Genomic DNA, 115343 nt, shown 5'->3' on the forward strand with positions numbered 1-115343 from the left:
GCCCACCCCACCCCCGAGCGCTAACATCAGGGCGCCGGTCGAACGCAGCATCAGGTGCAAGGTCGTCATCGTGACGCCGAGGTCAGCAAGGCTCGTGCCGGCGCTGAACCTGCAATTGAACCCGAATGGCACAGGCTGCGCCAGCGATCCCGGGCGATCGGATCACACAGGCTGTCACCCGGGGTGCTCTGGACTGCTGCGGCCCGCCTCGTCAGTCGTTCGATCGAGCCGTCACCGCCGCAATCGGTCGAGCGCCCGCCGTCCGCGCCGACAGGTTGCGCAGCGCGGGTTCGTGCGTGCGCCAGTCCGACAGCTTCGTTGCCGGGTGCGTCGGCACCGCGTAGCTCCGCTCGCGCAGCCGCCGCAGGTTCGTCGCGCCCTCGCTCTGCACCGGCAAGTGCGCGAACGACGTGGTCAGATGGAAGATGCGGTAGTGGAAGAAGTTCTTCGTGACCATCAGGTCGGCTTTGCGCGGGTTCACGCCGAGCTCGCGCCAGAACTTCGGGTGGATGGGCAGCGGCGGACGGTCACCAACGGCGAGGTGATGCGCGCCCACGTCGAGCCGAACCCGACGCCCGAACTCTCCCACGTGCCGCGCCGCAACGGTGGCAACCAGCTCGACCTCCGGCTGAGCGTAGCCCGGCGTGCCGCGCAAGGTGACCCGCTGCTCCGTGCCGAGCGGCGCCTCCCACAGCGTGTCCACCAGCGCCGGGTCGTGCACGGGGATCAAAGCTGAGAGCCCAGTCTCGCGGGCCACCAACGCTCGAACGAAGCGGGTGTTGCCTCCCGGTGCTCCCGCGCCGACGATGTCGTCCACGTCCACCAGCGTGACGGGCCCGAGCCGGCGGGAGCGCGAGCGGGCCACCTCGTCGAGCGCCTCGTCGATGCTGAACATGCGCGGTAGCTCCACGTCCTTCTCGGCCCAGACGCGCTCCGCGAGCTCGTCCGCCAAACGCTCCGCCAGTCCGACGTCGCCGTTCGTGCAGACGTGCACCGCCCAGCCGAGGTTCTCCGCCGACGTGAAGGGATGCACCATGAACAGGCTCGCGGAGACCACGCCTGGGCGTCGCTCCAGCTTCTTCATGAAGCGGAACACGGCGCGCATCGGCGCCAGAAAATCGATGGTGTTTCCGCCCCCGAGCACCAGGGGCAGCTTTCGCCAGGCGTGGGTCGGCGTGAGCTCGCCGCGCAGCGTGCGGATGAGCCGAGTGCCCGCTCGGAAGCCGGTGGGCGCCAGATCCCAGTGGGGGTTCGAGCGATACGCGATCATGATGTCTGCGGGCTCCAGCAAACCGCGGCTCAAGTTCGCGTGCAGATCGTAGCTGACCGCGATGGCCACGTCCGGGCCGACGTGCTCGCGCACGCGCCGCAGGATCACCTCTTCCGGTGCTTCGCTCAGCCCCTGCACCTCCATGCTGCCGTGCAGCGCGAGGTACACGCCATCGACCTCACCCGCCGCCGCGAGTCGCGTCAGCAAGCGGTCGAGCAGCCATGCAAAACACTCTCCCGTCAGTGGGCCGCCCGGTACGGCCAAGTACGAGGCCAAAGGAACGGTCTCGACGTTGCCGGCCACACGCGCCGCTTGCACGAAGCCGGTCAGCTCCGCGTGAGGCATGTACCCCACGAGCTCCGAGCCGCTGAGCGTGGTGACCGCGGCGAGCTCTTCGGCCTCGAGCGCGTGCAAGCGCAGAAAATCGTCCCGCGTGGTGAGGAGCGGAGAATCCGCGCAGGCTTCGTGAAAGATGCGCCCGTAGGCGATTCTCAGCGGGCGAGAGCTTCGACTCCCGCTTCGCAGCTTGCCCATCTGCCGCGCGAAGTGCGCCACCCGGCCGATCACGAGAACAGCTCCGCGAAGAACAACACCAGGAGCTTCTCTCGGGCGTCGGGGGCCATTCGGTTCATGATGCGGTGCAGTGGGGCGGACTCGCTGGGAAGGGTGCCGCCGCCCAGCCCCATCTCCTCGACGATGGCGCGGGTATCGACACCGTCTGCGCCGTTCGCCAGGCCGCTCAGAAACTGCACCACGCCCTCGGGTGGCTCCGCGGTGGGGGGCAGATCCTTGCAACATTCGCCGATGTCTCGGCCGAGATCCGCAGCGCGACGGGCATTCTCGGGATCCAGCGTCAGGTGGATGTGCGCGGGTGAGGGGCCGAACTCATAGGTCGGCTGTACGTGCCAGCCCTTCGCGGTCAGACGATCCGCCAGCGTGAAGAGATCCCCCTCGGTGGTCCTGAAAGCGAACAGGTTCATATCCGGGCGCCCGACCATCTCGATGCCCGGCGTCGCGTCTACCAGCGCCACGAGTTTCTTGGTCGCGTCCCACATGCGCGTGACGCGCTCGCGGTACCCCTGCCGGCCCAGGTGCTCAATCAGCGCGTGGGCCGCGCCCAGGGCGGCCACACTCTTGCTACCGAGGGTGGTCGAGTTGATGATCGAGTAGCCGGTCCAGGTCGCGCACGTGTAGTACTGCGCGTCGCGCAGCTCGCGGCGTCGTTGCAACAAGATGCTGATGCCCTTCGGCGCGAAGCCGTACTTGTGGAGATCCATCGAGATGCTGGTCACACCCTCGACGGAGAAGTCGAAGTCCGGACCGGCGACGCCCGTCTCGCGCAGGAACGGCAGCACACACCCGCCCACGCAGGCGTCCACGTGCATCAGGACGCCGTGTTTCGAAGCGAGGGCTGCCAGAGCGCGGATGTCGTCGATGACACCGTGGGCGTAGCTCGGCGCCGAGCCGACGACCAAGATCACGTCGGCGGTCATCTTCCGCGCGGCGTCCTCCACGTCGGCCCGGAAGGTCACCGGATCCACGTCGACGCTGACGACCTCGACTCCCAGGTAGTGCGCCGCCTTGTGGAAACAGGCGTGAGCCGTGACCGGCAGCAGCATCTTCGGCCGCGTCACCTCGGGTCGGTTCTTTCGGGCAAAATCCCGGGCAGTCTTCACGGCGAGCATCACACTCTCGGTGCCGCCGGCGGTGGCGGTGCCCGCGGCGCCCTCGGGAGCGTGCATCAGCTCCAGGCAGGCCTTGACCACTGCGTTCTCCAGCGTGCGGGCCGACGGGTACACCGTGGGATCGAGCCCGTTGATGGGCATACACGCGGCGTAGGCGTCGCGAGCGAGCTCCCGAGCCTCTTCGCCCGGGTCATACACAAACGCGAACGCGCGGCCGTCGCTCTTTAGATCCTGTGCGCGAGCCTGGGTGATGGCGGCCAGCACTTCATCGCGACCCTTGCCTGCTTCTGGAAATGAGGTGGTCATGATTTCTTCTTTCGCGTTCGCTTGAGGGGGCTCAGCAAGTGAGTCCAAATGAATTCGTGTACTGGAGTGAGATCCAGGTCGGTCATCACGCGTTGCGCCACCAGGCCGTCCGTCAGCGCGCGAATCACGCTGATGAGTGCCTGCGCATCGCAGGCCTCGACGGTGCCGTCCGCCATGCCTTGCTCGAGCAGCTCGACGGCGGCTTGGCGTTGCGCCTCGAACACCCGATTGCCGACGTCGATGATCTCGGTCACACGCTCGCCGCTGGCGGCGATGGCTTGACTCAGGAACGCGATCCGCCCCTCGCGACCGTGATGAAACGCGTGCACTGCAGAGAGCTGAGCAAACAGTCGGTCGATGGGGTGTTCGTGCTGGTTGACTCGCTCCATCACGAACAGCGCCTGCTCGGTGAGCAGCTCTTCGAGGGCGGCCTCGACGATGTGGGCACGGCTCGGGAAGTGGTAGTGCAGCGTTGGGCGCTTCACCCCGAGCTCGTCCGCCAGGCGGGACATGGGCGTGCCGAGGCCGAGCCGGGCGAGCACCGCCACGGCGTCTCGAGCCATTTCTTGGCGCTTTTCGGGTTCTGCGGGGCGCGCCATTAGCTGACGGAGTGTCAATTAACGGTTAGCTGACGGAGTGTCAACTAAAAACTCGCGGCCCGGGTCCCGCACCTCGGCGTCGAGGGAGAAGTCGAGATGACGGGTGGGGGTGCGCGCCTCCCGTCAACGCGGGCAGCTCAGGTGTTTCTCGGGGTGCTCGCGGTAGTCTTGGGAATCGACCTCGGGGCAGGCGTCGCGAATGGCCGCCTTCAGCGCCGTGACCTGGCCGTGGTCGAGCGCCATCGACTCGTAGACCAGCGGAACCGGACCGGTGCCGTTCTTCACCTCGTCGAGCAAGTTCTCGTAGCTGCCGCTGGCCACCCCGGTATCCCAGATATTCTCGAAGTTGGCGGCGAAGGCTGAGACGAGTCCGGTGAAGGCGCCGCCGCGATAGACGACCATGTTCTCCATCGTCGCGTGCTCGGCATTGTCGGAGAGGTTGTAACTCCCGGAGGCCAGCACGGTGCCATCGACGATCATGTACTTGTGGTGCATCTGCGGCGCGTAGCTGTGATGCCAGCGATAGGCGTACTGCTTGAAGCGCAGCGGTACTCCCGCCTGCGACACCGGGTACGACCAGTGGAAGTCCTTGTCGTAACAGGATTGCCGCTTGGTCTCGTTCTCGCCAGCGGCGGTGAGGCAGGTCCCCAAGCCGAGCTTTTCAATCCCGCTGGTCGAGGCCGAAACGTACTCTTGTCCGTCGACGTAGACCCGGACATCGAGGTTTGGGTCCTCGGCGACCTTGGCCAGGAGCGCCTCCGTCACCGGGCGCGAGCGCAGGTGTCCAGAGGCGATCCAGATGGACTGCTTGGCCTCGCCGATCAGACCTACCAGCACGTCAGCCACGGTGTTTTTCTCGGGCAGCACGCTGAATCCGGGGCCGAGCGCCGAGCTGAAAAGCTTGAAATTGTCGCTGGTGAACGCCGCCGCGGTGGCCGCCGCGTCGACCTGCATCCAACCCGAGATGGGCAGGCTCTGTTCAGGCTCGCGCGCGGTTCCGCTCACGAAGTCTCGCGAGTTCTCCCAGAGCAGGTTGAACTCGCGCTGGAAACCCAAGTTGAGCTCCGGCGCGCCGCGGAGCACGACCGTGTTCTCGTCGTAGCGAGTCGCCGCCGAGCTCGACCAGTTTCCGCTGCCCGTCATCAGCGTCGCGTCGAGCGCGGAAAACGCGCTCGTGCGTGGGCCGTCCACGATCATGAACTTGTGGTGCATGATCTTGTTGATGAAGCGGACATCGATGTCCTTGCCTTCGATCTGAGCAGACTTGCTCCCAGCTGGCGATTTGGCCTCGCCGCGCGCAGGCTCGAAGAGGAAGCGCACCAGGACGCCGCGGCCGCGGGCGCGCCCGAGCGCGTCCAGGATGGCCGCGTCGCTGAAGCTGTACATCGCGATGTCGATCGACGTCTTCGCGGCGTCGATGAGCTGCACTGCCCGGGCCAGGTGGCTCGTCTCGCGCGTGGGCTGCGGTGAGAAGATGACTTCAGCGACGGGATAGTCGCCACTCGGGCAATGGGCCTGGCCCTTGGACGCGAGCTTCGTGAGGGCGACTGGGCCGACGTACGGCACGGCGTCCAGCTCCGCGAGCGAAGCGAACACGACATCGTCTTCGGTCGAAGGCGCGCCATCCGCGCCGTTGCGCACCTGCACGATGTGCTTGGCCGCGAGCGAGTGCACTCCGGACGCGCGCAACGTTGTCAGATCGGCGCCTGGGTCATTGGCGAAGAGCAGCGCCGCGTCGACCTGACACTGGCTGAGCGTCGAGTCGGCCTTGCCCGGAGCGGCGATGCCCGCGTTCTCGGCGTCCGGCGGGGGCCCCTCCGCATCCGGCACGCTCTCGACGGAACAGGCAGCAGTGAGGACCGATGCCGCTAAGGCCGCGTAAAGCTTTCGCATTGAGGCTCCTTGGCTGGTGACAGGCGCACATTATCCCACACTGTGGGTGGTTTCAAGACATTAAGTTGGCCCGCGGCGCAGAGCTGTGCGCTCGAAGCGATACGGTCAGCGCATGCCCCGAACAGCGCGCGTCGGTTTGGCCGCGACGGAGCTCTTGGTATTGCCCTAGTCAGCTCGGCCGCGGCTCTGGTTGCGGTGAGTCGCGGAGTAGACCCACGCCATGCCGCCGATCCCGAGCAGGGCGTCCACACGCCACTTGCCCGACAGCACGACCCCGATGCGCTTCTTCGCCTCCGTCTCCTCCACGGCGCAGATTATATGCGCGGGTTGATCGATGCGTCGTCGTGCCTGGAACCGGTGCCGCCAAGTCGCCCGGTTCGGGGCCACATTGCCCGGCGTTTTCAGCCTAAATCCCGGGTGAATTCTCGAACGAAGGCGGCCAGATCCGCGGGGCCCGTCGCGACCTCGGCGAGCGCATCGCCGAGGGCCGCCGCGGTCTGCGTGCGCTCACCCCGGTCGCGCGCGAGCGCTCCGGCGAGCACCCGATCGAACGCCGGTGGCAGGTCGGGATGGAGCTGACTCGGCGGCGGGATTTCCGCATCCATCACCGCCAGCAGGGTCTCGGGTTCGGTCGCGCGCTTGAACAGTCGCCGCCCCGTCGCGAGCTCGAACAACAGCACGCCCACCGCGAACACGTCGGCGCGACGATCGACCGCCCTTCCGGAGACCTTCTCGGGCGACGCATAGGCCGCCCGCCCGCGCAGGGCTCCTTCGCCGCCCGGGCCGCCCGCCGTGGTCAGCCCGAAGTCGAAGACCTTCACCCCACCGGCGTCGGTGACGAGAATGTTCTCGGGGCTCACGTCGTGGTGCACGAGGCCGAGCGGCGTGCCGTCCCGCACAAGCTCGTGCAAAGCGTGGAGCCCGCGGCAGATCTGCTCTCCGAGGGCCAGCACGACATCGAGCGCGGGCGGCGAACGCGACGGCGCGAGCCCTTCACGGATTTCGTGCAAGGTCGCTCCGCTCAGGTACTCCATCACCAAGAACGGTCGGCTCGAGGCCTCCCCCGAGTCGTGTGCCGAGAGCAGATTCTCGTGGCTGAGCGCTCGGGCGACGCGGGCCTCTTCGGCGAACATCGCCCGGAGGGCGGCGTCCTCACACAGGTGCGGGAGCAGGATCTTCACAGCCACCGGCGCGTCCGCCGCGTCGGCGTCCCTGCGCTCGGCGAGGTGAACCTCGGCCATGCTGCCGTACGCCAGGCGTTGTTTCAGCCGGTAGCAGTCGAAGTTCGTGCCCGGTCGGAGCGGCGGCAACATCTTCGCTCCCAGTCTGGAGCATGCGGGCTCAAAGGCCCAGGGCACCTTCGAGCTGTTCGATCATCGCTACGCGCCAGCGGGTGACCTCGCTCGTGCCATCCAACATCGCGCGTGTCTCCTCCAGCATCCGCGGCAGCGTGAAGCGTTGCACCGCGGGATCCGAGGTCTGCACACCGCCCACCACCTGCTGCGGGAGCCAGGCCACCATTTGATCCGTCTCTCCAGCGAGCAAGGCTTCGAGCGCGGCGAGGCCGAGTCTGCCAGCGACCATGCGATCCTGGTAGCTCGGGTTGCCGCCACGAACCAGGTGACCGAGCACTGTCGCGCGCACTTCGACCTCGGGAAGATCGGTCTGGAGCTCGGCTTCGACCAGTCGCACCAGCCGCGTGCAGGGGATTTCGACGCCCTCGGCCTTCATGATCAGCACCCGACGTTTGTCACCCTTTCGGCTGAAGCTTCGCCGGAGCACGTCCGCCACCGACTTGACCAGCTCGGCCTCACTGCGCCCTTGTTCGCGGAACAAGATGCCGTCGGCGCCAACGGCGACTGCCGACGCCATGGCCAGATAACCAGAGTGGCGCCCCATCACCTCGACGATGAACGCCCGGCGGTGGGAGCGCGCTGTATCGCTGATGCGATCACACGCCTCGACGATGACGTTCAGTGCGCTGTCGACGCCGATGGCAGTCGAAGTGCACCCGACGTCGTTGTCGATGGAGGCCGGCACCCCCATCACTCGCACGCCGGTCTCTTCGGCGAGTTTGTGCGCGCCGGTCAGCGAGCCGTTGCCACCGATGACAACGAGACCTGAGAATCCGTCGAGACGCTTGGCGGCTTCCGCGCGTCCCTCGGGGGTCATGAAGCGCATGGAGCGCGAGCTGCCGAGCCAGGTTCCCCCGAGATTTCCTGCGAGCCCGAGCTCGAGCGAGGTGGCCAGGCCGTCGGCCCCGGCGCGGGTCAGTGCACGGGCCCGACCGTCGATCAGCCCGTCGTAGCCGTCCTCGAATCCGACCACCTCGATGCCGCGGACGGCGGCAACCTTGGCGATGGTGCGAAGGGCCGCGTTCATCCCCGGCGCGTCGCCCCCCGATGTCAAGACTGCGATACGGCGCATGTCCGGAACCTCCTGGCTAGGTATTGGAGCACATCTTCGTACGCAGCTCAGTAAGTGACGACGAGCTCGGGGCCGAGTGAGCCATTGTCGGCTGCAACCAAGCCGTACCAGCGAGACTTCCCCCCGGGGTCTTCGCCTTCGTTCTGGTACCTGAGCTCGAACGCCACGCCGCCTCCGCTGGAGATTGCGCTGTTCACCTGGTCGACGACGCTGGTCTCGAGCCATCCCAGCGGGCTCGTTGGTGTGAGCAGCGTGCCGTAGTCCGTTCCCTTGGCCGCACTCCAGACCTGCGACGAGAGTTGACCGAAGTCAGCGATGCCGAGCAGCGAGACGGCCGCCGTCGGGTTCGTGGTCGACGAGTAGTGGAGCCGCAACTTCGCGCTGAGCACCGCGCTGCTCAACTTGGAGAGATCGAAGCGAATGAAAGCGCGATACGTCGCGACGCTGCCACAGGGCACGTCGCGCCCGACATGGATCGCCTTGTAGTTGGGTTGGCTGTACGAATCGAAGACCGTCTTGTTGCAGAGACCCGGCTGCGCGAGGAACCCATCGCCGGTGAGGCCGGACCCCGGCAAGAGCGTCAGCTTGCTGGTGCCAGTGCCCCCGGACCCTCCGCCACCGCCGCTGCCTCCGGATGCGCCCGCGCCGCCGGAGGCGGTGCCCCCGCCCGACGGAACCCCTCCGCCGCCCAGCGTTCCGCCCGCGCCGGCCGAGCCGTCGATGCCGCTGCCCCCGCTGCCGCCGGAGCTGGGAAACGAGCCGCCGCTGGCGATTACGGTCCCCGCCGTGCCTCCAGCCCCTCCGCTCCCGGGGGTATCGACCTCGGAAATCCCCAAACATGCTGGCAGCGCTGCTGCCGCGAGCAGTCCAGCCCACGCGGTTCTTGGGTGGTCCAATGCCGTCCGTGACTCCAGCGGACAGTCTAACTGGCCGAGTTTCGAGGTCAACGCGACGCTCCCGGAGGCGGTGATATAGTTTTCGCGGTGTCCAGGATCTCGGCGCCCTTCCCGGAGCGCGTGGGGTGGTACGAGCTGCTCGCGCCGATTGGTGCGGGCGGCATGGCCACCGTTTACCTGGGCGTGGCCGCGCGGTCCGGCGGCTTCCAGCGCTACGTCGCCGTGAAGATGATCCACGGCACGGCGGAGGCGGATGCCCAGCTCGCTGCCGACTTGCTCAAGGAGGCCAAGCTGGTCGCCAAGATCCGCCACCCCAACGTGGTGCCGGTGATCGACGTCGGTGAGGATCCGAACGGCCTCTTCCTGGTCATGGAGTACATCGAGGGGGACAACCTCTCGGCGCTGCGGCGCGCAGCCAAACGAGCGGGCGTGCCCATCCCCGAGCCGATTGCGTTGCGCATCGTCGTCGAAGCGCTCGCTGGCTTGCACGCAGCCCACGAGCTCAAGGACTCGAGCGGACAGAGCCTCGGCGTCGTGCACCGAGACTTCTCACCCCAGAACATCCTGGTGGGCACCGATGGTGTCAGTCGGCTCACCGACTTTGGCATCGCAAAGGTCGCGTACACCGCGGGCCATACTCGTACCGGCAAGATCAAGGGCAAGATCGCCTACATGGCTCCCGAGCAGGCGCGCGGCACGAAGGTCGACCAGCGCTGCGACGTGTGGGCCGCGGGCGTGGTTGCATGGGAAGCGCTGGTCGGTGAGCGGCTCTACGACACCGAGGATGAAATCGGCGCGCTGCTCAAGATCGTCAACGAAGAGCCGCCGCGCTTGCGCAGCGTTCGACCTGATTTGCCCCAGGAGCTGGACGACGCGCTCTCGTGGGCGATCACTCGCGACCTCGGCCAGCGTTGCCCGAGTGCAGACGCCCTGCGCCGCCGCCTGCTGGGCGCCTTTCCCGTCGCCGACACCGCCGAAGTCGCCGAGTTCGTGCGCCAGATCATCGGTCCGAAGCTGCTCGAGCGCGAGAAGAAGATCGAGGAGATCAGGCGCCTGCGCGGCCAGCTGGGAGAGCTTGGCGAGGCGATGCGCGAGAACGTGGTGTCCCCCTCGACCGGCCTGGACGCACCGTCGGGCGCATTCCGTGCCGCGACGGCGGTGACCGAAACGGAGCAGGTTCCCCAGCACCCGCGCGAGGACACGACCGGCGCAACCTACGCTTGGAAAGAGCAAGACAGCGAGGCGGTGGCGCCGCTGGGTACCACCTCGATCACGGCATCCGTCGAGAAGCGCGTCGCTGCGTTGCTTGCCGATCGACGCAACCGCGCCGCCGTCATCGGCGTGGTAAGCGGTCTGCTCATCAGCGCCATGCTGATGCTGATCATCCTGGTGTCAGTCCGGCGTTCGCCGAGTGAGCCCGTCCGGGTCCAGCCCGTGCTGGCCGTTTCGCAGCCCCAGACAGCGCCGCCGCCCACGGAAGCGCCGACCGAGGCACCCACCGCGCCGCCGGTCGTCTCCGTCGCGCCGCCGGCGCCGAAGCTCATGCTGCGCGCCAACGCCGCGATCGCGACGCTCAAGATCGCGGGAGAGACGCTTCAAGTCCGACCCGGTCAGACCACGGTCGAGCTCGACGAGCGGCCGGCGGTTGGCTCCAGCGTCGAGGCCGTGGCCGCGGACGGCCGCCGCATCAGCACCAAGGTCCCGGCGAGCGGCGACGTGCTGTCGCTCGAGTTCCCCAGGCGCTCGGTACAGGGAGGCAGCCAACCGGTTGCGCCGCCGCCCTCGACGGGCGCCTCGCCCTTCGCCGCCAATCCGTACAAGAAGAAGTGAGCTCGCCCTCAGCCGTAGTCGCGCAGCATCTTCTTGAGCTCGATCTGGTGGCGCTCCTCGTTGCCGATCATCGTGCGCGCGAATTCTTCGAGGTAGATGCTGGCGTTCTCCACCGTCCCGAGCAGGTCTTTGTACAGCTTCACCGCGTCCAGCTCGTGGTTCAGGCTCTCCTGCAAGAGCGCCCGGGTCGAGTGCTGATGGGTCTCTTCCATGGGCGCGATGCGCAGTGAGGGATGCCCCTCGAGCCCGGTCAAGAGCTCACCGACCTGCTGGGCGTGCAAGAGTGATTCTTGAGCTTGCGCGGTCATGAACGCGACGATGGGGATGCGGTTCGGCCCGGTGACCATCAGGGCGTAGTGGGTGTACCGCACGACCCCTGCCAGCTCGTGTTCGAGCAAAGAGTTCAGGATCGTGGTCGTTGTTGCGGTGTCTAGCTCTCGGAGCGCCATGCGCGGGAGTAAGGTGGGGTGGGGAGGGGGCGTCAAGTCGAACTGGCATCACGTCGGCTCGTCGATCGCGGCGAGGTTGCCGGAGAGACCCTGGCCCTCTACGATGAAATCCTCTTGAGGGCGGTGAAGCGAGTGCTGGGTGGTGTGGGCGTGGTGCTGGGTGTGTACGGCGCGATCACGCTGCTCGCCTACCTCGGACAGCGGCGCATGTTGTTTCCCGCCCCCAAGCAGGCCGAGGAACCGCGCATGGACGGCGCGACCATGACCCGCGTGACGGCACCCAGCGGGCGGACCGTCTACGCGTTCTACGTCCCGCCCACGAAAAAGCCCGGCGTGACGGTCGTGCACTTCCATGGCAACGGCGAGGAGCTCGCCGGGCTCGTCCCGCTGGCGTGGTCGTTTCGTCGGGCCGGTCTCGGGTTCTTTGCGGTCGAGTACCCCGGGTATGGGTTGGCCAAGGAGTACGAACCCTCCGAAGACGCCATCTACGCGGACGCGGAGGCCGCCCTCTGGCATCTGCACAACGGTCTCGGGGTCCCGAGCCCGGAGGTGGTGCTCGAGGGGCAGTCCCTCGGCAGCGGGGTAGCTGTCGAAATGGCAAAGCGGGGGCACGGCGCACGGCTGGTGTTGATCTCGCCTTTTACCAGCGTCGCTGACGTTGCTTCGGCGACGTTGCCCCTGTTGCCGACGCGCTGGCTCGTGCGGGACAAGTTCGACAACCTCGCCAAGGCGCCCGGCCTATCGCTCCCCGTGTTGGTCATCCACGGCAGCGAGGACGAGGTCATTCCATTCTCGATGGGCGAGCGCCTGACCGGCGCGTTCCCCACGGCGACCTTGAACCGCGTCCAAGGGGCTCACCACAATGATCTGTTCGTCCGCGAGGGACGCAGGATCATCGATCAGATCGTCGAGTTCGCCACCGCCGGCTTCCACGGCTGAGTTGGCTTGCCGCGCGGGGCGTGCGGTTCGGCCGCGAGCGTCAGTTGATCGTCAGCTTGACCTTCAGCGACGGCGCGCTGGGACAATCGTTGTTCAGCATGGCCACCCGCGCAGTGAGCGTGACCACGGTCCCGGGCGCGACGCTCGGGTCGACCTTGCCGGTTGCGCTCGCGTCGTAGCTCGCGCAGGCGGCGATGGCGTAATACCAGTCGTTCTCCTTGATGGTGACGCCGACGTTGTCGCTCTCGAACTTCACGCCGGGGTAGACCGAGAAACCCTCGCCCGCGACCTCGCTCAAGACCACCGCCAGGTTGAAGCTATCGCCGGCGGAGACGCTGCCGTTCGCCCCGCCGCCGGTGACCACCGGTTCGCTCACGCCGAGCACCGACAGATCCGAACAGGTCGGGTTGACGTTGTCGCCCCAGCCATCCCCCTTGACGACGCACTCGGCTCCGGCGGAGCCGCCCGTGTTCGCGGTCCCGCCCATGCCACCGGCTCCACCGCCGGCCGCTCCCGCGCTGGCGCCGGCGCCGGCCTGGCCACCGAAAGCCGACCCCCCAACGCCAGCCTGCCCGCCCGCCGCCGCGCCGGCTTGGCCGCCGGTCGAACCGCCATCATCCGCGCTGGCCTTGCCACCGCAGGCCGCCAGTAGTCCCACCAGACCGACAACACTCCACTTGCCGAACATCGCGCCTCCTTTGGCTCGTCCGCGAGCCCAGGTCCAGAGAATGAGGCCGCCGCGACGTTTGCGCCATTAGAATGACTGGAATCAATCGTTGCGTGCGGCGCATCGATGACGGGGAGCGTGGCGCCGGGTCACCGAGCTGGTAGAGCGCAGGCCAGCGAGGTTCCTGGCGTGCGCTCCCCACTCTTCGTTCCGGTGTTGCTGACGCTGTTCGTGGCCTGTGGTTCGGACTCCGACGACGGCGGGAGCGGCGGCTCCCCGGCAACCGGGGGGAGCGGGGGAGCAGGCGGCGGGACGGGAGGCGGCGCCGGAACGGGTGGCGCCGCTGGAGAAACGTGCACGACCCCGGTCGTGCCTCCGAACGGCATGGGGAGCTGTGCGGGGGGCGGAAACCACGTCTCGTTTCCGCCAACCAGCATCGACTGTCAGAAGACCTGCGCCGGCTACAAGCAGCTCTGCGCCGCGGGTTGTGTGATCAGCCCCTTCGATTTCTGCGACGACGCGGCTTGTCAGTCCGAGTGCGATGCGGGCAAGACCGGCTTCGGCTTCGGCAACGCGCTGGCGGGCTGTGCGGCGGACAGCGGGAGCTGTGTTTGTTTGAAGGCATGCCTCAACGCGGCGTGCGGCGATCTGCCACCGATCTGACCGCGAGCGCGGGGGCGGTGCTCACGTCCAGATGCAGAGCGCCGTCACGAGCGTCAGCAGCACCCCGGCGCTGACGGCGCCCGCGAGCAGGAGCAGCGGTCGGTTTGCGTCGGGCTCGCGCGAGCGGAACGGCAGCAGAATGGGATCTTCTGCCGGAGCTGAGGCGACGGGCTCGGGCGCATACCCCTGCTGAGGCGACGCGGCCGCTGGCGGTTGCCAGCGCAGGGTCGGCGGTTCGGGCAATTCGGCCGCTCGGTCGGTGGGGCCGGTCGCTTGCAGCTCCAGCTCCACAGGGGGCCGCTCCGGAGCGGAAGCGCCCGGGGTCGTGCTCCGTGCGCGAACCTGGACCTGGTCGTCTTCCTCGGGCTCGTCGCAAGGAATGATGGGGGACAAACCCGCAGCGGGCGGCGTGCTCCAGCGCTCTGGGTGGAATGCATCGGAGCACGGACCCTCTTCACGGGAGTACACGCTGCGCAGCGTGGCGGACGACAGCTGGCCGAGGCGCACCGGTGCGCGCACCACGGCGGGCATGCCGACGATCGTTCCTCGAACCGTGCGGCGCACGGGTTCGGGGGTGGAATCGGGCATTTCCATGGCACCCGACCTACGTGCCCGGATGCGGGGATCTTCCCGTGCCGGGCCGTCAAAGTGTGGATTCGAACGAAAAGACGTAACCCACGCTCAAACCAAAGCTGTAGATCGCGGGGCTCGACCCGCCCACCCCGCGGAAGTACACGTCGTCTTGGCTCGCGCCGACCCAGACCGCCGTCGGAATGTCGCGCCGAGCGAGGGCCATCACCTCGAGGTGACCGTGGGTCTTTTGTCCGAGGGTCGAGGTCTGCCAGCGGAGGCCAACATCGAGCCCGACGCCGACCAGATCGAGACGCGCAGCGCCTGCCGGTGAGGACGCGGCCATGCGTTTGACGTCCACCGCTGGTCCGACCAGGAACCGCAGGTTGGGGAGGAGCAGCGGTGCGTAGCGGCCGCTACCCCCCACGCCCACGCTGAGTGAAGAGCCGATCTGCTCTGGCTCCGCACCGAAGTAACGACGTTCGACCTGCGCGAGCGCGAGCCCGCCGACACCGATCCAGGCGTTCGCTCGCAGCTCGATGGGCGGCGCGAACAAGATCCCTCCGCTGACCTCGAAGCTGAGGGCGCCCGGGCTCTGATCGTTCGCCGTGCCGTAGCCGCTTGCACCTGCGACCTTGGCGAGATCCACCGAAGTGGTCCCGCGATAACTCACGTCCGCGCCAACCAACAGCTCGATGCCCGAGTCGTCCGCATTTGCGCGGCTGGTCAGGATGGCGACGTTCGCGAAGGCAACGACGCCAAAGAGGATCGATTTCATCGCTCGCCCACGCCTCGGCATGGCAGGCTCACAGAGCACGCCACGTGCCAGTGATCGAATCCTCCGCGGACCGCAGGCTGAGGTCCCGCGCACGCCGCAGGGCTCGTGGGATCCACGGCATCGCCGAGGGCGCGAACGATCACGAACACAACCCGGGTTCACGGGGCCGGGACACCGGGATCAGGCCCGTCGCCCTTGTACGCCACGGCGACCAGTCGCTTGGCCTCGTTGTCGTAGGGGCCGCCGCCGAGGGAGCCGAACAGCTCGACGCGGGAGAATCCCGACCCGAGCAGCAGGCGAGTCAGCTCGACCCCGGAGTACAGGCGCAGGCTCAGCTCGTACTCGTGGCGTCGCCCTTCGCGGTGCAAGATCCACTTGGTGTCTACCCAGCCGAAACCCGGGCGGATGCGGCGGTCCTCGAGCAGCTCCACGCCGCCGCCCGCCATCCAGGTCCGCGGCTGGAAGATGCGAGCGATGATCTCCTTGCCGGCCATTTCGAGCACGGCGCGTCCCCCGGGCTTGAGGCACGCCGCCATGTTCGCCGCCACCGCGCGCTCCTCGGCTTCGTCCGCAAAAAAACCGAAGGTGGTGAACAGGTTGGTCACCAGATCGAAGGCCAGGGGACGCACGAAGCGTCGCATGTCGTCCTCGACCCACTCCACGCCGAGGTTCTCGTGCTTGGACGCCGCGCGGCCGCGGTCCAGATAGACGCGCGTGCGATCCACGCCGGTGACCCGGTAACCGCGGCGCGCGAGCTCGAGGCTGGCCCGCCCCGGCCCACAACCCAGGTCGAGAACCTCCGCGCCCACGGCTGCGCCGCTGAGCCTCAAGACACCGTCGACGTCGCTTTCGGTCCCGAGATTCCTCGCTTCGAACAGCGCCGGCTCGACCAGCGCCCAGAACTCGTCGTCGTCGTGCCACACCTTCGTCATCGGAGAGGAGCGTACACGACACCCGAGCTGGCTTGGGAGCTAGAACACCTCGACCAGTGGCGGTACGACGCGGGGCGTGCCGGCATCTGGTATCGCTTTCGCGAGCCAGTCGATGTTCGGGGTGATGCGATACTCGATGTTGCGCTGCGGCGCGCGGCTCATCACGGTCTCCCAGGTCTGGACCCGAGGTTTGCCGGCGTTGCCCGCTAGGAGCATCGGCACCCCAGTCAGCGGGTCCGACTCGTAGACGAAGAACGTGTGGTAGTGCGGCACGTTGTAGTGGTCCCACGGCGCAAAGCCGCGGATGACCACGATGGTGCCCGGCGCGTAGTGATCCGCCTCCCGGGCCAGGTGTCGGTAGAACTGCCGCTTGAAGACATACGGGAGACGCTTCGAAGTCGGCAGGAGCTCGTGCTGAAACTGCTCCGGATGCTCCTTCGTGTACGTGATGAAGCGCGTGACCTTGCGCCGGCTGTCGCCGAGCAGCGGTTCGAAATCGAGGCCGCCGAGATCCCTTCCCGGTGGCTCACCGCGCGGGCGCCACCACGTACCGCTCGCGCGCTCGAGGGTCTCGGTCACGAAATCGATGCACACCTGCGGTGGCGCCACCCGCCCATCCGGCCGAAAAACCGGGTAAAGATCGCTCTGAAACGCGTAGTGGCTCTCGCCCTTCTCGTAGGCCTTCTGCCAGTGACTTCGCAGGTGGCCGTCCTGCTGTCCCCACTCGGTCTTGGGTTCGTCGAACGGCAGCTCTTCGTCGACCGCCCGCAAGATCTCCCGCTGCAGCGCGGCGACCACCCGCGCGCGCACCTCCGACTTGGCACGAGCCGCGTCGAGCTTCGCGCGGCTGCCAGCCTCCACGATCTCACAGCGACGACTGAGGTGGGCGCCGTCGCTCGCGAGCACACTCCGCACCCACACGTCGCCGAAGCGCAGGTTCGCCAAGATGGCGCTCTCTGTGGTGCGCACGACCGTCATGCGGTCGAAGCCGAGCTCGTGGGCCAGACTGCGCGCGTCGCGGTGCAACGCTGGGCCGGGGTCCACTCCCTCGACGCCCACCCGGTCGAAGAGGAGAACGCGCGCGGGTTTGCCCGCGTCGGGTCCGTCCGCGTACACGTAACCGCGCTTCGGATCCCGGGTGATCCTCAGGCGCGCGCTGCCTCGCTCGAGCCACAGCGCCGGTTCGTCGAACAGGTGCTCGAGCCGTATGGCGTCCCAGAGCGCCCAGCCGAGATCCGCCGATTCCGCGTACAAGTAGCCGTCGCGCAGGAGGACCTGCCGGCCGATGCGCGGCGCGTTCGGGAAGCGGTCCTTGATCTGACGCAGGGTTTCCCAGGGAAAACGCGCCTGAGTGAGCGCCCTGCGGTAACCGCGGACCACCGCGCTGTCGGACTTCTCGTAGCTCGGTGCGCTCACGAAAAAAACCGGCTCACCCTTGGCGCGCGCGAGCATCTCTGCGCGTTGTGATCCGAGCTTCGGTGTGCCGGGGAGTGCGTCGAGACGTTCGACCCGTGCCCACTCCGCGCTGCAGTCCATGGCGCGGGCGTCGGGTCGGAATTGGGCTGGCGTTTGGCTCGTTGCGCGGCCGAGCCGCAGGCTGCGCGCGAGGGTGCGACCCGGCTCCGTGAGCCCGCTGCCGAGGGCGAGGCGGGGTGAGTCCTCCACCGCGCGGCATCCAGCGAGGGCCGCGCACGACGCAAATGCGCCGGCGGCGATGAGGCGTAAGAGCACGGTAGCTAACTGAAATCTCCCATGTCCGGCGCGACGTGCCAGTCGAGGCTCGAAATTGGGCTCAAATCGCGAGACTCTCCCGGGCTGAAAATGCGTCGGCTCGCGCTGCTCTCCGTGTTCGTGTTCGCGCTCGTGGTGGCGCCAACCCGAGCGCGCGCCGGAAATCCGCTGGTGGTTTTCCCCGAACGCCCGGAGCGTTTTCGTGCGTTGCGCTACCACGCCGAGGACTCCGAGCAGTGTCTGGCCGAGCTCGCGGTGCGCGGTGTGCCGTTCACTCATGGCCCGCGCGTCCCGACCATCGACACGCCGGTGCGCTTGACCGGGCCGCTGCGCGGCGTCGTGTTCGAGATGCATCACCCAACCGTGCAGCAACCGAAGGAGGGGCCGGTGATGGACTGCCGACTGCTGCTCGGTCTGGACGATCTTGCGCTCGTCGTCGCTGACCGCGGGGTGGCGCGAGTTCGGTACAACAGCATTCATCGCGGGCGCTGGGCTCAGCGCCGTGGCTGGCGGCACGCCGCCGGCGTCGCCGTCGACATCGTCGAGTTCGTGCAGCGAGATGCTCAGGTGTTGAACGTGCTCAGGGACTTCGAGGGCCACGGCGTGGGGTCGCGCACCTGCGGAGAGGGCGCACCCGCGCCTCGTCAGCCAAAGGCGCGCGCGCTACGCGCGCTGGTCTGTGCGTTCGCCGAGCTCGGCACGTTCAACCTGATTCTCAGCCCGCACTACGACCGAAGGCACAAGGACCACCTGCACCTGGAGGTCCGCCGCGGGATCGACTGGTTCTTGACTCAATGACGCCGCTTCGAGGGTGATCGCGGCGGCCTGGGACTGTGGTAGGAAGTCCGTCCCGGACCGGTGCACGGTCCGCGGTCGAACGCGACGGAGACTCGATTCATGAGTGGGCATTCCAAGTGGGCCACGATCAAACGCAAGAAGGGCGCGCTCGACGCCGCTCGAGGGCGACTCTTCACCAAGCTCATCCGTGAGCTCGTGACCGCGGCGCGCATTGGCGGCGGGGACGTCAACGCCAACCCGCGCCTGCGCAAGGCGTACAACGACGCCAAGGGTCAGGCCATGCCGGCCGACACGATCAAGCGCGCCATCGGGCGCGGCACAGGGGAGATCGAAGGCGCCTCGTACGACGAGGTCCTGTACGAAGGCACGGGCCCTGGCGGCACGCTGTTTCTGGTCGAAGGCATGACCGACAATCGCAATCGCACGGTGGCGGAGCTGCGGAAGATCTTCGAGCGAAACAACGGACTATTGGGCAGCTCCGGCACCGCGGGCTGGGCCTTCGACCGGCTCGGCACCATCAGCCTCGACAAGGCTGAGGTCGGCGAGGACAAGCTGATGGAGGCGGCGGTCGAGGCCGGAGCCGACGACTACCGCGATGAAGGCGACGTCTGGACGGTCTACACGCCGATGGAGCAGCTGTACGAGGTGGTGGCCGCGCTCGAGAAGGCCGGGCTGCCGCTGGGCGAGAGCAAGATCGCCTACGTGCCGAAGAACAAGAAGGACATTGCCGGGCGTGACGCCGAGGTGTGTCTGAACCTGGTCGATGCGCTCGACGAGCACGACGACGTGCAGGGTGTGTTCTCCGACTTCGACGTGTCCGACGAGGAGCTCGCGCGCATCGCCGGTGGCTGAAAAAGGCCGCGCAGTCTGCTGCATTGTCGCAGCAATCCTCGGCGCCTGTGCGCCGCATTCCGCCACGCCGAGCCAAGCGACGCCGCCATCCCGCGCGGCACCGCCCGCACCGCCGGCCATCGCTCCGGTTGACGTCGCGCCGCGCCTGTCCTTCGAGCTGTCACAGACCTTCGACCCGACGCCAGCGTTGCGGGTCGTGATCGAAGCAGCGGGTCCGCCCGAAGAGCTGCGCGCCTGGTTGTTGTCCGATGCAACGCCGAGCTCGCTGCAGGGCGTCACGGCGCGCGACGGCAAGGGCATCCTTCCCGTCGACATCGACGCGCGCGGCGGCGCGGCCACGCTCAGCTTCCGTCGCGCCGTGCACCCGCCGCTTCAGCTGGTCTACTTGCGCCAGGCGGAAGCGTTCTCGACCCGCGAGCTCCGCGTGGCGTCCGATCCGAACCGGTTTGCGGCGGCCGGGCAGTCGCTCTTGGCGCTGCCCGTGGCCTGGAGTCAGCGCCGTGTGCCGACGACCGTCGTCATCGATACCAAGCCGCTGGGTCCGGACGCTCGCGCGGCGTCCAGCCTCGGGGTCGGGCAGCGGCGAACGCTCGAGCTCTCGGCCGCCGCGCTCCGTCGTTGCTTCTTCATCGCCGGCCCCATGGGTCACGCCGTCCTCGACGGCCCCGAGGGTCACGACGAGGTCGCGTGGCTTGGGTACACGAGCTTCGATCCGCGCTCGGTTGCCGCCGAGGTCGCGACATTTCGCACGGCGGCGCGGGAGTACCTGGGCGAGAAGTCCAGCACACCCTTCACGCTGCTGCTGCTCACCGACAGCAGAAAAGCAGGGGATTTCTCGGTCGCACGCCGGACGGCCAGCGCACTCTTGCAGGTCTCGGTGAACGAGCCCTACGGCGCGCCCGTGCGGGTGTCCCTGGCCCACCAGCTGCTCCGAGAGTGGCTCGGGCCCATGCTCTGGATCGGCCCGGACGGCGATCGCGAGCCAGGACAGGCGCTCTGGTTCGTCGAGGGTGTCTCGCGCTACCTGGCGCGTGAGCTGAGTTTTCGCTTCGGCCTGTTGACCCCGAGTGAGTACCTGGCCGAGGCCAACGAGATGGAGCGCATCGTGGCGACGAGTGAGCTCCGGAACCAGCGCAACGCCGAGCTCGGCGCACGAGCTTCGGAGCCAGCCGTGGCGGCGCTGCTCGTCGCGCGTGGCGCGCGCCACGCCGCCCGAGTCGACGCGTTGATCCGCGCCAAGTCGAAGGGCAAGCGCTCCTTCGACCCCTTGCTGCGTGGGCTCTACGCCGACGCGCAAAGACAAAAAGGCCCGTTGCCCGAGTCGGCGTGGACGAGCGCGCTCGAGCGCGAGCTGGGTCCCGGGGCGGCGCGCGTCTTCAGCGACGAGATCCTCGCGGGAAAAAACCAGCCACTGCCCGGCGACGCCCTGGGTCCGTGCTTCGGCGTGAAGCCCGCGCGCTTCGAGAGCTTTGCGCTCGGTTTCGAGCTGGATGGCCCCGCGGAGCTCTTGCCGCGGACGGTCAATCGCGTCACGCAGGGCTCAGCCGCCGAACGCGCAGGACTGCGCGCGGGAGATCACGTCGTCGAGCTCGCGTTCCGGGCGGGCTCGCCCCGAGTCGCGGTCGAGCTGCGCGTCGAGCGCAGCGGCGCAAATCAGAAGCTCAGCTTCTTGCCCCTGGGCGCGCCGGTCAGCGGTCACAGCTTCGTGCGCGCGCCGGGTGTCGCGGACGAGCGCTGCGTGCGGCGCTGAGAGTGTGGTCGGCCGCCGTCCGAGAGGGCGGCTTGTGGGAGAGTTGAGAATTACTTACAGGAAGGCGGAAGGGGGGAAGATCGGGGATTGAGCAGAGGGGAGCAGAGAAAAGAGCAACAGAACGGAGCGGAGAAGAGTCACCACTCGCCCTGGTTCGGGCGTGAGGACCAGGGTTCGCGGGGTGGCAGGGGGTCACCGCGTTGCAGCAGTTCGATCGAGATCTGGTCGGGTGAGCGCACGAAGGCCATGTGGCCGTCGCGCGGAGGACGCAGGATGTCGACGCCCCGCTGCTCGAGCTTCGAGCAGGTCTCGTAGATGTCGTCGACTCGGAAGGCCAGGTGCCCGAAGTTGCGCCCGCCGCCGTAGGGTTCCTGCTGATCCCAGTTGTACGTGAGCTCGATTTCGGCCGTGTCGTCGGCTGAGGGGGTCCTCAAAAAAACCAGGGTGAAGCGCCCCTTTTCGTGGTCTCGGCGCCGGATCTCCGTGAGCCCGAGGGCTCCCACGAAGAAGTCGAGCGCCCGGTCGAGATCACGCACCCGCAGCATGGCGTGGAGAAACTTCATGTCCGACCTCTTAGTCCAGGGTCACGCGGCCGCAAGATCGAATGCGGCTCTGGTGCGTACCCAACGCGGGACGAGTCGAACGTGTCCCATGCCGGTGCCGCCCCCAAGCGGGGAGTGAGGCGCCCGAGGAGGTTTTCCATGCTCAGAGGTCGAATTGGGCTGTTGATGTTGCTGGCGCTCCCGGTCGGTGGGTGCGGAGCGAGCCTGTCGTCGCGTCCGGTGAAGACGGACGCGGAGCTCGGGCGCGTCATCGTGTATCGGAGCGGTGTCGCCTACTTCGAGCGCCACGCTCGGGTCGACGGGGATCGACTCGTGCTGAACGTTCCGGCCGAGCGCGTCGACGACTTTCTGAAATCGCTGACGATTCGCGATCGCAAGACCGGGCGTTCGCTACCCGTGTCGTTCCCGACGCTGGTGCGCACCGGGGACCGGGTCGAGCTCGCCATCGTGCTGCCCAAGGACGCGTCGCGCGACGTCGCCATCACCTACGTGACCGAGAGCCCCGCCTGGAAGCCGAGCTACCGCGTGGAGCTCGACGGCAAGGGGAGCGCCAAGCTCGAGGCGTGGGCCGTCGTCGACAACGTCTCCGGTGAGGACTGGGAGCGTGTCACGGTCGGCGTGGGCAGCACCTCCGCGCTGTCGTTCAAATTCGATCTGCACAGCGTGCGCTACGTCGAGCGCGAGACCCTCAACGAAGGACCGGCGCTCGCCCTCGCACCGCCGACCGGAGGCTCACCGTACGCGGTTGCCGGCGACGCGGTCGCGGTCGTCGGGAACTTCAGGCTGGACGAGCTCGAACACCTCAATGCGCAGCAAGAGACCGAGCCCGCCACGCTGCAGGCAGGGCTGGTGCAGCCCGATGGGGCTCGCGTCGCCAGCAAACACAAGGCTGGAGGAGCGCGCCGGCTCGCGCTCGAGCCGCCGAAGGACGCCGGCGGGAAGCTGGCGGATCTGGCCCAAAAACTGCGGGCGAGCGGCGAGCGGATCCGCATCGAGGGTTACGCCAAGCCGACGGAGACCGACCGCAAGGGGGCGGCCCTCGCGCGGGCCAACACGGTGCGCAACGAGCTGCTCAAGAACGGGGTGAAGGCTGCGCAGATCGAGGTCGTGGCCGCGGACAAAACCTCGGCTCGTGATGGCGTGCGCCTGGTCAGCGCCAAGGCCGAGGCTCAGGCGGCTCGACCTGCGCCCGGCAGCAGCGGAGCTGCCAGCGCGGGTGAGCCCATCGGCAGCGCGTTGTTCGTGGCGCCGGCGCCCCTCAGCATCAAGAAGGACAGCTCGGCGCTGGTCAACATGCTGAGTGAGAAGACCCGCGGCGAGCAGGTCTACTACTACGATCCCGTCTCGACCCGCGGGTCCAAGCGGTTTGCGTTCAGGGCAGTGCGGCTGGACAATCCCAGTCAGCACACTCTCGAGTCCGGTCCCTTCACCGTGTACGCCGCGGGGCAGTTTCTCGGTGAGGGACTGAGTGAGCCGATCCCCCCCAAGAGCTCTGCGTTCATCCCGTTCGCGCTCGACCGCCAGCTCTTGGTCGAGCCCGTCGTCGACACCCGGGAAGAGATCGACCGGCTGGTCACCATTCAGCGCGGCATCGTCACGACCGAGGCGCAGACGATTCGACGCACCAAGCTCTCGCTGTCGAACCGTGGTGACGCGGTGGCGAAGGTCTGGATCCGCCACGCGGTGCCGACCGGCTGGAAGCTGCGCGACTCGAAGGTGAAGGTCGAGAAGCTGCGGGGCACGTATCTGTTCCCGATCAGCGTGCCGCCACGGGCGGCCATCGAGCTGGAAATCGAGGAGAGTCAGCCGCTGGAAAAATCAGTGGACATCAACACCGACGCCGGCGTCGACGCGCTGGCGCTGTTCTTGCGCCGCTCGAAGCCGCTCTCGGCCGAGCTCCAGAAGCAGCTGGACGAGATCGTTCGGCTCCACAAAGAGATGAGTGACACCCGCGAGCGGGTCTCGACCCTCGAGTCGCAAATGAGCACCTATCGCGAGCGCATCGACGAGATCCACGCTCAGCTCGTGACGCTGCGGCGGGTGGCGTCAGCCGACAAACTGAGCCGACACCTGGCCAAAAAGATGGAGGAAATCAGCGAGCGCCTCCAGAAGTCGACGATCGAGGTCACCGACCTCAAGGGCAAGCTGATGACCGGCAAGGTCGCGCTCTCGGACCGCCTGGCCGAGCTCACGCTGGTCGGGGAAAAACCGAAGCTGGCCGATCAGCGCTGAGTGCCATCAGTCCTGCCCGTCACTCTCCCGATAGCCACAGTCAGGGCAAACGACCCGCCGGAGCAAGGTGACCAAGGTCTCGACCACGGACTTTTCGCCGAGTGAGTGGGTGGCGGATCGGATGACGCTTGCGCCGCAACGGGGGCAGCGCAAGAGCCAGACCGAGAGGCCAAAGGCCAGTGTGCTCAGGACGAGGATGCCTGCAAACAGGTAGCCGAGCTGGAGCAGACCGTCGAGATCGTCGTCGGTCTGGCGCAGGGCCGCGAAGAAACCCAACATGCACGCCACCAGGGTGGATGCCGAGAGCCAACGCCGGGTCCGCAGGCTCGCCACGACCTGCTCACATCCCCGGCCAGCGGAACTGCACGACCGAGAAATACGTGAACACGATGTGCGAGATGATCACCGGCGGGAGCCGGGCGGTCATCTTGGCGGTGAACGACCAGACCAGGCCGCAGCCCAGCGCGGCCAGCACCAGCAGTGGATTTTCGTGGGCGATGGGATCCGCGAGCGCGAACACCGTCGGCACGTACGCGACGCCATACGCCAGCGTGGCAACCAACCAACCGCTCCGGGGTCCGAAGCGGGTCTGCGCGGCGTCGAGCACCATTCCACGCCAGACGAGCTCCTCGGCAACGATGATCAACAGCAAGACCGAGGTGTAGACGAGCGAGCGTTGCACCGTCTCGGCGTCGCCCACCTGGGCGTAGAGCCGCAAGAACCACAGGTGCCGCGCCGTGTTGGTTGGCGCCAGCGTGCTGCGCGCGGCCAGTGAACCGAGGAGCAAGATCGCTCCCGTCACCACCCCGAGGCTGAGGTCGCCCCAGCGCGGACGCAGCACGTCGCGCAAGCGCCCGTCCTGTCGAAGTCGGCCGAGGGCGAGCAATGCGAGCGCACCGTACGGCACGCCGAGCGCGACCCAGAACTTCCAGGTTCCGGCCAGGTCGAGCCGAAATGCCCAGGCGCTGGCGCCTGCGATGACGAGCACCGACAGCGCGATGAGCTGCATCAGCGCTCTTCCAGCCGCCGGACCAAGAGCGCGAGGATCTGATCCGCCAGCTCGAGTTTGCTGGTGCGCGGTAGCGGTTCGACGCGGTCGTGAGTCACGAGGCTTGCGCGGTTGTCATCCTTGCCGAACGAGTCGTCGGCGTGGTTGGCCACCACGAAATCGACCTTCTTCGCCTCGAGCTTCGCGCGCGCGTAGGCCACGACCTTTTCGTTCGTATCCGCCTCCACCGCGAACCCTACGAGCACCGGCCGCCGCCCGCTGCGGGCCGCGCCAATCTCCGCCAGAATGTCCGGGTTCTGCACGAGATCGAGCTTCATGCCGTCGCCCCCGCGTTTCAGCTTCGTGGCTCGGGTCTCCGTTGGGCGGTAGTCGCCCACGGCCGCGGCCATGATCAACGCATCGGCAGCGCCGAGGTCGGGTCCGAGGGCTTGCCATACCGCGCCACGCATGGCGACGGCGCTTCGCACGTCGACGCGCGTCACGCCGTACGGTGTGGCGAGAGCGCAGGGCCCCGCGATCAGGGTCACGCGAGCTCCACGCGCTGCAGCGCGCTCGGCGAGCGCAAAGCCCATCTTGCCGCTGGAGCGGTTGCCCAGGAAACGCACCGGATCGATGTCTTCCACGGTGGGCCCCGCGCTGACGACGACGTGTCGGCCCCGAAGATCGTGAGGCGCCAGCGTGACCAACACGGCGGCCAAGATCTCCGCCGGTTCCGCCATGCGACCGATGCCGTGTTCGCCGGATGCAACCTCCCCGTAGACCGGCCCGACCCGCTCGACGCGACCGTCCGACGCGAGGGTGGCCAGGTTGCGCTGGGTCGCTGGGTGCGACCACATTGCCGGGTGCATCGCTGGTGCAACCAGCAGTGGACAGGTCGAACACAGCGCCGTCGCGGTCACGAGGTCGTCCGCGCGTCCCTGGGCAAGTCGCGCGAGCAAATCCGCCGTGGCCGGCGCGACCAAGAAGAGATCGGTCTTGCTCGCGATGTCCACGTGCAGCTCGCCCGCCACCGCGGCGTCGAACATGTCCGAGCGCACCGGCTTGCCGGTGATGCCCGCGAAGGTCGACGCGCCGACGAACTGGCTGGCGGAGCGCGTGAACAACGTCTGCACCGCCGCGCCCTCCGTGACCAGCAAGCGCGCCACGATGGCCGCCTTGAAGGCCGCGATGCTTCCGGACACCGCGAGCGTGATGCGCTTCGTGCTCAACCGCCCGCGCCGAACTTCCAGCGGAGCTGGCGGTTGAGACCGCGGAGCCGGCCTCTGAGAAGGGGTGCGCACGGTCACTTTGGCGCCAGCCTAGCCTCGGGTGGGCGAGACACGTAAGGGTTTCCGGGCTCGAGGAAGCGCCATTTGCGATTCACCCATGCTCCCGCATAGTCGATGCCGATGCGCCGGGCGCGCACGACCTTGGTGGGCGGCGCGTCCGCCAGGTAGAGGCCGTCGCTCCCCGTCAGATCGCGGCCGTAGTGGCGTCGGTCGATGCCCATGGCGGCGCACAACTTCCCCGGTCCGTTGCTGAGCTCGCGGCGGGTGGCCGCGACGCCGCGTCGTCGTGCCATCTGCTCCAGACCCTCGATGGGTTCCACGGCGCGAATCAGCACGGCATGGGGTTCGGCGACGCGCCCGGTGACGAGGTTGAACTGCCAGTGCATGCCGTAGACGAGGAACACGTAGGCGTGGCCGGCTTCGCCCCACATGGCTTCGTTGCGTGCGGTTCGGCGGCCGCCGGCACTGTGCGCCGCAAGGTCCTCCGGGCCGCGGTAGGCCTCCACTTCGACGATGCGACCCACGAGCCTGCCCTCCGGGAGCTCGTGGACGAGCAGCTTTCCGACCGTGTCTCGGGCCACTTCCAGCACCGAGCGAGCATAGAATTCGCGAGGAAGCTTGCGTCCTTCGCCGCCGGGCGCACCCCCGCGCCGCGACGCGTCGGAGCGGATGTGGGTTGAGGACGCAGGCATTTTCGCCCTGTGATTACCAGAGGCTAGTTGCATCTGATAGGCTTTGGAGGCTGATGCAAGCGCAACCCGTGCCGATGGCCCAGCCGCGCATCGTCGGCCGCTACGCCCTCTATGGAGAGATCGCGGCGGGCGGTATGGCCACGGTGCATTTTGGCAGGCTGGTTGGAGCGGTGGGCTTTTCGCGCCTCGTTGCCATCAAGCGCCTGCACGCGCAGTTCGCCAAGGACCCCGACTTTGTCTCGATGTTTCTGGACGAGGCACGCCTCGTCTCGCGCATCCAGCATCCGAACGTCGCGACGACCCTCGACGTCGTCCCGCTCGACGACGAGGTCTTCCTCGTCATGGAGTACGTGCTCGGTGAAGCGCTCTCCAAGCTGATCCGCGCGGCGCGCCGAAACGGCGAGTTGGTGCCCCCGCGGATCGCGGTGGCAGTGATGGCTGGCGCGCTGCACGGTTTGCACGCCGCGCACGAGGCGAAGAGCGAACGCGGCGAACCTTTGAACATCGTGCATCGCGACGTCAGCCCCCAGAATATCTTGGTCGGGACCGATGGCGTGGCGCGGGTGCTCGATTTCGGCGTGGCAAAAGCCGCGGCCCGCGCGACCTCCACCCGTGACGGTCAGATGAAGGGCAAGGTCAGCTACATGGCCCCGGAGCAGCTCCGGGGTAAGGGCGTCGATCGCCGCACCGACGTGTTCGCGGCTGGCGTGGTGCTGTGGGAGGCCCTGACCGGGCGGCGCCTGTTCGACGGCGAGGATCCCGGCGAGGTACTGACCAAGCTGCTCGAAGCCGAGATCCCGATCCCATCCAGCCTCGAGCCGACCGTGCCGGCCCATCTCGACGAAATCGTGATGAAGGGCCTGCAGCGCAACATCGATGCCCGCTGGTCGAGCGCGCGCGAATTTGCCATCGCGCTCGAACAAGCCGGCCCCATCGCGCTGCCGCGCGAGGTCGGTGAGTGGGCCGAGCGGGTAGGCGAAGAGACCATCGGCAAACGCGCTCGACAAGTCGCGGAAATCGAGAGCGGCTCACTCGCACACATTCGCGCGGTCGACTCGGTTCCCACCTCGACGCCATCGTACGGTTCGCATCCGTCCCACTCGCAGCCCTTCACGCCGGTTCCGGCGCAGTGGCCGGTGGTGGGGCCGCAGGGCGAGCCCACGACCTCCCCGTCGCAGGTCTCCCACGTCACCGGCGTCTCGCGCCCCAGCAACAGCGTCCCGTCGTACGTCACGGGACCCTCTCAGGTCAGCGCGATGAGCGCGGTCCAGGCTCCTGCACCGCAGCGCACGGGAATGTTCGCCGCGCTAGTCGGCATCGCCGGTGCACTGGCCATCGCTCTCCTGGCCGTCGTTGCCATCTACATCGGCAAACGACAGCAGCCCGACGTGCTGCCCATGGAGCCAGCGCCTCCCACGGCGACCGCGGCGCCCACGGCCACGGAGGCACAGCCGGACCCGTCCCTCGCGCCGTCGCCTTCCATCGTGGCCGTCGATCAGCTGCCCGAGGTGGAAGCATCGGCGAGCGCAGCGCCGGCGAAACCCCCGCCCCGGACCGGTGGCGGCACGTGGAAGCCGCCCGTGAAGACTCCGCCCAAGCCGGCGGCAGGCGACAACTGTGATCCCCCATTTTACATCGACAAGGGCGGCGTTCGCCGGGTGAAGTCCGGCTGTATGTAGCGCCGCGGTCCGGCCGGCCCGTTTAGTGCGATTGGGCCGAGAAGATGCGCTAGACTCGCGGCTGATGCACACCTTGCTGCTTCGTGGGTCAGCCGTCGTCATGGCGATGGCAGTGGTGTCGGTCGTACGCCCGGCTCTCGGGGACACGAAGGCGGAGTGCGCCAAGGCCTACGAGTCCTCCCAGGAGCAGAAGAGCGGCGGCAAGCTGCTCGCCGCACGCGAGAGCTTGGTCACGTGTTCACAATCTGGCTGCCCGTCCTTCATCAAGAAGGACTGCGCGAAGTGGCTATCGGAGGTCGAAGGTGCAATCCCGACCGTGGTGTTCAGCGCCAAAGCAAAAGGCGCGGATCTCACCGACGTCAAGGTGACGCTGGGTGACCAGACCTTGGCGGAAGCGCTGGATGGCAAGGCGATCCCCATCGATCCTGGCACCCACACCTTCGTGTTCGAGAGCGCGAAGCACGGCTCGAAGGAGCTGAAGTTCGTGGTGAAGGAAGGCCAGAAGGCCCAGAACATCGAGGTCGTCTTCGGCGGTGCGGATGATGACGGCGAGGGCGGCGGCGCGGCAGCGGGCGGGGGTGACGGCGGCTCACACGACGGCGGCTCGACGAGCCTGAGCACCGACGACGTCAAGGGCAGCAAGACCTTGGGTTACGTGCTCGCCGGCGTCGGGGTCGTGGGCATCGGCGGGTTTGCGTACTTTGCTCTGTCCGGCAAGAGCGACGAGAAGAACCTGGCGTGTGCGGACAAGAAGACGTGCAGCGACAGCGACATCGATCCGATCAAGAAGAAGTACCTGTTCGCTGACATTTCCCTGGGTGTCGGCGTGGTCTCGCTCGGTGTTGCCACCTACTTGCTGGTGACCTCCGGCGGAAAAAAAGAAGCGCCTGCCGAGGCCAAGGCGTTCCGGTTCGACGTCGCGCCAACGCGCGGCGGCGGCTACGCCAGCGTGCTCGGCCAGTTCTGAGCTCCCTCAGCCCCAGCCGAACAGTCGTCCGCCCTGGTAGACCATGAGGCTCGCCAGGTACGCCAGGACGGTCATGTAGCCGAAGAGAAACGCGGGCCAGCGCCAGCTCCGGGTCTCACGGCGAACCACGGCCAGGGTGCTCATGCACTGACAGGCGAGGGCAAAAAACACCATCAACGAGAGCCCGGTGAGCGCGGAGTAGACCGGGCGACCGTCGGCCCGCTTTTCGTGTTTGATGCGGTCGCGCAGCGGTGCTGTGTCCTCGTCGCCGCCGGCGACACCGTAGACGACACCCAGCGTCGAGACGAACACCTCCCGAGCGGCGAACGCGCCGATCAAGCCGACGCCGATCTTCCAGTCGAAGCCCAGCGGGCGGAGGGCCGGCTCGATGGCCTTGCCCAGTCGTCCGCCGTAGCTGTGCTCGAGCCTCGCCGAGCGGTCGGCGATCTCCTCGGCTTTCGTGGGCGCGGGTCGTGTCTGCGTCTCTGCGGGGGCGTCGGCGGCCAAGGGCGCCGTGACGGGTGCCTCGCCGCGCGGGAATGAGAGCAGCGCCCAGAGCACGATGGTGCAGGCCAGGATCACCGTGCCGGCTTCTTTCAAGAACACGGCCGCCCGCTCCCACATCATCCTGAGCACACTCTTCAGGCTGGGCACGCGGTAAGGGGGCAGCTCCAAGATCAGCGGCACCCGGCGTCCGCGCACCACGGTGCGGCCGAGCACCGCCGCGGCGAGCAGGGTCATCAAGATGCTGAAGCAGTACATGGCGACCATCAGCGCGGCGCCGAGCGGCAGAAATCCGAGCAACGTGCGCTCGGGGAACAACGCCGCGATTACCAGGGTGTAGACCGGCAGGCGTGCGGAACAGGTCATCAATGGCACGACCAGCATGGTGAGCAAACGATCGCGACGGCGCTCCATGGTTCGTGTTGCGAGGATGGCCGGCACCGCGCAGGCGAACCCGGAGAGCATCGGCACGAACGCGCGACCGTGCAGCCCGAGGGCCCGCATGATGCGGTCCATCAGAAAAGCCACACGCGCCATGTAACCGCTGTCTTCGAGCAGGCCGATGAACAAGAACAGCAGCAAGATCTGAGGCAGGAAGACCAGCACGTTGCCAACCCCGCCGATCACCCCTTCCGTGAGAAAATCTCTGAAGATGCCTGCGGCCAGCTGCGCCTCGAGCAGCTTGGAGAGTCCACCGAAGGCAGCTTCGATGAGCTTGATGGCCGGGTCCGCCCAGGAAAATAGCGCCAGGAACGTCACCAGCATGATCGACAGGAAGGCCACGAAGCCGAACACCGGGTGCAAGAGGAAGCGGTCGAGGCGCGCGGAGCCGGCGCGCTTGGGCGGGTGTTTCGCGACGCGGCCGAAGATGCGATCGGCGTGTGAATCCAAGAAGGCGTAGCGCGCGCCGATGATATCGCGGTCGAGGTCGTGGTCCTTGCCGAGAGTTTCTTCGACGTCACGACAGCGCTCGCGCAGTTCGTCCGGGATGCCCTCGAGCTCGTCTTCCGCTTCGATGCTGGAGAGCGCCCAGAGTCCAAGCGCCCGGTCGCGCTCGACGCTTCCGCGCCACGATTTCGGCAGCGCCTCCGCCACCCGGTCGATCTCGGGCCTCAGCGCCGCGGGGTATTCGATGCTCACGCTCGCGGGGCGGGGAACCGCCAAGATCTTGGCGATCTCTTGCTTCAGCGCCTCCATGCCCAGCCCACTCTTGGCGTTGGTCGCGACGCATGGCGCGCCAAACAGCTCGCCGACGACCGCTGGATCCGGCGGCCGGTCGCTCACCTCGTCGATCATGTTCAACGCGATCACCAGGGGGACCCGCAGCTCGGCCAGCTGCAGCACCAGGTAGAGGTTGCGGATCAACTGGCCGGCGTCCACGACGACCACCGCCAGCGCCGGTTTGGGCAGACCACCGAGGCCCAGCAGCGAGTTGATCGCGATCTGCTCCTCTGGGGAGCGAGCCGCGAGTGAGTAGGCACCGGGAACGTCGACGACCTCGGCGTCGGCGTCTCCGGAGCCGAGCTTCAACGTTCCCGCTCGGCGCTCGACGGTGATGCCAGGATAGTTCCCGACGCGGGCGTTCTGGCCGGTCAAGCGGTTGAAGAGGGTGGTCTTGCCGACGTTCGGGTTACCGACCACGACGACCTGGCGTAGGCGCTCCCCGGAGTCGGGCGTACGGTCGCCGGATTCTGGCTCGTGGCACGCCTGCGCGGTCACGTTGCGCTCCGCGCGCCGAGCTCAGGCTCGACGCGCGTGAGCTCGGGGGCCGCGTCGAGCGCGGCCTCGACGCGGACGACGCCCACTTCGGCGGCCTCCGCCCGGCGAATCGAGAGACTGGCGCCGCGCACCAGGAACTCGATGGGATCTCCGAGCGGCGCGACACCGACCAGCTCGATCTGAGTGCCGGGAACGAGACCGAGCTCCATCAGCCTGCGCCGGAACGCTCGCTGCCCGCCGACGCGTTCGACGGTGAACAGCTGGCCGCGCGAGACCTGGGCGAGGTTCATGTTACGCGGGCTTCCTAGCGTAGCTGAAAACGGTTTTCAAATTCATTTAGGGCTATTGGAGGATTTCGCGGCTTTTCTGCGGTTCAACTCAGGTGCCCCGGGCCCGCAGGCGGTTCCTCGCCGCGGTGATGGTGGCTGCCAGCACGGGGCCGGAGGTTGTCTCCGGGATCACCCTGAGCACCTCTCGGAGCGCGTCGAGCATCATCAACGCCGAGTCGAAGCGTCGCGACGCGTCGCGCTCGAGGGCCCGATGCACAGCAGTGGTCAGCCCCATGGGCAGGTCCGGTCGCTTGTACGACAGGAGCGGCACGCGCGGGTCCTTCAGCATCTCGAGCACCTCGATGTCGGTCGGCGCGTCGAACAGGCGCTGGCCGGCGAGTGCCTCCCAGAGGCAGACGCCCAGACTGAAGAGATCACTCTGCACCGTCGCGTCATCGCCGCGGAGCATCTCCGGGGCGAGGTAACTCAGCTTGCCCTTGATGACATTGGGGCGGGTGATGCGGCCGCGGTCCATCGCTCGAGCCAAGCCGAAGTCCGCGAGCTTCACGATCCCGGTCACGTCGAGCAGGATGTTCGGCGGAGAGACGTCGCGGTGAAGCACGGGCGCCGGCGTGCCGTCCTCCCTGCATACCGAGTGGGCCGCGTCCAGTGCCCGCAGCACCTCGATGGCGATGGCGGTGATGAGGGGCCAGGGAGCGCCCCCGGGCACGTTGAGAAAGCTACGCTGATACTCCCCGAAGTGCAGTCCCTCGACCCACTCGGTGACCAGGTAGTACTGGCCCGCGGCGTCGATGCCGAAATCGTGAATCTGCACCACGTTCGGGTGCCTGAGCATGGCACCGACGCGGGCCTCTTCCACGAACATCTCCACGACCTCGGGGTATTCGTTGAAGGTCTCGTTCAGGCGTTTGACGGCCACGGTGCGCCGAAAGCCCTGCGCGCCATAAACGAGCGCGCGCCAGACCGTGCCCATGCCGCCGACGCCAATCTGTTCGATCAACGCGTACTTGGCGTCGACGATCGAGCCGGGTACATCGCCCTGAGCGGTCATGAAACGGAAATTCGATTCCTCGGGCTCGAAATCTGCCGGTTCTGGCTGAGGAAATCCAGGACCACGCGGTATTGGGGCGGAGCCCGCGTCCAAAGCGTAGCGCGGTTCGGGGCCTGCCGGGTGACATTCGCGGCGCGTCGCCGGAACGAGTCAGTCCGAGTCCGGGTTCGAGTCGGAAGCCCCGCCGGCGTCAGCCGCCGCGTCGGCGGTTGCGTCCGCGTTGACGCTCGCGTCCGCGTCGCCCGCATCGAGGGCTGGGCCGGTCTCCGTCGTGCCGTCGCTGGCCTCGGCGTACGAGGCGTCGAGCACGGTGCAGAAGCAGTGGCTCCAGCGTCCGGGATCGACACACTGCTGGACTCCGCGGCAAGCGTCGGTCTCACAAGCACGGAACTGGTTTGGCGTGCACTCGGGTTCGGCCGTGGCGGCGGGTTCTGCCGTGCAGGCAACGCAGGCGACCGCGGCACACAACCAGAGGAGAGCGGCGACACGCATCGGCCAGCGTCTGGTAACACGGGGTGGGACGCGGCGCAGCCCGGAGTCGTCGCGCCGGTGGCAGTCGGGTGTGCGAGTTGCTGCCCATGAAGCGGCTCTGGACGGCGGGTTCCTGCTCAAAGCACTGGCGTGGAGCAGAGCCACCTGACGAAACGCCGCTGTTCGGTGCAGACTCGGTTGGTGTCCGAGCGTGGAGTGCGTGTCCTGGTGTTCGATCGGCGGGCGGGTGCGCTGTCGATGGTCTGGTCGGCCGGCGCCAAACTCTACCGCGCGCGGGGACTGATCGACCGCGCGCTCGGTGCCTCGAGCTGGCAAGAAGCGCTGGACTTCGTGGCCACCTGGGCGCCGGAGCAGGCGCTGGCCGAGGTGCAGTTCTGGGGCCATGGAAAATGGGGCGACGCGCGCATTGGTGACGAGCGGTTCGACGTCCAGACCCTCCGCCGAGCAGACCCCCACGCCGCTGCGCTCTCGGCCATCGCACGGCGGGTCGAGCCTGGCTCGCTGTTCTGGTTCCGCACCTGCGAGACCCTCGGCGCGGTGCCCGGACAGCACTTCGCCGCCAGTCTGGCGGACCGACTGGGTTGCCGCGTGGCGGGACACACCTACATCATCGATGCGTTGCAGAGTGGGCTGCACGCTCTCGACCCTGGCAGGGTGCCCGCTTGGGAACCGAGCGAGGGAGTTCTCACCGGCACGCCGGAGCGACCGCTCACTGCCCTTCGGTCGACGGCGAAGGCGCCGCGAACCATCACGTGTTTCGAGGGTGTGCTGCCGGACTGGGCGTGACGCCGCCCGAGCAGACCGAGGCTCTCCGCTTCACTTCACGTAGATCGCGTTGGAGTAGATCCAGACGAAGCTCTTGTCTGCGAGATTGGCGTAGCTCGACAGGTGCGGGGTGAGGTGCCGGGGTTTGATCCGGACCTCGACGCGGTAGGCGCCGGGCTCGGTCGGTGTGACCGAGAGCGACTCGGCGCTCTCCGAGACCGTGTCCCAGCCGGCGGTCTTTGCGCGCAGGAGCCGAACTTGAAGCTCGGGTTTCGGGGCGCTCGGGTCCAGGTTCTCGATGACCGGGAGGGTGGCGGTGAGCTTGGGAGCGTCGCTGGCGAGCACCTCCCCGCCCATCTCCGTGATCACTCCGCCGGCCTCGGCGTGGAAGTCGAAGCCCACGGGGAAACCCATGACCTCGAAGGCCCCGTACAGGCGGCCGCTCCGCAGTGCATCTTTCAGCTCCAGATCGCCCCAGGCGCCCGAGGCATCGGGCTTGACCAGGAGGTGGTTCGAGAACCAGCCCATCATGCGCCGATAACTGTCGATGCGTTCGCCGTCGGGCAGCAGATCTTTGAAGGTATTGCGATGGCAGTCGGTGCCCATGGTGGTCACCCGTTTCGTGCCGCCGGAAAGTACCGAGCCCCAGCGCTCGAGGTAGCGTTTGTCCTCGCTCAAGATCGGTAGCATCACCAGATCGGGGTAAGGCAGGAGCTCTGGCTCCTTGAGATCTGCGATGAGCCCGATCGCAGCGCCAGCACCGATGATGGTGTTGGCGTGCAGGTTGTACATCTCGAATCCATCGACCGGGAGTGTCGTCAGCTGATCCACGCTCCAGTCTTCGGTGTGCTGGAGCAGCACCACGGCGCCGACGGCCTTCAACTTCTCCACGGACTCGGCGGTGGCTGCGCCGTACACGTCGTGGCGCTCTTGTTCGGAATCGGAGACGTGGCGCTCGATCCCAACCGGCATCGTGCCAGATTCGCTGCCTGCCATCACGAGAGGAGCGTCTCCGCCCGGGCAGGCCAGCCAGTTGCCGACCGGCGAGCCGCCGCGCTCGAGCAGTTTGTCCCCGAGATCCGCGTCATACAGCAGGGTCGCCGGGAAAGCGGTGGTCGAGAACGACTCGTTGTGATCGGTGAGCATCACGAAGTCGTGACGGCTCTTGCACAGCCCGCTACGGAAGTCCGCCAAACATGGCGCGTTGATCGCGCCGGCGTCGTCCTTGGGCATGTTGTCGCAGGCATCATGGCTGTAGACGCTGTGGGCGTGGATCAAGCCGCGCCGGTCCAGAAACCCCCGCTCGCTCGCAGCCCGGGTCGTGCTGTAGACCGTCCCCGGCTGCCAGCGCGGTCCGGGTTCTTGCTTGGTCTCGGTCTCTTTCGACGAACAAGCCGACGCCGCAAGGACGAGTGTGAGGACAACCCAGATGGCCGCGCGCATGGGCCGTCATTGTGGCAGGAGCAGGTAGGCTGTCGAGTGTGAACGACGAGGCCCGTTCGGTGAACCCCGACCCGAGCCCGGTCAGAGCGCGTTGGCGCAGCAGCGGACGCCGGTCTGGGCGCCGAAGTAGTACTCGTCGTGACCGGTCGTGGCGGCGATGCAGTTGTTACGTCCGGCGAGCCACCAACCGCCGCGCAGCGACGAACGCCAGGGTTTGTGCAGGCCATCCCGCATCGTCCACTCGTCCACGTTGCCCACCATGTTGCGCACGCCGAACGGGCTGACGCAGGCCGGACGAGCAGCGGGTGGCACGCGCAGATCTCGGAGCTTGCCGCGGAGCTCCAGGTTCTGCTGGTCGTGATTGCAGCGTTTTGCGTCCCGGTTGAACCCGTACGGGTAGGGCAAGAGAGCCTCGCCTTCACAGGCAAACTGCCACTCGGACTCGAAACACAGACGTTTGCCCAGGCTCTCGCACAGATCCTTCGACATGGTCCACGACTGGTCGACCAGCGGCAGCTCCGCACCGGGGGCGACGTACTCGTCACGGTCGATGCAGAAGCGCCGATGCTCGCGCGCACCCAGACACTGGGGGGTCTTGTCGAACTCGGCGCAGCGGTGGTGGCTCAGGAATGCCCCCGGGACGCCGTCGTCGAGGTACCGCAGGCAGCGGTGACGCACGTCCGGACAGAACTCACCCTCGACCAGCAGCATGTCGTTCGGACACGCTGGCGGGGGCGGCGCGGCGTCCGCGATCGGCTCGGCAGCGACCGCTGGCGGCTCGGCGTCGGCTTGGTACCGCATCCACCACGGCTCGGCCTCGCCGGCGGTGAAACACATGTCGCTTCCGGACTTGCTCGGCTCCTCCACCCGGGTCACCGGATCGAAGCGACACTCGCGGAGTGGGGGAGCCTTGCGCGGGAGACCGACGTCGAACACCTGAGGGGGATGCAGCGCGGGTCGCGGATCGTCACAGGCAATCAGCGAGACACCGAGGAGCATCGACGCCGCCCAACCGCGTCTCACCGGCAAGCCGCTTCAGCCTCGATGAAGCGCTTCTGCGCCGAGTCGAGCAGCCCCTTGAACCCGACGTATTTGTCCTTGTCGAAGTAGCCGTTGAACTCCTTGACCGCGCGGTCGCGGGCCTTGACCCCGGTCGTCCAGGAGATCTTGCTGAACGCGAAGGACTCGAAGACGAGCTGGGCTTGCTGCTCGACGACGGTGAAGACCTCGAGATGAGTGGTCTTCTGGGCGGCGTTCATCTCTTCGTAGCCGACGACACCCTGGTACTTGAAGCGCCCCGCCTCGTTCTTGACCTTCTCCCAGTCGGTCACAGTGGCGAGGCGTGCCTTGGTGCACTTCTCTTCGTCCTGGCAGCCGGAGAGCAAGGCCACGAGCAGGCCGGCGACGAGGCAGAATTGGGTTCCTGGGCTCATGGGCACGCAGCGGCGAAGGTTACACCGGCAGGTGGTTCGCGGCCCAATACGCGGGGGGCCATCAGCAGCGTGAGCGGGAGCGGCTCAGCCACCCCACGGTGGCGCCCCGCGAGATGGCCGCGAGGGGATGTTCGTGATGAGCTTAGGAAACTGGTCGAGGACGAAACGAACCAGATCTCGCAGCGAAATGACGTGAATGGGTTCGCTCAGGTCGTTGACGATGGGCACGTGCCGGTAGCCGCCCATGTGCATGCGGTTCATCACGAACTTGACGGCGTCGTGCAGAAAGAGCGCGTCGGGATCGGGCGTCATGAGCTCGGTGACCGGGCGCAAGCGCCAGTCGGCGCCGTTCAAGCCGACCTTCATCATCAAATCTCGCTCGGTGACGATGCCGACCAGCTTGCCGTTCTCGGTGACGAGCACCGCGCCGATCCGGTTCTCACACATCAGAGCGGCCGCGCGCTCCACCGTTGCGTCGGTGTTCAGTGTCACCGCGGGGCGGCGGCACAGGACACTCAGCGGCTGCTCGAAAACGTCGGCATCCAGGTCGACGCGCTGCCGGGCCCGTTCGTTCATGATCTCCAATTCGTCGTCGAAATGTTCGTCCATGGCGGTTCCCCTCGTAGTGCGCACCCCAGCTGAAGGGTAGCAGGCGATTTCGCCCGCGCGGCCCGGGGGCTGTCCCGGTCTGGCACAGGTTGGGCCAGATGCGGGCGCTCCCGAAGGACAATTGCGGTGAGTTTTGGCTACTACCTCTCGGCACGGCCGTTGCTGGGAGGGCCGGCATGTCAGGCCGCTCCAAACCACGTTCGCCCTTTGTCATCACGGTGGCCGTTGCCGCCCTCGCCAGCGCCTGCGGCGGTTCGACCGCCAGCGACGGGGGCGGCTCCGGGGGCGTGGGTGGCGCCACCACGAATCCTCCGCCGCCGAATTGTCCGGTGGGCGTCCCGACCACCGGGAGTGCGTGTCCAGAGGTCGGGGCGGTGTGTGAGTATTTCTCCACGGACGGCTGCGGGCAGACCGCGACGACGGAGGCGACGTGCAAGCCGGAGGGTTGGAGTGTGTTCGGCAGTGCGTCCAGCTGCAATCCGCCGCCGCCGCCGCTCGCCGATTGCCCCAGCGTGGAGCCGACGCTCGGTCAGTACTGCAACGTCGTCGCCGGCAAGACCTGTGCTTTTCCGGGGTTGTGCTGCTCTGCGGAGTACACCTGCCAAGCCCAGAGCTGGGTCGACGTTTCGCCCAGCTGCAATCCCCCGGCGGCCCTCTGCCCCGGCTCGCCCCCTGCGAGCGGTGCGGCCTGTGACGCCTGCGCCGGCAGCTTTGCGCCTTGCATCTACGATGCGTGCGGCGAAGGCGGCGTGACGACGTCCGCGAGTTGCGAGAACGGCGCGTGGAACGTGAATGTGACGCCGTGCACTGGCGCGGCGGACGGCGGAGTCTGACCACCGACCCGTGAGTCCCCCTGTGGCAAGTCCCGTGCGCCGGAAAAAGTCCGGGCCGACACGACGCGCGCCAGAGAGCCTGGCGATGCGCCGCCGTATCGTCTAGCGTTCCGGGCCATGGCGAATCCGACCGCAGTTCTCGAGACCAGTTTGGGCGACGTCACGGTGGAGCTGTTCACCGATCAGATGCCCATCACCGCGGGTAATTTCGTCGAGCTCGCGAAGAGCGGGTTTTACGACGGCCTGCACTTTCATCGTGTGATCAACGGCTTCATGTTGCAGTTCGGCTGTCCGCACAGCAAAGACCCGGAGAGCCCGCGCTCCGGCACCGGCGACAGCCCGAAGGGCACGATCAAGGACGAGCACACGGCCAAACTCTCGAACGAGCCCGGCACGCTCTCGATGGCCAACACCGGCCGCCCGAACTCCGGCAGCTGCCAGTTCTTCATCAACACGGTGCACAACTCGTATCTGGATTGGTTCACGCCCGGAAACAGCAAACACCCGGTGTTCGGCAAGGTGATCTCCGGCATGGACGTGGTGAAGAAGATCGAGTCCACCAAGACCAACGCGGGGGATCGCCCGCTCACGCCCGTGCAGATGAAGCGGATCCGCGTCGTCGAAGGCTGAGCGCATGTCGCGCAGCTGGGGTGGCGGCGAAAGCACGGCGTTGTTGCTGCGAGCTCGGCTCGTCGCCGCGCTCGGCTCGGGTGCGGCCGCCGCGCTCGTCTCCGGTTGCCACTCCGGCGAGAGCGCGGCGCGGCCCGAACCCCCGCCGCCGGCGCCGGGCCCGGTGTACATCGCGCCCACGGAAGGCGAGCCCAGCCCGCCCGTCATTGCGACCTCGGAGCCTTCACCTGCTGAGCCCGCGCCGCCGCCGGTGGCCACACAGCCGCCGCTGCCGGAGCAGGCACCCGTGGCCAAGCATCCGCCGCCGACCCCGTCGCAGACCTGTGCGCATCCTACCAGAAAGTGTTTCCAGCCGCACGCGGTGGTCGGTCAGGTCCCGCCGCAGGCCGGGGAGTACGACGTCAACGGCTGTCTTTCGGGCAATCGCGTGAGCGGCGCGTGTGAAGGGTTCTACGCCAGCCGCGGCCCCAGCTTCGACGGCAGACAGTGCTGCTACGTGGGTTGCACCGGTCCCATTGCGCCCTGCGGGCGACCGCTGCTGATCGCGGGCGTTCCGCGTGTGGCGAGGTTGGTGCGCGGGGAAGCTTGGTGTGCTTCGCGCGAGTTGCTCAGCGTCAGCGCACGAGAGCTTCCGCCGGCCCTCGCTGCCGAACTGGCGAGCGCATGGCAAGGCGACGCGCTGCTCGAACACGCCTCCGTCGCCGCGTTTGCGAATTTCGCGCTCGAGCTGCTGGGCGTGGGTGCTCCGGCCGAGTTCGTGGAGCGCGCGCTCTCGGCCGGCCTGGACGAAGTGCGGCACGCGGAGCTGTGTTTCGGGCTCGCCCGAGCGTTCGGCGGCGAGGCGTGGGGTCCCAGCGCCTTCGAGCTCGCGGACGTGCAACCGCGCCGGTTGCTCGCTGATGTCGTGGCTGCAGTCGTGGAAGAGGCGTGCTGCGCCGAGACCGTGGGCGCACTGGCCGCCGCGCGACAGCTGGAGCACGCCACGGAGCCGGCAGTGCGCGGCGCGCTCGAGCTGATTGCCGAAGACGAGGCGCGACACGCCGAGCTCGGATGGGCGTTCGTCGCCTGGGCACTCGCCAGGGAGGGGGAGGCACTCTCTGCGACGATCGACTCCGCCTTCGAGCGCGGGCTCGCACGCCTCGTGGCGACCGCGCCCGGGCAGACCAGCTCGGAGGCGCGCGCGTTCGGGCGGCTCGATGCCGAGGAGAGTCGCGCGCTGCTCGACGAGGCGATCAGCAGCGTGATCAATCCCGCGCGAGCAACGCTCGTGTCCGGCAGCCGGGTTCGACCACACGAGTCGAGCGTCAGCGAGCGGGTCTGAGCTCGGTGTCGTACGCGAGCTGAGCTCTCACGGCGCGTAGGATTCGAGCGTGATGCCGCCGCCGCCGCTGACAAGCTCGCCGCCGATCACGTAGACCCGGCCCGCCGCTGCGACCACCGCGACGCCGCTGCGAGGCGAGGGCAAGGTCGGCCCGCTCGACCAATTCGTGCCATCGAACACGTCGACCGTGCCGACGCTGTCGCTGCCGGCCACGTAGGCTTTCCCGTCGAGGGTCGCGGCGCCGAAGTCGTCGCGCGGTATGGGAAACTCGGGGCCGGCGCTCCAGGTGTTGGCCTTGGGATCGTAGACGTCGACCTTGTTCGTGACTCCGCCGCTGTCCGTGGTGCCGCCGACGGCATACACGAGCCCCGACAGCACGAAGCCGGCAAACGCCTGACGCGGGCTCGGGATGGCGGCCTTCACCGACCAGCTATTTGCTCCGGGGTCGAAGACCACGGTGTCGCCGAGCAGCTTCGAATCGCCGGCACCGCCAAAGACGTAGACGCCATCGTCGAACGTCGCCGCGTACCCTGCCGCGCGGTTCAGCAGCAGCGACGAGCGTTTCTCCCAGGTCGTCGCTCCCGCCGGGAGCACGTAGATGGTGTCGGCTGGACTCGCGTCGACGTCACTGAAGCCGCCGATCACATACAGATCACCACCGACGCTGGTCATCGCTGCCTGCGCGCGCGCGGCGGGTAGCTCCGGTCCCGCGCTCCAGGTGTCCGTCGCGGGATCGTAGACGTTCACCCCGTTCGACACCGCACCGCCGACGACACCGCCTGCGACCCAGATCTTTCCACCGAGCTCCGCCGCCGCGGCCCCGGTCACCGCCGTCGGCAAGTCGGCGTCACGACGCCAGGGTCCGGAGTTGCCCCCGCCGCTGCCGCCGCTACCGCCACCACCCGAGTCGTCCGAGCCACAGCCGGTGAGCCCGATGGCGAGAATCGCAAAGCACATGAAACGCATGGGCCCGGACGATAACGCGAGCTTGGGGGGCGGGGCCATGGCCCGCGGTTTTTGCTATCATCCGCGCCCTTTCTGGAGGAAGAGCGCGCATGGCTGTCCATTCGGTGAAACAGGCACTGTCCGGGGCGGTGGAGGAAGGCGCGGAGCTCACGGTTCGCGGCTGGATCCGCACACGCCGCGACAGCAAGGCGGGACTCTCGTTCCTCCACGTCAGCGACGGCTCGTGTTTTGCGCCGATCCAGGTGGTCGCCGACAAGGCGCTGGAGAACTACGAACGGGACGTGCTGCGCCTCGGACCGGGCTGTTCGCTGGTCTGCACCGGGACCCTCGCTCGCTCTCAGGGCAAGGGTCAGGCCTTCGAGATCCAGGCGAAGACTGTCGAGGTGCTCGGCTTCGTCGACGATCCGGAGAGTTACCCCATCCAGCCCAAGGCCCACAGCATGGAGTTCTTGCGCGAGGTCGCACACCTCCGGCCGCGCACGAACACGTTTGGCGCCGTGACGCGGGTGCGCAACTGCATTGCGCAAGCCGTCCACCGTTTCTTCCACGAGCAAGGCTTCAACTGGATCGCGACGCCAATCATCACCGCCAACGACTGCGAGGGCGCCGGGCAGATGTTCCGGGTCTCGGCGCTCGATCTCGCCAACCTGCCTCGGACACCCGACGGCAAGGTCGACTATCAGCAGGACTTCTTCGGCAAGGAAGCGTTCCTCACCGTCTCCGGGCAGCTAGCCGTCGAGGCCTACTGCCTGGCCCTGAGCAAGGTCTACACCTTCGGTCCCACGTTTCGCGCCGAGAACTCCAACACCGCGCGCCACCTGGCCGAGTTCTGGATGGTCGAACCGGAGATCGCGTTCGCCGATCTGAACGACGACGCGGATCTGGCCGAGGCGTTTCTGAAGTACGTCTTCCGCGCCGTGCTCGCCGAGTGTGCCGACGACATGAAGTTCTTCGTCGAGCGGGTCGACAAGGCGGCCATCGAACGGCTGGAGGGCTTCGTGGACCAAGCGTTCGCCCGCGTGGACTACGGCGACGCCATCAAGATCCTGGAAAAGAGCGGCAAGAAGTTCGAGTTCCCGGTCAGCTGGGGCATGGACCTGCAGACCGAGCACGAACGCTTCTTGACCGAGGCGGAGTTCAAGTCGCCGGTGGTGGTGATGAACTACCCGGAGAAGATCAAGGCGTTCTACATGCGGCTCAACGCCGACGAAAAGACCGTGGCCGCCATGGACGTGCTCGCGCCCGGCATCGGGGAGATCATCGGCGGGTCGCAGCGCGAGGAGCGCCTCGAGTTGCTCGACCGGCGCATGCAGGCCTTTGGTCTGAATCCAGCGTCGTATCAGTGGTACCGGGATCTGCGACGTTACGGCAGCGTGCCGCATGCCGGCTTCGGGCTCGGCCTCGAGCGACTCGTCGTCTACGTTTGTGGGCTCGCCAACATTCGCGACGCGATCCCGTATCCGCGCACCCCGGGCAACGCAGAGTTCTGAGCGCGGCGGCAGCCCGCGCCTGCTTCGGCTTCGACCCGAGCGATCACCGGGGAAATCGCCGCCAACATTTACGCGGCCCCGAGCGGGTCCTAGATCGTGGTCCGTGCATCGCTTCCCACTGGTCCTGACGCTGGCTGGAGTTTGTCTTGCGTGGCCCGCCGCCGCGCAGGACGACCCGCCCCCGCCCCCGCCCCCCGAGCCGGGTGCCGAACCCGAACCCGAACCCGCGCCGCCGCCACCGCCCCCCGCGCCCGCGCCCGCGCCCGCGCCGAGCGCAACAGCGCCCGCTGGACTGCCGCCGACCGGCACCCAAGCGCCACCGTCGGCGAGTGCGTACGACACCGAGCCCCCGCCTCCTCAGCAGCAACCCGGTTACGCGCCGCTCGACTACGGCGCGCCGCCGCCTCCGCCGCCCGAGAAGCCGTCGGGCAATGGCTTCGAGATGCCGCCGTGGTCGCTGCGCGTCGACCCGTTCAACTGGCTGCTCGAAGGACGCCTTGGGTTCGAGACCGAGGTGGCGCTGTTCAACTTCCTCTCCGTGGAGGTGGTGCCCGTCTTCGTTGCGAACGAGAAACCCCCGACCTTGAACCTGGGTGGCGCGCCCGACGTGTTGCGGCAGAAGTCGAACGGCCTCGGTCCGATGAGCGGCGCGGCGGTCGACGTTGGGTTCTGGCTCGATGGCAAGCCGCTTCGGGGCTACGTGATCCGCGTCGGCATGACGAACTACGCGTACGAATACCGAACCGAAGACGATGCGGGCTTGATCGACAAGGTCGAGACCGTCGAGCGCGAGGCGTTTTTCATGTTCGGCTCGCACTCTCGCTGGGGTGCTTTCACCATCTCCGGTGGCATCGGCCTCGGGCTCCACTTGAACAAACAGCAGCGCTGTTTTCCCAGCGGAGCCACTTCGCCGAGCCAGGCCACGAGCGACAAGTGCGACAACCAGCTCCTGATCTCGATCGATCGGCAGGCCCAAGATCAGGTGGACCTGAACGGCCCGCTCTTCCCTGCGGATCTGTTCGGGCGTTTCTCCCTCGGTGTCAGCTTCGACTGAGGCTACCGCTGCGGGGCTTTGTAGCGCTGAAACAGCGCGGTCTGCCGGTTCTCCAGCGACGCGCGGCGGCCCCGCAAGAACACGGCCTCGACCTTGGTCGACAGCTCGAAGGGATCACCCGACCAGAGGGTGAGGTTGGCGACCAGGCCTGCAGCGACGCGGCCGTAGCGTTTGTCGAGCGCGAATGCGCTCGCAGGCGCCCGGGTCACTGCGTCCAGCGCCGTCGCGTGCGGGAGCCCGGCGCGCACGGCGTTGCCGGCGATCTGCCGGAGCTTGCGGGCGTTGTGGACCTCTCCACTCGCGATGATCAGCGGCACGCCGGCGGCCGCGAGCCGCGCCGCGTTGTCGTCGCGCACGAAGCGGGCAGAGAAGGTGCGGGGCAGGTTGTCGAGGGGGAAGTTGATGACCGGCGTCTTGGCCTTGGCCAGGGCGTCGGCCACCTTCCAGCCCTCGGCCGCTGAAGCGATCACGGCTTTGAGTTTGTTCGCACGCGCGAGCTCGAGCACCGACAGGATGTCCGCCGCGCGGTCGACCTCGAAGATCACCGGGAGTTTTCCGGCCAGCGACTCAGCGACCGCCCGCAGATCAAGCCGGCTGGCGACCAGCTTGCGCATCTGGTTCTTGTCGAACCCGCCGGGGTTCCTGCTGAGCTCGCGGGCGTCGTCGAACAGCTCGCGCAGAGCCAGCAGCGAGGCGCCGACGCTGACCTGTTCCCCTTCATACCAGGCGTTGTTGAGGCCTACGTGTAGCGCGAGGCGTCGCACGACGACGTTCGTGGTGGAGGTCTCGTCATCGAGATCGATCCAGGCGCTCTGGCCGCTGATCAGCCCACCGCTCGGCACGACTCCCACACTGGTGACACCGCCGGCGCGGGTGACCCCCACGGCGCTGGCCGCCGGGTCGTACCCATCCGCGGCCAGGTACGCGGCGCGGATCGGGTTTTTGCTGGCCATCTCCGCGTTGCGGCTCGAACGCTCCAGCTCGACCTCCATCAGGCCGGTGCCCGTCACCAGATCGACGAAGCCGGCCGTCAGGGTCATGCCTTTGGCCTCGATGACCTGGCTGCCCTTGGCCGGCTCGCCGCCGCTGACGACGCGCGTGATCTTGCCGCCGTCGAGCTCGACCAGGGAGTCTTCCAGCGGCGGCGCGTCGGCGCTGAGCACCCGGGCGCCGCGCAAGCTCAGCCGCGGAGGCACGCTCGTGCGAGCCGTTGGCGTTTTTCCTGGCAGCGGCGGCGCGCCGAGCACCGTGCGGGGAGCGAGGCCGAGCGCCGAGAGGATGAGCAGTGAACGCCGGCCGAGCCTCATGGGGCTGCCTCGTAGTCGCTCGAGTGGGGGCCCGGGCTCTTGGAGTCGAAGCGCAAGACCCCGTCGATGAAAACGAGCTCCGCGCGCGCGTACACACTGAGTGGATCGCCGCTCCAGATCACGACGTCGGCGTCCTTCCCCGCGGCCAGCGTCCCGACCCGGTCTTCGATGCCGAGGGCCCACGCGGGGTTCTGGGTGACCCAGGTGATGGCGCGCGACGGGTCGATGGCAATGCCGGAGTGAATGCCGCTGTACAGTGCCTTGGCGGCCTCTTGATTCAAACGCTGAATGCCCTCGGCGGAATCCGAATGAACCACCGGGCGCCCGCCCGCGCTCGCGACGAGCGCGATGTTCTCCGGGATGCCGTCGTAGGCTTCGAGCTTGAAGCCCCACCAGTCGGCCCAGGTGGAGACTGCGATGTTGCGTCGCGCCAGCTCGCCGCGGATCTTGTACGCCTCCAGTGCGTGATGGAAGCTCCGGACCTTCACGCCCATCTCGTCGGTCAGCGCTAGCATGCGTGTCATGTCGTCGGCGCGGTAACAGTGGATGTGGAGCAAGATCTTGCCGTCGAGGACTGCCGCGATCGTCTCCGCGCCGAGGTCCCGATCCGGAGGGAGCACCTCGGGGGGGATCTGCGGCTCCTCGAGCTCGTCCTTTGCCCAGTCGCGCTCCCAGGCCTCGCATTGCCGCCTCTTCTTGGCCTCGGTCTGCGTGCGACACCAGCTCCGGCGCGCGCTGCGCTCCTGGCGTTTGGCCGCGTATTCCGCGCGTTTTTTCCCGAACTCGTCGCTGCGCCGTGTGTCGTTGTCGCGCCACGTGCGCCAGGCTTCTCGGAGCTTGGCCGCTGCGAGAAACGCCTCGCGCTGCGCCGCCAGGTTCCCCATGCGCGTCGACGGAGTCTGTTTGCGCTCGCCGTACACCCGCTTCGGGTTTTCTCCGCAGGCCATCTTCAGCCCGGCAGGTGCGCCGGCAAAACGCATGTCGTTGCCCGTTGTCGCCCGCCGAAGTTTGATGGTCACCGCTCGCCCGCCGACCAAATTCGCGGAGCCTGGCAGTACCTGGAGCGTGGTCACCCCGCCGGCGACGGCGCGTTCGATCGCCGGGTCCTGCGCCCAGAACGCGTCGAGCGCCCGCACGCCGGCGGTCACGGGTGAAGTTGCCTCGTTGCCGTCCTGGTGGGCCAGGGCCTGGGGCACGGGATACACGCCGATGTGCGAGTGGGTGTCGATGAGCCCTGGGGTGACCACTTTGCCTCGAGCGTCGAGCACCCGCGCCGAGGCCGGCGCACTGCCATCGCCGGAGCCGAGGCTCTTGATCTTGCCGTCCGCGAACAGCAAGAACCCGCGCTCGATGACCCGACCGTCACCAAGCAAGAGCCTCGCACCCCGCACCAGGACTGCCTGAGGCTGTCTCGCCGTGGGTTCGGCTGCGTCCGTCTCGTCCGCGAGCCAAGGGGGCTGCCGAGCTGCGGCGTGGGGCAGAGTCCGTGGCGTCACCTTGGGTGGAGGGCCGAGCTGCGCAGTCGGCGCCCCGCAGGCGGCTGCGCTGAGCAGGAGCGGGAGAGAGAACCTCGCGAGGAGCACTGGGCTTTGACTTTACACGGCAGCGGGTCGAGATCTCACGCTCCATTCGAGCTCTGCGCTCGACAGGGCGCCCGAGCGACCGAGTATCATGCACAAACCCGTGATGACCGCAGCCCCGAAGCAGCGCTGGACGTCGGCGTTCGTGGACCCCGAGCTCGAGCGGGCGTTCCGGGCCGACTCGGTGGCGGCGCTCCGGCGGTATTTGCGCTTCAGTATCGGTCTCACCTCGCTCGTGTTCCTGTCTTACGGTCTGCACGACCTGCTGGTGGTGCCCGAGGTTCACGAGCGCGCGTGGCTCGTTCGCTACGGGTTGTTCGGACCGATTGCCGTCGCCGTGTACGCGCTCATCGGCTCCCGCTTCCTCGCTCGCTTCGGACAGCTCGCGATGCTGGTGTACGGGCTCGCCGCGAGCGGAGTGGTGCTCTACATCGGTGCCATCGCCGGGCGCGACGGTTTCTTCCTCTACACCTCGTACTCGGTGTTGTTCGTGACCGTGGGCCCCTTCGTCGCGCGCATGACGCCGGTGACGCAGATCGGCTACACCCTCGCGTCGCTGAGCCTCTACAATCTCCTCGAGGCGGTCCAGGTTGGAAGCCCGCTCTCGGTCCGCGCTTCCATCAGCACGACTCTGCTCTCCCTGGGCGCGATTGGCGCGCTGATTTCCCGGGAGCTCGAGGGGCAGGCGCGCGACGCGTTCTTGCAACGCCGCCTCATCAGCCAGCAGGTGGAGGCCATCGAGCGCGAGAAGGAGCGCAGCGAAGAGCTGCTCTTGAACGTGTTGCCGCCGAGCATCGCCCAGCGGTTGATGAGCGAAGACGGCGCGATCGCCGACGGTTTCGCCCAGGTCTCGGTGCTGTTCGCCGACATCGTCGGGTTTACCGAGATGTCGCAGCGCCTCACGCCGCAACAGGTCGTGATGCGCCTGAACCAGATCTTCTCCAGCTTCGATGATCTGGTCGACAAGTTGAAGCTCGAGAAGATCAAGACGATTGGCGACGCCTACATGGTCGCGGGCGGGCTCCACAGCCACGAGTACGATCACGCCCAGACCATCGCCGAGATGGCCCTGGCGATGCAGCGGCGAATGCTCGAGTTCAGCCGGGAGTTCGGCGACGACCTCAGCTTGCGAATTGGCATCAATACCGGCCCCGTCGTGGCGGGGGTGATCGGCAAGAAGAAGTTCATCTACGACGTGTGGGGTGACACCGTGAACATTGCGAGCCGCATGGAGAGTCACTCGGAGCCGCGCAGCATTCAGGTCTCCGAGTCGACCTACGAGCTGCTGAAAGATCGATACGAGCTGCGCGCGCGCGGTGAGCTCGAGGTCAAGGGCAAAGGCAAGATGAAGACCTGGTTCCTGGTCGGGCTCGTGCCGGACTCAGTCGGCCGGCGCCCTGCCTCGACGCAGCTGCCGCAGAAGGTCAAGCCGAGCTGAGCGCCCGAACGGCGTCGCGGGTCTCGTCACGGCCGGCGACCGAGAGTTGGTAGTCGCGCGGCTCGAAGCGCGCCGTGGCCAGGCGAAACTCCGCGCACATGCCGGGCCAGATGGTGGTGTTCTTGCCGCTCTCGTTCAGGTACCAGCTGCGGCAGCCGGTGTGCCAGACGGTCGTCTGCAAGCGTTCCTGGAGTCGTTCGTTGAAGCGGTCCTGCGCCTCCCTTCGCACCGCGAGATAGGTGTCGGGTTTGCGCCGCAGGAGCTGCACACAGCGCATGACGAGCGCAAGCTGGGACTCGATCATGAAGATGATCGAGTTGTGGCCCAGTCCCGTATTCGGCCCGACCAGCATGAACAGGTTGGGGAACCCGGCCACCGTGGTGCCGAGGTGCGCCTCGGCGCCATGCTCCGCCCACAGCGCGCCGAGCTCCTGGCCGCGGTCGCCCGTCACGCGGAGTGAGCCCAGGTAGTCGTGCACGTCGAAGCCCGTGCCGAACACGACGGCGTCGACCTCGCGTTCGACGCCGTCGTTGCCGACCACGGAGTGCTCGGTGAGCTCGCGGATACCGGCGGTCGAGAGCTCGACGTTCGGCTGGGCGAGGGCAGGGTAGAAGGTGTTCGACATCAGGATGCGCTTGCAGCCCATCCGGTACTGCGGCGTGAGCTTTTCGCGCAGCTCGGGATCGGAGATCGACTGACGCAAATGGCGCAGGGCCAGCCGTTCGATCAGTCGGAGCACCCGCGGTTCGTTGACGAAGGCGAAGCCCCTGACCTCGTGGGACCAGAAGATCGCCTGGCGGTGCAACAGACGCGCGCCGGGCACCCGGGCAAACGCCCACCTCTCGAGCCCGCGGTAGCGGCGCTCTCTACGCGGGAGGATCCAGGCCGGCGTCCGCTGAAAGACGTGCAGGCGTCTGGCAGTCTTGGCCAGCTCCGGTACGAACTGAATGGCGCTCGCGCCGGTACCGATGCTCGCAATGCATTTACCGCGGGGGTCGAAGCTGGTGTCCCAGGCGGCGGAGTGAAACTTGTGCCCGCGGAAGCGCTCGAGGCCCGGCAGCTTCGGAAGGGAGAAGCGGCTCAAGGGGCCGAGCCCCGAGACGACGATGCGAGCGCGCAGCGTCTCACCCGACGCGGTCGTGACGGTCCAGCGACCCGACTCGGCGTCGAACGTCGCGCTGACTGCCTCTTGTCCGAAGCGGAGGTGACGTCGTACGGCGAACTGGTCGGCGCAGCGCTCCATGTAGCGGCGGATTTCCGCCTGGGTCGCGTAGGTCTCGGTCCAATCGGGGTTGGGCGCAAACGAGAACGAGTAGACGTGGGACGGAACGTCGCACGCGCAGCCGGGATAGAGGTTGTCGCGCCAGGTTCCACCCAGGGTCTGCGCCTTTTCGAGCACGACGAAGTCGCGGATCCCCGCTCGCGCCAGGGAGATGGCCATGCCCAGACCCGCGAAGCCGGAGCCGATGATGATGGCGAACAACTCTTCGTCGTCGTGCACGCGCTGACTCCGACGCCAGTTTGCCACGGGCTCGGCGTTGCACCAACCAGCGTGCGGGGCGCAGCTCAGAAGTCGTAGCGGAGCGCCACACTCGGCGAGAGCACGTAGAAGGCGCCGAGGCCGTTGTCCGGGTCGAGCAAGAGATTGCCGGGTTGGGCGTCTGCGTTCCCTGGGAACACTCCGGGGTAGTCCCGGAGGGCGACGGAGCGGCGACCTCGACCGGGATCGGCGCTGTCCGCCGTGCTCGTGCCGTAGCGCTTCTCCGACGACGCGAACATGAACAGCGCTGCCACGCCTGCGTCGATCATGAAATGTCGGCTCAGGCGATAGCCGAAGCGGACCTCGGGCCCCACGAACGGCACCCAGAGCTCCTGGTTGGTCTCCGGGATGCTCACCTGCTCCGAGAAGTCGAAGGTGGCGCCGCTCGAATGCGACAAGGTTCCGGTGAACGTGCCTTCGTTCTCGAAGCGCGCGGTTGCCCGGAGCACACCGGCCCAGAGCCGGGCCGTGAGTGGTGTGTCCTCGAAGAACTGATAACTCGCCGCCAGGGCCGCGACGGGGCCGGACAGGCGCGTCTTGTCGCGGTAGTCCGTCGCCCTTGCCGGTACGTCGGCCTGACCGCGTTTCGTGCGCGTGACCTGCTCCGACACACTCAGGTACCCGAAGAACAGCTCGAGTCCGAGCCCGCTCGTCAGCTGATATCCACCCAGCGCACCCACGAGGAACCCGGAGGGGCGACCGCGGTCGCTACAATCGCCGGCGCTGCAGGCGTCATCGGCGCCGCCACCGAGGCTTGGGCCGAGCGCGAGCCCTCCTTGCAGTTGCACGTAAACGTGGGGTCGGAACGTACTCCACATCGGGCTCGACAGGTCCCGCTCGAGCGCCACGCGCAGCACCTCGGGCTGCCCCGCGCTCAGGCGCACGTCGCGCCGGTACGGCAAGAAGCCCTCGGCCAGCAGCTCCACTTTGTGGGCGCCGCTCTTCAGTCGCCCCTCCCAGACCCCGTTCCCGAGCTCGACTCCGTCGATGTCGATGCGGGCATTGGCCGGGGTGGGCTCGACCCTCAGCCGTCCGTCGAGCACGACCGCCTCCAGGCGCAGGGTCGTCGTCCCGTTCGCGCGGACCTCTGCGGCCGTGGGAGGAGAGCCGACGTCGCCTTCGCCGCGCAGGAACACGGTGTGCGTGCCGATGGAGAGCACGCCGGTCCACGGGGTCTTCCCCACGGTGGCTCCATCAACGACGACCTCGAGCGTCTTGCCGCCCGCCTCCTGCACCGCGAGCTTGCCGGACTGAGCCAGCGCCGACAGCGTCGCGCGCACGACTTTCTTCTGAGCGCCGGCGATCGACACCTGCGTCTCGAACGGAATGAAACCTTCCTTGAACACCCGGACGCTGCGGGTTCCGGCGTCGACCCGCACTGGTTTTGGTAGCGGCGAATTGCCCCGCTCCTGCCCGTCGACGACGATGCGAGCGCCGGCCTGGTTGCTCTCGACCGTGATCTCTCCGACCAGCCTCTGCAGCTGGGTCATCGCATCGTTTACCGATTGTTTGTCGGCGGGCGACAGTTTGTCGCTGAAGCGCTGCACCAGCTCCTCGTACATCGAGAGCGCCTCGGCGTTGCGCTTGAGCTGACGCAGCGAGATGGCGGCGTTCTTCAGCGCCACCTGCGTGGGGAAGAGCTCTCTCGATGCGAGGAACTCGGCCAGCGCGGCGTCCCACGACTCGTTCTGGACCAGCTCGAGTCCTTTGACGAAGCGCTTGCGCGCCTCCTCGCGCTTGGCATCGACTTCACTCACGGGCGCCGCAGACGCATCGCCGGCTGCTGGCTGGGCCCGGGCGGGCTTCGGCCAGGCCAGCGCGCCGACGAGCAGGGTCACCCAGGCCAGACAGACCACGACTGAGATCGATCGCGCACGGCGAAACAGCGAGCGGCGCAAGGCTCCTCCTACTTGTTGAATTCGTCTTGCGACGTGTCGACTTTGGGTTTCGGTTTTTCGGTGGCGGGAGAGCCCTTCGGCTTGGTCGTGGGCTCGGTCTCGACCTTTTGCGGAGTGGGCTCGGACTTCGCGCCCTTCCGCCCGCGAGGCTCGGTGCGGGCACTGACGACGAGCTCGATGCGGTCGGGCACCAGGCCATTTTGGGAAACGGCCACGGTTTGCTCCTTGGTCTTGCCGCCCACGGTCAGCTTCACGTTTCGTGTCTCACCCAGCGTGCCGGAGATCTCGACCTTCCCGTTCTTCACGTCCACGCGGTTGCCGTCGATCGTGACCTCGGCGTTGTCGGGGATGATGCCGAGCTCGTAGGGCTGCGCGGCGCCGAGCGGGGTGATCTCGGTGAATTTGGGTTTGTCCGGCGTGAGCTGCGGTTGTTCGCTTCGCGCGGCCGCCTCCCGGCGATCCCGCTTTCTGGCGCGCAGGAGCTTGGCGCCGCCGACGCCGCCGACGACCAGCGCGACCACCACGGCGGCGACGACACCGAAGGTGGAACGCTGGCGTTTGACGGGCGCGGGCGTCGGCGCCTCTTGCGTGACACTCATCCCGGTCCGAGTCCCGGCGATCAGCAGCCCCTCCGCGGAGACGGCCAGGCGCGGCGCGACCGAGGCTTTGGAGGCGCCACTCACCGAGACCAGGTCCGAAGCGTACAGCCGCGAGCCGCCGGGGCTGATGGCGGCGAGGGCATCGCGCAGCTGTGCGGCATCGGCGTAGCGCCGGCCGGGCTCGCGGTGCATCGCCCGGTGCACGACCTCCGCGATCTCCGGCGGCACCCACGGCGCCCGGTCCTGGAGCAGCGGCGGGTCCGTGGTGATGATGGCCACCAGGAGGTCGCCGAGGGTGTCGGAGTTGTACGGCAGCTCCCCCGCCAAGAGCACGTACAGCACGACGCCCAGAGACCAGACGTCCGTGTGAGAGTCGATGTCCTTCTTGCCGCGGGCCTGCTCCGGCGACATGTAGAGCGGCGTGCCCATCATGGACCCGCTCTTGGTGAGACCCTGAGAGGTCTCGGCGAAGTTCTCCATCTTCACTTTGGCGATGCCGAAGTCGAGCAGCTTGACGGTGATCTCGCCGTTGTCGCGCTGGGTGAGGTAGAGGTTCGCGGGTTTGATGTCGCGGTGCACGATGCCGCGCTCGTGTGCCTTCGCGAGGCCCGTCGCGGCCTGGAGCACCAGCTTCACGGCCGCGGCAGGCTCGACGGCGCCGGCAGTCTTCAGCAGTGCATCGAGGTCTTGCCCCGAGAGCAGCTCCATCACCATGTACGGCAGGCTGTCCGCGGGGTCCGTCCCCGAGTCGAAGACCTGCACGATGTGATCACTCTCGGCGATGCTGCTCGCCTTCGCTTCGCGGAAGAAGCGCTTGACGATGCCCGGGTGCGCAGCGAGCTCCGGAGTGATCAGGAGCTTCACGGCACAGCGTTTGTGGGTGGTCGTGTGCAGCGCTTCGTAGACGGCGCCCATGCCGCCCTCACCGAGTAAGCGCATGAGCTGGTACTTGCCGGCGATCACTCGGCCGTCGAGGCTTGGCCGTGAGCTCTTGATCGGTGAGCCCTGCAGCGGGGTGGTGTGACCGAGGCCGCTCATGTTGCTCTTCGACCTCGCCGTCTCCGTCCGAGCACGACGACCAGGGAAAACAGCGCCAGCACGCCGTGTGTCGGGGAGCGGCGCTCCGATCCGGTGATGCGACAGCCGCAGCCGCCGTCGTCGCCCGCCGGGCTCGCCTTGCCGCCGCTGCCACCGCCGCCATCCGTGCCCGCGTCGGCGCCGCCCGTACCTCCCGCGCCCTTCTTGCATTGCCCTTGGTCGCACACACTGCCCAGCGTGCACTCGCTCGCCTTGGTGCAGGACGTACGGCAGGAACCGGTATCGGGGTCACAGCGATAGGGGCTGCACGCCGTCTTTGCGCCGCTCTGGGACTGGCTGGCGGTGTCGCCATCCACGCACACCGCGGTGGTCTGAATGCACTCCCCGTTCGAGCACGCCATGCCGTCGCCGCAGCTCACCGATGGGAACGTGCATGCGTCCGGATCCGTGCCGGAGCAGGTGCCGGCGCAGGGCGCGGTGCCTCCGCACGCGGGTCGACTTCCGATGGGTGCGCCCGCGACGGGGACACACAGGCCCGGGGTGCCGGTCTGGTTGCAGGCCTCACACTGACCTGTGCAGTCCTGATCACAACACACCGTGTCCACGCAGAAGCCGGACGTACATTCCGCGCCGTCTGCGCAACCGTCGCCGTTCGCCTTCTTCTTGCACTCGCCGTTCTTGCAGCTGAAACCGCTCGCACAATCCGTCGTGCTCGAGCAGCTGGTCTTGCAGGTCGTGCCGACGCAGGCGTAGCCCGCCGTGCAGCTGACTGGCGGGGGCGTCACGCAAGTGCCGCTCCCGTTGCAGGTCGAAGGTGGAACGCCGACCGTTGGCTGGGAGCAGTTGCCGGCCGAGCACTCGGTGCCCGCGGCGTACAGGCGGCACGCGCCCGCGCCATTGCAGCTGCCGATGGTGCCGCAGGTCGAGGCCGGCTGCGTGGCGCAGTCGTTACCGGGATCGGAGCCGTCGGCGACGGGGCCGCACTCGCCGTTCGCGCCCGAGCCTTTCACGGCGGCGCTGCAGGCCTGGCACGGGCCGGTACACGCGGTCTTGCAGCAGACCCCGTCCACGCAGCTGCCGACCAAACACGGCGTCGTCGAGCTGCAGGCGCAGCCGAAGTTCACACACTGGAGCTCACTCGGCGGAAAGGTCTCGGCGCCGGTGAAACCGCCGACGATCAGGATCTGTCCGCTCGGGAGCAGCTCCGCGGTGTGCAGAAAGCGAGCGCGGTTCATGTTTCCGCCGTTGACCCAACCGCCGCCGGCGGCGTCGTAAATCCAGGTCGAGGTCGTCGCCCCGCCCACGCGCCCGCCGATGACGTAGACCTTGGTGGCCAGACCGAAGGGTACGGCCACCGCCATGCGTGTCGGCTGCGGCAGGCTCGTCGCGAGCGTGAACGAGTTTCCAGTTGGGTTGTAGAGCTCGGCCTCGGCGATGGCGCCTGGCCCGGTCTTGTCTTCTCCGCCGGCAATCAGCACGCGCCCATCCGAGAGCCGAGCTGCGATGTGGTTCTGGCGCAGCTCGAGGCTGTTCGGCCCCGCACTCCAGCCGGCGGTGAGGCTGTAGAGCCGTGTGCTCTTGTCATCCGTGGCCCCACCAATGCCCCCGACCACGAGCACTCGCCCGTCGCCGAGCAGAGTCGCGGTGTGACCGGTTCGGACTTTGCCCATGCTGCCCGCCGAGGTGAACGTCCCGTTCAGCCAGCGTTCGGCCGTGCCTGTGGCGTCGCCGCCGGTCACGAGCACGCTGCCGTCGTTGAGCAACACCGCACGGTGACCCTGCCGGCTCGTGCTCATGCTGCCGGTCGCGGTCCAGGTGCCGGTGGCCGGGTTGTAGAGCTCGGCGCTGGCGTTGCCGCCTCCGACGACGAGCACGCGCCCGTCGTTCAGCGTCGTGGCTGTGGCGTTGGTGCGCGCGACCTGCATCGCTCCGCTCGCTGCCCAGCTGCCGTTCCACACCCAGCTCGTGTTGAAGTGCGAGAGCAATACACTCCCGTTCTTGAGTGTGCTCGTGGCGTGGTCCGTGACTCCGCCTTGTCCGGGCGTGGTCGTCCAGGTCGGGTCTACGAGGAGCGGATACTCGAGTGCTTCGCTCCAGCTCACCACCAGCCGGCAGGTGTCCGCGCCGGGCTGAGTCACCGGGCGATCGAACGGCGCTACCGGGCTCCGGTCGACTGCACACCCCTCGATGCTGAGCTCGGCGGCGTGACGCGCCCCGCGCGCGTCCACGACGTAGGGTGGCGTGACCCGCAGGCGAGGCGCAGCGCGCGCGTCGAGAAGCTCCAGCTGACCTGCGACGAGTCGCAGGCCCGCGACGGCGTGCAGTTTCACGCGGTAGCTGATGCGCGGCGCGCTCGGGCGGCGAGCGAGGCTCACGAAGTCCTCCACGCCGCGCGACGTCACGCGCAACACCACGTCGCCGTCGACGGTCGCGGCGGGGTAGATTGCGAGACCATCGGCGAGGACGACCGCTGAAGGCCGCGCGCCTTCGAGACCAACCTCGGCGGACATCCCGCTGGCGGCGTCCTCGATGGAGAGCGGCTGGTCCGCCGCGCCTGGAAGTCGCACACGGGCCGCGCCCTCCGCGCTGGCGTCGTCGTCCGAAAGCTGCGCTGCGAGCTGGCCGTCGACTCGTGTGAAGCTCGTGGCGAGGCCGCGCTCGATCGCGCGGGCGCCGAAGCGCGCTCGAAGCGCGTCGAGGACGCCAGACGAGGACTGAGCCTCGAGGGCAGGCTGCGGAAGGTACTGCTGGTCTTCGCCCTGTCCTTGGCTCGAGCAGGCCAGGCTGCCCAAGCCGGCGAGTGCTGCGAGAGCCACCGCCGTCGAAGCAAAGCGCCGCCGCCGCAGGAGCAGCGCTCCACCCAAGAAGGCGAGCCCGAGCACGCTGCCACCGCATGGTGCACTTGACCCGCTCGTGCTGCATCCGCCGTCGTCGCTCGCGGCGTCGTTGCTCTTTCTCACGCACTTCTTTCCTTGGCAAATGTTCCCAAGCTGACAGTCCGACGCAACGGAGCACACACTGCGACACTCCCCACTCGAGGGGTCACAACGGTAATCTCCACACGACGTCTTCGTTCCATTCGTCGCGACGCTCTCGGAGCCGTCGGCAGAGCACTGCGCACCCGAGAGCACACACTTGCCGGCGCCGTCGCAGACCGTGCCGACCTCGCTGCACTTCGTCTCTTCGCCCGGGTACACACACTTCTTCGGATCGGCGCCGTTGCACGTCGAGCCGCAGGGGCCTTCTCCCGCGCCGCACGCCGCCTTGCCCTTTGCGGCGGGATCGCCGGAGATGGGGCTGCAGGTGCCGACCTTGCCCAGCTCCTTGCACGCCTCACACTGCCCATCGCAGGCCGCGTCGCAGCACACGCCCTCCACGCAGTTACCGCTCTGGCACTGGCCAGCGTCCGCGCACGGCGTCCCGTTGGGGCGGAGCGAGCAGCTGCCGCCCAGGCACTCGTAACCCGCGGCACAGTCGCTCTTGTCGTCACAGGCAGTCTTGCAAGCGTCGTTCTTGCACAGGTAGCCGACCTTGCACGGCCCGCTACCGTTCTTCACGCAGCTGCCGCTGCCGTCACAGCTGTCGGCGTGGACCTCCGAGCTTCCATCGATGCAGCTCGACGCACCGCACAGCGTCCCGCTGACGTGTTTCCGGCACGCACCCTTGCCGTCACACATGCCGTCCAGGCCGCAGCTGGATGCCGGCGCGGCAGCGCACTCACTCTGTGGATCGTTGTCGGCGGCAATGTCCCCGCAGGCGCCATCCAGACCCTGATTCTTGAGCGCCTTGGTGCAGGCCTGGCAGGTGCCACTGCAGGCCGAGTCGCAGCACACAGCGTCGACGCAGAAACCCGAATAGCATTCCGTCGAGACGTTGCAGGCGCAGCCTTGAGTCAGGCAGAGCTCTTCCGAGCTGGTATCGAAGCCGTCGTCGCCGAGGACCAGCGCGTTGCCGCTCGTCAAAAGGACCACGCTGGGAGCGGTGCGCGGGATGCTCATCGATGTGCTGCTCGGGGTCCAGGTGTTGCCGCTGGTGTTGAAGAACACCGCGTCGCTGTGGTCGTAGAAATTCTTGAGGATCGCGCAGCTGTCGTCGCAGACGCCGCCAACTACGACCACGCGCCCGTCCGTCACGCGCACGGCGCCGTGGCTGCGGCGTTTGCTGATCGGTCCGGGCAGTGTGGTGCTCGTGCTCCAGCTCGAGCCGACTGGATTGAAGATGGACACGGAGTCCGTGGTGCTCAGCCCGCCGCCGGAGCGCCCGCCGACGACGAGCACGCGTCCATCGGTGAGCAGCGTGGCGGTGTGGTCCTCGAGCGAGCCCAGCCCGGGCGCGCTGGTCCAGGCGTTGGTGGTCGGGGAGTAGAGCTCCGAGGCCGGAGCGCCCCAGGTGCCGACCAGGAGCACGCGCCCATCGTTCAAGAGAGTCGCGGTGTGGTCCGCGCGGGCCGTCGCCAACGCGCCGGTGGACGAGAACGTCCCAGCGGTCGGATCGTACAGGTCACAGGCAGTGCTCTCGAACGGATTCGCGCCGCCGGCGATCAGGACCTTGCCATTGGCCAGCGTGGTCGCCGTGTGCCGCGCGCGTGCCACCTTCATGTTGCCGGTGGCGGTGAACTTGCCGGTGGCCGGATCGTAAACCTCGGCGCTGGTGAGGGCGGCGCCGCCGGTGACCAGGACTTTGCCGTTCTGCAACAGCGCCGCCGCGGCTCCGGGCCGAGAGATGGACATCGACCCCGTCGTGGCCCAGGAGCGCGTGGCCGGATCGTAGAGCTCCGCGGTCGCGCTGTTTGCACCCGCGACCACCAGAACCTTGCCGTCTGCGAGCCGCATGGCCTCTGCCGAAGCGCGGCCTACGGCCATGTTGTTGGAGGTGACGGTCCAGGGTGGATCGACCTTGATCGGGTAACGAAGCCCCACATCGTCGAAGCGGAGTTCGAGCTCGCAGGTATCACTGCCGGGCGGTGTGACGGGGCGGCCCCATGGGGGCAGGGGGTTGTCGTCCGTGGCGCAACCCTGCAGCTCGAGCTGGACGTCGCGGCGCAATCCCATGGCGTCGACGAGGTAGGCCGGACCCACGCGCAACCTGGGGGTGCCTTGGGCATCGAGCAGCTCGAGCACGCTAGCGATCTGTCGCAGGCCGGCTACGCCCTCCAGCGTGAGCCGATAACGGACCGGCGACGACGGCCGTTGTGTGAGCGTTAGCCAGTCTTCGAGACCACCGGGGACGCGCCGATAGGCGACGCCCGCGGCCGCGGCGACGAAGCCCGAGTCCTCGCGGAGCAGCGGAGTGGCCGGCGCGCCCACCAATGAAAACGCGACTGAGGCGGACCCCGCTCTGATCTCCGCGGGCTGGTTGGCGAGCGCGGGGAGGGTCACTCGCGCCCCGCTCGAGTCGAACCAGCTCGTGGGGGTGCTCGACTCCGTTGTACCGATTGGGCCCCCAGCGACCGGTGCGTCCGCCGGTCCGGAGCACGCGAGTGCTCCCAACAAGAGCAAACCGAGCCACCCGGCCGAGCTGTTCCGCATGAACCCCAAGTAGAACGTGAATCCCCGAAGGCGCCAAGGGTTCAGTCGCTGGGGCTGTGCTCACGCGTGATTGGACGTGAGCCGGCTCCGGAGACCGGAGCGAAGTCTCGACTTGACGCGTCGGCCGATTCTGACAGGTCGGTCTTCTCGCGCAGCGTCGCAGCAGGACAAGCCCGTCGCCGCAAGCGGTCAGCCGCGGCGAAGTGTGCGGTCAGTACGAGATTCTCACGCCTGCGCGGGCTAATATCGACCCGTGATCCGTGCCGAGCCCCGCCGCTTGCAGGTCGTGAGCGACATTCGCCCGCTGCTCGTGGTCTGGGAGACGACGCTGCGCTGCGATCAGCACTGCCGATTCTGCGGCACGCGCGCTGGCAAGAGTCACCCGAACGAGCTCTCGACGGCGGAGATGCTCGACGTCGTTGCGCAGCTCCGCGACGCAGGCACGGCGGAGATCGCCGTTCACGGCGGAGAGGCTTACCTGCGCAAGGACTTCCTCGAGCTGGTGCGGGCTATCCGCTCGCGCGGCATCGAATGCACCATGGTCACCGGCGGCCGGGGCATTACACCCGAGCTCGCCGACGGCCTACGAGACGCTGACATCACCGCGGTGAGCGTCTCGGTGGACGGACTGGAAGCGACCCACGACCACCTGCGTGGGCTCGCGGGCAGTCACCGTGGGGCGCTCCGCGCGCTCGAGCTGCTGCATGAGCGCGGCGTCGCGGTCGGCTGTAACACCCAGGTGAATCGACGGAACTTCCGCGAGCTGGAGAGCATCGTGGAGCTTGCGGCGGCCCGTGGCGTGTACGGCTGGCAAGTGCAGCTGATGGTGCCGATGGGGCGCGCGGCGGAGGCCGAGGATCTGTGGCTCGAACCCCACGACATCCTCGAGGTGATGCCGCGCATCGCCCTGGCGCGACGCCGTGCCGACGAGCTGGGGGTGAAGCTCTGGCCCGGGAACAACGTGGGGTACTTCGGGCCGTACGAGCACTTGCTGCGAGCTGATCGCACGCGCCAGGGATTCTCCAGCGGTTGTGGCGGCGGCATTCGCACCATGGGCATCGAGGCCAATGGCGACGTGAAGGGCTGCTCCGCCATGGCCTCGAAGGGATTCGTCGGCGGCAACGTGCGAGAGCAGCCCATCCGCGAGATCTGGGACCACGCACCCGAGCTGCAATTCACCCGCGGCTTCGTGCTCGACGATCTCTGGGGCTTCTGCCGCTCGTGTTACTACGCCGAGACCTGCAAGGGCGGTTGTATCTGGACCAGCTCCACACTTCTCGGAAGGGTCGGCAACAACCCGTACTGCCATCACCGCGCGCTGGAGCTGCTGGCTGCCGGCAAGCGCGAGCGCCTGTGCCGGGTCGGTGAAGCGCCCGGTGAAAATCGGGACACGGCGAGCTTCGAGCTCGTGCTCGAAAGCGCCCCGGCCGATTGGGTCGCGAGCCTGCCTGCGCTCGTCTGACTCAGCCTGCGTCCGACGGCGGGGGTCCGTAGGCGGGCATCGCGCCGCCGCCGCCCGTGGCACTGCCAGCCGTGCCGCCGCTGCCACCCGTGGCGCTGCCACCCGCGCCGGCCGTGCCGGCTGCGCCACCAAAGGGTGGGGGTCCGTATGCGGGGAGGATGCCGCCCTCGCCGCCGGAGCTCGTGCCAGCGGTGCCGCCGGTGGCAGAACCGCCCGTGCCTGCTGCGCCGCCGGTGGCAGAACCGCCGCTGCCCGAAGCTCCGCCGCTGCCATTGCCGTCGGAGTCGCCGCCACATGCGGCGAGCGACAGGCCCACTCCAACCACCAGCGCCGCGGTCATTCCCACGCGACTGCGTGCGGAACGACAGAATGGACACGCAGTCTCGGTTGCCTTGACGTGCCGCTGGCACGACTCGCACACGACGAATGAATCCATGAGGCCCTCGCTGCGGAATGCTCCCACGCGGCCGCGAGCCTCATGTTGACGCCCGTCAAGTCAGCGTGGCTCGGATGGCGTCCCGGGCAAGGGATTCTGACCCGGGCTTCCCGCGCAGCTCGACCTCGCGGGCGATGACGCCGGCGTGAGCGGCTGATTCGTCACCGGTAGTCCTACTTCCGCCGACGGCCGACACGCGCGCGCTCCTTGGCGAGTTCTACGACCATCTGCGGATAACGTCGCTTGCGAAAGTTCTCGGGCATCGCGCGGTGTGACTGGACAGCCCGAAAGACATCGATGTTCTTGTCCATGGCCAGCCTGACGGCGGTGTTCTTCAGCGAGAACTTGAAGATCCGCTCCGACATTTTCAGCGCTTGACGCACTTCGCCCGCGGCCAACGCTTCCGCGATGAACTCCCGGGCGCAGTAGATCGCGGCCCGCAGTTGCTTCCGTGCCGCGGGGGTGTCGTAGCCCGGCAGGCGCGCCACGTTGTGCGCCCGGCTTTCGAGGCAGAGCGACGGGTGCATAACGAGCACTTCGCCGCCGCTCCTCGGCAAGGGAACGGGAACAGCTGTAGCCAAGAGCTGCTTCTCGTTCACGCCGGCGACGTTCGCCAGGAAATCGATCGTTCGCTCGTGCCCGTGCCTGTCCTTGAAGTGCACGACGCCGGAATTGGGCGTGTTGTCATCGAAGCTCGCCAAAAGCGCTTTCCCACCCAAGCGCCGAGCGCATTCCTCGACGTCAGGGCGCAGCCCTTGGAAGTCAATGTCCTTGCTGGTGAAGGGCATCGCTGCCCGCAGGGCCTTCACGTTGTGCGCGTAGCGCTCGGCCCAGTAGTTGACGGCCTGCCCGCCGACGAGAACGATCTTCTGTCCGCCGATGCGTCGGAGGATGTCGAGCGCGTCGCTGAAGGACAGCGGCGGCGGGCCGCTCATCGCGGCGAGCGAATTCGCCGGAAGTCGAGCGGAGCCCGAGACATAGTCGCGGGAAGGAAGGCGTTGTCGCGTGCGAGCTGGACTCGGGTTACGGTGCCCACGGCGAGAGCACGTGCGTCTGCGCGGCGGGATTGTGCTTTCTCCCGCGCACGGTCTGGAAAGCGGGGTCCTCGGTTGTCCACGGCGTCCTGTCCTGTGAAAACTGTACGGTCTGCCTCGGGAAATCGCAACGAACCCGCCGGGGCGCCCCGTCAAACCCCTGGAATCCCGGAGGATCACGTTGCCGCCTCGAAGCGCGCACTCTCGATCACCTCCACCTCGCCGCGCACCGGCTCGCCATCTGGCCCACGGACTTCACGCACCCGACCGCCCACGAAAGCCTCGCGCGCCATCCCGCACGCGGCGTGCTGCTCGGACACGAGCTCGGCGCGGAGCTGGGCCTCGTTCGTCCGCGCCCACTGCTCCGCTTTCGCAGCGTCAGCACCGGGCGCGAGCAAGAGCACGACGCGCAGCCCGTCGAGGCGCACGACGTGCCCGCGGGCGCGAAGCGAGGCGATCAACGGTGCCACGTCACCCCGCTCCCGCGTCGACCGCGCTGGGCGCCTGGGGGAATCCCACGCCGACCCCGATCCCGATCTGCATGGCCCACGTCATGGTCGCAAAAGCGACCAGGGCGCAGACGGTCAAGCGCACGAGCGCAGCCGATGGGGGGAGCGATGCTCGACCGGCGTCGTCCAGTTGCAGGACGCCAACTCGGATCACGCTGCCCTCCAATCTACGAGCACGCGCCAGTCCGGCCCGCGCTCGATGTGCCTCGCAGCAGCGGCGCGGCCGCGAGCGTCGAGCCGCAACACCGGCGTTTCGATCGGGCGCCGCAGTTGCGTCAACGTGCAAGTGCCCGGCTCGCGCGGTGTCGTGGGACGCAGCGCGCCCGACCGGATCAATGCGGCGCGAAACTGCCCGCCGTCGAAGGGGCGCTCGGCGTGCGGGTGGCGCTCGAACTCGCAGCGACCTTCACCGCGATCTAGAACTGGAAATGTCATCTGTCACTCCTGAAACGGGTGGGGACAAGGGTGCAGCGCGCGCGCTCGACACCGGGGGAAGTTGCTCCGGTGAAACGCGCCGCCGCTTGGAGCATCTGGAAACCGCGAGTCGAACGCAAAGGACACTCGCGGTTGGCGCCGCCACGATGGCGCCACGGGAGGGAAGGCCCGAACCCCAAAGATGCGCTCTCGGAGCCGACGCTGGGCGGATACCGTGGCGAGCCATCGAGGCGCGCACTCGTTCGCCGGCCCGTCCTCGCACCGGCGGGAGATCTTCTCCCTGCGCGCGGCGGATCTCTTTTTCGGCCGAGCGCGCGTCAACGTCGGCGTCTACTGCGACACGGCGGATAGTGAGTCGATCGAACATGGTGACCTCTGTGGTTCACCATGTCCCATGGCGCGCACGACTCCGCACACGATGTCGCCGCTTCGCAGAACGGGGTCAGTCCCGCATGTCGGCGCGACGTTCGCGCTTGCTACGGGCCTTCTTGAGCTGCCGGATCTCGGCGCTGCTCATCCCACCGGCGACAAGCAGTTCACGAACGACGGCGGCGCGATCAAGTAGTTCTTTCTGGCCGCACCGCTTCGCGCTTCGCATCATCTTCTCGAGCTTCTGCGCAAGCCGCTCTCGGTCGAAGTTCTCTGAGCTCGCGCGCGGCTTCGTCACGCCTTGGGCGGAGAGGGCTTCAAGTGCGGCCCCGGCCACGATCTCCAGCGCCAACAGCGTGCAGCGCTTCGCCAGCATGTGGTCCAATTCCTCCAGGAGAAGGTCGTACGTTTCTGCTGGCGTCAGGCATCGACTCGGGCCGATGTGAGCCTTCAAAAACGCCATGGCCTCGCTCCGCATGCGCGCGAGCGCCTGCGTGGCACGCCGCGACAGCGCTTCGCGGTCTTCCTCTGGTTCAATCGCATGGGCGACCGCTTCTAGGATGGGGGCCAGGCTGCTGATCGCGTGCTCACCGGACGATTCGGCCTCACGGCCCAGCACCCAGACCGCCGTTGACAGCTGGTCGCGCGAATTCGCTGCGCGCTTCGTGATCCGCTTGGCCACACTCATGTCTACACCGCCCCCAAACGCGAAGCACTGAACGCGCAACTGTGTCGCCAACTGTCTCGTGGCGCTTTTGGGCGAAAACTTCGAGTGACGAAAAGCTGAGCGATCTTCGTGAGTGGCCCCTCCGAGACTCGAACTCGGATGTCCTTACGGACTGAGGATTTTAAATCCCCTGCGTCTGCCATTCCGCCAAGGGGCCGCGCCACTGATACGCGCTGATTTAGCACAAGCGCCGACCCGAGCGCCTCACTCGTACGACAGCTTCGGGTGGAACCTCGCGCCTCGACCCTCGGGCGTGAGATCGAGCACGTTCCAGAGCGGCCACAGCAGATCGACGTGGCGGCTCCCCTGTCCCGTCACGCTCTTTTCGTAGAGCAGCTCGGAGCCCCAGAAGTGGTGCACCCCGTCCGGCTGTTTCACGAACACGTTGGCCATTGGCCACTGGTTGCCCTGCGCGTCTTCGCCGAAGTAGTCGCGGTTGTAGCTGTTGTTCGCCGACGACAGCAGGCCGAGTCGGGTCCATGCGCGCGTCTCGGCAAAATCCATGATGCGGTTGATGGGGGAACGTGCCACGACCGCCAAGCTCGTGCGCTGCCTGATGTGGTCGGCTTGACCGTTCAAGCCGTCGAGCATCGATGTGCACAACGGACACGGCCGCTCGGCGTTGGGCCCGTACATGAAGCTGTACAGGAACAGGGTGCTCTGACCATCGGCGAACAGCTCGCTCAGTCGCAGCGTTGTTGCTGCACCCTCCACCAGGGTCTCGAAGAGGTAATCCTCCGTCACCCGTCCGCCCATCGGCAGCGCGCGCCGGAGCGCAGCAACGCGCTCGAGCTCGTCCCGCAGGTTGGCCTCGGCAGCAAGGAGCTCCTGGCGCGCGGCGCGGTATTCGGCAGGTTCGTTCGGAAACTTCGGCATCGTCCCTCCGACCGCCGAAGTTATCACGCGCCTGTCGCCCGCGGTGGCTCAGAAGCTGGTGCCGCGCCGCGCCCGAAACATGTTCCAGAACAACCACGCGCCGAGCGCCATCGACAACACCCAAGCGCCGGTCGACAAGAACCGCAAGACGGTCGCGAACGTGCCGCAGTAGTTCAGCAGGTGCCACTGGGTGAGCAGGGTGTCCCAGTCGTGCAGGACCTTGTCCCCAAAGCCGACCAGCGCGAGTTGTCCCTTGTTGGCGTCGTCCACGTAGGTCGCGAGCTCCCAGGTGCTGAACGCCAGCCACGAGCCTCCGACGATCAGGCCGAACCAGTCGCGCTGAAAGAACAACAGGTAGACCGCGGCAAACGCCGGGCAGGCGAGCTGCGTGAGACTGCCGCCGAGCAACATCAGCGTTTGGCCGAACATGCTGAAGAGCAGGTGCCCGAGCTCGTGCAGCACCAGCGTCAGGCCGGCGAACCACGAGCGGTACATCGGGTCGAACAGGTGTCGGATGCCCGCGTACACCAGGTACAGATAGAGGGGCAGCCGGCCCCACGGAGAGCGGGTCTCGCACCAGTCGCCGGCGTCGTCGCGCAGCGCCTCGAGGTAATCCCGGACCGCGCTCAAGACCGCTGCCCCCGCCGGGTATCGGCCGCGCTGAGCCCACACATCCCGTCATGGGGACGCGGCCCCGAGCGCCGGAAGGGGTCTCTCATGCGCCCAGCATAACCCGCCGACCCACGCGGGAAGCTAGCTGGTGTTACACTCGTACCAGATCCGAGGAGAGTCGAAGCTGTCGCGCTGGGACCAACTTTTTTCGCGCATGCAACAGATCGAGGCCGAGCGCCTCGAAGCCGAGCGGCGTCGACGCGAGGCCGAGCGGGCGGTGCGTGATCGCGAGGCCTGGGCCAAAGCGGCGCTCGATGCGCTGTGGGTCGAGGTCCACGCGCAGGTCGAGGCCCGCGCCGCCGAGTTCACCCGCGCCACGGGCAGCAAGATCGAGATCGTGCGCCACGCCCGGGCCGACGACGGGCCGGGCAATCTGGGCGCACTGCGCATCCTCGAGCTGCGCGTCGGCTTGGCGGTGGTCTACCTGTACACCCACCACGAGCCGGGCTCTGCCGTGCACGTGCACGTCGCGCAGTGGCCCGCGGCATCGGGCTCGGGGCGCCGACACCACCGGATGATCAGCTTGCCGGTCTGCACGCTGGAGCGCACGGGCGAAGACGGCTGGGTGCTCGAGCGGGTTTCGGCGCGCAGCACGCCGCGCTCGTTGACCCCCGAAGACCTCGTCTATCGTGCGTTCGAGCTCCTGGTCTGTGGTTTCGAACGTCCCGAGTCGAACCAGCCGAAAGCCGCCGCGCCCGCGGGCGCGCATGCCCCGGTCACCACCAAGACCGTGCGCCAATTTCCCTCGGACTGAGCCCGCTCCCCGCCGGTGTGGGCAGGTGTCGGATTCATTTTCCGGTGCGCGCTGGCGAAAACGCGCTCGAAACATCACCGAAACACACGCTTGTCAGGCTCCCGTGCGGAGCCTGGAAACAAGCATGAACGAGATCAACGGGGGAGATACGGCGTGGGTTTTGGTTTCGACGGCGCTGGTGCTGCTGATGACACCGGGGCTGGCGCTCTTCTACGGCGGCATGGTCCGGGCGAAGAACGTGCTGTCGACCTTCATGCACAGCTTCTTTGCGATGGGCATCGTCACGGTGACGTGGATCACCATCGGTTATTCCCTCGCGTTTGGTCAGACCCACGGCGGGTTCATTGGTGGAATGCAGTACGCATTCCTGGCAGGGGTCGGCTTCGAGCCACGCGAAGGCACGACCATCCCCCACCTGTTGTTCATGGCCTATCAGATGATGTTCGCCATCATCACCCCCGCGCTGATCTCCGGCGCCTACGCGGAGCGGGTGAAGTTCTCCACCTACGCGGTGTTCACGCTGCTCTGGTCGGTGCTCATCTACGCGCCGTTGTGTCACTGGGTCTGGGGACCCGGGGGTTGGCTCCTGACCCGTGGTGCGCTCGACTTCGCCGGCGGCACGGTCGTGCACCTGTCGTCGGGTGTGTCCGCGCTGGTGTTCGCCTTGATGTTGGGTAAACGCGCCGGATATCCCAAGCGTAAATCCCCGCCCCACAACCTCACGATGACGCTGCTCGGCGCGGGGCTGTTGTGGGTCGGTTGGTTTGGTTTCAACGCCGGCTCGGCGCTCGGCGCGAACGGGCTCGCGGCCCTCGCGCTGGTCAACACCCACGTTGCAGCGGCGGTGGGCGCCGTGGCGTGGGCCGCGGTGGAGTGGGTGCGCTTCGGCAAACCGTCGGCGCTGGGTGTGGCCTCCGGACTCGTCGCGGGACTGGTGGCGATCACCCCGGCGGCAGGCTTCGTGAGCCCGATGAGCGCGGCTGCCCTCGGCCTCGCTGCGGGTGTCGTGTGTTACGGCGGGGTGCTCCTGAAGGGGCGCTTCGGTTACGACGACAGCCTCGATGTGTTCGGTGTTCACGGCGTCGGCGGCATCCTCGGGGCGTTGCTCACTGGCGTGCTCGCCTCGAAGGTGTGGAACCCGGCGGGACAAGACGGCCTGATCCACGGCAACAGCAGCGTCTTCGTCGAGCAGCTGATCGGCGTCGGCGCCGCCGCCGCGTTCGCGGGGGCCGGCACGTTCACGCTGCTGAAGATCCTCGACAAGGTCATGGGACTCCGCGCCGCCAAGTACGACGAGCTCGAAGGGCTCGACGTCACGCTGCACGGCGAAGAGGCCTACGCCTTCGCCGAGGGTGCGGGCTCTCGGGCCTACGAAGACGAGGACGCCGAGGCGGGCGAGAAGCCGCAAGCCGAGCCGAAGCTCGTGCAGTCCGAAGCCTGAGCGTCGCCCTACGTCCGGCGGTCTCCGGAGACCGGAGGCCGCGGCGTGGGTGCGTGCTACACCCCTTGCCATGCGGCGCGCCGGCGTGTGGGTTGGAGTCCTAGTCTGGGCCTGCGGCGGACCGACGCCGACCCATCACCCGGAGCCAACCCCCGTGGCCATCGAGGTGCCGGCCGCGGAGGTCGCCGCTGCGCCGCCGTCGAGCGCAACGTCGCGCTCACCGGCGGACGACAACACTCTCGCAGCCTGTGTCGAGGGCCTGCGCCGCGCGGAAGACCTACCCGTGGAAGGAGACGACCGCACTCTGTACGATCAGGCGCTCGCCGCCGAAAAACTCGGCGACCGCACCGCAGCGCGCAAGGGTTTTTTCATGCTCGTGCAGAACTACCCGCGCTCGCGCCGGATCCCGCTGGCGTATCTCGCGTTCGGCGAGCTGTTTGCGCACGAGGCCGAGAGTGATGCCGCAAAGTGGGAGCTCGCAGTGGCCGCGTTCAACGAGGTCGCCAAGTATCCGCCGCCGGACAACACGGCGTACGCCTACGCGCTGCTTCGCCTGGGTGACACTCGGCGTGAGCGGGACGATCAGCGCGCCCTCGGGTACTACCTGAAGGCGCTGCAGGCCGGGCAGAAGTATCCCGACCTGCCGTGTCGCGACAGCGTGAGCCGAGGCGCCCGTGAGCGGTTGGTGGACAGCTACGTGAGGGTGGGCCGCCCCGACCGCGCGTGGAACTTTTTCAGGGCGAGCGTCGATGCGCCCGATGCGCGCGCCATGCTCGTGGAGCTGGCGGAGCGCTACCGGCGCGCGGGAAAATCGTCCGAGGTGTGCGCAATTGCCCTGGGGGCCGGCTCAGATCCGGTGGCCAGCCAGATCGCCGGCAGCAGCTGTCCGTGACCCCCGAATGGGGCGCGAACCTTCAGCCCTCGCCTGGCCGACGTGTCACTCGACGCGTTTGACGACCGTGTAACGCGCAACCCCGAGCTCGAGATCATCGTCCGCTCCCCAGGCGCGGCTGACCACGAACAGCCCCTTCTTTCCGTCGTCCGCCTTCGACGTCACGAACAGCTCTTCGCGGTCTTCCTGCACGTGATAGCGGACCGGGCCGATCTCGGTGGGCAGATAACGCTGCAGGTTCACGATCACGATGCCGTCGGTGTCTCGCGGTTGCTCCAGGTGATACAGGCCGCGGACCAGGCGGCCGCTGCGGGCCGAAAACCCGTGCAAGCGGACGGCCTTGCCCCAGGCGTCCCGCGCGACCGAGGCGCGCAGGAAATCCAGGTCGAGCTCGCGCTCGCCAACCGTGAGCCGCACGGTCTCCTGAGTGCAGTCGGCAGAAATGCGGGCCCGCCCCGAGGCGCCCAACGCTCGCAACCCCTCCTGCAACAGCGCGAGCCCATCCTTCGCCACGAACTTCGCGTGCCGGTCGCAGGGACTCGCACGCCTGGTCTTGGTGATGTCCACCCACTCGGCCTCGGCGATCTGCACGACCGGGAGCTTCTCGCTCGCCGGGTAGTCCGGCGAGCTCTCCTTGTGGGGAAGGACCGAGACATTTTGGTGGCGGGCCGCGGCGCCGCAGCCGACCAAGCACACGAGGGCGAGGCCCATGCACGCCAAGCGTCGCAACATTCGCCCGTGTGTAGCACGAACCTCGGCCCGACAGCTGACCTCTGGGCCCAGTGCGGCCGCCTGGCTGTGCGCGTCAGTCTTTCGGTGGTCTCCCGTCGAGCTGTCGCAGCCTGCGCTCGAGCCAGTGCGCCGAGTCTCCGATGCCCTCCTTGCGGTAGAGCGACAGGAGGTTCTTGTAGCGCGTCTTGGGGGCGAACCCGATGCTGTAGGCGAGCTTGCGTAGGCACACGGGGCAGAGCTCGAAGAACTGCGTGTCGAGCTCCTCCTTCGAGTTCGACCCGTTCATCACACACTCGTACTCGGTGCAGTGGGCCATGGAAAAAGCGTGCCCGGTCTCGTGCACCAGGATCTGCACACTCTTGGCAATGCCCCGAGTGCGGGCCGCCTCCGTGTTCGGCTCCGCCCAAAACGCTGGAAAAAAACGCGCCAGGGAGTAGACGCCCACTCGTTCGTCGAGCGTCGCCTGGCCGAAAACAAAATTCCACGACGGCTCCGGGTACAGATCTTCGAGCGTCACGCCGACGTAGACCACCGCGTTCTTGGGCACGCGGGGGCCGAGTACCTCGTCGAGCAGCACGCGGGTGTGGTGCTGTGTCCACTTGCGGCCCCCTTCGCTGCGAGTGCGACGACCCTTGGTGGGCAATGAAATGGGAGAGCGCAGCTCGACCGGAAGCGCGAAGAAGGCGCCCATGAAGTCGCGCATCTTCTCGAGCACTGCGCCGTCTTTCGGACTGAAGCTGCCCAGCGGTTGCAGGACCAGCGCGTCGCGCTTCGAGTCCGGGCGGATCGGGGACTTGGATTTGTAACGCAGGAAACTCTCTCCGGGCTCCTTGAAGCGGTCCAGCCACTCACCCGGCTTCGCGGCGTGTTTCTTCTCGAACAGCGTCGGATCGCTGGGGAAGAACAGGCGCTCGTGCTCGGACTCGTCGGCTCGGGTGGCGCTCGCTCCCGGTGCGGGCACTGCCGCCGGCGACGCGCTCGGCAGGGCGCGCTCCGCCGGGGTCGCCCGCTCGGAGCCCGTGCAGGCCACCGCCAGGAGAGCGAGGAGCCAGATTGCGCGCATCAGGGCAGGGGACAACTCCGGCGCTGCCGGGTTCCCGGGGGCGGGGCGGCTTCTGCTCCGCGCGCGGGAGGCGCCCGCCTGCGCGGGGTCGGCTAGGCTGCCGGGGTGACCCAAGCGCCGGAAGTCCTGATCGTCGATCACCTGTTTGATGGTCGCAGGTTCGTGCCGGGTGAGCACGAGGTCACGCTGGCCAAGGGTTTCATCCGCGCGGTGCGGCCGCGGCCGCAGGCCGAGTCGCTCCCGCCGGGCGCGCGAGACCTGCGGGGCGGCACGCTCTTGCCGGGACTGATCGACGCCCATTGCCACCTGGCGCGGGTCGGCCTGTTCGAGCCCCACGAAGCCCCCCATCCCCGCTCGGTCGCGGAGAATCTGTCGTCGGCGCTTCGGGCTGGCATCACGACGGCGGGAGACATGGGGTGTCCGGCGCCGATGATCACCGCGCTTCGCAGCCACACGGAGGCGGAGCGCGACGCAGGCCCTGCAATTCGCTCGGCCGGACCCCTGCTCACCGTGCCCCTCGGTTATCCCCTCGACTGGATGAGCCAGGCGCACGTCTGGCTCGGCGCTGCCATCCCCTGTGGTGATGAGCGGAGCGCCCGCCGGGCGGTCGCGCGGGTCGCCGCGGCGGGCATGGATCACGTGAAGATCTGCATCATGCACCGGGCCTACGATCTCACGGCCTTGCCAACGTTCTCGCGCAAGGTCGCTCGGGGTGTCGTCGAGGAGGCTCACGCGCTCGGGCTCCGGGTCCTGGCCCACGCCCACTGGAGTGCCGACTACCGTGTGGCGCTCGCGGCCGGTGTGGATGCGCTGATGCACTCGGCCTTCGATCCGCTCGATGACGAGCTCGTCGCACGCGTTGCAGGCAGTGGGGTGAGTGTGTGCCCCACGCTCTGGGTCTTTCACTCGGCCTGCCTCGGCGCCGAAGAGCGCTGGGATCGCGAGCCCGGGCGACTCGCGGGGGTGACCGCACCCGTGCGCCGTTCGTGGCGGCGTTTTGCCGAGGCCTTCGCCGTCAGTGGCGATGTGTTGCCTGACGGCATCGCCGGCGGGCTCCCGAAGTCTGCCGCGCGCGATGGTGTGCGAAACGCCATCGCGAATCTGCTGCTCCTGCGCGAGCGCGGCGTGCCGTTCGCGTACGGCAGTGACGGCCCATACGGATTTTCGACGGTCTTTCGCCCGTTCGAGGAGCTCGAGCTGCTCGCCCGCGCTGGGCTCGGCATTGACGAGTGTCTCGCCGCAGCGACCTCCGGGGCGGCACAGCTGCTCGGTGCGACCGACCGCGGAGTGATCCAGCCGGGCGCGCGCGCCGATCTAGTCTGGGTCGATGGGGATCTGTCCTCCGAGCTCGGCGCACTCAGGCGCGTTCAGCGGGTCATGCGCCAGGGTCGCTGGGTGTCCGACGCCGGCGCTCTACGCCCCCGGGTCGAGCGGACGGTCTGGCGCGGGCTCGCCGATACACTCCGATCCGCCGTGGTCAGCGGATTGTTACGTTCGGGCGAATCTATTTGATTGAATGAATACGCCGCTTTGAGTCGCGAAACCCTCGCGCTTGACCGAGGCCCACTTCCCTTGTTTTGTCGCGCCCGATAAAGGAGCCCCCATGGCCCTCACGCGAGACGGAGTTTTCTGGTCGGCGTTCTCCGCCATGACGGAGAAGACCGTCAACGCGACGGAGCATCTGCGCGAGATGCTGGAGGACCCGTCGCGGTCCACCGAGCTCGCCAAACGCATCAAGGACATCGAGCACGAGGCGGACAAGATCACCCACGAGGTCGTGCAGGCGCTCCACCAGACCTGGATCACCCCGCTCGACCGCGAGGAGATCCACAACCTCATCACCAGCCTCGACTCGGTCCTCGATTTCGTGGACGCGGCCGGGGACAAGATCGCGCTCTACGAGATCCAGACGACTCGGCCCGAGGCCCTGGAGCTGGTCAAGACCCTTGGAGCTTGTGTGGCAGAGGTGGCCAAGGCGGTGGGGGGGCTGCAGAAGATCGGCGACCCCGCCCCGCTGCTGGAGCTCTGCCGCTCCATCAACAAGCACGAACACGACGCCGACATGATCTTTCGCCGCGGTCTGGCGCGGCTCTTCAAGGAGGGCACGGACCCCCTCGAGGTCATGAAGTGGCGCGACATTCTGGAGTCGATGGAGACCGCGACGGACTGCGCCGAGGACGTCGCCAACATCATCGAGGGTATCATTCTGGAGCACGCCTGATGACTGCCTACCTGGTCGCGATCATCGTCGTCGCCCTGGTTTTCGACTTCATCAACGGCTTCCACGACGCGGCCAACTCGATCGCGACGGTCGTCAGCACACGAGTGCTGTCGCCGCGGGCTGCCGTGGTCTGGGCAGCGTTCTTCAACTTCGTGGCGTTTCTCGTCTACCCGACCCACGTCTCGGCCTCGATCGCCAAGGGCGTCGCGCTCTCCAGCGTCACCAACAACGTGATCTTGGCCACCCTCATCGGCGCCATCGCCTGGAACTTGTTGACCTGGTGGTGGGGACTGCCGAGCTCGTCGTCCCACGCGCTGATGGGTGCCTTCGCCGGCTCGGCCCTGGCGAACACCCCCGCGCTGAGCGTGCTGGACATGAAGGTATTCGGCAAGACCGTGGCCTTCATCGTGGTGGCACCCATGCTCGGCGGTCTGATTGGTTTCTTGCTGATGAAGCTCGTTAGGGTTCTGTTCGGGGGCTCTCGACCCGGAAAGGTGGACAAAGGGTTCCGTCGAGGCCAGCTGATCTCGGCTGCTCTCTACTCCCTGGGGCACGGTGGCAACGACGCGCAGAAGACCATGGGCATCATCACCCTCCTGCTCATCGCGGCCGGGCTGCAGACGCAGAGCAAGCACCCGGAACCCCAGCTGTGGGTGGTGCTGCTCTGTCACGCGGCGATGGGGCTCGGCACGCTGTCGGGCGGCTGGCGCATCGTGAAGACGATGGGCATGAAGATCACCAAGCTGCGGCCGGTGGGAGGATTTTGCGCGGAGACGAGCGGGGCCATCACCCTCGCGATGGCCACGTTTTTGGGCGTGCCGGTCTCGACCACCCACACCATCACGGGCTCAATCGTCGGCGTCGGCACCGCGGAGCGACGCCTCACGGCGGTCCGCTGGGGCGTTGCCGGCCGCATCGTGTGGGCCTGGATCTTCACCATCCCCGCCTCCGCGACCCTGGCGGTGCTCTCTTACTTCCTGATCAGGGCGCTCAGCGGAGCGTCCTGAGTGGGCGCGACAGGCGGGTTTCCGCGCGGGATGCGGCCATTGGGACGAGCCATGCCCGGGCCACTTTCGACCGGACTGCCCGGCCTGGGCTCGCCGGCAACGGAAACCGTTGCGGTTTGCCTCGGACCGCGCCATCTTCCGCCGCGCCTGGCCGTCAACGCGGGTCGGGAAAATTCTTCTCACGTGAGGGATGCATGAAGCTCGGGAGTCGGTCGTTCACAGCAAATGGTCGTATTCCGGCGGAATTTGCCGCCGGCGTGCGAGGCGAGCCCGGGCCGGTGCCCGGCGAAAACCAGAGCCCCCACGTTGCCTGGAGCGAGTTCCCCAACGGGACCAAGTCGTTCGCGTTGATCTGTCACGACCCCGACGCCCCCTCCAAGGCGGACGACGTGAACAAGACCGACCGCAAGGTGCCTTATGACCTGCCGCGCATCGATTTTTATCACTGGGTGCTGGTGGACATTCCCGTCAGCGTGACCTCGCTGGAGGAGGGCGCCGAGTCCGATGCGTTCGTGCCCAAGGGCAAACCACTCGGGCAGTTCCCCCACGGCCGCCGCGGCAAGAACAGCTTCGGCGACTGGTTCGGGGACGATGCGGCGATGGGCGGAACGTACGGCGGATACGACGGCCCCTGGCCGCCGTTCAACGACGAGCGCCTCCACCACTACGTCTTCACGATCTACGCGCTGGACGTTCCCACGCTGGACCTGCCGGAGGTGTTCGGCGGCGCCGAGGTGCTCAGCGCCATCAAGGGCCACGTGCTCGACTCGGCAACCTGGGCCGGTACGTACACCCTGAACAAAGAAGCGCGAGCCTAGAACACCAATTAGCTTGCGCTGCTCGTGTTCTAGGACCTGTACGTTGGGGCTGCGCCCCAAACCCCCGGCCTTCGGCCGTGCGCGCTCCGCGCGCGAGCGCCGAACACCTTGCAAGTCCCGGAAAACAAACGACGTTCAACCTGTTCGGCGCTCTAGGCCGCCGGTTCAGCGGCTCGCTGGACGCTGATTCAAGTAGTCCTCGAGCATCGCGAAGAGCTGCGGATCTTGGGCGAAGAGCGCGTCCGGTCGCTCGAAGAACGCCTCGATCGCCACGGCGAACAGCTCCGCTTCGTTCGTGCCGGCGTACTCGCGGAGTACCTTCGGGTAACGGCGGCGGCGGATCGCGCTCAGCCGAGTGCCGATGGCGTCGACCCAGGGTGCGGTGGCGATCCAGGTCAGATCGACCGGGACACCGTCCGCGTGCCCGCTCGCGAAATCCAGGACGTGCGCCAGCTCGTGAAGCGCGACGTTGTGGCCGTCCGCCGGGCGGGCGAAGCCGTGGCGCAAATCACGCTGCGAGAACAGGATGGGCCCCTGCGCGTGCACCATGCCGGCGATGTTGCCGTGACCTTCGACCGCATACTCTTCGTCGAAGGCCTTCGGATAGACCACGATGTCGCGCAGCGTCGGCCATTCGAAATCGGGGACGCCGTGACACAGCATGGCCGCCGACGAAGCGATCAAGACCCGGGTGTCGTCGTCGAGGCGCGCGCCGTGCGCGGCAAAGATGCGCTGCTCGGACAGGAAGATGCGCACGTCGTCCTCGAACCGTCGTTGTGCCGCGGGGTCCAGGCGCTGATAGTACGCGACCCGTTGCTCGAGGCTCTTGCGCCAGCTCGGCGGGAACGGCTCGCTGAGCAGGCGGCGGCGTGCCCGGTAGCGAGCGGTGCTGGCGAACAAGACCAGACCAAAGACCACGAACCCGAGCGGCGCCAGCTTCACGGAGAAGACCAGCGAACACACACTGACGACCGCGCCGAGCACCAGCGCGAACAGGGCGTGCATCCAGAGCTTCCGCTTGGGCCAGGCGCGCACGGGGCGATGTTGCCTCGACCCGGCCCGCGAGGGGAAGCTATGGTTCCGCCCGATGCAACGTCGGGAGCTCCTCGCTGCCCTCTTGAGCTCGCTCGCCGTCGGTTGTGCGCCGCTGCCCATGACGGTGCCGCCGGGCCCCAAGTCACAGACGACGCGCGCCGAGGCACGGGCTCGCCTGGCCGAGCTCGCACGCCGCTACGAAGCGCTGATGCGCGAGCATGGCCTGCACGAGTGGGGGCGCTATGCAGGGCGCGTCGCCGACGGCCCCGCCGCCGAGGCGCGCATGCGGCGGCTGCGCGCCGACGAGCGCGAAGTGTTTCTCGAGGCGGACGCGGTCTTGCAGCGTTTCGGCAGCTCGATCGTCTCGCCGCGTCGTGCGGAGCTGTGGCGGCGCGGCGCCCTCGGCCTGCGCTTGATGGGGGACCCCCGGGCTGCGGAGCTGTCGGACAAGCTCGAGGCGGTGATCAACGGGTTCAGCTTCTCCGCCGACGGCAAGTCGCTCACGCGGGGAGAGCTCGGCGAAATGCGCCGCTCCGACGACGCTCGGGTGCGGCGGCGTACACGCACGATCGAACACGAGCTGCACCGGGCCGCGGCGCCGATCGCCGCGGAGCTGTTCGGGCGCCGGCGTGAGCTGGCCAAGGAGCTCGGCCAGGCTTCGTTCTACACCGCGCTGCTTCAGGTGCGAGGCGCCGACCTGGCCACGACCGAGCGCGCGCTCTCCGAGCTGGCCGGGCGCACCCGACGTGCGTTTGCCACGTTGCTCTCCCAGGGCCGCCGCGCGTTCGGGCACCGACTCATCGCGAGCTGGGACGTCGACTACGTCATCCGGCAACAGGGCTCGGTGCCGAACGAACGCTTTCCAGCCGAGCGTGCGCTGCCGACCGTGTACGCAATCTTTCGGGCCTTCGGCTTCGATGTCGAGAGCTGGAAGCTGGACCTGACGCTGCGCGATTTTGCGTTTGGTGGACAGACCATCGCGGTGCACGTTCCGGACGACGTGCGGCTGGTCGTGCGGCAGCTGCCGGGCCTGCGCTTCTACGGCCTGTTGTTGCATGAGCTGGGACACGCCGTGGCGGTGCGTTCGACCGAGGTCAACGAACCTCTGTACAAGGGTCACGAGTGGGTTCCGGGACAGCTCGACCCCGCGCTTGCCGAGGGCACCGCGGAGATCTTCGGTCGAATGCTGGACGAACCGAAGGTCCTGGTCGACCACCTGGGCCTGAGCGGCGACGAAGTGGCCAGAGTGCAACGGACACGCCGGCTCGAGACGCTGGTGAACATCCGGCGTGGGCTGGTCAGTGCCGCGTTCGAGCGCGCCGCGCTCGAACGCGAAGGGACGAACCTCGATCAGATCTCCCTCGACATCGAGCGGCGCTTCTCCGGATTGCTCGTGCCGCGGGACGCCGAGCCCGTGTGGGCGACCTCGCCTTTCCTGGCAACCTATCCCGTCTACACCCAGAGCTATCAGCTGGCAGCTTGTGTTGCGGTTCAGGTGCGAGAGGCGCTGCGTGCGCGCTTCGGTGAGGCATGGGTCTCGCCCGCCGCCGGGGCTTTTGTGCGCGAACGAATGCTGCGCGACGGTGCGCGCTGGACGCTGAACGAGAAGCTGCTGCGCACCACGGGCAAGAAGCTCGAGGCCGACGGGCTGGTGCGTTTTCTGCTCGACTCACCCGAGACCCGATAGCTGGCGTAGGATCCGCCGATGCGTGGAGCCGTCTTGGCCGGGTGCCTGCTGTTTGCGGTCGGCTGTGGGGATGATGCCTCCGGTGTTCGGGGCGATACCGGAGGAGCGGGTGGGCTCCCGAGCGGCGGCGCCTCGAGCGGAGGCACGTCGAGCGGGGGTGGCGGCACGCCGAGCGGCGGCGCGGGTGGAGTGTCGAGCGGCGGCGTATCGAGCGGCGGTGGGTCGAGCGGCGGGGCATCGAGCGGCGGGGCGGGCGGCGATCTCTGCAGCGCGCCAGCTGGCAATCTCCTCGGGCACGGCAGCTTCGAGGAGGGCATGTCCGGCTTGGCTCCGACGGGCTGGGAAGTCCGCACTCCGGGCCAGCCGGACAAGTGCCTGGGCTCCGGCAAGCCCAGCGAACACGTGTTTCTGTCCGCGGGCCCAACGGGTTGTGGAGGGCAGGCGCTGGCCGTCGACGCGCGCGGGGAGTGGGACTGCTACGCGGTGCAGCGGGTCAGCGACTACGGCAGCATCGAGGGGGGCGCAACGTACCGCATCAGCGCCAGCGTGCGCTCGAGCGGCAACGCCGTGAACCCAGCCGCCTGGTTCATCATCGGTGCGCAGTGGCTGGATGGGAACGACGCATTCTTCGGCGACGAAAAGCACCCGAAGCCGAGCAGCGGCGCCCAGAACGATTTCGACTGGAAGGTCCTGAGCTGGGACGTGGTGGCCCCGCCGAACGCAAAACGGATCCTGATCTGGCTGTCCGCGCACTATCCCGGGCGGGCCGACATCGACAACGTGAGTGTGGTCAAGCTCTAGCTAGAGCGAGTGGCCGGGCTCTCGGCTCGTGACAGCTCTCATTTGGCGTATTATCAGGCCCCGTGCACATGAACGAAGATCGCCCCAGCATGGGTCGGGTGCTCATTGTCGCCGGCTCGGACTCCGGTGGTGGGGCTGGGATCCAGGCAGACATCAAGACCGTGACGGCGCTCGGGGGGTTCGCGGCCACTGCCATCACCGCGCTGACCGCCCAGAATACTCGCGGGGTGTTCGGTGTCGTGGCGATCGATCCGGCCTTCGTCGCCAAACAGCTCGAGGTGGTGCTCACCGACATCGGCGCCGACGCAGTGAAGACCGGAATGCTGCACTCCGCCGAGGTGATCGAGGCGGTCGTTCGAAGTCTCGAGCGCTACGCGCGGGGGATCCCCGTGGTGGTGGATCCAGTGATGATCGCCAAAGGGGGTGCGCCCTTGCTGGCGGTCGAGGCCCGCAGCGCGCTCAAGCTGCGGCTCGTTCCCTGCGCCGCGCTGCTCACCCCCAATGCACCCGAGGCCGAGGCACTCACCGGCGTGCGCATCGAGTCGCCCGACGACATGGGCAGAGCGGCCGACGCGCTGCTTGCGCTGGGCGCTGGCGCCGTGCTGGTCAAGGGAGGCCACGTGCCCGGCGACACGGTGGTCGATCTCCTGCGCACCGCAGATGGAGTCGAGCGGCGTTACGAGAGCCCGCGCATCGAGAGCCGCAACACGCATGGCACCGGCTGCACCCTGGCGTCCGCCATCGCGGCGGGCATCGCGGAGGGTCTGCGGCTCGAGGACGCGGTCGAGCGCGCGCGACAGTACGTATTGGAAGCGATCCGTAGCGCGCCTGGTTTTGGCAAGGGCCACGGCCCCCTCAACCACGCCCACCCATTCAACCGAGTGCCATGAGTTTCATCGTGTTCCCCGAGCCGCCCGAGGTGTCGGGCCTCCAGCTGGGGCGCGGGCAGAGTCGCCTGCGCTTCGAGGACGTTGCGCAGGACGGTCGCCTGCGCCTGGAGGGGATCTGGCCGGCGATTGGCCCGATCCTCTGGGGCAAGATGGAGGTCGCCGGCGCGCTGCAGCGCCTCGGCATCAGCGGCGTGCGCGCCGTGCTCACCTACGTTCAACTGGAAGGGGGAAAGGACCCGGTGAGTGTGCGCGCTCTGGCGGAGCAAGAGGTGCGCTGGCGGCTCGGCCGCACGATCGACGCTGACGGTGCAACCACGCGCATTCTGTTCGACACGTGGCTCGTGTCCAAGGCGCCGCGGGGCGTGCCGGGCAATCCCGCGGTGGATCCGGCGAGCGGCGAGCTGGTGTTGCTCGCCCGCGCGTACGGTCAGCATGTGTTCACCAAGCCCGCGGCACCGGCGGGTCAGCACCGGGTGACCCAGATCGACGATCCGTTGCTCGACGCGGTGAGCCAGGAGGAGACCTCGTTCCGAGATCCCCGCGCGCTCGCGGTCTTGCCCGCAGGCGCCGAGCCCCTCGAGCCGGCACCGCGGCTCGACGTCGCGCCGATCGTGTTTGGCCTTTGCCACACGGACGGCAATCAACACGTGAATTTTCTGTCGTACCCGCGACTGGCCGAGGAGGCAGGGCTGCGCCGATTGGCGGAGCTTGGTCAAGATCCGCGGCGGCTCGCCCGACGCGCCGAGGTCGCCTACCGCAAGCCGTGTTTCGCCGGTGACGTCGTGCGACTCGTGATGCAGGCGTTTCGCTTGGGCGACGAGCTAGGGGTCGTGGCCGCGTTCGTGCCGGACGCCGGGGCCGCGGCTGGCGCGCCCGAGCAACTCTCCGACATCGAGCGCCCACTGTGCGTCGTGCGAGTAGGCTTTTCGAGCTGAGGCCCAAGGCTGCTCCGGTCCATGGTGTCGCAGGAAGCAGTGAGGCGCGTCTCGTCCTTGGGTCTGGCCCTGTTGCTCGTGCTGGGCGCCTGCGTACAGCTGCCCGAATCCACCGCGAGCGGCGCACGGCCGCGGCCGCCGCCGGAGCCGGGGTCGAGCATCACCCACAGCAAACGCTGCGCCTGCCGGGCTTGCGGCGAGGCAAGCTGTTGCGGGGGCGACAAGGAGCCCGATCTGGCCGCCAAGAAGGCCTGCGAAAGCAGCTACGAATTTTCCGACAGCTGCGGGATGCAGATCGCGAGCTGCGCGAGCCGCTGCTTCGAGCGGGTCTGGCGCGTGAAGCTGACACAAGAGTGCGACGCCCTGCGGCCGGCCGAGTGCTGCGGATGAGGGCAAGAGCGCTCGCCCGACGGCGCCAAGCCTGGGCCGAAAATCGATGGATTTCGCCCGGCCTCCGAAGAGGCTTGCAGCGTGGCCCCCGTCGTGACGAAAACCAGGGATCCCATGGCGCGAAATCCCATTCTTCGTTCGACGGTGCTCCTCCCTTTCCTGCTGCTCGCGTGTGAGCAGCCTCCGCCCGAGCCCGAGCGCACTCAGCCGGCGGCCAAACCGTCTGCGGCCCCCGTTGCGCTGCCGACCGCGACCGCTCTGCCCACGGCCAGTGCGCGGCCTGCGGAGCCGCCCCAGCCGAAGGGCCTGCCGGCTCCAGAGGACGTTGCCGAGCCGGCCAAGGACGCCAAGAAGACCGCGACGGGCCTGTTCACCAAGGTGCTCACCAAGGGCACCGGCAAGGACAAACCCAAGCTCGAGGACCGAGTGAAGGTGCACTACACGGGCTGGACGAAAGACGGAAAGATGTTCGACAGCTCCGTCGCCCGAAACGACCCTGCGACCTTCGGTGTCGGCGGTGTGATCAAGGGCTGGACGGAGGCGTTGCAGCTGATGGTGGTTGGCGAGAAACGTCGCCTGTGGATCCCGGCCGACCTGGCCTATGGCGAGAAGGCCGGAATGGGCGCACCGGCTGGTCAGCTCACGTTCGACGTCGAGCTCTTGGAGATCCTCGCCACGCCCAAACCGTGGCCCGTCCCCACGGACGTGAAGGCTGCCCCGAAGACCGCGAAGAAGACCGAGAGCGGGCTCGTCTACAAACAGCTCGTAAAGGGCAAGGGCACCAAGAAACCCGCGGCCACCGACCGGGTGACGGTGCACTACTCGGGCTGGACGCCCGACGGGAAGGAGTTCGACAGCTCACTCAAGCGCGGTGAGCCGACCAGCTTCCCGCTCAACCGCGTGATCAAGGGTTGGACGGAGGGACTGCAGCTGATGGTCGAGGGGGAGCGCATGCGCTTCTGGATCCCCGCGGATCTCGCCTACGGTGACAAACCCACGCGCCCCGGAGCACCGGCCGGACCGCTGGTGTTCGACGTCGAGCTGCTGTCGATTTCCGGGGGCACGCCGTGAAGGAGCTGACGAGCTTTCTGGGAGGCAAATGGGTCGCCGGCAGCGGCAAGGCCGCCGAGCTCGTCAATCCGGCAACCGAGGAGCCGCTCGCTCGCGCTTCGAGCGGCGGGCTCGATCTCGGGGCGGCGCTCAGCTACGCGCGTGAGGTGGGCGGGCCCGCGCTGCGCGCGCTCAGCTTTGCCGAACGTGGTGCGCTGCTCGAGAAGATGAGCAAGGCGATCTTCGCCGAGCGTGATCGGCTCATCGACCTCGCCATCGCGAACGGAGGCAACACACGCTCCGATGCGAAGTTCGACATTGACGGTGCGACCGCCACGCTGATGGCCTACGCGGAGCTCGGCAAACAGCTGGGTGACAAGAAGCTACTCGTCGACGGCGCGCCGGTCGATCTCGCGGGGCCGCGTCTGCAGGGTTATCACGTGCTGTCGCCTCGGCACGGCGTTGCGGTGCACATCGGCGCCTTCAACTTTCCGGCCTGGGGCTTCGCAGAGAAGGCTGCGTGTGCGCTCCTGGCTGGCATGCCTGTCGTCACCAAACCTGCCACGCTCACGGCGCTGCTCGCGCATCGCGCGGCGGAGATCTGCGTCGCGGCGGAGATCTTGCCCCCTGGCGCCTTCAGTCTCTTGTGCGGTTCGGCAGGTGATCTGCTCGAGCACCTGTCGTGGCGCGACGTGGTGGCCTTCACCGGTGGCAGCTCGACGGGCTTGACCATCCGCTCCAGCGAGCGGCTGCTGCGCGATGGCGTGCGGGTCAACGTCGAGGCGGACAGCTTGAACTCGGCGTTGCTCTTGCCCGAGGCCGAAGAGGCCACGGTCCAGGCCTTCGTGCGCGATGTGGCCCGGGACATGAGCCAGAAGACGGGGCAAAAGTGCACGGCCATCCGCCGGGTGATCGTGCCCGAGTCACTGCTCGATCGCGTACGCGAGGCGCTCTCGGAGCAGCTCGCGACGATCAAGATCGGAAATCCGGCGCTCGACGAGGTGCGCATGGGGCCGGTGGCGACGGCCTCGCAGAAACGCGACGTGCTGGCGGGGTTGGATCTCTTGGGCACGCAGACCAAGATCGCCTGGGGCAGTCGCGACGGGCTCGCGCCCATCGGCGTGCCGGCCGGCAAGGGATTCTTCGTCCCGCTGCTGTTGCTCGAAGCGAGTGATGCACTCGCAGCCAGCAAGGTGCACGAGCACGAGGTGTTCGGTCCCGTTGCGACGCTCCTGCCCTACGACGGCTCGGTCGCGCGCGCCCTCGACATCGTGCGCGCCGGGCAGGGTGGCCTGGTGAGCTCGGTCTACGGTGATGATCGCAAGGCGCTCGCAGAGATCGTCGAGGGCATCGCGCCCTGGCACGGTCGGCTGGTGTTGGTCGATGCCAAGGTCGCCGACAAGAGCATCGCACCCGGTACCGTGATGCCGCAGCTAGTGCATGGCGGTCCAGGACGCGCTGGCGGAGGCGAAGAGCTCGGAGGGCTGCGGGGCATGGCGCTCTACCAGCAGCGGACCGCGGTCCAGGGCAACGGACCGCTGGTCGCCAAGTTCGTCGGCGCGAGCTAGCTGGCGCCTCGGGAGTTTCGCCTCGAGAGGGCGGGTCGAGTGGGGCAGCGCGCGGAGATTCACGCTATGCTGCGCCCTTGATGCGCCGAGCGTGCCACCTCCTCGTGATCGCAGTCGTGGTGTCGGCGTGCTTTCTCTCGTGCTCGAGTGATCACTCGGCGCTGAAGCAGAAGGACCCTCCCGCGACCGGTGGCAGCGGGGGCACGGGCGGCGGCATCGACGCCGGTCCCGACGTCGAGCTCGACCAGGGCGTGGCTGGGTTCGTCGAGCCGCCCGGTGAGAACAAACTCACGCTTCTGCACGGCGTGGTCGATGCAGTCCGAGTTGCGTTCTGTTTCGCCAAGGTGGTCGACGGGTTGCCGGAGCCGGTTCAGGGCAATCCGATCCCGACTGCAGGTCTGCCCTACGCTGGTTCGCTCTCGGTCACCCAGCTCGCGGGGCTCGATTGGACGAAGGACGCGGTCTTGCCCATCGTCATCGCCGGGGATCTCAGCCTCGTGGCTGGCAAGAGCTGCAGCCAGGCCATCAGCCTCGCGCAGAGCTACGCACTCGAAGATGCCGGAGGCGACGGGGCAGCCGATGTCGGCGTGGAAGCTGCGGTCGATGGCAGCAGCGACGCAGCGGACGACTCTTCCATCGACGCTTCGATGGTCGATGCCTCAGGGGGCGACGCGGCCGATGCGCCGGTGGACGCGGTAACGGAGCTGCCGCCGCCGCCAAAGCTGCGAGTCGGTGAGCTACCGGTGCTGCCTGCGGGCACACTCTCTTCCGGCTACAGCCTGCTCCTGGCCGCAACCGGCTGCATCGGCGGGCCGGCGTTCAGCGATCCGCTCGAGACGTACGTGTGTGGTGCGACCTACACGCCGTCGAGCCCGACGCTCGCGCCGGTGGTGGTGCCGCTCTCGCGGGTCTCGACACCGGGTGCGCTCGGCTTGCAGCTCGTCAATGCCGCGCGCGCTGCCGACCCCATCGACGTCTCGTCCCGACACCCGAAGGGCAGCTCGATCCCCGACATCGACATCGCCGACGGAGTGGTGTTCGGCGCCGTTGCTCCCCGGCCGCCCTTGCTTGGATATTCCAGCTCGGCGTTCGGCAGTCCGCTCTCGGCGTCGTTCCTCGACGTCTGGAGTCAGAACTCGTCGGCACCATTTTATTCGAGCTCGTGGAAGGACGCGCTCGGACCCCTGGACGACGCGCACGACGGCAAGACCTACGCGGTTGTGCTCATCGGCCCGAGGCCCAACAACACCGGACAAAAGTGGTGGAATGGCCCCAGGCTGGTGGTGCTCGACAACGATCCGTGAGGGGGAGCGGAACGTGTGCGGTGTGGGATGGGACCGCGTTGCTAGTGATGCAGCGTCAGATCGGCGAGCTTGGATTTTGCGTCGTTGATGTGGGAGCTCGCGGGGAAACGTCGCACGAACGAGCGCAGGGTGTTCTTGGCGTCGTTCCAGGCCTGGATGTCGATCTGACAGTTGGCCAGGAGCAGCGTCGCCTCGTCCATGACCTCTTTGTCCACCGAGGCTTCGGAGATCTGCAACAAGATCGGGATGGCCTCGCGCTGGCGGGCCAGTGAGCGCAGGGCGTACGCCAGCTGCAGCTTTGCCTGGGGGCTGTGCGCCGCGTCCGGCTTGAACTGCAGTGACTCCTTCAGCGCCTGGGTGGCCTCGTGCCAGCGTCCAGTTCTCACGTGGTCGAGCCCGGTCTGGTACGCGATCAGGGACAGCTCGTTGCGCGAGCGCTCCACCGACGCTTCGAAGACGGCGCGCTCGGTGTGGGTCAGCGGCAACTTGGCGACCTCGTCGAAGCGCTCGACGATCTCCCGTCGTTTGTTGTTCACGATCAGGTCGTAGAACTCGCTGGCCGAGCGCCCGGTCTTCTGCGTCGATTCTTCCCGCGTCTGCGTCGCCTTGAGCTCCTTCTCGAGCTGCTCGATGCGCTCCCGCGAGCCCTTCGTCTCCGCGCGCACGGCATCGAGGCGGGCGTCCCACGCGAGCTTGAGTCCCAGGAACAAGACGACGATGGTCACCACGTAGGCCGTCGCGCTGTTGACCCAGATCTTGCGTTCCAGCCCCTGCTGACGCTTGGCGATGCTCTTCAGGTCGGCGGCCAGCGCGTTGACGAGGTTGTTCGTCTTGATCGTGAGCGAGCGGATCTCGACGATCTCCCGCTTGACCTCTTCGAGCTCGTACTCCTCCATCCCGACCGGGCTCGGAGTATCGCCCTTCGACCGCGCGCGGCGGAGGAAAATCTGCCAGGCGGAGCGCGGCTCGGGCGGGGCGAGTTCCTCGGAAAACCGCGCACTTCGGGCCGCCCGAGCGCTTGTGTCTTGAAGGTCGAGGCAGTCCCCGCTAGAGCCTGGCCCCCGCGCCCTCGAAACCGTGCGCGGCCGCACTCGAGTCACGGGTGCTCCGGGAGCCTCATGGATACCAGCGACATCCGCAAGGGATTGAAGTTGATGATGGACGGACAGCCCTACATCGTCGTCGATTTTCAGTTCGTGAAGCCGGGCAAGGGCCAGGCCTTCACTCGCACCAAGATGAAGAACATGCTCACCGGCGGGACGATCGAGAAGAACATCCGGTCGAGCGAGAAGCTCGAGGCGGCCGACGTCGAGGACCGAAGCGTCACTTTCATCTATCCCGACGGCGACATGTTCAACTTCATGAACCCGAACAGCGGAGAGCAGATCGCCGTCCACAAGGACGCGGTCGGCGACGCGGCGAACTTCCTGATCGACGGCCTCGAGGTTCAGATCACCATCTACAAGGGCAACCCGGTCAGTGTGTCGCTGCCGCCGCACATCGTGGTGCAGGTCACCGAGACGGAGCCGGGCGCGAAGGGTGACACCGCCACCAACGTGAACAAGCCCGCGAAGATCTCCACCGGCGCCACCGTGCCCGTGCCGCTGTTCATCAGCGAGGGTGAGTGGATCAAGGTCGATACGCGCACCTCGAGCTACCTCGAACGGGCGAAGGCTCCCTCCAAGGCTTGAGCGCTTTCAGCGCCTGAAGAGCCGCACCGCGCCAGCGCCGACACAGGCCACGGCGTTAGCGCCGTCCGACACGGTGCAGTCCGTCAGCGGGCCGCCCGACGTCCGCCAGAGCTCGGGTTTGTCGCCCCCGTCGACCCACAGCCCGAGCGACGTCGGGACCACCGAACGCCGACCGTCGGGTGAGCTGGGGCTGCCCCACACCCGCGGACGCAGGCTGATGTCCGCCCGAGTGAGCTCGCTGCCGAGGTTCTCGCCGCTCACCGAGAGCGCCAGGCTTCCATTTTTTTCTCCGAGCGGCACCACGACGAGCGACGGGCCGTTGCTCCCCGCGCAGGCGCCGGGCCGCGGCGCGAGCAAGCCGGAAGTTGGCGAGGGCAGCTCGCCGCCATCGCCACCCACGAGGCGCAGGTAGACATCCGAGCGATCACAGGGAGTCACGACGTGGGTCGGACGCTGTCCGGAGGCCGTGGTGATCTCGAGGGGCCAGCTGCTCACACCGGCTTCCGGGTCCACCGGCGTCGGCACACCGTTGTCCCCGATGCGCACCACTCCCTGGGTCGTCTGCGCGAGCAGTGCGCCGGGAGCCTCGAAGCCGAGCGGCGACCAGCGCGGCGCGACACTGCGCGGGGGGAGCGCGAGCGGCGTGCGGGTCTCCTTGGGGTCGATCCGGGTGACCCCCGCCAAGGCGCTCTTTTCGAGCTCTGCGCGTCGTTTGTCGGGGACGCGTCCGAAGTACCAACCGTCGCGTTCGAGTGCCGCCAGCGCGCGCCGGGGTTCCTTGTTCGCGAGCGCGGACTGCACCTCGGCGACCAGCAGTCGTTCGACGATCACGGCGAGCGGGCCGCACTTCAGCATGCTGCCCTCGGCCTCGAACACACGCGCCGTCGCGCCCTCGGCGCACAGGGTGCCCATCAGGCGGCGCACCTGGGCCACGCCGCGGACGACGTCAGCGCCGCGGCGTTTGGAACGATTGAGCTCCGCCGCGGCCAGCAGCCCGAGCGAGCGGGCTGGCTCCGTGGCATCGCGGGAAATACCCGCCGCGCGGTCGAGCCAGACCACGGTCGCGGTTGCATCCTTGGTCGTTTTGTCGGGAGTGCAGCCGGCGCCCGTCGTGCTCGTGCAGACGGGCAGTTGCGTCACGCTGAGGCGAACGTCGTCACGCCCGTCGCCGTCGCGATCAGTGGAGTCCAGCGTGAGGGCGAACGGCTCGGTCTGTGTGCCCTCGGCGACGCGCAACGTGAGCACGAGCGGTCGCTCGGACAACGGCGCGACCACCGAGATGCTGCGGGTCGGTGCCCGCCCGAGCAGCGTGGTCGTGCAGGCGGCAGCGACGTCCAGCGTGACACTCCGGAGGCCGGTCTGGGTCAACACGGGAGTGTGCTTGCAGGCCGGGCCCGTCGGCACGAAGCCCGGCAGCGCCAGCAGCTTCCGCGTCGCACCTCCGCTCGGGTAGAGCCAGAGCTCCCCCGGGGACGTCGTGAGTGCGTGCAGCTTGGGAATGGTCCACGCGACCACCTCGTTCTGTCCGTCTTGATCGAAGTCCGCGGCCAACGCCCGCTCGAACACCCGGCCGTCGGGCGCCTTCAGCTCGCGACCGCCGACGACGAAGCGCTCCGCGCCCGCCGGTGCGACCGTGGCCGAGCGGGTAGTGAAGGCCGGCGGCTTGACCTCCGCGTCCGGCTCCGGCGGAGCCGCGTCGGGGGGGGACTCGGGGTGTTCGGTGGCGCTCGCGACCCCGAACGGCGTGTAGGGTTTCTCCTTGTTGCACCCGTCGCAGCCAGCGGCGCACACCACGACGACGCCGAGGGTGAAGACGGTTCGCAGCGTTGCTTGCATGCGGCACGAGGACAACGCCGGGAGCTGCCCGTCTGTTTCCGAGCGCCGGCCGCGCATGCTGGGGGACTTCGTCAATGTCCGCTGAACTTCGCGGGGCGGCGCTCGATGAAGGCCGCCGTGCCCTCGCGCATGTCCGCGGTGTCGAAGAGGGCACCGAACGCCGTGGCCTCCAGCTCGTTGGCCAGCCCCAGATCGGCGTCGAAACCTCGAACGATGACCCGCTTGCTGTAGGCAATGGCAAGCGGCGCCTTCTGGGCGATCTTCTCGGCCACTGCGCGGGTCTTCGCCATCAACTCGGCGTGGGGCACGACCTCATTCACCAGTCCGAGCGCCAGTGCGCGCTCTGCCCCCAGCGGCTCGCCCGTGTAGATCAGCTCCCGCGCGCGTGCGATGCCGACTCGGCGGGCCAGACGCTGAGTGCCACCGAAGCCCGGCATCAACCCCAGATTGACCTCCGGCTGTCCGAAGCGGGCTTTGTCCGAGGCGTAGATGAAGTCCGCGCACAGCGCGAGCTCACAGCAGCCACCCAGGGCAAAACCGTTCACGGCTGCGATCACGGGAAACGCTGCGGACTCGATCACCAATCCCAGGCGGTGCCCGGCGTCACTGAACGCCTTGGCTTGGGCGGCGTTCAGCGCGCTCATCTCCGCGATGTCCGCCCCGGCCACGAACGCCTTGTCGCCCGCTCCCGTGAGGATGGCCACGCGGGTTGCCGGCTCACCTTCGGACAGACTCACAAAGGCCGCCGTCAGCTCGGTCAACACCTGCGCGTTGAGCGCGTTGAGTTTCTCCGGGCGATTGATGGTGACGACCGCAACGCCCTCAGCAGAGCGTTCAACGGTAATGGTCTCGTGGCTCGACATGCCTTACCTCTCGAATGCACGGCCGGTGTTCTGGCCTTTTTCGTCGTACACGTAGAAACCGCGGCCGACCTTCCTGCCATACCAGCCGGCGGCCACCAGATTTCTGAGCAGCGTGGCCGGACGATACTTGTCGTCGCCGAACTCGCGGTGCAGCACCTCCGAGATGAACAGCAGCGTGTCGAGGCCGATCAGATCCGCGAGCTCGAGCGGTCCCATCGGGTGGTTCAACCCGAGCTTGGCCCCCTGGTCGATGTCCTCGGGCGTGCCCAGGCCTTCTTGCAGAGCGAAGCAGGCCTCGTTCAAGAACGGCACGAGCATGCGGTTCACCACGAAACCCGGCTGGTCCTTGCTGGTGATCACCGTCTTGCCCAGCTTCTCGCTCAGCTCGCGGATCGTCGTATAGGTCTCGTTGCTGGTCTGCACTCCGCGCACCAGCTCCACCAGCTTCATCAGTGGAACTGGATTCATGAAGTGCATGCCGATCACTCGGTCGGGGCGCGACGTTTGCCCGGCGAGGCGGGTGATGCTGATGCTGGAGGTGTTCGACGCGAGGATCGCCTCGGGGCGCATCTTGGCGTCGAGCGACTTGAACAACGCCGTCTTCAGCTCGAGGTTCTCCGTCGCGGCCTCCACCACCAGATCAGCGCTGTCGAGCGCCTCCCCCGTGGCGTGTGGCGTGATGTGACCCAGCAAGGTCTCGACCTCGGCGGCCGTGGCCCGGCCCTTGGCCACCTGCTTGGCCATGATCTTCGCGATCTTGTCCTTGGCCTGTTGGGCCCGTTCGATCGAGGCGTCACTGAGCAGTACGGTCGCGAGCGGCGCCGGGGCACTGCAGCGTGCGCGCCTGCTCGTACACAAAGGGCGCGAAAAAGAGGCGATCGAGCTGCTGCGTGGACATCTGTCCTCCCACCCGGAGGCGATCGACGAGCGCCGGCTGCTGATCCGTATCATTGCCTTGACGGGTGACCTGGGGGCGGCGGAGAGGGAGGCAACCGCCCTCGCCGAGCGCCTCGGTCCCAACGAACCGACGCCGTGGATCGAGATGGGCTACGCCCTCGAGCTCGCGCATCGGTACGAAGACGCTCTCGGCATGTACGACCGCGCGTCCGACGTTGCGCCGAAGAACCCGGCGGGCGCCCGCGCCGGCGGCATGCGCGCCGCCCAGTGGGGCGAAGCAGAGCTGGCAGAACCACGCCTGGCCGAGTCGCTGCGACGTGATCCCAAGGACGCGAAGGTCTGGCACGCTCTGGGACTGGCGCGGCTCAAGCTGCGAGATTTGAAGGGTGCGAAGCAGGCGTACGCGTCCGGATTGGTCGCGGCGCCAGCGTCGCTCGACAACCGTTTGGGGCTCGCGACGGTCGCAGTCGCGGAGGGGGACGCCGCGGGCGCGCTCGAACAGTACGACCTGCTCGCGCGTGCCCGCCCGAAGCTCGGGGACGTGCAGCTCGGACGCGCCTGGGCGCTCATGAAGCTCGGGCGGCTGGACGACGCCGAGGTGGCGATCGGGAAGGCGGAAAGCTCCGGCGGAAGTCCCGCGGCAATTCGCGCCCAAAAGCACCTGTTGGCGCGCCTGAGAGCCACTGCGGAACCGCAACGGATTCGCTGATTTAGAGGGCTTGTCACCCCCCCGCAGGGAGCCTAGTCTGCCCCAGGTTCCACATGCGCTCCGACGCGGCCTCCGCCCGCGTCACGGCTCGGTGGGGCAGCGATATTTCCACACGGGCCAGCGAATGCACGACCAGACCATCCGGACCGCCCTCGGCCAGCTCCAAGACGACCCCGACCTCAGCCCGGCGTGGGAGGCGCTCCAGGGTGCCATCGAGGCACCTGAACGCGACCTCGGCACTGCCGATTTGCTCCGCCTGCTCGACGCCGCCCGTGGGCGTCACGCCGACCGCGGGGAGTGGGAAGCCGCACTCCGCCTGCTCGACCTCGCGCTCGTCGCGGCGAAGGGCACCGAAGGCGAGGCCGCGCTGCTCAAGGAGCGCAGCCGGTTGCAGCGGGACGAGCTGTTCGACGAGGAGGGTGCCAACGAGTCCGCCCGGCGCTCGGTCGAGCTGACGCCGACGGACACGGAGCAGGCCGAAGCCGTAGCGGAGAGCGAGAACAAAAAGGAGCGCTGGAAAGATCTGGTCACGACCTACACGGGTGAGGCGGAGCAGGCTCCGGACGACGTGTACAAGAGCTCGATGCTCATGCGTGCGGCCGAGATGGAGCTGCGTTTCGGCGGAGCCAATGCGGACGGCGCGGCGGTCGCCGAGCGGCTGGAGCAGTCGGTGCGACTCGACCCGAGCAACGTGCGAGCCGGCAAGATGCTGGAGCGGGTGTTGCGGCGCGCGGAGCGCTTCGCGGACGTTGCGAGGGTGCTCGAGCGGGTGACGGATCGGGCCGAGGCGCCCAAAGATCGCGTCGAAGCAGGAGTGCGTCTCGGGCGGCTGTTCAAGACCCGGCTCGCCGACCCCGAACGGGCGGCGCGCGCCTACGAGCGCATCCTGAAGGACACCCCGGACCACCGAGAAGCCCTGGCGTTTCTCGGGGACTTCTACCAGCAGAGCGAGCGCTGGGACGATCTCGTCAACTTGTACGAGCGCGATCTGCAGACCCGCGACATGTCCAGCCCGGAGCGGGTCGGCGACATGCTTCAGATCGCCATGCTGCTCTGGAAGAAGGCGGAGCGCCCGACCAACGCCGAGACCTGGTTCGATCGCATCGCTCGCGTCGAACCGACCCAGCCGCTGGTGCTCGAGTTCTACCGCGAGCATGCGGTCGCAACCCACGACGAGAAGCGACTGATGGACGTACTCAGCGCCGCACAGCGCGCCATGAAGGATGGTCCAGACAAGACCGCCATCAGCACCGAGATCGCCCGGCTGGCGGAGGGCCAGGCGAACGCGCAGAAGGCCGTCGAACAGTACAAAGGTGTGCTGCGCCAGGACCCCGACAACGTCGAGGCCCGCGACGCGCTGAAGCGGTTGTACAAACAAACCCAGGGCTACAACGCGCTCGTCGAGTTGCTCCGGCAGGAGCTCGAGCGCATCGACGTGAACAACGTCGCAGAACGCGTGGCCGTGCTGCGGGAGGTGGCCACCGTCTACCGCCAGTATCTGAAGAGCGACACCGCACTCGTCAGCGTCCTGAATCAAATCGTGCAGCTCGACGAGAAGCTCGACGAGAACGACGTGCAAGAGGTGCGCGAGCTCGTGCAGTTGTACGAGAAGCTGCAGCGCTGGCGTGACCTGCTGACGAATCAGCTCAAGCTGGCCGAGATCACCGCTGACACCACCGAGAAGAAGGAGCTGTTCCGCTCGGTGGCCCGGCGCTGGCTCGAGCAGTTCTCGAACGTGCAGAACGCCACGGACGCCTACGAGGCCCTGTTCAAGGTCGATTCGACCGACGCAGAGGCCCGCGAGCGGCTGGCAGAACTGTACAAAAAGCGTCGGGCCTGGCCCGCGCTGTTCGAGCTCTACGAGGCCGAGGTCGGCTCGCTCGAGGGCATCGCGAAGATCCCGCTGCTCTCGGAGATGGCGGCCCTGGCGGCCGAGCGCCTGAATCGTGCGGCTGACGCGGTCGAGATCTACAAACAGATCCTGGAGCTCGATCCGGCTCGGGCGGAAGTGCTCGACGCGCTGGAGAAACACGCCGAGCGAAGCAAGGACTGGAAGACGCTGGCGTCCGTGCTCGAAAAACGCGTGACCGCTTCGGCGGACGACGCTGGCCGGCTCGCCGTGCTGCAGAAGCTCGGTGGTGTGTACGCCGATCACCTCGACGATCACGCCGCCGCCACCCGCGCCTGGCAGCGCGTGTTGGAACTTTCCCCGGGACACGCCCGAGCCCTGCGCGTGCTGCGGGACGCCTTCCTCGCCAACTCCGACTACGACGGACTCGAAGCACTGTACGAGTCGCAGGGCGATTGGGAGGGGCTGGCCGAGGTGCTCAGCACGGCCGCCGATCGCGCCAAGGAGGACAAGACCAAGATCGATCTGTCGTACCGCGCGGCCGCGGTGCTGGAACAGAAGCTGCAGGCGCCGGACCGCGCATTTCGCTCCTACGAGCGGATATTGGCCGCCGATCCCAGCGACGCGCGGGCCGCGCGCGCCCTGATTCCGCTCTACGAACACGATCAGAAGTGGGCGCGCCTGCCGGCGCTGTACGAGCTCCTGGCCGAGGTAGCCGAGAGCTCCGACGAGAAGCTGTCGCTCCTCAGCAAGCTGGTCGACCTCGCCACCCACCGGCTGTCCGACAAAAAGGCTGCTGCAGGCTACGCTCGTCGAGCCTACGAGCTGTCCCCCGGCAGCCCGGAGGCGCTGACCTTGCTCGAAGAGTCGGCGACCGCGGCTCAGGCTTTTGGTGAGCTGGCGGGTGCGCTCGAGGCACGCCTGGCCACGCTGGCTGCGGCGCCGCAGGGTGATGCCGAGTCTCCGGCGGCCGAGAAGGGCAAGAAGCGCGGCAAGAAGAAGCGCGAGGACGCGGTGACCGTGCCCGACACGTCCGCGGCGCGGGCCGTCGCCGTGCACGAGGTGGAGCAGCGAGGCCTGTCACTGAGGCTGGCGGGGCTGTACGAGAAAGAGCTCGGTCGCACCGACGACGCCGTGGCGGTGTACCGCGCCCTGCTCGAGCGGGATCCGACCGACGCCGATGCCGCGATGACGCTCGAGAACTTGTTGCGCAAACACGATCGGCGTGACGAGCTCCGGTGGCTGCTCGAGCTGCGCGTGCAGCACGCCGCAAACGACGCCGACAAGGTCCAGATCCTGAGCGACTGGGCGACGCTCGAAGAAGAGGTCTTCGAGTCGTCCGAGAACGCCATCAAGCTGTACCGGCGAGTGCTGGAGGCCGACTCGGCCGAGAGCAACGCACTCAGGGCATTGCCGCGTCTGCTCTTGCTGGCGGATGACCCACAAGGGGCCGCCGCAGTAATCGAATCCCACCGCGCGAACCTGCAGGGAGACGAGCTGGCGGCCCGGGAGGTCGAGCTTGCGGAGCTGTACCTACTGCGCCTCGATCGGTTCGACGACGCGCTCGAGTCCGCGGTGCGCGCGCTCGAGCTGTCACCGGGCAGCCCACGCGCGATGAGCGTGCTCGAGAAGCTGATGAACCGCGATCAGACGCGGGTGAAGGCCGCCGAGGTGCTGGCGCTTCAGTACGCGAGCGGGGGTGACTCTGGACGTGAGGCCCAAGCACTCACGGTCATGCTGGCCCAGAGCACGGAGCCCGCCGAGCGCCTGGACATTCAGCAACGGCTGGCTGATGTTCACGAACAGAAGCTCGGCGCCTACGGCAACGCGCTGGACGTGATCTTGGCCGCGGTGCGCGAGTTCCCGTCGGAGCTCCCGCTCTGGGATCGTGCCGACTCACTCGCCACCGCCGCCGGTCGTCCCACCGACCTGGCGGAGACGTTCCGAGACGTGCTCCGAAACGAGCTGGGGCGAACCGTGGAAGTGGAGCTCTGTGAGCGCGCGGCCCGCCACTACGAAGACAAACTGGGCGACCCCATCGGCGCGACTCCCTACCTCGAGCGCGTGCTCAGGCTCGACGCGGGAAACGAGCCGGCGTTCTTGCGCTTGAAGGACATCCTGACCGCGGCGGAGCGCTGGTCGGAGCTCGAGGCGCTGTACGATCGCGCCGCGCAGGCGACGGATGATCCGGCGCGCAAGGCCGACATGCTCGTCGAGGTGGCGCTGGTCTGCGAAGAGATCATCGACGCGCCCGGCAAGGCGGCCGAGCACTACGAGCGCATCCTGGATCTGGATCCGTCCCACGACGGCGCGGTACGCGCTCTCGATCGGCTCTACGGACAGCTGGAGCGCTACGAGGATCTGGCGCGCCTGCTGACCCGCCGTGTGGACACGGCGAGCGGGGACGAGCTCTTGGAGCTGGAGCTGCGGCTGGCGCGCATCGAGCTCGATCGGCTCCACCATCCGGAGCGGGCCATCGGTCACGTCGAGAACGTGCTTCGCGAGCGCCCGAACGACTACGACGCGCGGGAGCTGGCCGAGAAGTTGCTGCAAATCGGCAGCATGCGCGCGCGCGCGGCGAAGATCCTCGAGGGGGTGTACGAGGCCCGGGACGAGATGCGAGATCTCGTCCGAGTGCTCGGCATTCGGCTCGAAGAGCTCGACGCCGCGCTGCGTGACGCCGAAACGGCGGATCCGGTTCAGGACGACGAACGCCGGGAGCTCTTGCGGCGTGTCTCGGTGCTGAGGGACGAACGGCTCCACGACGACGAGGGCGCGTTCGAAGCGCTGGCGCGCCTGGTGCCACTCGATCCCCTGGACGCGGACGCGCGAGACCGGCTGGTCGACATTGGTCGTCGGACCGGCGCCCATCGGCGGGTCGCGGAGGTGCTGGATCGAGCGGCGGAGAAGGCCGACACCAACGGCCTGCGCGGCGAAATCCTGATGCGCACGGCTGCGATCTACGACGAGCAGCTGAACGACTCGGACCGTGCGGAGGAGACCTACCGTCGTGTGCTCGGCCTGGACGAGTCGGACCAGGAGCTGGTTCTGCCCGCGGCGCGTGCGCTCGAACACATCTACGTCGCCAGTGGCCAACACAAGAAGTTGAGCGAGGTGCTCGAGACCCAGGTGAAGCTCGAGCAAGACGGTCAGCAACGCCGGGAGCTCTTCGGCCGTCTCGGCGTGCTGTATCAGGGTGTGCTGGACGACCCGACGAGCGCGATCGGCGCTTGGCAGGCACGGCTCGAGGAAGACCCTGCCGACGACGCGGCCCTGGCGGCCCTCGACGCGCTGTTCGAGAAGACCGAAAAATGGCGCGAGCTGACCCAGATCCTCGAGCGCCGGCGTGAGGTCAGCGAGGATGCTCCGCTGCGTCGCGCCCTGATGGTTCGCATGGCGGAGGTGCTCGCCGCCAAGCTCGAGAGTGTGCCCGAGGCCATCGACGCCTGGAGCGCAGTCGCTGACGAACACGGCACGTCCCTGGAGTCCCTGTTGGCGCTGGAGAAGCTCTACCAGACGGCGGAGCGCTGGGATGAGCTCGCGGAGGCGTACACCACCCACCTCGACGTGGTCGAGACTGACGCCGAACGCTTGGATCTCCTGGCCAGGTTGGGCGACTTGCGGCGGCTGAAGCTGCGGGATCTCGAGGGCGCGCTGGAGGCCTACCGACGTGCGCTCACGCTCGACACGACCCACGCCGCGAGCCGCGCCGCGCTCGATCAGCTCCTCGATGCGGAGGACTCCCAGGCGCGTCGCGAAGCCGCGGCGGTGCTCCACCCGATCTACGAGGGCGAGGGCGCGCACGAGGCGCTGCTCAAGGTGATCGAGATCGAGGTGGGGGCGGCCGAAGATCCCCTCGATCGGCTCCAGGCTCTGGAGAAGGCGCTGCAGATCGCCGAACACTCGCTGAGCGACAGCCGGCGTGCGTACGACTACGCCGAGCGGGCGTTGCGCGAGGCCGCGGGGCACACCGAGCTCCTGCAATGGCTCGATCACCTGGAGCGGCTGGCGTCCGCATCGGACCGCCACGCCGACGAGGTCAAGCTGCTGTGTGACGTCGTGCCCAACATCTTCGATGGCGACCTGCAGCTGTCCGTCACGCTGAAGATCGCCGACGTCGCGCGGCAGAAGCTGAACGACGCCAAGCTGGCCCGGGAATACTACGAAAAGGCCCTCGAGCTCCGCGGCGAAGACCGTCGTGCGCTGCTCGCTCTGGAGTCCCTCTACGAAGAGGCCGGGGACTCCCAGAGCCTGCTCGGGATCTTCGAGCGTCGCATCGACACCGCCGAGGGCGACGACGAGAAGAAGGCCCTCTTGTATCGCAAGGCCAAGCTCCTGTCGGATGCTCTGAACGACAATTCGCAGGCGATCGTCGCCTACGAATCGCTGCTCGACATCAAGCTCGAGCCAGAAGCGGTCAGCGCTCTGGAGACCCTGTACGCGCTCGAAGAGCGCTGGCAAGATCTGGTCGATCTCCATCGGCGTCAGCTCGACGCCGGTCAGGGCGGCGGGGCGGACTTGCGCGTCAAAATGGCGCGTGTGCTGGCTCAGCGCATGCAGGAAGTCGGGCGGGCCTTCGACGAGCTCGAGGACGCCCTCGAGATCGAGAAACAACACACCGGCGCCATCGCCGAGCTCGAAAAGCTGATGGCTCCCGGCGGTGATCCCGAGCACAGGGCCCGGGCGGCCGCGATCTTGGAGCCGGTGTACCTGCTGCGTGCCGATTTCGGCAAGGTGATGGAGTCGATCGGAGCGCGCCTCGATTTCAGCCAAGATCCCGACGAGCGGCGGGAGCTCTTGTCGCGCCTTGCGCAGCTCTACGAAGAACAGAAGGAGGACTACGTCTCTGCCCTCGAGACGACGGCGAAGTTGCTCCATGAAGACCTCTCGGACGAGCCGACCCTGCTCGAGCTCGAGCGGTTGGCGAAGGTTGCGGGTGCCGAGCGGCGCCTGGCCGAGATCTTCGCGGCGGAGCTGGAGAACGTCGTGGCGGATGAACCCGCCACGGCCAAGCTGGCGCGGAGAGCGGGTGAGATCTTCGCGAGCCTCCGCGAGCACGAGCGGGCCTTGGTATTCTTGCGACGGGCGCTCGCTTTCGAGCCCGACAGTCGTGAGCTGTTCGACGGCGTCGACTCCATCTTGCTCCAGCTGGACCGGCCGGCGGAGCGCGTCGAACACTATCGCGCAGCGCTCGACCACCGCTTCGAGCCCGCAGATCGACTGGCTGCGCTCCACACCATCGCAGATCTCGAGCGCACGCGGCTCGAGCTGCCGGATGCCGCCATCGAGACCTATCGTGCAGCGCTCGACGTCGACGAACGCGACGAGCGCGCGCTGAACGCGCTGACCGATCTCTACCGTCAGCGCGGTCGTTTCCCCGAGCTCGCCGAGCTCACGCTGCAGCGTGCGGAGAGCGCGCTCGACCCGCAGCTGTCGGCCCCCCACCGGCTGGCGCTCGCTCGGCTGTATCTCGGCGAGCTGGCCGAGCCGGACCGCGCAGTCGATCAGCTCGAAGAGATCGTGACTGCGGTACCGGGGCACTCCGAGGCCGTCAGTGTGCTCGAGGGCCTGCTGCACGAAGAAGCCATGAAGCTCAGGGTCGTGGAGATCCTGCGTCCGCTCTACGAAGGGGTCGATGACTGGAAGCGCCTCGTGCGCCTCAACGAGGATCGCTACGCGCTGGCCGAGTCCCCGCCGGAGAAGGTGGCAGTGCTGCGCGAAACTGCCGGACTCTGGGAGGAGCGGGGCCGGGACGCGGCGCGGGCGTGTCGGGCGCTCCGAGTGGCCGTGGGCCTCGACCCCGACGACGGCGAGACTCGGGCGGAGTTCGAGCGCCTCACCGATCTGACCGGGGCCTGGGACGAGCTGACGGCCACCTACGAGGCGGCCCTCGAGGCCAGTCCCGACATGCTGAGCCGTCGCGACGTCTTGGCGCGGGTGGCAGAGGTCCACGACAAACGGCGCGACGATCCCCGCGCGGCCCTGGTGGCCTATGAGCGGTTGCGTCAGGTCGACGAGACCGACCTGGACGTGCTGGCCCGCATGGAAATGCTCGCAACGCTGCTCAGCGATTGGGCTGTGCTCGTCAACGTACTCACGTCGAAAGCGGAGTACGTGCTCGACGACTCCGAGCGGGCCAGCCTCTGGCGTCGCGTCGGCGAGGCCAAGCGCGACATGCTCGAGGACGCTGCGGGTGGCATCGCCGCGTACGAACGCGCGCTCGAGCTCGAACCCGATAGTGCCTTCACCGTCGATTGCCTGATCGATTTGCGTGAGGCCGGCGATGACGCGGAGACGCTCGCGGAGCTGTACCAGCGCCGCGTCGATCTCTGTGAAGAGGACGACGCCGACCTGAAGTACGACATCCTGCGCCGCGCCGCGAAGACCCAGGAGGGCAAGCTCTCCGACCGCCGAAAGGCGATCGATCTCTTGGGACAAGCACTGGCCGTGCGCGCCGCGGATCCGGAGGTCCTGAACGAGCTCGATCGCCTGTATCGGCACGAAGAAATGTGGCCGGAGCTACTGGACAACCTCAAGTTGGCGGCGAGTCGCGCCGAGACGAGCGAGGAGCGCGCGAGGCTTCGGCGCGGCATGGGGGCGTTGCTCTCGGAGAAGCTGTCGAGCCACGAGGAAGCGCTCGATGCGTACCGGCTGGTGCTCGATGAAGTACCGAGCGACTCGCAGAGCATCGAGAGGGTCTTCACGCTGGGCAAAGAGCACGAAGATCTGCGCCAGGCAGTGACCGGAATTTTGGTGCCCGTGCTGCGCGCGGCCGAGCGACATGCGGAGCTGACGTCGGCGCTCGAGATGCGCCTGACCATGGAGTCCGATCCCACCGAGCGCGCGGAGACCTTGCGCACCATCGCGACCGTTCTGGACGAGAAGTTGGGGCGCGCGGGGGATGCACAGGCGGCCCTGCTCAGGGCGTTGGCGGAGCGTCCCGACGCATCCGACCTGCATGCCGACGTAGAGCGCCTGGCTCAGGCCAGCAACGGCTGGGCAGCCTACGCCGAGGCGCTGGCAGAACGTGCGCAGAGCACGTTCGAGCCGGAGGTCGCAAAGGACCTGTGGTCGCGCCTCGGTCGTGTCGCCGAAGAACGGCTGGCGGACGATGCTCGCGCAGTCGAGGCGTACACCCACGCGGTTGAACAGGCCGGCGAACAACCCGAGCTCCTGGAGGCTCTCGATCGCCTGCATGCGAAGCTCGGCAACGCACAGGCGTTGGCCGACGTGATCGAACGCAGAATCGCCATCGAGGCGTCGGAGGCGGCCCAAGCCGAGCTGTTCAACCGGCTCGGCGTGATCCAGGCGCAGGACTTCAAGGAGCCGGCCCGGGCGCTCGGGTCCTTCCGCATGGCGCTCGAGCGCGTGCCCGAGCACGACGGCGCCGCGGACGAGTTGGAGAAGCTCACCAGTGACCGCGACCTGTTCGAAGAAGCGGCGGAGGTGCTCGAGACCGTCTACCGCAAGCGGGGCAAGACCGACCGCTTGGCTTCGTTGTACGAAAAGCGGGTTGGCTTCGCGGACAGCAAAGAGCAGCGGATCGAGATGCGCAAGAGCTTGGCGCGTGTGCTGGAAGAGGACGCCAAAGATCCGGCCGCCGCGCAGCGAGTGCTGCAACAAGGTCTGACCGACGACCCGTCGGACGGCGCCGTGCTCGACGAGATCGAACGCCTGGCTGCCGTGACCAACAACTGGGAGGGCGCCGCGGCCGCGCTGCGCGCCGCGATCGAGGCGAACACGGAGCTGCCCAAGGATTTGGGGCGCGACCTGTCCGTTCGTGTCGCCACGTGGCAGCGCGACCGAATGGAAGACGGCAGCGCCGCCGAGGCGTCCCTCGGGCGAGCGCTCGAGTTCGATCCCGAGAGCGACGAAGTGCTCGTCTTGTTGGAGCAGGTACAGCGGGCGCCCGGTCGCGAACGGGATCTGGTGGGTACGTTGCGTCGGCGGGCCACGCTCACGACGGACGACGCGCGTCGCGAGGATCTGTACCGCGAGGCGAAGGGATTGGCCGACGGGCTCAGCGACACTGCGCTGGCAGAGACCTTGATCCGCGAGCTCCTGACCCAGGACGAATCCAACGTTTGGGGCCTGACCGAGTTGACCGATTTGCGCGAGCGCGCGCAGGACTTTGCGGAGACCTTCGAGCTGCTCACGCGCCGCGCGCAGGTCCACGCTCGCGGCAGCCTGGTGCGGGAGCTTCGGCACCGCGCCGCCGTCATCGCTCGAGAAAAGCTCGCTCAGCCCGATGACGCGATCGGCATCTACGAGCAGCTCTTCGAGGACGAACCATCGGACCGCGTGGCGTCGGCGGCGCTCCGAGAGCTCTATCCGGGTGCGAAGCGCTGGGAAGATCTCGGCCGCTTGCTGGAGCGCCTGGTCGACATGTCGGACGCTGCGGCGGAGCGCAGCGCGCTCAGGCTGGAGTTGGCGAAGCTGAACGTGGAACGTTTCGAGCTAACCGACGCCGCCGTCGAGCTGCTTCGGATCGTGCTCGACGACGATGCCGGCAACGGCGACGCGGTCGTGATGCTCAGCGAGCTGTACGAAGCGGCGCAGCGCGACGAGGAGCTTGCCGAGCTCTTGTCGGCCCAGATCGAGGGCGCCAAGACTCGCGGGGACATGCAGGCAGAGCTGCGCTTCCAGGTTCGGCTCGGAGAAATCTACGAGACTCGTCTGAACGATCGCAACAAGGCCATCGCGATGTACCAGGCGGTCTTGGCGCGGGAGGCTTCGCATCAGGGTGCGCTCGAGGCCCTCGCGCGCCTCTACCAGGCTGGCGGTCAACTGACCGAGGCAGCCCAGGCCCTCGACAGCTTGATCGGAGTGAGCGAAGGCGCCGAGGCGGTCCGCCTCGCGGGCAGCCTGGCCGACGTGCACGAGCAACTGGGTGACAAGCCCGCGGCGGCCGCTGCACTCGAGCGGGCTCTGGTCATCGACCGGGGCAACGCCGACGTCCGCCCGCGAGTTCGTCAGCTCTACGAGGTGACCCAAGCCTGGGAGAAGCTCGCGCTTCACCTGGTGGTCGACGCAGAGCTGGTCAGCGACGTCGAGGAGCAGGTGGCCCTGCTCTGCCGAGCGGCGGAAACCCACGCCAAGAAGCGCAACGATCCCACCCAAGCTGCCCTGGTGCTCGAGAAGGCAAGTGCGCTCAAGCCCGACGACCGCGAGCTCTTGCTGGCCCTCTGCGACGCCTACAGTGCGTCCGGGAAGGGCAAAGCCGCTGCGGAGGTGCTGGAGAAGATCGTCGAGAGCTACGGCGGAAAGCGCTCCAAAGAGCTGGCTGAGATCCATCGCCGCTTGGCGGACGCTCACATCGCCGATGGCAACACCGCAAAGGCCCTGGAAGAGCTCGACAAGGCCTTCCGCATCGAGCCGGGCAACGTGCACGTACTGAAGGCGCTCGGAACCGTGGCGCTGCAGGTCGAAGATCTCAAGCGGGCCATGCAGATGTTCCGCGCGTTGTTGTTGCAGAAGCTGGAGGCAGACTCGCCGATCACCAAGGCCGAGGTGTTCTTCCACCTAGCCGAGGTCCACAACAAACAGGGCGAGAAACCCAAGGCGATCCAGATGCTGGAGCGGGCGATCCAGGCGGACGACAACCTCACGGCCGCCAAAGACTTGTTGGCTGAGCTCAAGGGCTGACGTCGGGAAAGACCCTCGCCAGCCCACCCGCTCATGGCCCGCGCGATCGGACTCCTTGCCGGCATCGTGCTCCGGCTCTGGGCGCTCAGCTATCGCGTCACGCTGGTGTCGGAGACCCTCGCAGGACTCGGGCCGCAGGGTGTGTTTGGTTTCTGGCACGGACGCCAGATGGCACTCTTGGGCACGGGCGCGCTTCGCCAGGGTGTGGCACTCGTCAGCCACTCGCGCGATGGGGCGCTTCAGTCCGGAATTCTGTCGAGCCTGGGAGTCGACGCCGTGCGCGGCTCGAGCTCGCGTGGTGGGGCGCGCGCACTCCGAGAGTTGGTGCGGCGGCTTCGAGCTCGACCCGAGCGAGCGCTGTTCGCAGTGGACGGGCCGCGCGGCCCCGCCTTCGTCGCCAAGCCGGGCGCGGCCCAGGCCGCGGTGCTGGCTCGGGTGCCGCTGTTTCCCGTGGGGAGCGCCGCGCGGTGGGTGATTCGAGTGCGGGGGGCGTGGGACGACTTCGAAATCCCGCTGCCGTTCTCACGAGTGGTCGTGGTCGTCGGCGCGCCGCTCGACGCGGCCCGCGGGGTCGCCGAGCCCCAGGTCCTCGAGCTGGCAATCCGTCGCGCCGGCGCCACAGCGGCGGAGGGCCTCGCCCGCGGCAGGCTCCCCTGCCTGCTGGGTGAAGGAGGCAGAGCGTGAGCACCGTCGTCCTCGTAGATGGGGAGCTCTGTGAGCCAGACGCAGCACGCGTCAGCGTCTTCGATCGAGGGTTTCTCTACGGTGACTCGGTGTTCGAGACACTTCGAACTTACGCAGGGCGGCCGTTCAAACAGGCCGAGCATCTGGCGCGCCTCGAGCGGAGCGCAGCCCGAGTGTTCATCGAGCTGCCGGTGTCGCTCTCGCAGCTCGCGCAAGAGATCAACACGGGACTCGAGCGCGCTGGCAACCCCGAGAGCTACATGCGTGTGATCGTCACCCGCGGGAGCGGCCCAGTCGGTCTGGACATCGGCTTCGAAGTGGACCCGCTCAGAGTCGTGATCATCGCTCCGCTCGAGCCGCCGCCGGCAGAGGCCTATGCACGCGGCATCACCGTCGTGACGTTTCCTACCCAACGTGTCGCGGAGTCGACCGAGGCGGCCGGCACGAAGGTCGGCAACTACCTGGTGGCCGTGCTGGCCATGCGCAAGGCGCGGGCAGCAGGCGCCAGCGAGGCATTGATCGTCGACCACGCCGGCAACGTCGTCGAGGGGGCCTCGTCCAACGTGTTCGCGGTCCGCGGCGGGCGCCTCTCGACTCCGGCGGAGGAGGCGGGGATCCTGCCGGGCATCACGCGCTCGACCCTGCTCGACGTGGCCCGGGAGGCGGGCATCGCGGTCGATTTCGAGGCGCTCTCGGTGGCCGAGCTCCAGGCGGCGGACGAGGTCTTTGTCACCTCGAGCATCCGGGAGCTGTTGCCGGTGGTCCGCATCGACAGCACGGCGATTGGCGCGGGAACGCCGGGTCCCACGAGCCTTTTGTTGCTGCGGTCGTTCCGGAAAAAGGCCCGGGATCTTCTGGGTTTGCCCGAACCGACCGGGCACTGAATCAAGCCCCCGTCCGGCGCGTCGAATGGCGGTGCGGAAAGCCCCGAGCCGCGGGGAAGGATCTGGGGCAAACCGCGTAAACTGACGGGACGAGGTAGGCGAACACATGAAACATTTCTTTGGCACCCTGACCCTGGCGCTCGTTGGACTTTCGTTGCTTGGCGCGAGCGGCTGCAAGCTCGTCTGCAAGGACAACGAAGAGGACAACGGGAGCACCTGCATTGCCAAGAGCACGACCAAGTTCAACGGCACCGAGGTCAACAAGTCCGTGGACTACCAGGCAGGCGGGTCGGTGACCGTCTCCGCCGTGTACGGCAAGGTCAGCATCGAGGGTGGCGCGGCGGCCGGCAAGGTCGAGGTCGTGTTCAAACCGTTCGACTTCGAGGGCCATGATGAAAAGGAACTCGCTACTCGACAGATGAACGAGAACCTGTCGCTCAACATCAACGAGGGCGCAAACATCGACGTGACCGCGGGGCGCACTGGCGAGCCGACCAATGGTCTGGGTACGTCGATTACGATCAAGCTACCGCCGGAGTTCGACGGCAACTTGACGGTGCTGAATCAAGGTGACGGCCCGCTGGCGAACGCCGGTGAGTTCGACGTCGACATCGCGTCGGTGCAGAAGGCCGCGACTGTGACCTTGACGAACAAGTCGTCGCTCGGCGACTGCACCGTCCAGGGTGCACCGAGTGTGCTGGTCACTTCGGTCCAGTGTGGCCACAAGGTGACGGTGCTCGGTGTCAGTGACGACGTGAATATCACCACCGATGGTGCCGGCTTCGACGACCCCTCGGTCGTGCTCAGGGTGGCCAGCATCTCGGCCACGGCGAAGGGCGGCAGCATCACCGTCGCCGACAAGGGCAGCATCGAAGCGACCTTCCCCGCATCCGGCAACTACTCGGTGCACGGTTCGGCCCCGAAGGGCGCGGTCGATCCCGGCGCGCCGCCGGCCAGCTGCGCAGTGACCGAGGGCTCGGCGGCGGACAAGAACGTCGCCTGTGGGACGGGCGGGCCGACCTACTCGCTCACGACCAACGGCGAGAACGACACCGTGTTCCAAGAAGGGAACATCAAGCTCTTCTACAAGTGACCGACGCTGCCTCGCGCCGCTCCCCCTTCCCGGTGAGCGGCGCGTCGCATTTTGTTCTCTGAGACTCCGCGCCGGGACAGGTGCGGTTCAGGGCGCGGGGTCGGCTGCTGCCGGCGCTTCGCCCGCCGGTGTGTCGTCTGTCGTTGCGGTGCCCGTTGGGTCCCGGCGCACGGGGATGCGCAGGCTGCCGTTGCCCTGAGCCAGCAGAAGACTGACGGCTTTTTCGAAGAAGCCTTTTAGAAAGCCCACCTCGTGTGGCGCATCGGTGATGAGCCCACGCTTGTCGATGGCGGCGATGGTGGCAGCCACTTCGAGCGCCTTTTCTTCACCCTCTCGCGCCAAGATACTGAGCGCGCTGTCCTTCATGGCGCGAGTCAGATCGGCCCGGCGCTCGGGAGAGAAATAACGGTCGGTGGTCTTGACGATCTCGCCCTCGAGGGCGACGCGCATTTGCTCGGGATCGGGCTCCGTGCCGGGCGGGACCGTCTCGCCGACCGCCGCCAGCATTTCCTCGACGGCAGCGCGCGTGGGGAACCAGCCTCGAAATTCTGGCAGGGCGTGGAGCGCGGCCGAGGTCTTGGCCACCTCGAGCGCGTCCTCCTCGGAGAGCTCTAGCCCTTCATCGTCGAACGGGTGCATGGGCGCGATAGCTGGGATCGGCTCCAGCAGCGAGCGGGCGGTGGTGAATCCGAGCGGCTCGGGTTGTTTGCGCTCGGCGTGGAGCTTGCGCGCGGCGGCGATTCGGTGGCGAACCCATTCGACCGGGACCTTGATGGGTTTGTACTGCGCGCCCGGTAGGGCCTTGCTCATGTTCTGTTTGAGCTGCGACGCACTCTGCTCCATCACGTCGACGCGGTGTACACCTTGAGCGTCGTGCAGCACCACGAACGCCGAGTGGTAACGGCTCGCAGGCCTGGAGGCGGCGATGACCAACAAGGTGTTGCCGGCGGTGTCGGGTGGCATCATCCACGCTTCGATCACCTCTTCGTGTTTGGGGCCGGAGAGGCTGGCGGCCCTGGGCCGGTCTGGCACCGCGACTCCGCGGCTCTTCAGCACGCCCAAGGCCCGCCGTGCCGCCTTGCGCGCGGCGCCCGTGCCGCGCTCCGCCACCTCGGCGACCGCCGCCGCATTTGGTAGCTTGAGCCACGCTTCGACTAACTCCGCCGCGCGGGGACCGGCGCTCTCGACTGCGGCCACGGCGCCCTCGGCGCCTACGCTCGTGAGCTTGGTGTCGAACTCGGACTTCTTCTCGTCTTGGGCCATGATCATCCCGTTCTCGGCATGCGCGCGATGCCGTCGATCTCGACGCGCGCCCCCCTCGGCAGCGCGGCAACTTGAACCGTGGCGCGGGCCGGTGGGTCTTTGTCGAAGCGTTCCCCGTATACCCGGTTGACGACCGCAAAGTCGGCCAGGTCCGTCAAAAAAATCGTGGTCTTCAGCAGGTCGCCAAAGCTCGCACCGGCGCCGGCCAACACCTGACCCAGGTTGTCGAGCACACGCCGAGTCTCGAGCTCGATGTTGCCGGTCACGAGCTCTCCCGTGCTCGGGTCGAGAGGGATCTGCCCGCTCAAGAAAAGGAAGTCTCCACACGCGATGGCCTGAGAGTAGGGGCCGATGGCGGCCGGGGCTCGATCGGTGGAGATTGTTTTTCGGGGCATGGCGGGCGCGCATCTTGGCGCCGGCGCGACCTCAGATCAACCGCTCGTCGGCGCTCCGGGCGTCGGGCTTTGCTCGGGCACGGCTGCGTCGCCGTCGCCCGGCAAATTCGGCGCAAAACATCCCTCCGCGGCGTCGTCTTCGGCTCAGCGCCCCATCGAGCGGCGCCCGTCGATGGCGCGGCCCAGGGTGATCTGATCGGCAAACTCGAGATCCCCGCCGTGGGGGACGCCGCTGGCGATGCGCGAGACGCTCACGCCGGCCCGCTCGAGCTCCCGCGCCAGGTAGAGAGCGGTCGCCTCACCATCGACGCTCGGCGGGGTCGCGATGATGACCTCCTTCACGCCGTCGGTCGCGATGCGGTTGTGAAGTGCGCTGAGGGGTAGCTCCTCCGGTCCGATCCCGTCCAGCGGCGAGAGCAGTCGTCCCAGCACGAAGTAACGCCCGCGCATGGCGCCGCTGCGCTCGATTGCGAGAAGATCCTGGACGCGCGCGACGATGCACAGGAGTGACGGGTCGCGGCGGTAGTCCCTGCACACCGGACACACCCGATGTTTCTCGGGATCGACCTCGGCCAGATTGCCGCAGCGCTCGCAGGGACCCACACTGTCCGCCGCGTCGAGCAACTCTTGCCCGAGCTCGCGGGCGAGCTCGCCGCTCTCGGTGGCCAGGTGAAGGCAGTAGCGCTGCGCGGTCTTCTCACCGACGCCGGGCAGGCGCCCGAGCAGCTGCATCAATCGAGAGAGTCGCTCCGGAAGCACGGGCGGAGTGTAGCCTCGACGGGGGCGCTGGCGTCACCCTCGGGCCGCGACCTCGGAAAAAAACCAGCTCGGAAGCGCTCGCGCCGGCCTGCGCCGGAGGGGATCCCTCACTTGGCAGCGAGCTTCAGGTCCTTGATGCGGGCACCGAGCACCTCGATGGCGTCGGTTACACTCGGGTGCCGCTTGGCCTCGGCGATCGCCTGCTGGACCTTTGCCCGCCGCTCGCGCGCCGACTGGGCCGCCAACGTGTCGAAGCCGCGAGAGCGTTCGGAGTCGAGCTCGACGACGACGTGCACGCGGACGCCGAAATGCTCGCTGGCCGCGCGCGTGAGGGCGGCCACTGCCTCTTTTTCCGCTGCTTGTGCCGCAAACACACTGCCCGGTTCGAAGCCGACGACCAGCTCGGTGGGGCTGAGGCTGAGGGGCGCGGCGTGCTCGAAGAAAGCAGACAGCTCGGGGCGCAGCGCTGCAAGGCGCTCCAAGATCCCCACGAACGCCACGATGTCCACGTCCGCCGACGGCGTCTCCGTGGGTGGCTCCGGTGGTTCGGGCTCGGGGGCGGTCGAGCGCCGTGAGGGCGGGGCGCTCGGGGAGGCGGCGGCCGCGATGGGGCGGGGTGTCGGCGCCGTGTCTCTGGGGCGAGACGCCGCACGCGGTCCGGGACCAGTCGTCGCAGGTTCGGATGGAGGTTCTTCGCGCCGATCGCGCGGGGGGCTCGGGCGCTCTCGGCTCTGGGTCTCTCGCGGTCGCGGTCGGCCTTCCGCCGGTCGCATGGCGTCGAAGTCCGCGCGGGCCGAGGTCCGCTCCGGCCTCGCCGCATCTCGAGTCGGCGCCCTGCCCAGGCGACGCTCGAGCGCCGAGAGCCGTCCGATCAAATCGTCGATGGGCAAGAGTGGCGGACGCCGCGCGAGTCGCACCAGCAGCATCTCCAGCGCGGCTCGCGGCTGGCCGCTCCGGACCACTTCGTCGAAGCCCTGAGAGAAGCCTTGGTGCAGCCGCAGCAGATCGTCGGCGTTTGCGCCCTGAGCGAGTGCCATGACGTCGCTCCGCTCTTCGTCCGCGAGATCGAGCAGCTCACCTGGGTCCGGGCAGACCTTGGCGACGACGACGTCGCGCAAGAGCGCGAGCAGATCGCGGGCCACGTGCGGGATGTCGTGTCCCTGCTTGGATAGCTCGGCGACCACTTCGAGCGCGCGGGGCGCGTCCCCACGGACGAGCGCTGCCGCGATGTCGTGCAGCACCTGATGGCTGGCCACGCCGAGCACTCGCGACACGTCCGGGCCGGTGAGCGTCTCTCCACCCCAGGCGATGACCTGGTCGAGCAAGCTCATCGCGTCCCGCATGCTGCCGGCTGCTTCGCGCGAAAGGATACCGAGGGCCCGATCGTCGGCGCCGATGCCCTCTTTTTGAGTGACGGAGCGCAGGCGGTCCGCGATGAGCCGGGTCGGGATCAGCTTGAAATCGAAGCGCTGCACGCGGCTCAGGATGGTGATCGGAACCTTGTGGACCTCCGTGGTCGCGAAGATGAACTTCACATGCGGGGGAGGCTCTTCCAGGGTCTTCAGGAACGCGTTCCACGCGCTCTGCGAGAGCATGTGAACCTCGTCGACGATGAAGATCTTGTACCGGTCTCGGGCCGGACGGTACGGGATCATCTCCTGCAGACGGCGGACTTCGTCCACGCCGTTGTAGCTCGCGCCGTCAATCTCTTGCACGTCGACATCGCTGCCGGCGGCGATCTCGATGCAGGGAGCGCATTGCAAGCACGGTGACGCGGTGGGTCCGGCGTCCGTGCCGGCCGGGACCGTCCCGGGAGCTCGTGTGCAATTCAGGGCCTTGGCCAAGATGCGCGCACTCGTCGTCTTGCCGACACCGCGTACCCCGGTGAAGAGAAAGGCGTGGGCGACCCGACCGACATCGATGGCGTTGCCGAGAGTTCGCGCCACGTGCTCTTGTCCGACGAGATCGTCGAAGCTCATCGGTCGCCATTTGCGCGCCAGGACCACGTAACTCATGGGCCTTTCCGGCTACCAGAGTTGGCGCCGGGCCGGTAGTGGGGGGCGCCGGCGGCAGCAATGGCCGGCTCGAACGTGGAGCCGAGGGCTCGGCCGGCGGGTTACGGGAAATCGCGCGCTCCACCGGGGCAAAGTCGCGGTCTACGGCGGGGAAAGCGCAGGAACTTCCCGCTCCGGACTTTCGCCGCTCGCCGGTCCGCCGTAGGTTTCTCGGCGTGAAGCTCGAGCTAGCTCCTTGCTTTGCTCTCCGACCGCGCGGGCGGCGGGTGAGAAGCCGTCTTCTGCTGGGTTGTTCGATCCTGGCGTTGTGGTCGTGTGCGCCGGCGCAGCCGTCGGTGAGTGAACCCGAGCGAGCCGTGCCGGCTGCCTCCACGGCTCGAGCGCCTGCGTCTGCCGACAGTGCTGTCGTCGCGATGGTGCCCGATGCCGGGATGCCCAAGCCCGAGATCGAGGCCATGGAGCCGCCCGTCGACCCAAACGCAAAGTTGGAGATCCTGTTTCCGTTCGCCGAGCAGCGGCTCCTGATCCCCAAGGCGCCGGGCTACACCGTCCGGACCAAGATCGTGGGCTGGCCCCTTGGAAAAACCGGAAAGGGCGTCGTGATTGCCCTCGACCAACATCGGCCGAGGCGGCTCGCGAGCGATTCGGGTTTTCCGCTCGGGAGTTTGGTCGATGAAGGGGCCAAGCTCGTGCCAGGGCCGCACTCCCTCGTGCTGAGTGCGGTCGATGCAGAGTCGCGGGTCGTGCGGGGCAATGCTGGGTCGCTCGCCCCGTTTGCGGCGGTGCGGTTCTGGGTCGGCGACCGCGCCCTCGAGCAATTGCCGGTGCCGCGGGTGACGCTGATTTCGCCTGCGGGCACCTACAACGGCGACGCGGCTGCGGATGAGCTGTCCATCGACTTCATTGCGACCCCCGAGCGCCTGGGTCCGGGCGGCGCGCAGATCCGGGTGCGCGGGCTCGGCCTGTTGCTCGAACGCCGCATCGACACGTGGCAGCCGCTCAGGGTCCGACACGCGCCGAGCGGCGACCTCGAGGTGGAGGTCGTGTTGCTCGACGCCAAGGTCACCGCCATCGAGGGCGGTCGGGCCGCACGGACCGTGACCGTGAACCGCGAGCTCCGCCCCCCGGCTGGGCAAAAACCCTGAGATGGCCCCGTCGCTGCTCAGCGGTGTGCTCCTCGCGTGGGGCATTGCACAGGTCGCGCTCGGCGTGTTCTTCGCACTCGTCTACGTGTGGGGCCGCCGGGAGGCTGACTACCTCTTGTTCGGATTGATGTGTTTCTCTCTCGCGCTCACCAGTGGCGGAATGGCGATGGGCACGCTGCCCAACACCACCGAGAGCTGGCTCCTCGCGTCGAAGCTGGGTCACGCGGGCGCGATCGCTGCCCCGGTCTTCAACCTGCATTTTGCGTTGCGCTACCGGTCGCAGGCGGTTTCTCAGAAGCTCATGCCCTGGTTCTACGCGGCTGCGGTGTTGTTCGAGCTGGCGAACGCCTTCGATCATTGGTGGGTACCAGGCTCGGTGCAGTTCAGCACTCCGCGGGTTTTCGGTGCAGCGGTGATCCACGGTAGCGGCCGCCCGACTCCGATCGCGTTCGTGTACTACGCGACAACCGCCTGTCAGCTGGTCGCGTCGCAGGTCTTGTTCTTCCGAGCCTACCGCGGCGGCAGTCGCGAGGCGTTGGTCGCGCTCGCGGGCGGGTTGTTCGTGTGTGTGGCCGGGGCAAATGACATCGGTTGGGTCACCGGACTGCTGGAAGATTCGGTCTTTCTCCAGCCCCATGCCTTCATGCTCTATGCCTTCGCGGTGGCAAGCACCCTCGTGATGCGTTACGGCCTCACAGCCGGTGAGCTGGTGGTGGCCAACACGATGCTCCGGCACACCGCCGAGGAGCTGCGGGTCTCTCACGCGGAGCTGCTCGAGGTGCAGAGCACGCTGGAGACGAAGGAGCAGCTAGCCGCCGTGGGTGAGCTGGCCGCATCGATCGCTCACGAGGTGCGAAACCCTCTGGCGATCATCGGCAATGCCGTCGCCGGGCTCCGACGGGCCGACGTCGGCAGTCCGGACCAGCGTCTGCTCCTGGACATCGTCGACGAAGAGGCTGCGCGGTTGAACCAACTGGTCACGGATCTATTGCGCTTCGCTCGACCGGCGAAGTTGAGCCCCACCGAGGTGGACCTCGCCGAGCTGCTGCAGTCGATGACGAGGAAGGACGGCGGCGGCGGCGAGCTCGACGTGCGCATGGCCGATGAGCACATGCGGATCGTCGCCGACGCAGCGCTGCTCCGCGTCGCCGTCGGCAATCTGGTGGACAACGCGCGGCAGGCGACCGCTCCCGGTGAGCGGGTGACCGTGACGGTCGATACCGTGACCGAGCGAGGCAAGACCTTCGGGCGCATCGAGATCCGAGACGCCGGTCCGGGCATGGCCGAGGAAGTGCTCGCGCGGGCCTGTGATCCGTTCTTCACCACGCGGCCGAGCGGGACGGGGCTGGGTCTGAGCATCGTGCAGCGCATCGTCCGGGCGCATGGCGGACGGCTGGAGCTCGAGAGTGGGCCGGAGACGGGAACCGTGGCGCGCGTGCTGGTTCCCAAGGAAGGACCGCAGAGCCGCAGCAGTCATCCACCGTCCTCGTCCTTGGAGGGTCGCCGTGCCGCTTCGTGAACACATCGTCCGGCTCGACAAAAGCCGAGTCTGGCACCCGTACACGCCGATGAGCGCTTACGTGGACCACACCGATCCCCTCGTGCTCACCCAGGCCAAGGGCTCACGCCTGATCGACGCCGACGGGCGGAGCTACATCGATGGCAATTCATCCTGGTGGACCGCTGCGCTCGGCCACGGTCACCCGCGACTGGTGGAGGCGCTGCGCCGTCAGGCCGAGGTGATGTGCCACGTCTCCCTGGCAGGCATCACCCACGAGCCAGTCGCTCGTTTGGCCGACGAGCTGTGTGCTGTCACCCCGCCCGGCCTGTCCCGAGTCTTCTTCAGCGATGACGGTTCCACGGCGGTCGAGGTCGCGCTGAAACTCTCACTGCAGTATTGGCACCAGAATGGGCGCCCCGAGCGGACGCGTTTCGTCGCGCTGTCCGGCGCATTTCACGGTGACACCCTCGGCGCGACTGCGCTCTCGGGCGTCGAGTTGTTCCGTCGGCCCTTCGCCAGTGTGCTCCTCGACTGCATCCACGTGCCCGTCGAGCCGGACGGCTACGCGCGGGCGTTCGCGCGGCTGGAGCGCGTGCTGAGAGAAGAGAGCGACACCCTCGCCGCGATCGTGCTCGAGCCGATGGTGCAGGGCGCCGCCGGCATGCGCATGTACGCTGCGGAGCACCTGGCCCGCATCGCCGAGCTCGCCAGCCGCGCCGACGTGTTCCTGATCCTGGACGAGGTGTTCACCGGCTACGGTCGCACCGGTCCGATGTGGGCGCTCGAGCACGCAGCCGTCAAACCGGACCTCCTGTGCACGGCCAAGGCGTTCAGCGGCGGAATGTTGCCGATGGCCGCTACCGTGGTGAGTGAGCGCATCTACGAAGGTTTCTTGGGTGACGCCGAGCGGGCCTTTTATTACGGCCACACCTACTCCGGTAATCCTCTGGGCGCGGCCGTCGCGCGGGAGGTGCTGGCGATTTATCGCGACGAGCAGGTGCTCGAGCGGGCGCGGCCCAAGGCCGCGCGGATCGCTCGGGCCTTCGAGGGTCTGGCGGACGTGGTTGGGCCCGAGAACGTGCGCGCCCTGGGCATGATCGGCGCCCTCGATCTGGGCGGAGCCGAGGGCTATCTGGCCGGAAGTGGTTGGCGTGTGTACGACGAGGCGCGCAAACGCGGCGCCTACCTGCGGCCCCTGGGCAACGTGGTCTACCTGGCACCGCCGCTCAACATCGAGGACTCCGAGCTGGACGCGCTGTGCCAGATCTTGGACGAATCCGTCCGCGCAGTCGCCGTGCGCTGACGCCGAAATCAGAGCCGGCTATTGACCGCCGGGCGCGAGGGGCGCGACGCTTCGGCTCTCATGGCGCAACGTCGACGGTATCTGTTCGTGTGTGTGAATAGGCGGCCGGACGGCGCTCCGCGTGGCTCGTGTGCGGCGCGCGGTTCGCTGGAGCTACACGCCCGCCTCAAGGACCTGCTGAAAGAGCGAGGACTCGCGGAGCTCGAGGCTCGGGCGTGTACCTCGAGCTGCCTCGACACGTGTTTGTACGGTCCCAGCATCGCGGTCGAACCCGACCACTTCTTCTACGGCAGGGTCAGGCTCGAGGACGCCGAGGAAATCGTCGATGCGTTGGTCGAAGGTCGTCGTGTCGAGCGCCTGGTCCTCGACCCGGAACATTTCCACGAGCCCAAGAAGTCTGGCTGAGCATGCTGCGTCGCGAGCCGTTTCGCCAGACCTTGGTCGGTTGTTACTTTCGCGCGGGGGCGACCGCTTCCGGCGAGCCCGCGACGCTCGAGCTGGTGGGTGAGCGCCCGCTGTTATTGCCGGGGCTCGGGCGCTCACTCAGCGTGACGGGCTCGTTACGGGCGCGAGGCCTCTTGCCGGACGCTCCGCTCCGCGGGCGTCTGGTCTTCGACCGCTGGTTACCGTTCGCGGTTCGCTACGATCTCGAGCTCGACGGGCCGGACGGTCAGACGTGGCGCTTGCATGCCTCCCGACCGCCCGCCGCGCTCGGGCCGCTCACCCGCGCGAGCAGCGTGCACGCCGAGCTGAGCGACGCGCTGGGCGCTCGTGTCGCCACCTTCGAGCTGCGGTTCGACCTGCGCAAGGACCTGCTGAGGTACTTGACCTGAGCTGACGGGGATGGTTTTCGCGCGGTCGTCCGGGTGGTATGCATGCGTGCATGCTTCGCCTCGAGCCCCGCACGACCGCCGTCATCGTCGTCGACGTTCAGGACCGCCTCGCGGTCGCCATGCCCGCCGAGCAGCTCGAACGTGTGAAGCGCGCGGCGCGGATCCTCGTGGAAGGAGCGCGGCTCTTGGGCGGCACGGTGCTCGTCACCGAGCAGTACCCGAAGGGGCTCGGCGCGACACTGCCGGAGCTGGCTGACCTGCTGCGGGCCGCAGACGCACCGTTCTTCGAGAAGCTTCAGTTCAGCGCCTGTGACGCGGCGGGCTTCGGCGCTCGGCTCGAAGGGAGCGGGGCGAAGACTGCCATCGTGCTCGGCATGGAGACCCACGTGTGCGTCTACCAGACCGTGCGGGATCTCGTCGCGCGGGGCCTCGAGGTGCACGTGCCCATCGATGGCGTGGCGTCACGCCGCGAGGACCACCGGGAGGTCGGCCTCGGCCTGTGTGAGCGGGCCGGCGCCATCCGCACCACCAGCGAGAGTGTGGTCTTCGACTGGCTGGGGCAGGCGAGCGGCGACGCTTTCAAGCAGATTTCCAAGCTGGTTCGCTGACCCCGAGCCCCGGAGCGTCAGCCAGCACAGCGGTGAAGACGCAGGAAATCAAAGCGCAATTTTGCCTGCGGCGGGCCGCCAGCCTGGCGCGCCCCGGCTGACACGAAGTCGGCGCGGATCGACAAGTTGACGCACCGTTGACATGACGGCAGACACAAGACAATATGGCGACATGAGTGACATTGAGGCAACGAGCACCGAGACGCCCCTGCCACTGAGCGAGGCGGGCCTGCCGACTCAGTCGGACGTGACGGTGCTCGTCGTGGACGACGAACCGAGCAACGTGGTCTCACTCCAGAAGATCTTTCAGCGGGAAGGCATGCGAGTGCTGACGGCGGATGGCGCGAAGGCGGGGCTCGACCTTGCGCGCAAACACCGCGTCCAGGTCGTGCTCACGGATCTGATGATGCCCGGAGTGAACGGCGTCGAGCTGCTCAGGGCACTCAAGGAGGTCTCGCCGGACACCGAGGTCGTGTTGATGACCGCATACGGCACGGTGGAGACCGCGGTCCAGGCGATGCGCGAGGGCGCGTACGATTTCGTCGAGAAGCCGCTCAAGCGCATGAACATCGTCAAGAGCATTCGTAAGGCAGCGGAGCGCCACTCGCTCGTCGCCGAGAACCGCTCCCTGCGCCAGGAGCTCAAGCTGCTGACGTCACGGGAGATCGTCGGACAGAGCACGGCGCTCCGGCGAGTGCTCGACATCGCGACGCAGGCCGCACCGTCGTCCGCCACGGTGCTCGTGCTTGGGGAGAGTGGCACCGGCAAGGAGCTCATCGCCCGCTACATTCACGAAAAGAGCGCGCGCGGCAGCGGTCCGTTCGTCGCTGTCAATTGCGCGGCGATCCCCGAGTCGATCCTGGAAGCCGAGCTTTTTGGCCACGAACGCGGCGCGTTCACCGGAGCCGTGAGCAAGCGTGAGGGACGTTTTGCGCGAGCGCGCGGCGGCACGCTCTTCCTCGACGAGATCGGGGAGCTGTCGCCCGCGGTGCAGGTCAAACTCTTGCGCGTGCTGCAAGAGGGTGAGTACGAACCGGTGGGTGGGAACCCGGTGAAGGCGGACGTCCGCATCGTGGCGGCCACCAATCGTGATCTGGCGGCGGAGGTGGAAGCGGGGCGCTTTCGCGAGGACTTGTACTATCGGCTCAACGTGATCGCGGTGACCGCGCCGCCGCTGCGCAACCGCGGCGAAGACGTACCGCTTCTGGTCGATCACTTCCTGGGGGTCTACTGCAAGAAGAACGGTCGGCCCCGGTTGAACGTCCCCGCTGACGTGATGCGCAAGCTCT

98 protein-coding genes and 1 tRNA gene (2 of these 99 cut by a window edge) are annotated in these 115343 nt (G+C 67.7%); 45 read left to right on the top strand and 54 right to left on the bottom strand.

What is annotated here, in order from left to right:
* The 9 genes from IPI67_11495 to IPI67_11535 form a co-directional block, all read right to left on the bottom strand.
* Nucleotides 1–69, bottom strand: the 5' end (the start) of a protein-coding gene (locus IPI67_11495) for a hypothetical protein (GenBank protein ID MBK7580819.1). 849 nt of this gene lie to the left of the window's left edge; only the first 69 of its 918 coding nucleotides appear in the window; its start codon is at nt 67–69; its stop codon lies off the left edge, out of view.
* Between the two features lie 142 nt (nt 70–211).
* The gene (locus IPI67_11500) at nt 212–1837 is read right to left on the bottom strand and encodes a M81 family metallopeptidase (GenBank protein MBK7580820.1); all 1626 of its coding nucleotides are present in this window, start codon (nt 1835–1837) and stop codon (nt 212–214) included.
* Complete coding sequence (locus tag IPI67_11505) at nt 1834–3261, bottom strand: aspartate aminotransferase family protein (GenBank protein MBK7580821.1); 1428 nt, start codon at nt 3259–3261, stop codon at nt 1834–1836. The genes IPI67_11500 and IPI67_11505 overlap by 4 nt, the downstream gene beginning before the upstream one ends.
* On the bottom strand, nt 3258–3824 hold the full coding sequence (locus IPI67_11510; protein ID MBK7580822.1) for a helix-turn-helix transcriptional regulator: 567 nt from the start codon (nt 3822–3824) through the stop codon (nt 3258–3260). Before IPI67_11510 ends, IPI67_11505 begins: the two co-directional genes overlap by 4 nt.
* Nucleotides 3825–3983: 159 nt before the next feature.
* Nucleotides 3984–5753 (bottom strand): hypothetical protein, encoded by a 1770-nt coding sequence (locus IPI67_11515; GenBank protein MBK7580823.1) that lies wholly within the window; start codon nt 5751–5753, stop codon nt 3984–3986.
* Nucleotides 5754–5918: 165 nt separating this feature from the next.
* A complete protein-coding gene (locus tag IPI67_11520) occupies nt 5919–6059 on the bottom strand; it encodes a hypothetical protein (protein ID MBK7580824.1) in 141 nt (46 codons plus the stop codon).
* A gap of 95 nt (nt 6060–6154) precedes the next feature.
* A complete protein-coding gene (locus IPI67_11525; GenBank protein MBK7580825.1) occupies nt 6155–7066 on the bottom strand; it encodes a serine/threonine protein kinase in 912 nt (303 codons plus the stop codon).
* Nucleotides 7067–7094: 28 nt separating this feature from the next.
* Nucleotides 7095–8180, bottom strand: a complete 1086-nt coding sequence (locus IPI67_11530) for a 6-phosphofructokinase (protein ID MBK7580826.1) — start codon at nt 8178–8180, stop codon at nt 7095–7097.
* Between the two features lie 47 nt (nt 8181–8227).
* Complete coding sequence (locus tag IPI67_11535; protein MBK7580827.1) at nt 8228–9076, bottom strand: DNRLRE domain-containing protein; 849 nt, start codon at nt 9074–9076, stop codon at nt 8228–8230.
* 87 nt (nt 9077–9163) lie between these two features.
* Here IPI67_11535 and IPI67_11540 point away from each other — a divergent pair, with 87 nt between their 5' ends.
* Nucleotides 9164–10906 (top strand): protein kinase, encoded by a 1743-nt coding sequence (locus tag IPI67_11540; protein MBK7580828.1) that lies wholly within the window; start codon nt 9164–9166, stop codon nt 10904–10906.
* Nucleotides 10907–10914: 8 nt separating this feature from the next.
* On the opposite strand, the gene IPI67_11545 is transcribed toward IPI67_11540, so the two are convergent.
* Complete coding sequence (locus tag IPI67_11545; GenBank protein ID MBK7580829.1) at nt 10915–11355, bottom strand: bacterioferritin; 441 nt, start codon at nt 11353–11355, stop codon at nt 10915–10917.
* A 123-nt stretch (nt 11356–11478) separates the two neighbouring features.
* Between IPI67_11545 and IPI67_11550 the strand changes: the two genes are divergently transcribed.
* On the top strand, nt 11479–12294 hold the full coding sequence (locus IPI67_11550) for an alpha/beta hydrolase (GenBank protein MBK7580830.1): 816 nt from the start codon (nt 11479–11481) through the stop codon (nt 12292–12294).
* A gap of 40 nt (nt 12295–12334) precedes the next feature.
* Here IPI67_11550 and IPI67_11555 read toward each other — a convergent pair whose 3' ends face one another.
* A complete protein-coding gene (locus IPI67_11555; GenBank protein ID MBK7580831.1) occupies nt 12335–12982 on the bottom strand; it encodes a hypothetical protein in 648 nt (215 codons plus the stop codon).
* Between the two features lie 168 nt (nt 12983–13150).
* On the opposite strand from IPI67_11555, the gene IPI67_11560 reads away from it, so the two are divergent.
* A complete protein-coding gene (locus IPI67_11560) occupies nt 13151–13624 on the top strand; it encodes a hypothetical protein (protein MBK7580832.1) in 474 nt (157 codons plus the stop codon).
* A 21-nt stretch (nt 13625–13645) separates the two neighbouring features.
* On the opposite strand, the gene IPI67_11565 is transcribed toward IPI67_11560, so the two are convergent.
* The 4 genes from IPI67_11565 to IPI67_11580 form a co-directional block, all read right to left on the bottom strand.
* Entirely contained in the window at nt 13646–14218 is a 573-nt protein-coding gene (locus IPI67_11565) for a hypothetical protein (protein MBK7580833.1), read from the bottom strand.
* 49 nt (nt 14219–14267) lie between these two features.
* Nucleotides 14268–14972 (bottom strand): hypothetical protein, encoded by a 705-nt coding sequence (locus IPI67_11570; GenBank protein ID MBK7580834.1) that lies wholly within the window; start codon nt 14970–14972, stop codon nt 14268–14270.
* A gap of 158 nt (nt 14973–15130) precedes the next feature.
* A complete protein-coding gene (locus tag IPI67_11575; GenBank protein ID MBK7580835.1) occupies nt 15131–15904 on the bottom strand; it encodes a class I SAM-dependent methyltransferase in 774 nt (257 codons plus the stop codon).
* A 39-nt stretch (nt 15905–15943) separates the two neighbouring features.
* A complete protein-coding gene (locus IPI67_11580) occupies nt 15944–17635 on the bottom strand; it encodes a hypothetical protein (GenBank protein ID MBK7580836.1) in 1692 nt (563 codons plus the stop codon).
* A gap of 90 nt (nt 17636–17725) precedes the next feature.
* Here IPI67_11580 and IPI67_11585 point away from each other — a divergent pair, with 90 nt between their 5' ends.
* From IPI67_11585 to IPI67_11595, 3 genes are all read left to right on the top strand, one after another.
* On the top strand, nt 17726–18433 hold the full coding sequence (locus IPI67_11585; protein ID MBK7580837.1) for an extensin family protein: 708 nt from the start codon (nt 17726–17728) through the stop codon (nt 18431–18433).
* A gap of 99 nt (nt 18434–18532) precedes the next feature.
* Nucleotides 18533–19285, top strand: coding sequence for a YebC/PmpR family DNA-binding transcriptional regulator (locus IPI67_11590; GenBank protein MBK7580838.1), 753 nt, complete (start codon nt 18533–18535; stop codon nt 19283–19285).
* Nucleotides 19278–21035, top strand: a complete 1758-nt coding sequence (locus IPI67_11595) for a hypothetical protein (GenBank protein ID MBK7580839.1) — start codon at nt 19278–19280, stop codon at nt 21033–21035. The genes IPI67_11590 and IPI67_11595 overlap by 8 nt, the downstream gene beginning before the upstream one ends.
* Nucleotides 21036–21172: 137 nt before the next feature.
* Here IPI67_11595 and IPI67_11600 read toward each other — a convergent pair whose 3' ends face one another.
* Entirely contained in the window at nt 21173–21598 is a 426-nt protein-coding gene (locus tag IPI67_11600; protein ID MBK7580840.1) for a VOC family protein, read from the bottom strand.
* Between the two features lie 138 nt (nt 21599–21736).
* On the opposite strand from IPI67_11600, the gene IPI67_11605 reads away from it, so the two are divergent.
* A complete protein-coding gene (locus IPI67_11605; protein MBK7580841.1) occupies nt 21737–23830 on the top strand; it encodes a DUF4139 domain-containing protein in 2094 nt (697 codons plus the stop codon).
* A 6-nt stretch (nt 23831–23836) separates the two neighbouring features.
* Here the strand turns inward: IPI67_11605 and IPI67_11610 are convergent, their stop codons facing one another.
* Genes IPI67_11610 through IPI67_11625 form a run of 4 tightly spaced genes read right to left on the bottom strand, consistent with a single transcriptional unit; the run spans nt 23837 to nt 26799 of the window.
* Nucleotides 23837–24163 (bottom strand): hypothetical protein, encoded by a 327-nt coding sequence (locus IPI67_11610; GenBank protein MBK7580842.1) that lies wholly within the window; start codon nt 24161–24163, stop codon nt 23837–23839.
* A 7-nt stretch (nt 24164–24170) separates the two neighbouring features.
* A complete protein-coding gene (locus IPI67_11615; protein ID MBK7580843.1) occupies nt 24171–24839 on the bottom strand; it encodes a CPBP family intramembrane metalloprotease in 669 nt (222 codons plus the stop codon).
* Nucleotides 24839–26068, bottom strand: a complete 1230-nt coding sequence (coaBC, locus tag IPI67_11620) for a bifunctional phosphopantothenoylcysteine decarboxylase/phosphopantothenate--cysteine ligase CoaBC (GenBank protein ID MBK7580844.1) — start codon at nt 26066–26068, stop codon at nt 24839–24841. Before coaBC ends, IPI67_11615 begins: the two co-directional genes overlap by 1 nt.
* Nucleotides 26069–26121: 53 nt before the next feature.
* Entirely contained in the window at nt 26122–26799 is a 678-nt protein-coding gene (locus IPI67_11625; GenBank protein ID MBK7580845.1) for a DNA-3-methyladenine glycosylase, read from the bottom strand.
* A 53-nt stretch (nt 26800–26852) separates the two neighbouring features.
* Between IPI67_11625 and IPI67_11630 the strand changes: the two genes are divergently transcribed.
* Together IPI67_11630 and IPI67_11635 are read left to right on the top strand one after the other, a co-directional pair.
* On the top strand, nt 26853–28478 hold the full coding sequence (locus IPI67_11630) for a protein kinase (protein MBK7580846.1): 1626 nt from the start codon (nt 26853–26855) through the stop codon (nt 28476–28478).
* Nucleotides 28479–28542: 64 nt separating this feature from the next.
* The gene (locus tag IPI67_11635) at nt 28543–29445 is read left to right on the top strand and encodes a hypothetical protein (protein MBK7580847.1); all 903 of its coding nucleotides are present in this window, start codon (nt 28543–28545) and stop codon (nt 29443–29445) included.
* 6 nt (nt 29446–29451) lie between these two features.
* On the opposite strand, the gene feoB is transcribed toward IPI67_11635, so the two are convergent.
* The 4 genes from feoB to IPI67_11655 all read right to left on the bottom strand — a co-directional run bounded on the left by feoB (nt 29452) and on the right by IPI67_11655 (nt 33501).
* Entirely contained in the window at nt 29452–31668 is a 2217-nt protein-coding gene (gene feoB, locus IPI67_11640; GenBank protein ID MBK7580848.1) for a ferrous iron transport protein B, read from the bottom strand.
* A complete protein-coding gene (locus IPI67_11645; protein MBK7580849.1) occupies nt 31665–31958 on the bottom strand; it encodes a ferrous iron transport protein A in 294 nt (97 codons plus the stop codon). Before IPI67_11645 ends, feoB begins: the two co-directional genes overlap by 4 nt.
* 88 nt (nt 31959–32046) lie before the next feature.
* Nucleotides 32047–33009 carry a serine/threonine protein kinase gene (locus IPI67_11650; protein MBK7580850.1) on the bottom strand — a complete coding sequence of 321 codons (963 nt, stop codon included), beginning with the start codon at nt 33007–33009 and terminating at the stop codon, nt 32047–32049.
* A gap of 150 nt (nt 33010–33159) precedes the next feature.
* Entirely contained in the window at nt 33160–33501 is a 342-nt protein-coding gene (locus IPI67_11655; GenBank protein ID MBK7580851.1) for a hypothetical protein, read from the bottom strand.
* A gap of 129 nt (nt 33502–33630) precedes the next feature.
* Between IPI67_11655 and IPI67_11660 the strand changes: the two genes are divergently transcribed.
* Complete coding sequence (locus tag IPI67_11660; protein ID MBK7580852.1) at nt 33631–34287, top strand: hypothetical protein; 657 nt, start codon at nt 33631–33633, stop codon at nt 34285–34287.
* A 30-nt stretch (nt 34288–34317) separates the two neighbouring features.
* Here IPI67_11660 and IPI67_11665 read toward each other — a convergent pair whose 3' ends face one another.
* The 4 genes from IPI67_11665 to IPI67_11680 all read right to left on the bottom strand — a co-directional run bounded on the left by IPI67_11665 (nt 34318) and on the right by IPI67_11680 (nt 37751).
* Complete coding sequence (locus IPI67_11665) at nt 34318–35709, bottom strand: hypothetical protein (GenBank protein ID MBK7580853.1); 1392 nt, start codon at nt 35707–35709, stop codon at nt 34318–34320.
* An 81-nt stretch (nt 35710–35790) separates the two neighbouring features.
* Nucleotides 35791–36738: an SUMF1/EgtB/PvdO family nonheme iron enzyme gene (locus IPI67_11670; protein ID MBK7580854.1), complete on the bottom strand. Its 948-nt coding sequence runs from the start codon at nt 36736–36738 to the stop codon at nt 35791–35793.
* Complete coding sequence (locus IPI67_11675) at nt 36729–37142, bottom strand: hypothetical protein (GenBank protein ID MBK7580855.1); 414 nt, start codon at nt 37140–37142, stop codon at nt 36729–36731. Before IPI67_11675 ends, IPI67_11670 begins: the two co-directional genes overlap by 10 nt.
* Nucleotides 37143–37226: 84 nt before the next feature.
* Nucleotides 37227–37751 carry a CBS domain-containing protein gene (locus IPI67_11680; protein MBK7580856.1) on the bottom strand — a complete coding sequence of 175 codons (525 nt, stop codon included), beginning with the start codon at nt 37749–37751 and terminating at the stop codon, nt 37227–37229.
* A 176-nt stretch (nt 37752–37927) separates the two neighbouring features.
* On the opposite strand from IPI67_11680, the gene IPI67_11685 reads away from it, so the two are divergent.
* The 3 genes from IPI67_11685 (at nt 37928) to IPI67_11695 (ending at nt 40535) form a co-directional block, all read left to right on the top strand.
* On the top strand, nt 37928–38584 hold the full coding sequence (locus IPI67_11685) for a hypothetical protein (protein ID MBK7580857.1): 657 nt from the start codon (nt 37928–37930) through the stop codon (nt 38582–38584).
* 117 nt (nt 38585–38701) lie between these two features.
* Nucleotides 38702–39214: a peptidylprolyl isomerase gene (locus tag IPI67_11690; GenBank protein ID MBK7580858.1), complete on the top strand. Its 513-nt coding sequence runs from the start codon at nt 38702–38704 to the stop codon at nt 39212–39214.
* 4 nt (nt 39215–39218) lie between these two features.
* Nucleotides 39219–40535, top strand: coding sequence for a ferritin-like domain-containing protein (locus IPI67_11695; protein ID MBK7580859.1), 1317 nt, complete (start codon nt 39219–39221; stop codon nt 40533–40535).
* Between the two features lie 27 nt (nt 40536–40562).
* Here the strand turns inward: IPI67_11695 and IPI67_11700 are convergent, their stop codons facing one another.
* Nucleotides 40563–41501: a hypothetical protein gene (locus IPI67_11700; GenBank protein MBK7580860.1), complete on the bottom strand. Its 939-nt coding sequence runs from the start codon at nt 41499–41501 to the stop codon at nt 40563–40565.
* Between the two features lie 89 nt (nt 41502–41590).
* On the opposite strand from IPI67_11700, the gene asnS reads away from it, so the two are divergent.
* Nucleotides 41591–42991 (top strand): asparagine--tRNA ligase, encoded by a 1401-nt coding sequence (gene asnS, locus IPI67_11705; GenBank protein MBK7580861.1) that lies wholly within the window; start codon nt 41591–41593, stop codon nt 42989–42991.
* Between the two features lie 103 nt (nt 42992–43094).
* Nucleotides 43095–44045 (top strand): hypothetical protein, encoded by a 951-nt coding sequence (locus IPI67_11710; GenBank protein ID MBK7580862.1) that lies wholly within the window; start codon nt 43095–43097, stop codon nt 44043–44045.
* 2 nt (nt 44046–44047) lie between these two features.
* Here the strand turns inward: IPI67_11710 and IPI67_11715 are convergent, their stop codons facing one another.
* Together IPI67_11715 and IPI67_11720 are read right to left on the bottom strand one after the other, a co-directional pair.
* Nucleotides 44048–45352 carry an amidohydrolase family protein gene (locus tag IPI67_11715; protein ID MBK7580863.1) on the bottom strand — a complete coding sequence of 435 codons (1305 nt, stop codon included), beginning with the start codon at nt 45350–45352 and terminating at the stop codon, nt 44048–44050.
* Nucleotides 45349–46935 (bottom strand): amidohydrolase, encoded by a 1587-nt coding sequence (locus tag IPI67_11720; protein ID MBK7580864.1) that lies wholly within the window; start codon nt 46933–46935, stop codon nt 45349–45351. The genes IPI67_11715 and IPI67_11720 overlap by 4 nt, the downstream gene beginning before the upstream one ends.
* Nucleotides 46936–47023: 88 nt before the next feature.
* Here IPI67_11720 and IPI67_11725 point away from each other — a divergent pair, with 88 nt between their 5' ends.
* Entirely contained in the window at nt 47024–48370 is a 1347-nt protein-coding gene (locus IPI67_11725) for a hypothetical protein (protein MBK7580865.1), read from the top strand.
* Here the strand turns inward: IPI67_11725 and IPI67_11730 are convergent.
* The 4 genes from IPI67_11730 to IPI67_11745 form a co-directional block, all read right to left on the bottom strand.
* Nucleotides 48357–49811 (bottom strand): NAD(P)/FAD-dependent oxidoreductase, encoded by a 1455-nt coding sequence (locus IPI67_11730; GenBank protein MBK7580866.1) that lies wholly within the window; start codon nt 49809–49811, stop codon nt 48357–48359. The genes IPI67_11725 and IPI67_11730 overlap by 14 nt on opposite strands.
* Nucleotides 49812–49936: 125 nt before the next feature.
* Nucleotides 49937–51808: a PEGA domain-containing protein gene (locus tag IPI67_11735; GenBank protein MBK7580867.1), complete on the bottom strand. Its 1872-nt coding sequence runs from the start codon at nt 51806–51808 to the stop codon at nt 49937–49939.
* An 8-nt stretch (nt 51809–51816) separates the two neighbouring features.
* Nucleotides 51817–53445, bottom strand: coding sequence for a serine/threonine protein kinase (locus IPI67_11740; GenBank protein ID MBK7580868.1), 1629 nt, complete (start codon nt 53443–53445; stop codon nt 51817–51819).
* Entirely contained in the window at nt 53442–58973 is a 5532-nt protein-coding gene (locus tag IPI67_11745) for a hypothetical protein (protein MBK7580869.1), read from the bottom strand. Before IPI67_11745 ends, IPI67_11740 begins: the two co-directional genes overlap by 4 nt.
* A 253-nt stretch (nt 58974–59226) precedes the next feature.
* On the opposite strand from IPI67_11745, the gene IPI67_11750 reads away from it, so the two are divergent.
* Nucleotides 59227–60435 (top strand): radical SAM protein, encoded by a 1209-nt coding sequence (locus IPI67_11750; GenBank protein ID MBK7580870.1) that lies wholly within the window; start codon nt 59227–59229, stop codon nt 60433–60435.
* Nucleotide 60436: 1 nt separating this feature from the next.
* Here the strand turns inward: IPI67_11750 and IPI67_11755 are convergent, their stop codons facing one another.
* The 8 genes from IPI67_11755 to IPI67_11790 all read right to left on the bottom strand — a co-directional run bounded on the left by IPI67_11755 (nt 60437) and on the right by IPI67_11790 (nt 65451).
* Complete coding sequence (locus IPI67_11755) at nt 60437–60871, bottom strand: hypothetical protein (GenBank protein MBK7580871.1); 435 nt, start codon at nt 60869–60871, stop codon at nt 60437–60439.
* Nucleotides 60872–61044: 173 nt separating this feature from the next.
* On the bottom strand, nt 61045–61806 hold the full coding sequence (locus tag IPI67_11760) for a hypothetical protein (GenBank protein MBK7580872.1): 762 nt from the start codon (nt 61804–61806) through the stop codon (nt 61045–61047).
* Nucleotides 61807–62081: 275 nt separating this feature from the next.
* Nucleotides 62082–62375 carry a hypothetical protein gene (locus IPI67_11765; protein ID MBK7580873.1) on the bottom strand — a complete coding sequence of 98 codons (294 nt, stop codon included), beginning with the start codon at nt 62373–62375 and terminating at the stop codon, nt 62082–62084.
* 1 nt (nt 62376) lies between these two features.
* A complete protein-coding gene (locus IPI67_11770; protein MBK7580874.1) occupies nt 62377–62568 on the bottom strand; it encodes a hypothetical protein in 192 nt (63 codons plus the stop codon).
* A 723-nt stretch (nt 62569–63291) separates the two neighbouring features.
* Nucleotides 63292–63900, bottom strand: a complete 609-nt coding sequence (locus tag IPI67_11775) for a hypothetical protein (protein MBK7580875.1) — start codon at nt 63898–63900, stop codon at nt 63292–63294.
* A 119-nt stretch (nt 63901–64019) separates the two neighbouring features.
* Nucleotides 64020–64102, bottom strand: a tRNA-Leu gene (locus tag IPI67_11780).
* Nucleotides 64103–64149: 47 nt separating this feature from the next.
* Entirely contained in the window at nt 64150–64821 is a 672-nt protein-coding gene (locus IPI67_11785; protein ID MBK7580876.1) for a DUF899 family protein, read from the bottom strand.
* Nucleotides 64822–64869: 48 nt separating this feature from the next.
* The gene (locus IPI67_11790; protein ID MBK7580877.1) at nt 64870–65451 is read right to left on the bottom strand and encodes a hypothetical protein; all 582 of its coding nucleotides are present in this window, start codon (nt 65449–65451) and stop codon (nt 64870–64872) included.
* Between the two features lie 196 nt (nt 65452–65647).
* Between IPI67_11790 and IPI67_11795 the strand changes: the two genes are divergently transcribed.
* The 3 genes from IPI67_11795 (at nt 65648) to IPI67_11805 (ending at nt 68580) form a co-directional block, all read left to right on the top strand.
* The gene (locus IPI67_11795; GenBank protein ID MBK7580878.1) at nt 65648–66247 is read left to right on the top strand and encodes a hypothetical protein; all 600 of its coding nucleotides are present in this window, start codon (nt 65648–65650) and stop codon (nt 66245–66247) included.
* Nucleotides 66248–66371: 124 nt separating this feature from the next.
* The gene (locus tag IPI67_11800) at nt 66372–67688 is read left to right on the top strand and encodes an ammonium transporter (GenBank protein MBK7580879.1); all 1317 of its coding nucleotides are present in this window, start codon (nt 66372–66374) and stop codon (nt 67686–67688) included.
* 70 nt (nt 67689–67758) lie between these two features.
* Nucleotides 67759–68580 (top strand): hypothetical protein, encoded by an 822-nt coding sequence (locus IPI67_11805; GenBank protein ID MBK7580880.1) that lies wholly within the window; start codon nt 67759–67761, stop codon nt 68578–68580.
* A gap of 45 nt (nt 68581–68625) precedes the next feature.
* Here IPI67_11805 and IPI67_11810 read toward each other — a convergent pair whose 3' ends face one another.
* Complete coding sequence (locus IPI67_11810) at nt 68626–69312, bottom strand: hypothetical protein (protein ID MBK7580881.1); 687 nt, start codon at nt 69310–69312, stop codon at nt 68626–68628.
* 73 nt (nt 69313–69385) lie between these two features.
* Nucleotides 69386–70375 (bottom strand): hypothetical protein, encoded by a 990-nt coding sequence (locus IPI67_11815; protein ID MBK7580882.1) that lies wholly within the window; start codon nt 70373–70375, stop codon nt 69386–69388.
* 105 nt (nt 70376–70480) lie between these two features.
* On the opposite strand from IPI67_11815, the gene IPI67_11820 reads away from it, so the two are divergent.
* The 4 genes from IPI67_11820 (at nt 70481) to IPI67_11835 (ending at nt 74421) form a co-directional block, all read left to right on the top strand.
* Nucleotides 70481–71887 carry an amidohydrolase family protein gene (locus IPI67_11820; GenBank protein ID MBK7580883.1) on the top strand — a complete coding sequence of 469 codons (1407 nt, stop codon included), beginning with the start codon at nt 70481–70483 and terminating at the stop codon, nt 71885–71887.
* A 91-nt stretch (nt 71888–71978) separates the two neighbouring features.
* Nucleotides 71979–72596, top strand: a complete 618-nt coding sequence (locus IPI67_11825; GenBank protein ID MBK7580884.1) for a DUF47 domain-containing protein — start codon at nt 71979–71981, stop codon at nt 72594–72596.
* Complete coding sequence (locus IPI67_11830; GenBank protein ID MBK7580885.1) at nt 72596–73603, top strand: inorganic phosphate transporter; 1008 nt, start codon at nt 72596–72598, stop codon at nt 73601–73603. The genes IPI67_11825 and IPI67_11830 overlap by 1 nt, the downstream gene beginning before the upstream one ends.
* A 194-nt stretch (nt 73604–73797) precedes the next feature.
* Nucleotides 73798–74421, top strand: coding sequence for a YbhB/YbcL family Raf kinase inhibitor-like protein (locus IPI67_11835; protein MBK7580886.1), 624 nt, complete (start codon nt 73798–73800; stop codon nt 74419–74421).
* 165 nt (nt 74422–74586) lie between these two features.
* On the opposite strand, the gene IPI67_11840 is transcribed toward IPI67_11835, so the two are convergent.
* On the bottom strand, nt 74587–75456 hold the full coding sequence (locus IPI67_11840; GenBank protein ID MBK7580887.1) for a zinc-dependent peptidase: 870 nt from the start codon (nt 75454–75456) through the stop codon (nt 74587–74589).
* Nucleotides 75457–75508: 52 nt separating this feature from the next.
* Here IPI67_11840 and IPI67_11845 point away from each other — a divergent pair, with 52 nt between their 5' ends.
* From IPI67_11845 to IPI67_11880, 8 genes are all read left to right on the top strand, one after another.
* The gene (locus IPI67_11845) at nt 75509–77143 is read left to right on the top strand and encodes a hypothetical protein (protein MBK7580888.1); all 1635 of its coding nucleotides are present in this window, start codon (nt 75509–75511) and stop codon (nt 77141–77143) included.
* A gap of 18 nt (nt 77144–77161) precedes the next feature.
* Nucleotides 77162–77944 carry a hypothetical protein gene (locus tag IPI67_11850; GenBank protein ID MBK7580889.1) on the top strand — a complete coding sequence of 261 codons (783 nt, stop codon included), beginning with the start codon at nt 77162–77164 and terminating at the stop codon, nt 77942–77944.
* Between the two features lie 89 nt (nt 77945–78033).
* Complete coding sequence (thiD, locus tag IPI67_11855) at nt 78034–78834, top strand: bifunctional hydroxymethylpyrimidine kinase/phosphomethylpyrimidine kinase (protein ID MBK7580890.1); 801 nt, start codon at nt 78034–78036, stop codon at nt 78832–78834.
* Complete coding sequence (locus IPI67_11860; GenBank protein MBK7580891.1) at nt 78831–79769, top strand: acyl-CoA thioesterase; 939 nt, start codon at nt 78831–78833, stop codon at nt 79767–79769. Before thiD ends, IPI67_11860 begins: the two co-directional genes overlap by 4 nt.
* Nucleotides 79770–79808: 39 nt before the next feature.
* The gene (locus tag IPI67_11865) at nt 79809–80159 is read left to right on the top strand and encodes a hypothetical protein (GenBank protein ID MBK7580892.1); all 351 of its coding nucleotides are present in this window, start codon (nt 79809–79811) and stop codon (nt 80157–80159) included.
* A 114-nt stretch (nt 80160–80273) separates the two neighbouring features.
* Nucleotides 80274–81230, top strand: a complete 957-nt coding sequence (locus IPI67_11870; protein MBK7580893.1) for an FKBP-type peptidyl-prolyl cis-trans isomerase — start codon at nt 80274–80276, stop codon at nt 81228–81230.
* Nucleotides 81227–82777, top strand: a complete 1551-nt coding sequence (locus tag IPI67_11875) for a 3,4-dehydroadipyl-CoA semialdehyde dehydrogenase (protein ID MBK7580894.1) — start codon at nt 81227–81229, stop codon at nt 82775–82777. Before IPI67_11870 ends, IPI67_11875 begins: the two co-directional genes overlap by 4 nt.
* 77 nt (nt 82778–82854) lie before the next feature.
* Nucleotides 82855–84081, top strand: a complete 1227-nt coding sequence (locus IPI67_11880) for a hypothetical protein (protein MBK7580895.1) — start codon at nt 82855–82857, stop codon at nt 84079–84081.
* A 41-nt stretch (nt 84082–84122) separates the two neighbouring features.
* Here IPI67_11880 and IPI67_11885 read toward each other — a convergent pair whose 3' ends face one another.
* A complete protein-coding gene (locus tag IPI67_11885; GenBank protein ID MBK7580896.1) occupies nt 84123–84977 on the bottom strand; it encodes a hypothetical protein in 855 nt (284 codons plus the stop codon).
* 222 nt (nt 84978–85199) lie between these two features.
* Between IPI67_11885 and efp the strand changes: the two genes are divergently transcribed.
* Complete coding sequence (efp, locus tag IPI67_11890; GenBank protein MBK7580897.1) at nt 85200–85772, top strand: elongation factor P; 573 nt, start codon at nt 85200–85202, stop codon at nt 85770–85772.
* A gap of 6 nt (nt 85773–85778) precedes the next feature.
* Here the strand turns inward: efp and IPI67_11895 are convergent, their stop codons facing one another.
* The 3 genes from IPI67_11895 to IPI67_11905 form a co-directional block, all read right to left on the bottom strand.
* Nucleotides 85779–87608 carry a hypothetical protein gene (locus tag IPI67_11895; GenBank protein MBK7580898.1) on the bottom strand — a complete coding sequence of 610 codons (1830 nt, stop codon included), beginning with the start codon at nt 87606–87608 and terminating at the stop codon, nt 85779–85781.
* 71 nt (nt 87609–87679) lie between these two features.
* Nucleotides 87680–88471: an enoyl-CoA hydratase/isomerase family protein gene (locus tag IPI67_11900; protein MBK7580899.1), complete on the bottom strand. Its 792-nt coding sequence runs from the start codon at nt 88469–88471 to the stop codon at nt 87680–87682.
* 3 nt (nt 88472–88474) lie between these two features.
* Nucleotides 88475–89422: a 3-hydroxybutyryl-CoA dehydrogenase gene (locus IPI67_11905; GenBank protein ID MBK7580900.1), complete on the bottom strand. Its 948-nt coding sequence runs from the start codon at nt 89420–89422 to the stop codon at nt 88475–88477.
* Between the two features lie 4 nt (nt 89423–89426).
* Here IPI67_11905 and IPI67_11910 point away from each other — a divergent pair, with 4 nt between their 5' ends.
* The 5 genes from IPI67_11910 (at nt 89427) to IPI67_11930 (ending at nt 104232) form a co-directional block, all read left to right on the top strand.
* Complete coding sequence (locus tag IPI67_11910; protein ID MBK7580901.1) at nt 89427–90077, top strand: tetratricopeptide repeat protein; 651 nt, start codon at nt 89427–89429, stop codon at nt 90075–90077.
* A gap of 124 nt (nt 90078–90201) precedes the next feature.
* Nucleotides 90202–101571 carry a tetratricopeptide repeat protein gene (locus IPI67_11915; protein MBK7580902.1) on the top strand — a complete coding sequence of 3790 codons (11370 nt, stop codon included), beginning with the start codon at nt 90202–90204 and terminating at the stop codon, nt 101569–101571.
* A gap of 33 nt (nt 101572–101604) precedes the next feature.
* Nucleotides 101605–102255 carry a DUF374 domain-containing protein gene (locus IPI67_11920; protein MBK7580903.1) on the top strand — a complete coding sequence of 217 codons (651 nt, stop codon included), beginning with the start codon at nt 101605–101607 and terminating at the stop codon, nt 102253–102255.
* Nucleotides 102252–103139, top strand: a complete 888-nt coding sequence (locus tag IPI67_11925; protein ID MBK7580904.1) for an aminotransferase class IV — start codon at nt 102252–102254, stop codon at nt 103137–103139. The genes IPI67_11920 and IPI67_11925 overlap by 4 nt, the downstream gene beginning before the upstream one ends.
* A 106-nt stretch (nt 103140–103245) precedes the next feature.
* Nucleotides 103246–104232 (top strand): hypothetical protein, encoded by a 987-nt coding sequence (locus IPI67_11930; GenBank protein MBK7580905.1) that lies wholly within the window; start codon nt 103246–103248, stop codon nt 104230–104232.
* 87 nt (nt 104233–104319) lie between these two features.
* Here the strand turns inward: IPI67_11930 and IPI67_11935 are convergent, their stop codons facing one another.
* The 4 genes from IPI67_11935 to dnaX all read right to left on the bottom strand — a co-directional run bounded on the left by IPI67_11935 (nt 104320) and on the right by dnaX (nt 108664).
* Entirely contained in the window at nt 104320–105495 is a 1176-nt protein-coding gene (locus tag IPI67_11935; GenBank protein MBK7580906.1) for a hypothetical protein, read from the bottom strand.
* Between the two features lie 2 nt (nt 105496–105497).
* Complete coding sequence (locus tag IPI67_11940) at nt 105498–105890, bottom strand: RidA family protein (protein MBK7580907.1); 393 nt, start codon at nt 105888–105890, stop codon at nt 105498–105500.
* A 144-nt stretch (nt 105891–106034) separates the two neighbouring features.
* Nucleotides 106035–106622, bottom strand: coding sequence for a recombination protein RecR (recR, locus tag IPI67_11945; GenBank protein MBK7580908.1), 588 nt, complete (start codon nt 106620–106622; stop codon nt 106035–106037).
* Nucleotides 106623–106756: 134 nt separating this feature from the next.
* Nucleotides 106757–108664, bottom strand: a complete 1908-nt coding sequence (dnaX, locus tag IPI67_11950) for a DNA polymerase III subunit gamma/tau (GenBank protein MBK7580909.1) — start codon at nt 108662–108664, stop codon at nt 106757–106759.
* A gap of 266 nt (nt 108665–108930) precedes the next feature.
* On the opposite strand from dnaX, the gene IPI67_11955 reads away from it, so the two are divergent.
* The 7 genes from IPI67_11955 to IPI67_11985 form a co-directional block, all read left to right on the top strand.
* Complete coding sequence (locus IPI67_11955; protein MBK7580910.1) at nt 108931–109809, top strand: hypothetical protein; 879 nt, start codon at nt 108931–108933, stop codon at nt 109807–109809.
* 1 nt (nt 109810) lies between these two features.
* Complete coding sequence (locus tag IPI67_11960) at nt 109811–111328, top strand: hypothetical protein (GenBank protein MBK7580911.1); 1518 nt, start codon at nt 109811–109813, stop codon at nt 111326–111328.
* Nucleotides 111315–112613 (top strand): adenosylmethionine--8-amino-7-oxononanoate transaminase, encoded by a 1299-nt coding sequence (gene bioA / locus IPI67_11965; protein MBK7580912.1) that lies wholly within the window; start codon nt 111315–111317, stop codon nt 112611–112613. The genes IPI67_11960 and bioA overlap by 14 nt, the downstream gene beginning before the upstream one ends.
* A 60-nt stretch (nt 112614–112673) precedes the next feature.
* Complete coding sequence (locus tag IPI67_11970; GenBank protein MBK7580913.1) at nt 112674–113018, top strand: (2Fe-2S) ferredoxin domain-containing protein; 345 nt, start codon at nt 112674–112676, stop codon at nt 113016–113018.
* A gap of 2 nt (nt 113019–113020) precedes the next feature.
* Entirely contained in the window at nt 113021–113446 is a 426-nt protein-coding gene (locus tag IPI67_11975; GenBank protein MBK7580914.1) for a hypothetical protein, read from the top strand.
* A 50-nt stretch (nt 113447–113496) separates the two neighbouring features.
* Nucleotides 113497–114054: an isochorismatase family protein gene (locus IPI67_11980; GenBank protein ID MBK7580915.1), complete on the top strand. Its 558-nt coding sequence runs from the start codon at nt 113497–113499 to the stop codon at nt 114052–114054.
* A 172-nt stretch (nt 114055–114226) separates the two neighbouring features.
* Nucleotides 114227–115343: the 5' portion of a sigma-54-dependent Fis family transcriptional regulator gene (locus IPI67_11985; protein MBK7580916.1), read on the top strand. The gene runs 293 nt beyond the window's last position; only the first 1117 of its 1410 coding nucleotides appear in the window; it begins with the start codon at nt 114227–114229; its stop codon lies beyond the right edge, outside the window.

Source organism: Myxococcales bacterium (genome assembly GCA_016706225.1).
Lineage (GTDB): Bacteria > Myxococcota_A > Polyangia > Polyangiales > Polyangiaceae > JADJKB01.

Coding starts and splice junctions, on each gene's coding strand:
- IPI67_11685 (MBK7580857.1), top strand. CDS start 37,928: ATGTCAGGCCGCTCCAAACCACGTTCGCCCTTTGTCATCACGGTGGCC.
- IPI67_11590 (MBK7580838.1), top strand. CDS start 18,533: ATGAGTGGGCATTCCAAGTGGGCCACGATCAAACGCAAGAAGGGCGCG.
- thiD (MBK7580890.1), top strand. CDS start 78,034: ATGGGTCGGGTGCTCATTGTCGCCGGCTCGGACTCCGGTGGTGGGGCT.
- IPI67_11730 (MBK7580866.1), bottom strand. CDS start 49,811: ATGGCCATCTCCCTGGCGCGAGCGGGGATCCGCGACTTCGTCGTGCTC.
- IPI67_11645 (MBK7580849.1), bottom strand. CDS start 31,958: ATGAACCTCGCCCAGGTCTCGCGCGGCCAGCTGTTCACCGTCGAACGC.
- IPI67_11555 (MBK7580831.1), bottom strand. CDS start 12,982: ATGTTCGGCAAGTGGAGTGTTGTCGGTCTGGTGGGACTACTGGCGGCC.
- IPI67_11585 (MBK7580837.1), top strand. CDS start 17,726: ATGCGTCGGCTCGCGCTGCTCTCCGTGTTCGTGTTCGCGCTCGTGGTG.
- IPI67_11615 (MBK7580843.1), bottom strand. CDS start 24,839: ATGCAGCTCATCGCGCTGTCGGTGCTCGTCATCGCAGGCGCCAGCGCC.
- IPI67_11725 (MBK7580865.1), top strand. CDS start 47,024: ATGCACAAACCCGTGATGACCGCAGCCCCGAAGCAGCGCTGGACGTCG.
- IPI67_11650 (MBK7580850.1), bottom strand. CDS start 33,009: ATGACCGCTCAGGGCGATGTACCCGGCTCGATCGTCGACGCCAAGTAC.
- IPI67_11700 (MBK7580860.1), bottom strand. CDS start 41,501: ATGCGTTTCATGTGCTTTGCGATTCTCGCCATCGGGCTCACCGGCTGT.
- IPI67_11835 (MBK7580886.1), top strand. CDS start 73,798: ATGAAGCTCGGGAGTCGGTCGTTCACAGCAAATGGTCGTATTCCGGCG.
- IPI67_11850 (MBK7580889.1), top strand. CDS start 77,162: ATGCGTGGAGCCGTCTTGGCCGGGTGCCTGCTGTTTGCGGTCGGCTGT.
- IPI67_11980 (MBK7580915.1), top strand. CDS start 113,497: ATGCTTCGCCTCGAGCCCCGCACGACCGCCGTCATCGTCGTCGACGTT.
- IPI67_11915 (MBK7580902.1), top strand. CDS start 90,202: ATGCACGACCAGACCATCCGGACCGCCCTCGGCCAGCTCCAAGACGAC.
- asnS (MBK7580861.1), top strand. CDS start 41,591: ATGGCTGTCCATTCGGTGAAACAGGCACTGTCCGGGGCGGTGGAGGAA.
- IPI67_11545 (MBK7580829.1), bottom strand. CDS start 11,355: ATGGCGCTCCGAGAGCTAGACACCGCAACAACGACCACGATCCTGAAC.
- IPI67_11575 (MBK7580835.1), bottom strand. CDS start 15,904: ATGACGAAGGTGTGGCACGACGACGACGAGTTCTGGGCGCTGGTCGAG.
- IPI67_11900 (MBK7580899.1), bottom strand. CDS start 88,471: ATGTCGAGCCACGAGACCATTACCGTTGAACGCTCTGCTGAGGGCGTT.
- IPI67_11960 (MBK7580911.1), top strand. CDS start 109,811: ATGGCCCCGTCGCTGCTCAGCGGTGTGCTCCTCGCGTGGGGCATTGCA.
- IPI67_11655 (MBK7580851.1), bottom strand. CDS start 33,501: ATGCGTGTCGCCGCTCTCCTCTGGTTGTGTGCCGCGGTCGCCTGCGTT.
- efp (MBK7580897.1), top strand. CDS start 85,200: ATGGATACCAGCGACATCCGCAAGGGATTGAAGTTGATGATGGACGGA.
- IPI67_11795 (MBK7580878.1), top strand. CDS start 65,648: ATGCAACAGATCGAGGCCGAGCGCCTCGAAGCCGAGCGGCGTCGACGC.
- IPI67_11785 (MBK7580876.1), bottom strand. CDS start 64,821: ATGCCGAAGTTTCCGAACGAACCTGCCGAATACCGCGCCGCGCGCCAG.
- IPI67_11920 (MBK7580903.1), top strand. CDS start 101,605: ATGGCCCGCGCGATCGGACTCCTTGCCGGCATCGTGCTCCGGCTCTGG.
- IPI67_11665 (MBK7580853.1), bottom strand. CDS start 35,709: ATGCGCGCGGCCATCTGGGTTGTCCTCACACTCGTCCTTGCGGCGTCG.
- IPI67_11885 (MBK7580896.1), bottom strand. CDS start 84,977: ATGGAGGAGTACGAGCTCGAAGAGGTCAAGCGGGAGATCGTCGAGATC.
- IPI67_11605 (MBK7580841.1), top strand. CDS start 21,737: ATGCTCAGAGGTCGAATTGGGCTGTTGATGTTGCTGGCGCTCCCGGTC.
- IPI67_11870 (MBK7580893.1), top strand. CDS start 80,274: ATGGCGCGAAATCCCATTCTTCGTTCGACGGTGCTCCTCCCTTTCCTG.
- IPI67_11625 (MBK7580845.1), bottom strand. CDS start 26,799: ATGCCTGCGTCCTCAACCCACATCCGCTCCGACGCGTCGCGGCGCGGG.
- IPI67_11745 (MBK7580869.1), bottom strand. CDS start 58,973: ATGCGGAACAGCTCGGCCGGGTGGCTCGGTTTGCTCTTGTTGGGAGCA.
- IPI67_11755 (MBK7580871.1), bottom strand. CDS start 60,871: ATGGATTCATTCGTCGTGTGCGAGTCGTGCCAGCGGCACGTCAAGGCA.
- IPI67_11525 (MBK7580825.1), bottom strand. CDS start 7,066: ATGTTGCCGCCGCTCCGACCGGGCACGAACTTCGACTGCTACCGGCTG.
- IPI67_11635 (MBK7580847.1), top strand. CDS start 28,543: ATGCACACCTTGCTGCTTCGTGGGTCAGCCGTCGTCATGGCGATGGCA.
- IPI67_11815 (MBK7580882.1), bottom strand. CDS start 70,375: ATGCGCGCAATCTGGCTCCTCGCTCTCCTGGCGGTGGCCTGCACGGGC.
- IPI67_11630 (MBK7580846.1), top strand. CDS start 26,853: ATGCAAGCGCAACCCGTGCCGATGGCCCAGCCGCGCATCGTCGGCCGC.
- IPI67_11805 (MBK7580880.1), top strand. CDS start 67,759: ATGCGGCGCGCCGGCGTGTGGGTTGGAGTCCTAGTCTGGGCCTGCGGC.
- IPI67_11570 (MBK7580834.1), bottom strand. CDS start 14,972: ATGAAATCGATCCTCTTTGGCGTCGTTGCCTTCGCGAACGTCGCCATC.
- IPI67_11905 (MBK7580900.1), bottom strand. CDS start 89,422: ATGATACGGATCAGCAGCCGGCGCTCGTCGATCGCCTCCGGGTGGGAG.
- IPI67_11675 (MBK7580855.1), bottom strand. CDS start 37,142: ATGAGCCCAGGAACCCAATTCTGCCTCGTCGCCGGCCTGCTCGTGGCC.
- IPI67_11690 (MBK7580858.1), top strand. CDS start 38,702: ATGGCGAATCCGACCGCAGTTCTCGAGACCAGTTTGGGCGACGTCACG.
- IPI67_11505 (MBK7580821.1), bottom strand. CDS start 3,261: ATGACCACCTCATTTCCAGAAGCAGGCAAGGGTCGCGATGAAGTGCTG.
- IPI67_11600 (MBK7580840.1), bottom strand. CDS start 21,598: ATGAAGTTTCTCCACGCCATGCTGCGGGTGCGTGATCTCGACCGGGCG.
- IPI67_11800 (MBK7580879.1), top strand. CDS start 66,372: ATGAACGAGATCAACGGGGGAGATACGGCGTGGGTTTTGGTTTCGACG.
- IPI67_11860 (MBK7580891.1), top strand. CDS start 78,831: ATGAGTTTCATCGTGTTCCCCGAGCCGCCCGAGGTGTCGGGCCTCCAG.
- IPI67_11515 (MBK7580823.1), bottom strand. CDS start 5,753: ATGCGAAAGCTTTACGCGGCCTTAGCGGCATCGGTCCTCACTGCTGCC.
- IPI67_11825 (MBK7580884.1), top strand. CDS start 71,979: ATGGCCCTCACGCGAGACGGAGTTTTCTGGTCGGCGTTCTCCGCCATG.
- dnaX (MBK7580909.1), bottom strand. CDS start 108,664: ATGAGTTACGTGGTCCTGGCGCGCAAATGGCGACCGATGAGCTTCGAC.
- IPI67_11680 (MBK7580856.1), bottom strand. CDS start 37,751: ATGGACGAACATTTCGACGACGAATTGGAGATCATGAACGAACGGGCC.
- IPI67_11930 (MBK7580905.1), top strand. CDS start 103,246: ATGAAACATTTCTTTGGCACCCTGACCCTGGCGCTCGTTGGACTTTCG.
- IPI67_11715 (MBK7580863.1), bottom strand. CDS start 45,352: ATGAGGCTCGGCCGGCGTTCACTGCTCATCCTCTCGGCGCTCGGCCTC.
- IPI67_11975 (MBK7580914.1), top strand. CDS start 113,021: ATGCTGCGTCGCGAGCCGTTTCGCCAGACCTTGGTCGGTTGTTACTTT.
- IPI67_11510 (MBK7580822.1), bottom strand. CDS start 3,824: ATGGCTCGAGACGCCGTGGCGGTGCTCGCCCGGCTCGGCCTCGGCACG.
- recR (MBK7580908.1), bottom strand. CDS start 106,622: ATGCAGCTGCTCGGGCGCCTGCCCGGCGTCGGTGAGAAGACCGCGCAG.
- IPI67_11940 (MBK7580907.1), bottom strand. CDS start 105,890: ATGCCCCGAAAAACAATCTCCACCGATCGAGCCCCGGCCGCCATCGGC.
- IPI67_11970 (MBK7580913.1), top strand. CDS start 112,674: ATGGCGCAACGTCGACGGTATCTGTTCGTGTGTGTGAATAGGCGGCCG.
- IPI67_11830 (MBK7580885.1), top strand. CDS start 72,596: ATGACTGCCTACCTGGTCGCGATCATCGTCGTCGCCCTGGTTTTCGAC.
- IPI67_11565 (MBK7580833.1), bottom strand. CDS start 14,218: ATGGAAATGCCCGATTCCACCCCCGAACCCGTGCGCCGCACGGTTCGA.
- IPI67_11810 (MBK7580881.1), bottom strand. CDS start 69,312: ATGTTGCGACGCTTGGCGTGCATGGGCCTCGCCCTCGTGTGCTTGGTC.
- IPI67_11895 (MBK7580898.1), bottom strand. CDS start 87,608: ATGCAAGCAACGCTGCGAACCGTCTTCACCCTCGGCGTCGTCGTGGTG.
- IPI67_11760 (MBK7580872.1), bottom strand. CDS start 61,806: ATGAGCGGCCCGCCGCCGCTGTCCTTCAGCGACGCGCTCGACATCCTC.
- IPI67_11695 (MBK7580859.1), top strand. CDS start 39,219: ATGTCGCGCAGCTGGGGTGGCGGCGAAAGCACGGCGTTGTTGCTGCGA.
- IPI67_11935 (MBK7580906.1), bottom strand. CDS start 105,495: ATGGCCCAAGACGAGAAGAAGTCCGAGTTCGACACCAAGCTCACGAGC.
- IPI67_11740 (MBK7580868.1), bottom strand. CDS start 53,445: ATGAGCGGCCTCGGTCACACCACCCCGCTGCAGGGCTCACCGATCAAG.
- IPI67_11530 (MBK7580826.1), bottom strand. CDS start 8,180: ATGCGCCGTATCGCAGTCTTGACATCGGGGGGCGACGCGCCGGGGATG.
- IPI67_11845 (MBK7580888.1), top strand. CDS start 75,509: ATGCAACGTCGGGAGCTCCTCGCTGCCCTCTTGAGCTCGCTCGCCGTC.